Source organism: Inhella sp., from assembly GCF_027532025.1.
Classification (GTDB): Bacteria; Pseudomonadota; Gammaproteobacteria; order Burkholderiales; family Burkholderiaceae_C; genus Inhella.
In genome coordinates this window covers 1-110980 of the sequence record NZ_JAPZSY010000012.1, presented here as the reverse complement: position 1 = coordinate 110980, position 110980 = coordinate 1, and the positions used below count along the sequence as shown (strand labels likewise).

Below are 110980 nucleotides of genomic sequence, written 5' to 3'. Positions count from 1 at the left end.
GGCATCGCGCACCGCGGCCAGGGATTCGCCGAAGTGCTGGTGGAACAGCTGGCGGTAGCTGCCATCGGCCAGCGCCGTTCGCAGGCCACGCAGCAGCCGGGCGGCCAGCTCGGGGCGGCGGTGGCTGACGAAATAACAGTCGTCCAGCGGGTAGAACAGCAGCACCCCGGGCACCAGCGAAAACTCCTGATCCGGCCCGGTGAAGCGGGGCACCTCGGAGGGGGCCTCGTTCAGCCCACGGCTCAAAAAGTCAATGCGTCCGTTGCGCAGCCCCTCGTAAAGCAGGGCGGTGGTGCGCTCGGTGGCCACCCGAAAGCCCAGCTGGCGCATCACCGGCAAGTCGCCCCATTCGGTGCCGTAGCCCAAGCGGTAGCGCCTCTGCAGCGCGGCCAGATCGGGCAAGCGTGCGAATTCATCCACCCGGTCGCTGCGCACCACCAGTTGGCGTACCCCGAGCAAACCGCGCCGGATGGGGAAGTCCACGCGCCGCACGTGAAACTTGGCGTACAGGCCGGGGTCGACGGCGGGCAGCGGGGCCAGATCGGCGTGGCCGTCGTGGAGTTCGCGCACTTGGCGGGGCCACGTCTGGGTGGAGAGGATCTCCAGCGGCGTCGTGATGCCGACTTTTTGCAGGGCCAAGGCGGCCAGGTCGCCTTGGAAGTAGGGGTACTCGCCCACGCGAAACGGCGGGCCCGGCATGCGCAGCGCCGCTTCTGGACGCGCTGCTTGGGCAGAACCCGACGCCCACGCCAGACCCCACGGGGCGGTGGCGATGAAGCGTCGGCGTTCCAGCATCAGAGCAGGGCCAACAGGCCCACCACGCCCAGGCCCAGGGCCGCCAAAGCATCGCCGGCGATCAAGCCACCGCCCAGCAGCGACGTGGCGCTCATGTCGCTGGGCAGCGTGTCGTCGCGCTGGCGTCGTTGGGCGAAGGTGTTGACCACGGAGGAAACGATACCGCCGATGCCAAACCACAGGGAAGTGGGCAGATTCACGAAACCGCCAAAACTGAAGGCGTAGGGGCTGGGCAGCACCAGGGCATCGACGCAAAAGTCGGTGGCGAAACCCGCCCGGCCCGAGGCCACCCAGCGCTGGTAGGCGGCCGCACGCTTGAGCAGCTTGCGCGCCAACTCCATCGCGAAACCCACCACCAAGCCCAACACGATGGCTTGGGTTTGGTGCGGGTTGGGCTCGGCCAGCCCCCGCAGCACGCCCACGAACTTGTAGGTCATGGCCGACGACCACTGCGCGGGCTGCTGGTCGGCGCTCATCAGGGTCTGGTCCAGCTTGAGCACCGGGTAGGCCGACATGAACAGCTCGGCGATGCCCACCGCCAGCAGGGCCCCGAGGAAGATGCCCCCCACCTGGAAGCGGAACTGCAGCGTGCGATTGCTGCCCAGGCGCCAGCCGGTGCTGCGGTCTTGTTGCATGTCGCACCCGATGCTGGTGGCCACCAGCAGCACGGTGGCCGCCATCAGGCCGACCATGGGGTCGGTCAGGCCGGCCAGCGCGAAAACGATGACGCTGACCACGAAGGCCGAGCTGATGGGGTTGCTGTCGCTGATGCCCACCGAAATGCCATTGCCCATCACCAGCACGGCGGTCATGGCCAAGCCCATCACCATGAAGAGCAGGGGCACGTCGAAGAACTGCGTGCCGCAGACCACCACGGCCACGGCGCTGGCGGCCACGAAGGCCAGCAAGCGCGGCACGCTGTGGCGCGGGCCACGGGTTTCGTCCGTCGGCGGCAGCGGGTTGGGGTCGATGCCGCGCAGGCGCTGCACGGCTTGCCAGAGGATGAGCGCGATGTCGATGAAGGTGGCGCCCAGGATCAGGCCCAGCGCAATCAGGAAGGCGATCTTGCGAAACGGCTCGCCTTCTTGCAGCCAGCCGATGTCGACGAAGGTGGGCGTCAGCGCCCAAAACAGCAGGCCCGAGGTGATGGCCGGGATGGTGATGCGTGCGCCCACGATGAGCCCGGCGCCGAAGGTGGCCACGCTCATCTCGATGGCGCCCAGCACCGCAACCTTGACCGAGGCCACGCCCAGCCCCAGGCCGGCAGCCATGCCACCGAACAGCCGGCCCACCGAGCGCCTGAGCAGCACCGGGTCGGTCAGTGCTCGGATGATGTTGGCCACGGCCAGACCTGAGGGGTAGGTGAGCTTCATGCGCTCCACCAGCACCGGCGTGTACAGCATGCCGATGCCGCAGCCCAGCAGGCCGATGGCCAGCATGTAGGTCACCAACTGCCAGTGCGGCACCGGCGGCAAACCCAGCCACACGCGGGCCTGCAGCAGCGAGCTCATGGCCATCATGCCGGCCACGCTGGCGGCCATGGTCTGCATGTAGTTGGCGCCGTGGCGCCCGGCCGCACCGTAGCCCAGGGTGACGATGGAGCCCAGGATGCCCGCCATCACCTGGGCATTCACATAGAAGCCCACGGCAAAGTTCATGTAACTGGCGGCCAGGCCACCCAACGGCCCCAGCACGAGCATGCCCACCGCCACCAGCAGGCCGTAATAGCCGGGGGAGCCGATGGGGGGCAGCCAAGCCCAGCGGCGGTCGTCGGTGGGGTCGAGGGCGGGGGTAGACATGCGGGGCAGGGCGGCCGAGACCGCAGCTTGGACAACCCGCAACATTAAGGCCAAGTTTGCTCGCCGGGGCCGCCCCGGCTTGGCGCATGGCCGGGGAAAACCCGAGGTTCGATAATCGCGGGTTACGCCCGAAAGCCTGCCATGTCCTCCGACCTCTCTCGCATCGACAGCGAAGTGCGCCGCCGTCGCACCTTCGCCATCATCAGCCACCCCGACGCGGGCAAGACCACGCTGACGGAAAAGCTGCTGCTGTTCTCGGGCGCGATCCAAATCGCCGGCTCGGTCAAGGCCCGCAAGGCCGCGCGCCACGCCACCTCCGACTGGATGGAGATCGAGAAGCAGCGCGGCATTTCGGTGGCCTCGTCGGTGATGCAGATGGAGTACCGCGACTGCGTCATCAACCTGCTGGACACCCCGGGCCACCAGGACTTCAGCGAAGACACCTACCGCGTGCTGACGGCCGTGGACGCGGCACTGATGGTCATCGACGCCGCCAACGGCGTCGAGCCGCAAACCCGCCGCCTGCTGCAGGTTTGCCGCGCTCGCAACACGCCCATCCTCACCTTCGTCAACAAGATGGACCGCGAGGTGAAAGACCCGCTGGCCCTGATGGACGAGCTGGAGCAAGAACTCGGCATGGCCATTTGCCCCTTCACCTGGCCGGTGGGCATGGGCAAGCAGTTCGGCGGCGTGATGGACCTGCGCGCCCGCACCATGCGCGTGTTCGCCCCGGGCGAGGACCGCGCCGGCGGCGACGAAGAGCTGATCACCGACCTGGACAACCCCGCGCACGAAAGCCGCTTCGGCATGGCTTGGGGCCAGGCGCAGGGCGAGCTGGAGCTGGTGCGCGAAGCGGCCACGCCCTTCGACCATGCTGAGTTCCTCGCCGGCCACCAAACGCCGATGTTCTTCGGCTCGGCCATCAACAACTTCGGCGTGCGCGAGGTGCTGGACGCCCTGGTGGAATTGGCCCCGCCCCCGGGCCCGCGCGCCGCGCTGCAGCGCGTGGTGGAGCCCACTGAAAAGAAGTTCAGCGGCGTGGTGTTCAAGATCCAGGCCAACATGGACCCGGCGCACCGCGACCGCATCGCTTTCGTGCGCGTGGCCAGCGGCCACTTCGAGCGCGGCATGCGCCTGAAGGTGACGCGCACGGGCAAGGACTTCCGCCCCAACACCGTGGTGTCCTTCCTGTCGCAGCGCCGCGAGCTGCTGGAAGAGGCCTTCGGCGGCGACATCATCGGCATCCCCAACCACGGTGTGCTGCACCTGGGCGACACACTGACCGAAGGCGAGCCGCTGCAGTTCACCGGCCTGCCCTTCTTCGCGCCGGAAATGTTCCGCAACGTGGAAGTGGCCGACCCGCTCAAGACCAAGCAGCTGCGCGCCGGCCTGCAACAGCTGGGCGAAGAAGGCGCCATCCAGGTCTTCCGCCCCATGGCGGGCAGCGTGCTGATGCTGGGCGCCGTGGGCCAGCTGCAGTTCGAGGTGGTGGCCCACCGCCTGGAGCACGAGTACGGCGTCAAGGCCCGCATCCAGCCCTGCCGCTTCCAGGTGGCGCGCTGGGTCACGGCCGACGACGAGAACGAGTTGAAGAAGTTCATCGCCGCCAACGACCACCGCATGGCCCTGGACGCCGTGGACGCGCCGACCATCTTGGTGGAGTACGCGCCCGAGTTGCGCGCCATCCAAGAGAACTGGCCCAAGATCCACTTCCACGCGCTGCGCGAGCACGCGGGGCTGGTGTTCCAGAAGCGCCTGGACGGCTGATGCCCGCCTTGTACGAAGCGGCCGATTACCAACCGCTTCTGCTCCAGAAGTTCGAGCAGGTTCGCGAAAGCCTGCTCGCTCATTGGCCGATGGCCCGGATCGAGCACATCGGTGCATCCAGCCTGCCTGGCGCCCTGTCCAAAGGCGACTTGGATGTGCTGATGCTCGTCGCGCTGAAGGACCTCGAAACGGTGCGCCTTGTCTTGGTCGACGACGGCTACACAGAAAAGACCGGCACCCTGCGCACCCCCATGCTGTGCATGCTGGAGGCCCATGACCATGCCGTGCAACTGGTCGCTGCAGGGTCGAGCCACGAACACGTCTTTTTGACCTTCCGTGATCGGCTGCGCGGCGATGCCACGCGGGTCGCTCAATACAACGCCCTCAAGCGTCAGCACGCAGGGGCCAGCGACGACGACTACCGAGCGGCCAAGGCAGGTTTCATCGAGCAGGTCTTGCGCTGACCATCGTGTGCTGATGCACCCTGTGCTGCAGAGCAGGTGCTGCGTCGCAAGGGGCAGGCGCCCAGAGGGGATGGAGCGCACCATTCGCTCACCTCAACAGGCACTCCAAGGAGCCCACCATGTTCGCCGACGACCTCGACCGCCTCTCCGCCCTGCACAGCAATGGCAAGCTGAGCGACGAGGAATTCAGCCGCGCCAAGGCCCGCGTGCTGGACGGGCAAGACCCCGGTCCCGCAGCCCATGCAGCCGCCGCCATGAACGGCCTGCGCCGCAGCCGCAGCAACCGCTGGATCGGCGGCGTGTGCGGCGGCCTGGCCCGGGTCACTGGCCTGGAGGCCTGGGGCTGGCGCCTGCTGTTCGTGCTGGGCCTGTTCCTCAGTGGCTGCAGCTTGTTGGTCTACGCGCTGCTGTGGATCTTCGTGCCCAACGAGTGAGGGCGTGACGTCCGTCGTCAGGGTGCCATTCAGGCGCCCTGACAGTCCGCGCAGCGGCCGTAAAGGGTGAGCTCGTGGTCTTCCACGCTGAAACCCGCCGGGGCCAGCTTGGACAGGTTGCCCGGGCAGGCGTGCACGTCGAACACGCGCTGGCACTGACGGCACTGAAAGTGATGGTGGTGCGAATGCCCTTTGCGCTCGTACCGCGGGTTCTCACCGGGCAGCTGGACGACCTTGAGCTCGTCCGCCTCCACCAAGCTCTTGAGGTTTCGGTAGACCGTTGCCAACCCGAGGGCCGGCACCTCCTGCTGCGCCAGTTCCAGGACTTCCTGAGCGAGCAACGGTCGGGCAGCGGCATCGACGGCCGATCGGATGGCGGTTCGTTGGCGGGTCGATCGTTCCATGGGGCGCATTGTGCGCAGTTGGTCCGGCATGGTCTTTGTTGAGAAAAGAATCTCAATTACACTTTAATGCGAATGCATTGTCATTTGCATCAAAAGCCACCATGCCCACGCGTCCGCTCCTTCCCGTCACCGTGCTGTCCGGCTTCCTGGGCGCCGGCAAGACCACGCTCCTGAACCACGTTCTGGCCAATCGCCAGGGTCTGCGCGTGGCCGTGATCGTCAATGACATGAGCGAGGTGAACATCGACGCCTCGTTGGTGGCCCAAAGCGCCGACAAAGCCGGCGCCGCCTTGTCGCGCACCGAAGAGCGCATGGTCGAAATGAGCAACGGCTGCATTTGCTGCACCTTGCGTGAAGACCTGCTGCTGGAAGTGCGCAAGCTCGCAGCCGAAGGTCGCTTCGACTACTTGCTGATCGAAAGCACCGGCATCGGCGAGCCCATGCCCGTGGCCGCCACCTTCGACTTCACCGACGAGCACGGTGACTCGCTCAACGATGTGGCGCAGATCGACACCCTGGTGACGGTGGTCGACGGTCACAACCTGCTGGCCGACTTCAAAAGCCAAGACCTGCTGGCCCAACGCGGCCAAGTGGCGGCCGACGAAGACACGCGCTCTTTGGCCACCCTGCTGACCGAGCAGATCGAGTTCGCCAATGTCATCGTGCTCAACAAGCTGGATCTCATCACGCCGGCGCAGCGCGAGGAGGTGCTGGGCCTGATCAAGGCCCTGAACCCCGGCGCCGAGGTCGTGGAAACCACCCACGGCCAAGTGCCCCTGGATCGCATCCTGGGCACGGGCTTGTTCAATCTGGACGAAGCCAGCGAGCAGGCCGGTTGGGCGCGCGCCCTGGAGGGCGATCGCCTGCCGGAGACCGAGGCCTACGGCATCGAAAGCTTTGTGCTCAGCAGCCGGGAACCGCTGCACCCCCAGCGCTTTGCCGACTTCATGCAGCAGTTGCTGCCCGGCCTGCTGCGCGCCAAAGGCTACGTGTGGCTGGCAAGCCGCCCCGATTGGGTGGTGGCCTACAGCCGCGCCGGCAACGTGGCCACGCACGAGGCCATGGGACGGTGGTGGGCCGCAGCGCCGAAGGAGCGCTGGCCCGCGAAGGGCACGCCAGAGCGCGCCGGCATCGAGCGCAACTGGCGCGAGCCCCACGGCGACCGCCTGAACGAAATCGTCTTCATCGGAAGGCCTTCGCAAGGCTTTGACCGAAGCTTGATTGAGCAGGCCTTCAAGGCCATGCACTTGAACTTCACCGAATCCCGCAAGGGACGCGCCCACTGGGCCACCCTGCCCGACCCCTTCCCCCACTGGGAAGTCACCCCCGCGTCGGCCGAGGCTTGAAAACGCCTGCCGTCTCACCTTCACCTTGAACTGACTCCATGAAACGCACCCTGATCGCCCTGGCGCTGAGCGCCACGCTCCCCTTGGTCTACGCCCAAAGCACCCCCAGCAAGTCGACGAGCAAGGGCTGGGAGTTCGGCGCGGTGCTCGACCTCACCCACACCACCCGCCCCTTGGCGCTGGGCATGCGCGACCAAGGCCTGCAACTCGGCCACAGCGACCTGACCGCTTCAGGCCCGGTGGGCAACTGGCTGCGCGGGCACGTGGGCGCGGTCTTCGAAACCCACGACGGCAAACTCGAAAAAGCCATCGAAGAGGCCTACCTGGAAACCACGGCGCTGCCATATGGCCTGCAGGCCCGCGTGGGTCGCTTCGCCTCGCAAATCGGTCACCTGAACCAGCAGCACATGCATGCCGACGACTTCACCGAGCGTCCGCTGCTGTACCGCGCCTTCTTCGGCGGCCACTGGAACGACGATGGCGTGCGCGTCAATCTGACCCTGCCAACCTCTTTCTACTGGATGGTGGGCGGCGAAGCGTTCAAGGGCAAGAAGCTCGTGGCTGAGACCTGGGACAGCGTGAAGAACCCTGGCGTGGCCACCTTGGTCACCAAGATCGGTGGTGATCTGAATCGCGCCAACAGCTGGCAGCTGGGTCTGTCGTACATCAAGAGCCGCCGTGTGGCCGCCCTGGAAGAAGAGCATGAGCACGACGAAGACCATGACGAAGACCACGACGACCATGGTCATGAGGCGCATGAACATGGTCATGGCGCCATGTTCAGCGGCCGCAACACCTGGATGGTGGACGGCACCTGGAAGTGGTCGCCCAGCGGCAACAACCGCGAACAGCAGGTCCGCGTGGGCTTCGAAGCCGCTCGCATCACCAAGCTGAATCCCTACGCCGGCTCGGGCGACAAGCACCAAGCCCAGGCCTTGTCGGTGGTCTACCGCTTCAACCCCAGCTGGGAGGTGGGTGCCCGCGCCGATTGGCTGCGCGTGAGCCAGCCACACGACGAACACTTCCACACCGGCCGCCTGCGCGAGCAATCGCTGATGCTGGCCTGGAAGCCCACCCACATGCAAAGCCTGCGCTTGCAAGTGGCCAAGCAAAGCGGCGCCCAGGAGATCGAAGGCGCCTCCAAGCGGACGGTGCAATTGCAGTACGTGATCGCGCTGGGAGCGCACGGTGCGCACAGCTTCTAAGTGGCTGTTGGCCCTGGGCTTGGCGCTGTGCGGCCCGGCCCAGGCCTTCACCGTGTTCGCCTGCGAACCCGAGTGGGCCGCGCTGACCCGGGTGCTCTTGCCCAGCGCCAAAGTGCACGTGGCCACCCATGCGGGCCAAGACCCACACCACATCGAGGCGCGCCCCAGCCTGATCGCCCAGTTGCGCAACAGCGACCTGGCGGTGTGCACCGGTGCCAGCCTGGAAGCAGGCTGGCTGCCGATGCTGCAGCAGCGCGCCGGTGGCGGCCGCCGCTTGTTTGAAGCCGCCGACCACGTGGAGCTGATCGACCCCAACCCCGGCGCCATCGGCAGCCCGTGGGCGGGCGATGTGCACGCCGAAGGCAACCCCCACCTGCACACGAACCCGCACAAGCTGCTGGAGGTGGCCCAGGCCTTGGCCGAGGAGCTGCAAACCTTGCGGCCCAGCGAGAAGGCCGCCATCGCCCAGCGCTTGGCCGCGTTCGAAGCCGTGTGGAAGGCCCGCATCACCGAGTGGGAGCGCCGCGCCGCGCCGCTCAAAGGCCAACGCGTGGCCGCCCAGCACAGCAGCTTTGGCTACGTGTGGCGCTGGCTGGGCATGGTGCAGCTGGCCGACCTGGAGCCCAAGCCCGGCATGGCTCCCACGCCGGGCCACTTGAAGCGCTTGCTGGAAGGCCTGAAGGCCCAGCCGCCGGCCGGCATCGTGCTCACCAGCTACCAAGACCCGCGGCCTGCCCGTTGGCTGGAAAGCCAGCTGAAAGTGCCCCTGCTGGTGCTGCCAGCCACCGTGCCCGAAGACGCTGGGCAAGACGGCTTGCTGCGCTGGATGGACGCCGTGGTTGATGGCCTCTTGAAGCTGCGCTGAATGGCCGACCTTTGGTTCCTGGCTCCGGCCTTGGCCCTGGCCCTGGGCTTGCTGGCCCTGGCCCCGCTGGGCGCACAAGTGCTGTGCCGCGGCGTGGTGTTCATCGACCTCGCCGTGGCCCAGGCCGCTGCGGCCGCCGCGCTGGGCATCGCCGCCGTGGTGGACCACCCGGCGTGGTGGCTTGCCCAAGCTGCCAGCGCCGCCGGGGCCTTGGCCTCCGCGGCCGTGGTGGCCGGTTTGGCGCGGCGCTGGCCCCAGCAGCGCGAGGCCTTGATCGGCCTGGTGTACGTGGCCTGCGCCTGCGCCGCGCTGCTTGCGGCCCGCGTGGACCCGCACGGCCGTGAACGCATGGCCGAGTTGCTGGCCGCCGACGTGCTGTGGGCCGGCTGGCCCCAAGTGGCGCTGCTGGGCGCCTGCGCCGTGGGCGTGCTGGGCTTGAGCCGCTGGCTGGCGCGGGACGCCTGGTTCTACCCCGTGTTCGCCATCGTCGCCAGCGTCACGGTGCCGGTGCTGGGCCTGTTCTTGGTGTTCGCAACCCTGATTGCGCCGGCGCTTTGGCGCCAAGCCGGCGTGCGCTGGCCCCTGGTGCTGTGCGGCGGCCTGTTGGCCATGGTCCTGGGCCTGACGGCCTCGTGGCTGTGGGACGCCCCCAGCGGCGCCTGCGTGGCCTTGGGTCTGGCCTTGTTTGGGGCATTGAGCGCCGTGGCCGCTCCACGCCACCAGCCCATATGAACGACTGGCTGCTGCGCAGCGCCACCGTGCGCGTGCTGGCCGTGCTGCTGCCCCTGGCGCTGCTGTGGCTGGGCGTGGCCTGGGCGCTGGGGTGGTGGCGATGAGTGCCGCCGTGCACCTGCACAACCTCACCGTGTCCTACCAAGGGCACCCCGCCGTGCACCACCTCAGCGGTGCCTTCGAGGCCGGCTCCCTGACGGCCATCGTGGGGCCCAACGGCGCCGGCAAATCCACCTTGCTGGCCGCAATGGGCGGGCAGCTGCCCGCCAACGAGGGCCGGGTAGAGATCGACCCTGCCACCCGCCAGCGCATGGCCTGGCTGCCGCAGCAGCACCAGATCGACCGCAGCTTCCCACTCAGCACCTTTGAACTCGTGGCCACCGGCCTGTGGTGGCGCATCGGCGCTTGGGGCGCGCTCAAACCCACCCAGCGCGACGAGGTGCACGCCGCCATGCAAGCCGTGGGCTTGTCCGGGTTCGAGCGCCGGGCACTGAACGAACTCTCGGCCGGGCAGTTCCAGCGCCTGCTGTTCGCCCGCGTGCTGCTGCAGGACGCCCCGCTGATCCTGCTTGACGAACCCTTCAACGCCATCGACACCCGCACCACCGCCGACCTGCTGGCCCTGGTGGCGCGCTGGCAGGGCGAGCGGCGCACCGTGCTGGCCGTGCTGCACGACCTCGCCCAGGTGCGCGCGCACTTCCCGCAAACGCTGCTGCTGGCGCGGCGCGCCATCGCCTGGGGGCCCACGGCCGAGGTGCTTCAGCCCGCGCACCTGCTGAGCGCGCGCCGCATGGCCGAATCCTGGGACACCGACGCGCCCTTCTGCGAGGGCGAGGCCGCGTGACAGAGACCCTGATCTCACCCCTGGTCGAGCACGACTTCATGCGCCGTGCGCTGGTGGCCTGCTGCGCGCTGGCGCTGGGCAGTGCGCCCATCGGCTTGCTGCTGGTGTGGCGCCGCATGAGCCTGATGGGCGACGCCATGGCCCACGCGCTGCTGCCCGGTGCGGCGGTGGGCTTTTTTCTGGCCGGCTTCTCGCTCACGGCCATGTCCATCGGCGGTTTCTTAGGGGGCTTGGCGGTGGCCCTGAGCGCTGGTTTCGTGTCGCGCCACACCCCGCAGCGCGAGGACGCCAGCTTCGCCGCCTTCTACCTGGTGGCCCTGGCCCTGGGCGTGCTGCTGGTGTCGCGCCAAGGCTCGCCGGTGGACCTGATGCACCTGCTGTTCGGCGCGGTGCTGGCGGTGGACGACGCCGCCTTGCTGCTCATGGCCGGCACCGCCAGCCTCACCCTGCTGTGCCTGGCCACTGTGCTGCGCCCGCTGGCCCTCGAGTGCCTGGACCCCGGCTTCCTGCGCAACGTGGGCGGCCCCGGCGGCTGGATGCACGGCCTGCTGCTCGTGCTCACCGTGGGCAACCTGGTGGCCGGCTTCCAGGCCCTGGGCACCTTGATGGCCGTGGGTTTGATGATGCTGCCCGCCACCAGCGCGCGCTTTTGGGCGCGCAGCTTGGGCGGGCAAGCGCTGGTGGCCGTGAGCCTGGCGCTGCTGGCCAGCCTCAGCGGCCTGCTGCTCTCGTTCTACGCCGACTGGCCCTCCGGCCCCGCCATCGTGCTCGTGGCCGGTGGGCTGTACGCGCTGTCGCTGCTCGTGGGCCCGCAGGGCGGCCTGTGGCGGCGCTTTTTCCCTTCTGCCAAGCACCGCACCGCATGAAACGCCGCGACCTCCTTGCCCCCGCCCTGCTCACCGGCTTGGACCTGCCCGCGCACGCCACCGAACCCCTGCGCGTGGTCGCCAGTTTCTCCATCCTGGCCGACTGGCTGCGCGTCATCGGCGGTGACGCCGTGCGGGTGGAGGCCTTGGTGGGGCCTGATGCCGACGCCCACGTCTTTACCCCCCGCCCCAGCGACGCCCGCAAGCTGGCGCAAGCCGACCTGGTGGCTGTCATCGGTCTTGGGTTTGAAGGCTGGATGGCGCGCTTGATCAAGGCCAGCGGCAGCCGGGCGTCGGTGGTGATAGCCAGCGCGGGCATCGAACCTTTGAAGGGCGGGCACGGCCATGCCCATGACGTGGACCCGCACTTCTGGCACGACCCTGTGCGCACCCGCCAAGCGCTGCACACGCTGCGCGATGCGCTGGCCCGCGTGCGCCCGGCCGAGGCCGAGGGCTTCGCCCGCCGCTGCGCCACCTACGAAGCCGAGCTGATGGCATTGCATGCGCAAGTGCAAAGCTGGCTGGGCCCCGTGCCAACCGCCCAGCGCCGCGTGTTCACACACCATGACGCATTTGCCTACTTTGGGCGAGCTTACGGTGTGAAGTTCCTGGCCATCAAAGGCATGAATACCGAAGCTGAGGCCACGGCCGGCAGCGTGGCGCGCTTGATCCAACAGCTGCAGCGTGAGCGCGTGCGCGCGGTCTTCATCGAAAACATCAGCGACCCACGCTTGGTACAGCGCATCGCAGCCGAGGCCGGCGCCACTGTGGGCGGGCGGCTGTACTCCGACGCCCTGTCGGCAACCGGCGGCGTGGCCGACAGCTACCTGAAGCTGCTCAGCCACAACGCCCGCGCCATCGCCACCGCCTTGCAAGGACAACCATCATGAGCCTCATCCCCGTCACCATCCTCACCGGCTTTCTGGGCAGCGGCAAAACCACCCTGCTCAACCGCCTGTTGCACGAGCAACACGGCCAGCGCATCGCTGTGATCGAGAACGAGTTCGGCGAAGCTGGCATCGACAACGAGCTCTTGATTCAAGACCGGGACGAGCAAATCGTCGAGATGAACAACGGCTGCATCTGCTGCACCGTGCGCGGCGACCTGGTGCGCATCCTGGGCGAACTGGCCGCCAAGCGGCAGCAGGGCCAGTTGCACTTCGACCGCGTGATCATCGAAACCACCGGGCTCGCCGACCCTGCCCCAGTCGCCCAAACCTTTTTCGTCGACGAGGAGATCGGCCAGAACTACCTGTTGGATGCCATCGTCACCATGGTCGATGCCGTCCACGCCATGCAGCAACTGGACGAGCACCACGAAGCGCAAGAACAAGTGGCTTTTGCCGATCGCGTGCTCATCAGCAAAGCCGACTTGGTCACTCAAGTGGAACTCCAGGCCCTGCGCCAGCGATTGATTCAGATGAACCCGCGCGCGCAGTTCGGCGTGGCGGAACGCGGCATCTCGCCCATGCAAGTGCTGGACATCAAGGGTTTCAACCTGAACGCCATCCTCGACATCGAGCCGGACTTCCTGACCGACGTTCAGCACGACCATGACGATGATGTGAGCAGCTTCGTGTTCCGCGAATCTCGCCCGATGGACATGGAGCGTCTGGACGACTTGCTGGGCGGCATGATCCAGGTCTACGGTCCCAACCTGATGCGCTACAAGGGCGTGATTCACGGCGCTGGACTCGACCGGCGGGTCGTCCTGCAAGGGGTCCACATGCTCATGGGGTCGGAGTTGGGAACCGCTTGGAAACCCAACGAAGCCCGAGAAACCAAAATCGTATTCATCGGGCGCGACATGCCCAAAGAGGTTCTGTTGTTGGGCCTGTCCCAGTGCGTGGCCGTCGGCAGTGAAGCAACCCTTTTGCAGGTGGGTGCTGCATGAACGAGACCCTCCTTTTCCACCCTCGCGTCAGCGTTGAACAGGTGGAGGAGCAAGACCAGTTGTCGCCTAAATTCGATGCGCACGGGCTGATCACCTGCGTCACCACCGCCGCCCAGAGCGGTGAGCTCCTGATGGTGGGCTACATGAACCAGGAAGCACTGCGCCTGAGCATTGAAACGGGCGAGGCGCACTACTGGAGCCGAAGCCGCCAAGCGCTTTGGCACAAAGGCGCTACCAGCGGATTGGTGCAGCACATCGTCGAAATGCGCATCGACGATGACCAAGACGCAGTGTGGCTACGGGTTCAAGTCGCTGGCAGTGGCGCCAGTTGCCACGTGGGCTACCGCAGTTGCTTCTACCGGGCCGTAACGGCAGGCACGGGCCATCTGGTCTTTCGCGAAGACGGGAAGACCTTCGACCCGAGAGCCGTGTATGGCGACGCACCCAACCCCACCCAGCTCTGACGTGGTCGAGACGGAGCTTGCTTTTTCGTCCACGCATGTGAGTCAGAGCGCCACGGACTTGCTGGCCATCCTGCGCAGCGAAGTGCTCATGGCCTGTTGGCAACGGCGCCTTGCCAAGCCGCTGACAGACTGGCTAGACGCCCTGCCCGACGAGCAGCTGCCGCAGCTTCGCGCTCAGGGTTGCACCGATGAACTGTCCGATGCCATCGATACCGCGCTGGCTTCGCTGCGCATGGCGCATCCCGAAGCGATGGAGTTGTTCCGTCAAGACCTGCGACGACTGCTGGCGGTGTTCGTCTCCCTGTCCCAGAACACCCGCTTGCGCCTGCGCATCGAGCGAATCGACAACGACGCCTGCCGCAAGTGGCACCAGGACTGGACCGCGCTTCGTCTGCTCTGCACGTACCGAGGCTCCGGCACGCAATGGGTCGTCCCGCAAGACAGCGAAGAAGCCCTTCGTACCCCCGACCAAGACCACCCCAGGCAGCGGCAGCTTCAACGCGGCGATGTGGCGCTGCTCAAAGGCCGAGGCCAAGACCCTCATTCGCCGCTGCCCTCGGTGGTGCACCGATCCCCTCGACACTTCCAAACGCAAGCCTCACGGCTGCTGTTGGTCATGGAGCCGGCCTGAATCCATGCGCGAAGCACACCCCTACTCCCGAGCGCAGGCCCTCCCCGCCCTGCTGCGGCAACGCATCGTTCTCTTGGATGGCGCGATGGGCACGATGATCCAGTCCAAAGGGATGGACGAGGCCATGTACCGAGGCGATCGCTTCTCCGATCTGCCGCCCGATCCCGCCCAGCGAGGCAACAACGAACTCCTGAACTTGACGCAGCCCCAGCTGATTCAAGGCATCCACGAGGCTTACCTGGAAGTGGGTTGCGACATCGTCGAAACCAACACATTCGGCGCCACCTGCATCGCGCAATCCGACTACGGGCTGGCCCACTTGGCCCGCGAAATGAATCGGGAAGCAGCACGCTTGGCCCGGCAAGCCTGCGATCGCTTCAGCACCCCCGAGCACCCACGCTGGGCGGCCGGCGCGATCGGTCCGACACCCAAGACCGCATCCATCAGCCCCGACGTCAACGACCCAGGCGCTCGAAACATCGACTTCGAAACGCTGCAAAGGGCCTACCGAGAGCAAGTGGAGGGCTTGGTCGAGGGCGGCGTCGATCTGCTCTTGGTCGAAACCATCTTTGACACGCTCAATGCCAAAGCGGCCATCTTTGCCATCGAGTCGTACTTCGAAGACAGCGGCGAGCGCTTGCCTTTGATCCTGAGCGGCACCGTAACCGATGCCTCAGGCCGGGTGTTGAGTGGGCAAACCGTGTCGGCGTTCTGGCACAGCATTCGCCACGCCAAGCCCATGGCCGTTGGCCTGAATTGCGCCATGGGCGCGGCGTTGATGCGCCCTTACTTGGCCGAACTGGCCAGCGTGGCGTCAGACACCCCAATCAGCTGCTACCCCAACGCAGGCTTGCCCAACCCCATGAGCGAAACCGGCTTTGACGAAACCCCTGAAGTGACGGCGCGATTGCTGGGGGAGTTTGCACAGTTGGGCTTGGTGAACCTGGTCGGAGGCTGCTGTGGCACCACGCCTGCGCACCTGGCCGCGGTTCGATCCGCGATCACTGATGTCGCGCCGCGTCCCTATTGACCCGAGCGGCCATGCAGCAACCAGCGAGCCCCATGCGGTTTGAGCTCAGCCAGCGCTTCTTCTTTGATGCCGCGCACACTCTGAACCGCACGGTAGAGACCGAGTCGAGCAGACGGATTCATGGGCACACCTACATCGCAGAGCTGGTCGTCACCGCGGCCCTGCAGCCTGAGAGCTGCATGGTCGTGGACTTGGCCGTTTTGAGAGCTGCTATCACGCCGGTTCGCGAGAGGCTCGACCATCACCTTCTCAATTAGGTGCCTGGCTTGGTCAGTCCAACGCTGGAAGGGCTGTGCCTCTTCATCGCGCAAGGCTGTCAGTCACCAAACTGGACGGTGAAGCGGGTCAGCGTAGGACGCGATGCGAGTGGCGACCGCTGCTCCCTCATGCTCGGTTGAACAACGATCCACGCGGGGAGTTCCGGAGGAACTAGGATGGAACGATGGTGTCGGACAAAGAACCTCGCATAAGCCCCGATCAACTCTGCATCGGGATGTACGTGCACCTGGACCTGCCCTGGACCTCGCACCCCTTCACCTTCTCTAGTTTCAAGATCAAAACCCTGTACCAGGTGGCGGCCATTCAGGCGCTGGGCATCCAAGCCTTGCGCTACGACCCCGAGCGCAGCGACGTCGAACCCTTGCCCATGCCGGATCAGCGGGCCCGGTCACACCCGCCTGCGACGCCCGCAGCGGACGATCCGATGATGCTGGCCAAGCGCGCGCGTTTGGAGCGCATGGCGGCGCGCCAGGCCAAGATTCAGGCCTGCGAGCGGGCCTTGGTGTCCAGCGGCCATGCGGTCAAGTCCATCACCCAATCGTTGTTCGCCAAGCCCAAGCAAGCCTATGCCGAGGCGGGAGAACTGATCGGGGGCATCGCCGACACCATGCTGGTGGACGCCGATGTGGCCATCCAGCTGATGGCCGACAAGGTGGGCGGCGAGGACGTCTACGTGCATTCGTTGAACGTCGCCATCTTGTCCATGATCCTGGGCCGAGAGCTGAAGGCCCCGGCCCCCACCCTCAAGTTGATCGGCCTGGGCGCTTTGCTGCACGACATCGGCAAGAGTGAGCTGCCGGAGCGCGTGGCTCGCAAGGCCGGCGCGCTCACCCCGGCGGAGATGCACGTGTTTGAAACCCACCCCGCCAAGGGCGTGGACATCGCGCGCAATATGGGGGTCGCACCCGAGGTGCGCGCCATCATTGAGCAACACCATGAGCATGTGGACGGCAGCGGTTACCCCCGCAAGCTCACCGGCACGCAAATGAGCCTGCTCACGCGCATCGTTTGCCTGGTCAACGCCTACGACAACCTGTGCAACCCGGTGGACCCCAAGCAGGCCCTGACGCCCCACGAGGCGCTGTCGCTGATCTACGGCCAGCGCCGTTCGCACTTTGACGCCACGGTGCTGACCACCTTCGTGCGCAGCGTGGGCATCTACCCGCCGGGCACTGTGGTGGCCCTGAGCAACGGCACCATGGGCATGGTGGTGTCGGTCAACAGCTCGCGCCCGCTCAAACCCACGGTGCTGGTGTACGACCCGGCGGTGCCCAAGGAGGGCGCCATCGTGGTGGACCTGGAGCAGGAGCCTGACGTGACGGTGGCCAGCACCCTGCGGCCCCAGCAGTTGCCGGCGGCGGTGTTCGATTACTTGTCGCCCCGCAAGCGCACGACCTACCACTTCAGCACGGAAACCCCTGGGCCCTGAGACCTCATCCGCTGGGCGCGGTCCGGTTGGGGTCAGGCGGACGTGGCGGATGGCCGACCGGGGTCGGGCTCAGCACCTCGCCGTTGCAGCCTGACGGGCTGCAGCCGCGCCCGCAGCTGCCCGCAGCCGCCTTCCACGTCCTGCCCAGCCGAGTCCCGCAGCTTGGTCAGGATGCCCCGCGCATGCAGGCGGCGCGCTAGGTCGCGGCAGGCGTCCCAGCTCGGGCGGCGGAACGGCAGCCCCGGCACGGTGTTGAAGGGGATCAGGTTCAGCATGGCGGGCTGGCCGCGCATCAGGCGCACCAGGCGCTCCACCTCGTCGTCGCCGTCGTTCACGCCCTCCAGCAGCGTCCACTGCACCTGCAGCGGGTAGCCGGTGCGGCGGGCGTAGTCGCAGGCTTGGGCCATCAGCCACTCCGGGCTCAGGCGTGGGGCGCGCGGCAGCAGTGTTTCGCGCAACGCGGGCTGGGTGGTGTGCAAGCTCAGGGCCAGCGCCGGCTTCACGGCGCCCTGGCCCAGGCGCTCGAACACGCGTTCGTCGCCCACGGTGCTGAAGACCAGGTTCTTGTGTCCGATGCCACCCTCAACGCCCAGGGTCTCGATGGCCTCCAGCACCGCGTCCAGGTTGTGCGCCGGCTCGCCCATCCCCATGAACACCACCTTGTCGACCGCGCGCAGCGTTCGCGCCGTGGCCACCTGCGCCAGCAGCTCGGCGCTGCCGAGCTGGCGGATCAGGCCCAAGGTGCCCGTCATGCAAAAGCCGCAGCCCACGGCACAGCCCACTTGGCTGCTGATGCACAGCCCACCCCGAGGCAGGAGCACGGCCTCGACGCTTTGCCCGTCGTGCAAGCGCAGCAGCAGGCGCTCGGCGCCGTCTTCGCTGGGCTCGCGCGCGTGCAGGGTGGCCAAGTGTTGCCACTCGGTCATCAACGCGGGCAGGGCTTGGCGAAGCGGCTTGGGCAGGTAGTGCTCGAGCGCCTTGCGACCGCGGTCCAGGGGGATGGCCTGCAGCCAGTGACGCAGCACCCGGCGGCGGTGCTCGGGCAAGGCGCCCAGAGCCGCCAGATGGCGGTCGATATCGGCCAGGTGGGTCATGGGCATGGGCCCGATTGTCCAGGGGGTGCTGACCGACTGCGCCACCGGTTCCGTGCGTTGGCCGGCAGGGCTGTCGACAATGGCGGGGTGATGTCCACCTCCATCCCCAAACAACGCATCGTCGTCGGCCTGTCTGGCGGCGTGGATTCCGCCGTCTCCGCCGCCCTGCTCAAGCGGCAGGGCCACGAGGTCATCGGCATCTTCATGAAGAACTGGGAGGACGACGACCACAGCGGGTACTGCTCGTCCAACGTGGACTTCGTGGACGCCGCCTCGGTCGCCGAGGTCATCGGCATCGAGATCGAGCACGTCAATTTCGCCGCCGAGTACAAGGACCGCGTTTTTGCCGAGTTCTTGCGCGAGTACCAGGCCGGGCGCACACCCAACCCCGACATCCTGTGCAACGCCGAGATCAAGTTCAAGGCCTTCCTGGATCATGCCGTGGCCCGCGGGGCCGACGCCATCGCCACCGGCCACTACGCCCGTCGACGCCTGTTGCCCAGCGGTGAGTCGCAACTGCTCAAGGGCCTGGACCCGCTGAAGGACCAGAGCTACTTCCTGCACCGCCTGACGCAAGCCCAGCTCAGCAAGGTGCTGTTCCCCGTGGGCGAGCTGCCCAAGACCGAGGTGCGTCGCTTGGCCGCCGAGTGGGGCCTGCCCAACGCCAAGAAGAAGGACAGCACCGGCATTTGCTTCATCGGCGAGCGGCCGTTTCGCGAGTTCTTGAACCGCTACCTGAGCCATGCGCCCGGCGACATCGTTGACGAACGCGGGCGCCGCTTGGGGCAGCACGTGGGCCTGAGCTTCTACACGCTGGGCCAACGCCAGGGTCTGGGCATCGGCGGCGTCAAGGAAAAGGGCGCGCCGCGCGGCGGCGGCGAGCACGCGCCCTGGTTCGTCGCCGCCAAAGACATCGAACGCAACCGCTTGGTGGTGGTGCAGGGCCACGAGCACCCCCTCCTGCAAAGCCGTGGCTTGCGCTTCACCGACCCGTCGTGGATCGCCGACTCAGCGCCCGCCGATGGACGCTACGCTGCCAAGACGCGCTACCGCCAGACCGACGCGCCCTGCGCACTCGCCGGCTCGCAACTGAGCTTCGACGCGCCGCAATGGGCGGTGACGCCCGGCCAAAGCGCCGTGCTGTACGACGGCGACGTGTGTCTGGGTGGTGCCGTCATCGATCAGGCTCAACCCTGGCTTGCATGACCAAAGGCGGCGAGCGCCGCGCGCGCTAGGCTCCGCGCCATGCCGCCTGCTTCCCCGCCTCACGGCCCCTCGCGCCCATGGCTCGACCGCTTGGTCGAGCCTTCCTTTGCCTTGCGCGGCGTGGCCGTGGTGCTGGTGCTCTTGGAGCTGCGCGCCGCCTTGGCCGCGTTGACCGGTGCCGCTGCCGAACCCTTCGACGGCTTGATCAACCAGCTGTGGCAACTGGCCGGAGGCCAAGCCCGGGACCGGGCGCCGCTGCTGATGAGCCTGGCGCTGATGCTGCCCACCGGCTGGGGCCTTTGGCGGTTGGCGCGGCAGCCGTTCTTGGACACCCCGCCGCGTCATGTCTGGGCCTGGCTGCTGGCGCTGGACCTGCTGGCCTTTGCCGTCACGCCGGCCCTGGCGTTCTTGGTCACGGTGCTCGCGGGCCTCATGCTGTCGGCCCGTGGGGCGCTGGCGTTTGCCGCCTTGCAGGTGCTGCTGGCCCTGGCGCTGTACGCCTTCTTGCCGACCGAGGCCCAGCGGCTCGAACAGGCCCAGGGCGCCATGCCCGCTTTGCTCACCCAGGGGCTGTGGATGGTGGCCTTGTACGGCCTGGGTTTTGGGCTGGGGCGCCTGACCGCGGCGCAGGCCGACAAGCGCCGTTGGTTGCAGGCCGTGCTGGCCGAGCGCCTGTCGGCCGAGCAATTGCACGACGAGCAGCTGCGCTACAGCGAGCGCCTGGGCCTCGCGCGCGAGCTGCACGACCTGATGGGCCACCACCTGACGGCGCTGAACCTGCAGTTGCAGCTGGGCGAAGCCCTGCTGGCCCGCCACCAGGGGACCGAGGCCGCGGCCGCCCTGGGCAAGGCGCGCGGTGTGGCCGAGCAGTTGCTGGCCGATGTGCGCCAGGCCGTGAGCCTGCAGCGCGAGCATGCGCGCATCGACCTGTCGGCCGCATTGCAGGCGCTGGCCCAGGGCATCGAGTCGCCCCGCATCGCCCTCGACCTCGACCCCGAGGCCGTGCGCAACCTGGGGCCGCGCAGCGCGCACGCCCTGCTGCGCTGCGTGCAAGAGGCCGTCACCAACGCCGTTCGCCATGCCCGTGCGCGGCACCTCGCCATCCAGGTGCGCGCCGAAGGGCCAACGGTCTGCATCCGCATCGAAGACGACGGCCAGGGCCAAGGCAAGCTGAAGGCCGGCAACGGCCTGACCGGCATGCGCGAACGCCTCGCAGAATTGGGAGGGCGGCTGGACATCCTGCGCCAGCAGCCCGGCTTTTTGATCGAACTGCGCTGCCCGCGCGACCCGGAGACCCCCGCATGACAGCTCCAGCCACCCCCATCCGCGTGTTGCTCGTCGAAGACCAGCAACTGGTGCGCGAAGGCCTCAAGGGCCTGCTCGCCCTGTGCCCCGACCTTCAACTGGTGGGCGAGGCCGAAGACGGCGCGCAGGCCCTCATGATGATCCAGGCCGACCCGCCCGACGTGGTGCTCAGCGACATGCGCATGCCGCGGCTGGACGGCATCGGCCTCATCCGGGCGCTGGCGGCGCGGGCGTTGGCCGTGCCCGTGGTGCTGCTCACTACCTTCGACGACCGCGAGGCTTTCGATGAGGCTGCGCGCGCCGGCGCCAAGGGGTTTCTGCTCAAGGCCATCAGCGTGGACACCCTGGCCCAGGCCTTGCGCGACGTGGCCGCCGGTGGCCTGGCCCTGCGCCCCGGCCTGACCGAACGCGCCACGCGCCCGGGCGCCACCGAGCGCGCTTTCGAGGGCCTGCCCGACCCCGAGCCGCTCAGCCCCAAAGAGCTGCAGGTGCTGCGCCTGGTGGCTTCCGGCCGCTCGAACACCGAAATCGCCACCTTGCTGGGCAACAGCGAGGGCGTCATCAAAAACCACTGCTCGGCCATCTTCGCCAAGATGGGCGTGCGCGACCGCACGCAGGCCGTGCTGCGGGCGATCGATTTGGGTTGGATCTGAAGGGGCCTCACTGGCCCTTGAACAGGCCCTGGAACTGCCGCGATACCGGCAACTTTTCCGGGCGGCCCTTGAGGGTCAGCTGCATGTTGTTTTCGTCGATGCGCACGGCGCTGGCGATGTGGCGGCTGTTGACCAGCACCGAGCGGTGCACCTGCCAGAACACCTCGGCATCCAGGGTGGCGATCAACTCCTTCAAAGGCGTCCGGATCAGCGCTTCTTGATCGGCCGTCACCACCCGGGTGTAACGCGTGTCGCTCTCGAAAAACACCACCTCGTCGGGCTGGATCAGCTTGATCTCCTTGCCCACGCTCGCCTGAATTGGGCGCGGGCTGGCCGCGCGGGCCGGCATCAAGGCCTGCAAAAGCTGGGTCAAATCCGGCGCAGGCACCGCGGGGGCCGTGCGGGCTTTGAGCTTGTCGATCGCGCGCTGCAGTCGGGCGTCGTCCAAGGGCTTGAGCACGTAGTCGATGGCCCCCGCGTCAAAAGCTGCCAAAGCGTGGTCGTTGAACGCGGTGACAAACACCACCTGCGGCGGCGAGGCCAACTGGCTGGCCCGGCGCGCCACGTCCAGGCCCGTGAGGCCCGGCATGCGGATGTCCAAAAAGGCGACGTCGGGCTCGTGCTCCAGCACGGCGTCCCAGGCATCGACGCCGTTGGTGGCCGCCGCCACCAACTGCGCCTGGGGCCACAAGCGGGCCAGTGCGGCTTTCATCTGGTCGCGCGGGCCTTCTTCGTCGTCGGCGATGAGGATCTTGAATGGGGTCATGGCGAGTCGTGGATCAGGACGTCGGAGCGGCAGCCGCTGCCGTCGGCGTGCAGCGGCTGGAGGGTGAGTTGGGCACGTTCGCCATACAGATGGCGGAAGCGGTCGCGGGTGTTGCTCAAGCCCAGGCCGGGCTTGAAGGGTTGCGGCAGGCCCGCGCCATCGTCGTCCACGCGGATCCGCGCGCGGCCGTCGGGCAAGCGCTCGCTGTGCAGGGTCACGGTGCCGCCCCGCAGCGCGGGCTCGATGCCGTGGGTGATGGCGTTCTCCACCAGGGTCAGCACCGTGCCCGGGGGCACCAGCAGGCCGTCCAGCGCCGGGTCGTGCTCGATGGACCAGCGCAGTCGCTCGCCCAGCCTCACCTGCATGATGGCCAGGTAGGTGCGCACCAAGGCCCATTCCTCGGCCAGCGGCATGCTTTCGCGCTCGAACAGCGGCAAGGTGGCGCGCAGGTAAGTCGCCAGGTTCTTCAGCAAGGGCGCGGCGCGCGCATCGCCCACCTCCACCCAATGCGTCAGGCTGGCCAGGGTGTTGAACAGAAAGTGCGGGTGGATCTGCGCCGTGGCCAGGCGCCGGCTCAGGGCCAGCTGCTGCTGTTGATCGGCAATCTCGCGCAAGCGCGCCTCGATCTGCGCCACCCGAAAGATCACCAGCAGCAGCCAACTGGTGGTCACGAACACGAACACACCCAGCAGCGCCACGCCCGCAGCCTCGTCGCCCCGATCCAGCCAGGCGCCCAGCCCGAACAGCAGCACCATCAAGAGCCCAACCGCTCCATAGCTCGCGAGGGCCAAGCGCCGACGGCTGGGCCCGCGCCACAGCCAGCGCGCCACCGCCAGCACGGCCCAGGTCAGCGTCAGCCCCCCGATCCAGGCCACGGCGGCGGTGGCCCGCGGCCAGTACAGGCTCGACACCACCAGCAGCATCACCACGTTGGCGTAGAGGAAGGAGTCGATGCCGCTGGGCCAAGGCTGTTGTCCGGCCACGGCCATCTCGTCGGCGCTGAAGACGCGACGCGGCCCCGGGCAGAAGTACTGGGTCCAGTCCTTCCACCAAGCGGTGCCGTCGGGGGTGGGGTGCGTCATGGGCGGCAGTCTAGGCAGGCGGGCCCCGGTCGCGGGCCCCGTTGCGGCGAATGGCGGGCTTCAGGCCACGAGCTGGCCATGCTGGAACACCGCCAGCGCGCCTGGCGCCAGGGCCACCCAGCGTTCGTCGGGGGTCAGGGGCTCGGTGGCCACCACGGCCACGCGGTCGCTGGGGCGGGTGTGCTGGGCAAAGTCCACGCTCAGGTCGTCGTCGGCCAAGCGTGTGGCGCCAAAGGGGTGGGCGCGCAACACGTAGTGCAGCCGCGTGCTGGCGTGCGCCCACAGGGCCTGGCCGTTGCTCAGCAGCAGGTTGAAGGTGCCGCGGGCGTGCAACTGCGGCAGCAGCTCGCGCAGCGTCAGCGTCAGTTCGCTCACGCTGGGCACTTGGCAGTGGGCCTTGGCCAGCTCCTGCATCAGCCAGCAAAAGGCGTGCTCGCTGTCGGTGTCGCCCACCGGTCGAAAGGCGCCGTGCAGCGGCGGGCGGTAGGTTTTCAAGTCGCCGTTGTGCGCCGCCACCCAGTAGCGGCCCCACAGCTCGCGGCTGAAGGGGTGGCTGTTTTCCAGCGCCACCCGGCCCTGGGTGGCCTTGCGGATGTGGGCGATCACCACCTCGCTGCGGATCGGGTAGCGCTTGACCACTTCGGCCAGCACCGACTCGCGGGCGCTGGAGGGGTCCACGAACAGGCGCAAACCTTTGCCCTCGAAGAAAGCGATGCCAAAGCCATCCGGGTGCTCGCTGGCGCGGGCGCTCAAGCCGGCAAAGCTGAACATCACGTCCGTGGGGACGTTGGCATTCATGCCCAGCAGTTGGCACATCGGTTCAATCCCAAAGCACGCGGCGCAGGCCCCGCCAACTGAACAAGGTGCCGGGGTTGCTGGTTTCTTCCAGCACGCCCGCCAAGCGCTCGCGCAGGCGCGGGCTGCGCTGGCCGCGCCAAATCAACAAATCCGCCAGCCAGGGGTAGCGGTTGGCTTGGTTGGCGCGCTCGTACATGCGGTAGCGCGGGCGCAAGGCTTCCAGCGCGGCCTCGTACTGCGCCCGCGCAGCGCTGTCGTCTTCGCGGTGCTGGCGCAGCGCATCGGCCGCCAACAACGCGCTTTGCATCGCTTTGCCGATGCCCTCACCGGTGAACGAGTAGGTGGTGCCTGCGGCTTCGCCGATGACCATCAGGCCCGGCCGCGTGAAGCGCGCCCCTTCCAGGCTGCAGCGCAGTGGCGCGCCTTTCAGGTCGCCCAACAGCGTGCCTTCGCGCATCAGCCGGCTCGCTGGCGGGTGCGCCGCCACGAAGTCATCGAACACCTGGCGCAAGTTCACCGCCTTCTTGCGACCCTTGCCCTCGTGCTCGGCGTGGCTCTCCGTCAAACCCACGCCGATGTTGAACACGCCATCGGGCGCCGGAAAAATCCAGCCGTAGCCCGGCCGCACGGCCCGTGTCCACACCACCTCCAACTCGGTGATCTGGCCCACCAGGGCGGGCGCGTGAACGTAACCGCGCAAGGCCACACAACTGGGCGTGTGGCGTGTGCACAGGCCGGCGGCCTGCAAGGCCTTGGGCACCGCGCCCGTGGCCAGAAGCACCCAAGGTGCATGCAGGCTCAGGCCCTGTTCGCCCTGGCGCAGCCGAGCGCCGATCACACGCCCGTCGGCGTCCTCCAGCGGCGCCTCGAAGCGGGCTTGCAGGAACCGCGCTCCGGCATCCAGGGCCCCTTGCAGCAGCAGCGCGTCCAACTCGCGCCGTGGCAAGACGGCCAGGTGCGCTGGCACGTCCAGGTGGCGGCCACTTGGACCCACCCCGCGCACGTGGCGCACCCGCTGAGCCCGGGCCATCACGGCCTCCAGCAAACCCAGACGCGCCAGCGCGGCATGCGCGTCGGGAATCAGGCCATCGCCGCACACCTTGTCGCGGCCCATCGGCTGGGCGTCAACGAGCGTCACCCGCCAGCCGGCCTGCGCCAACACCCGCCCAGCGGCGCTGCCCGCTGGGCCGGCGCCAACGATCAACACGTCGGCGTCGACCGGGGTGTCAGGGGAGGGGGCTTGCATGCTCATGGGGCGATTGTCCCCAACGAAAAAGGCCCCGCTCGCGGGGCCTTGGGGATAGACGGGAAAACGGACTTACAGCCGGTAGGTCAGACCAACACGGATGCTGCGGCCGCGAACGTCATACAGGCTGATGTCCGTCAGGTTTGTCCATGCCGGGTCGAGCGGAGGCATCTTGTTTTGCACATTGATGATCGACAGCGACGCGCTCAGGTTGGCGTTGAACGTGTAGCGGCCGAAAAGGTCGACCGTGGTGCTGGAGCCTGTCCTTGCGGGAAGCACACCGTTCTGGAAGCGAGGATCCTGCGGCGTGAACCACGAAGCAGCGAGTGCCTGTTGATAGAAGCTGTGTGTGTAGTTCACACGGGCCGTCACGGCCAAAGCGCCTTGGTCCAGGCTCACCGACAAACCAGCTCGGGTGCGGGGGATGGTGTTCGAACCCCCATTGGTGCCCACGTACTCGACACCGTCCTCCTTGAAGCTGTGGATATAAGTGACGTTGGCACTGGTGGTGATGCGACCGAAGTCCGTTGCCAAACGCAGCGAACCGTCTAGGTCGACGCCTGAAGTGACTCGCGAGGCCAGGTTCTCGTAGTTGGACAAGATGGTCACGACACCGTTGGTGCCCGACGTGGTGTCGCGCAGCACATTGGCGGTCGACGGACACGGTGGGTTGCCAAAGGCGGCGCCCCCATTCGGGCAACTGGCGTCGATGATGTCTTGGAAGGACTTTGACGAAACCACGTTGCGCCAATCGATGCGATACCAGTTGGCTGCCACGCTGAAATCTTTGACGGGCTCAAATACCACGCCGACAGTGGCGCTCTTTGAGGTCTCGGCCTTGAGCTTCGGATTGCCCGTAAATACACCCGACACCTGACGGCCCACGCCGTCTTCCGGGTCAAGCACGCTCGTGAAGAAGGTGGCCTCCGATGGTGAGATTTCAGGCAGTGTTGGAGCCCGGAAGCCCTTGCCCCAGTTTGCGCGCACCAACAAGCCCTCCATCAGGCGGTACTTCACGCCGACCTTCGGGGTGGTCGACGTGCCGTAGTCGCTGTAGCGGTCCATGCGCAGCGCCAGTTGGGCTTCTAGGTCCTTGATGAAGGGCAGCGACAGTTCGCCGTACACCGAGGTGTTGGTGCGGCTGCCGTCGGTGGCGGTGATGCCCTGGCCCAAGATGTCGCCAGCGCGGGCGGCAGCTGCCGGACGGTCCTTGATGGCTTCACGGCGGAACTCGAAGCCAATGCCCAAGCCGATGTCGCCGCCAGGCAGTGCGCCCACGGTGGTGCTGGCGCGGGTGTCGATCATTTGCAGATCGGAGATGGCGGCACGCTCGAAGTTCGCACGGACTTGGTCGCGAACGGCGGCCGAGTTCAGGCTCGGGCGGTCCAAGTTGTACAGAACGGCGCCAGCCGAACCGGCCGTCGGGGTGGGCGGCTGGGGGTTGCTCGACACACCGAAGGCCGCGCTGGTGCCGGACTTGCTGAGGCGGTTCAAGCTCTGGGTGGTCGTGTCGCTGCGGGCGATGGTCACGCCGCTGTCCAGATCCCAGTCGCCGAAGGTGTAGTTCGCACCGACCAGCACGCGGGCGTTGGTCGAGGTGATCTGCGCGTTACGGGTGCCGAGGTCGGTCATCTGACCGTTGTAGCGCGCCGGGGTGGCGAAGGGGTTGCCCGAGGCGCCAGGGCCGAACGTCACGTTGTAGGTGAACGGACGCAGGCCAGCGTTGGTTTGCTGCAAGCCCGTGGTGCCGGCGAAGAACGTGTTCGTGAAGGTCTGCTCGGTCTCCGTGCGGCTCAGTGCCACTTCGGCAAAGCCGGTTGCGTTGGCCGACAGGTCCAGGGTCACGCGGCCGTAGCTGTTCAGGCGCTTGGTGCCAGGCAGTGCGCTCAGCTGGTTGTTGAGGTCAACCGTACAGAACGTGCTGTTGGGGTTGCCGCCAATGCCGGTGGTCGGGTTCAGGTTGGCCGCCGTGGGCTGAATCAAACCGGCCGCAATGGCTTCGGCCGTCGTCATCACGGTGCCGCCACGCTGCGAGCACTCGCTGATGGCGCGGTACTGGTTGGTGAAGGCGGTGCCGGCGGCGTTCAGCGCGCGCCAGGTGCCCATGCCCGTCAGGGAATTGCCGTTCCGGCCACCAGGACGGTTGCGGAAGTCACGGCTCTTCAGGAACTCGGTGTCCGACTGCAGCAGCTCGTCGCGCTGGTAGTAGTCGACCGTGCCGAAGGCGTTGAAGCCCGAAGCAGCGCGATCGCCCATGCCGAACGAACCGGTCAGGCGGTAGTCGTTCTTGCCTTCGAAGAAACCAGCATTGGCGCGAACTTCGGCACCCTTGTAGTCCTTGCGAAGGATGATGTTCACCACGCCAGCGATGGCGTCAGAGCCATAGATCGCCGATGCACCGTCTTTCAAAATGTCGATGCGTTCGATGGCGCTCGAAGGAATAGCGTTCAGGTCAACAAAGGTGTCCTGCAGGTTTTGGGCGTAGCCGTAGCCCGCGGTGCGACGGCCGTTGACCAGCACCAAGGTCGTCTTTTGGCCCAAGCCACGCAGTGAAATGCCGGCAGCGCCCGGGGCGAAGCTGTTCGAGAAGCTCTCACCGAAGCTGCCCAGGTTGGAGGGCAGGTTGCGCAGCACGTCGGCAGCGGTCGGCTGACCGGTGCGCTCGATCTGCTCGCGGGTGATGATTTCCACCGGCGCGACGGTTTCCTTGTCCAGGCGCTTGATGTTCGAGCCCGTGACTTCCACGCGCTCCAGCTGCTGGGGTTGGGCCGGCGTGGCGGGTTGGGTTTGGGCCAGGGCGGCCGTACCACTGATGGCCACCAAGGTGGCCAGGGCGAGCTTGGAGTGTTTGAACACGACTTCTCCAGTTGACAAAACAAAGCCCGACGCCGGTTGGCATCAGGCACCAAAACTTGGGCGAGGCCTCCCTAGAGGGGCGCTGTAACACCAAGAAACGAACGCGATTTTTTGGTCGCGTCCTATTTCAGCACCCTAGGGGGAACCCGTCGCTCCGGTGTTGCTCGAGCAGGGACGCCCTAGGGTTGACGCTAAGTGATTGAAATCAAAGCGAGATATCCGGCAAGCGAAGGCTTCGAAGGCGACCCAGGCACCCCCCAGCCCGTGACTCAAAAACAACAATGAACCGCCTGCTGGAAGCCAAACCCCCAACGCACTCAAGGCCTCGCCCAGACCGACTTGACAGCGCCCCAACACAAATTGGGGCGACCCAGTCTCAGCGCAACCCACACAAAAGCCCGGCATCGCCGGGCTTCGTCACTCAACGTGCGGCGAACTGCCTTGTTCAAGCCGCCTTGACTCGCAAGCGCCAAGCGTGAAGCAGGGGCTCGGTGTAGCCGCTGGGCTGCGCCATGCCCTGGAACACCAGGTCCTGCGCTGCTTGGTAGGCAGGGCTGGGGGAGGCCGAGCCAATACGCGGCGTCATCGGCGTGTAACCCACATCACCGGCGTTTTGTCCGTCCACCACTGCCGCCATGCGCGCAAAGGTTTCGCGCACCTGGGCCTCGGTCACGACGCCGTGCAGCAGCCAGTTGGCGAGGTGCTGACTGCTGATGCGCAGGGTGGCGCGGTCTTCCATCAGGCCGACGCCGTGGATGTCGGGCACCTTGCTGCAGCCCACGCCTTGCTCCACCCAGCGAACGACGTAGCCCAGGATGCCCTGAACGTTGTTGTCCAACTCCTGCTGCCGCTGCTCAGGCGTCCAGTCGGCACCCGGGGCGACGGGGATGGTGAGCAGGGCGTCGCGCAGCGCGGCCCAGTCGGGCGTTTGTGCTTCCAACTCGCGCTGCACGGCAGCCACGTCCACGCGGTGGTAGTGCAGCGCGTGCCGGGTGGCGGCGGTGGGGCTGGGCACCCAGGCGGTGTTGGCGCCGGCCTTGGGGTGGACGATCTTTTGCTCGAGCATCGCGGCCATCAGGTCGGGCATGGCCCACATGCCCTTGCCGATCTGCGCGCGGCCTCGCAGGGCGCCGTGCAGGCCGCGCAGCACGTTGAGCTTCTCGTAGGCCTGGATCCAGCTGGAGGCCTTCATGTCGGCCTTGCGCAGCATGGGGCCGGCGTGCATGACGGTGTGCATCTCGTCGCCGGTGCGGTCCAGGAAACCGGTGTTGATGAAGGCCACGCGCGTGCGCGCCGCGGCGATGCAGGCGGCCAGGTTGGCGCTGGTGCGGCGCTCCTCGTCCATGATGCCCAGCTTGACCGTGCTGTCGGGCAGGCCGAGCAGCTGCTCCACGCGGCCGAACAGCTCGCAGGCGAAGGCCACCTCGGTGGGGCCGTGCATCTTGGGCTTGACGATGTAGACGCTGCCTTGGCGGCTGTTTTTGAAGGGGCCACTGCCCTTGAGGTCGTGCAGGGCGATGGTCACGGTGACCAGCGCGTCGAGGATGCCTTCGGGGATCTCGCCACCGCTGCCCAAGCGCACCGCCGGGTTGGTCATCAGGTGGCCGACGTTGCGCACGAAGAGCAGCGACCGGCCCGGCAGCGTCAGCTCGCCGCCTTGCGGCGCGGTGTAGCGGCGGTCGGGGTTCAGGGTGCGGGTGATGGTGCGGCCGCCCTTGTCCAGGGTCTCGCTCAGCGTGCCTTTGAGGATGCCGAGGTAGTTGCGGTAGGCCACGATCTTGTCGTCGGCATCGACAGCAGCGACGGAGTCTTCCAGGTCCAGGATGGTGGACAGCGCCGCTTCCATCAGCACGTCGGACACGCCCGCGGCGTCTTGCGCGCCGATGGGGCTGTTGCGGTTGATCTGGATTTCGAAGTGCAGGCCGTGGTGCTTCAGCAGCACGGCGCTGGGCGCGTCGGCCGCGCCTTGGTGGCCGGCGAACTGGGCGGGGTCCTTCAAGGCGCCCACGCCGTCCACCACCAGGGCGCCGTCCACCACGCGGTAGCCCTTGGCGTCGGCGTGGCTGCCGCTGGCCAGGGGGGCGGCCTCGTCGAGGAACTGGCGGGCAAAGGCGATGACCGCCGCGCCGCGCACCGGGTTGTACTTGCCCGCGCGCTCGCGGCCCTCGCTCTCGGGGATGGCGTCGGTGCCGTAGAGCGCGTCGTACAGGCTGCCCCAGCGGGCGTTGGCGGCGTTCAGCGCGTAGCGGGCGTTCATCACCGGCACCACGAGCTGGGCCCCGGCCTGCAGGGCCAACTCGGCGTCCACGTTGGCGGTGGTGGCCTTGGGATCGGTGGGCTCGGGCTGCAGGTAACCGATCTGAGTCAAGAAGGCCTGGTAGGCCGGCATGTTGGCGATGGGCCCCGGGTGGGCGCGGTGCCAAGCGTCCAGTTCGGTCTGCAGGCGGTCGCGTTCGGCCAGCAGGGCGGCGTTGCGCGGCGCCAGGTCGTGGGCGATCTGGTCGAAACCGGCCCAGTAGGCCTCGGGGCTGACGCCGGTGCCGGGCAGCACTTCTTCGTTGACAAAGCGGTGCAGCGAGGCGGCGACTTGCAAGCGGTGGACGGACACGAAGGCCATGGCGAACTCCTGAACAACACGGGATGGCGCCAATTTAGGCGTGCACAGGCTTAGGATTAACGCAGTCTGAGCGAATCATTCGTGCAAAAAAGTCATGGATAAGTTCAAGCAGCTCGAAACCTTCGTGGCCGTGGCCACCAAAGGCAGCCTGACGGCCGCGGCCGCGCTGGAGGGCATCGTCCCCGCGGTGGTGGGCCGGCGCATGGACGCGCTCGAGGCCCGCCTGGGCGTGCTCTTGATGCGCCGCACCACGCGCAAGCTGACGCTGACGCCCGAGGGCCAGGCCTTCCTGGAGGACGCCCAGCGCCTGCTGGCCGAGTGGGTCGCGGCCGAGGGCGCCGTGAGCGCCGGCGGCGCGCAGGCCAAAGGCCATTTGCGCGTGACGGCCCCCGCCGGCTTTGGGCGCCGGCACGTGGCCCCCTTGGTGCCCGGCTTCCTGGCCGAGCACCCCGGCCTGAGCCTGAGCCTGAACCTGTCGGACCGCGTGATCGACCTGGTGAACGAGGGCTTCGACTGCGCCGTTCGCGTGGGCGACCTGCCCGACTCCAGCCTGGTGAGCCAGCGCCTGGCCGACAACCGCCGCCTCGTCGTGGCCACGCCTGAGTACCTGAAGCGCGCCGGCACGCCCCAGCACCCCAGCGACCTGGCGCGCCACCACTGCCTGATGCTGAGCAGCGAGGCCAGCCAAACCCGCGGCTGGGCCTTCCAGGTCGACGGCAAGGTGATGCACCACCGCCGGAGCGACCGCAGCGGCGGGCGCCTGGACTGCACCGACGGCCAAGTGCTGCACGACTGGTGCCTGCAAGGCCTGGGCCTGGCCTGGCGCAGCACCTGGGAGGTGGCGGGCGACCTGCAGTCGGGCCGACTGGTCAGCGTGCTGGACGCCTTCGCCGCGCCGCCCAACGGGGTCTACGCCGTCTACGCGCAGCGCGCGCACCAGCCGCTGCGCGTGCGCGTGTGGATCGAGCACTTGAAGCGCCATTACGCGCGCCGCGAGTACTGGATGCGGGTGGGCGGGTGAACGCCAGCGCGCTGGCGGCGGTGCTGGCCGCCGCGCTGCTGCACGCGCTGTGGAACGTGGCGGCCAAGCACGCCCGCCGCGGCGAGGGCGACGCCGTCGCCTTCCAGGCCCTGACCGCCGGAGCCGTGGTGCTGCTGTGGGCGCCGGCCGCGCTGTGGTGGGGCTGGGCCGAGTTGCCGCATTGGGGCTGGCAGGCCTGGGCCTTGGTGACGGCCAGCGGCGCGGTGCACCTCCTCTATTTCAGCAGCCTGCTCACCGGCTACCGCGTGGCCGACTTGACCGTGGTCTACCCCATGGCCCGCGGCAGCGGACCGGTGTGGACCACGGTCGCCGCCGTGCTGCTGCTGGGCGAGCGCCCCTCGGGCTGGGGCTGGGCGGGCCTGGCCACCATCGTGCTGGGCATGGCCCTGCTCACCGGCCTGCTGCGCCGTCGGCCGCTGACGGCGCCGGTGCGGGCGGGCCTGCGCTGGGGCGCCCTCACCGGGGCTTTGATCGCCAGCTACACGGTCATCGACGCTTACGCGGTGAAGGTGCTGCTGCTCAGCCCGCTGCTGGTGGACTACTTCGGCAACCTGCTGCGCCTGCCGCTGCTGCTGCCGGCTCTGGCGCGCAAACCCGCCGGCACCCTGGCCAGCACCTGGCGCGACACCTGGCGCTCGGTGCTGATCGTGGGCACGCTGGCGCCGGCCGGCTACATCCTGGTGCTGTGGGCCTTGCAATCGGCGCCGCTGTCGGCCGTGGCGCCGGCGCGCGAGTGCTCGATGCTGTTCGCCGCCCTGCTGGGCGGGCACCTGCTGCAAGAAGGCGACCGCTGGGCCCGGGGGCTCGGGGCCTTGTGCATCGCCGCCGGGGTGGCCCTGCTGGCCGGTGCCTGAAACGAACAAGGCGCCCGCAGGCGCCTTGCATGGGGCCAAGTCGACTCAGGCCGACAGGCACTGCTTCATGAATTTGCTGCGGTCGTCGCCGGCCAGCGCCTTGGCTTTGGCCTCGGCGTTGCAGGTCTTCATCTTTTCTTGCTGAGAGGTCTTCTTGTCGGCGGGCTTGGACGACAGGCACTCCTTCATGAAGGCCTTGCGATCGTCGCTGCTCAGGGCCTTTTCTTTGGCTTCTGCGTTGCAGGTCTTCATCTTCTCTTGCTGGCTGCCGGCCCAAGCGGCCGGGGCGAGGGCGGTGGCGGCAAGCACCAACAGGGCGGTCAGGATGGTCGACTTCATGGCGGGCTCCTCGTGGGGGAAGGGTGGATCGAAAGCATCAAACAGCGCGGCCAGGCTCGAGCGCGCTGCCGCTATTGGGACTGCTTTTGGCAGCTGAAACGCCACCCCTTTGGGTTGGCCCCCTTTGGGGGGGTGGCGGGGGGAGCGCCAGACCTTTAAAGGATCCGTCGCGGGTGGGTCAACTGCTCATGTGCCGCATGCAGGCGGCGCACCAGCACGCGGATGAAGGCGCGGTCGAAGCGGTGCTGGGTTTCGCCCGACAGCGAGCCCAAGAGGGCGGGTGTGAACGACACCGTGGTGCACACGTCGATGACGCGGATGTCGGTGCTGTGCTTACGCATCTCGGGGTTGGGCGCCAGGTAAGCCATTTCCCCCACCGAGGTGCCCGAGCCCAGGGTGGCGACGACCTTGCCTTCTCGAACCACCTCCACCTTGCCCACGGCGATGATGTGCACGCTGTTGCCTTCGTGTCCGCGCTTGAAGATGAGGTGGCCCAGCGGGTAGCGGCGCCACCGGGCGCGGCGCACCACCTCCCACAACTCCACGTCGCCAAAGTCGCGGAAAAAGTCGAGCGCGCGCAGCAGGTTGAAGCGCTCGGAGTCCTTCACCTCGGTGAAGCGCGCCAGGGGGATGAGCTGCTTGGCCACCAGGTCGGACAAGGCCTTGGTGAACTCGGGCCAGTCGGCAAAGCGGTCCTCCGGCCGCTTGGACAAGGCCTGTTGGATCACCCCGTCCAACTCCATCCCGACCCCTTCGCGCAGCTCGGTGAGCGGCTTGGGGGCTTGGTGGTAGATCTGGTTCATCAAGGCGATCTGGCTGGGGGCCTCGAAGGGTGCTCGCCCGCTGATCAAGTGGTACAGCACCGCGGCCAGCGCGTACTGGTCGGCGCGGGCGTCGATGTCGCCGCCGTCCAACTGCTCGGGGGGCATGTAGGCCAAGCTGCCCACGCGGTGGACCTGGGTGCGTTCGCTGTCCAGGTGCAAGGCGGAGCCGAAGTCGCTCAGTTTGATGTCCACCACCCGCCCGTATTCGTCCAGAACGGCCAGCAAGTTGGCGGGCTTCACGTCGCGGTGCACGATGCCACGGCGGAAGCAGTAATCCAAGGCCATGCCCACTTTGAAGCCGAGCTCGACGATTTGATCGAGCGGCAGCAGGCGGTCTGCGCGACAGAAGTGCCGCATCGTGACCCCAGGCACGAACTCCATCACCAAGTAGGGCGCCTCTTCGTCGAACACGGCGTCCAGGATCTGCACCACATTCGGGTGCAGCAGTCGCCCCGCCAAGCTGGCTTCGGCGGCGAAGAAGTGGTCCCGCATGTTGGCCGCACCATTCGCGCTGCGGCTGGTGTCGCGCCAGGTTCTGACCCGCTTGATGGCGACGTCTTGTCCGCTCACGGGGTCGTGAGCCAGGAAGACATCGCTGGTGGCACCTTCACCCAAGCGTCGGGTCACCTTGTATTTGCCAATGTAGGGCGGCAGCTCCGCCTCGGGCAGCGAGGTGCTGGGCTCGAAACCGCTGGACGAGGCGCCGTCGCTGCGGGTGGAGGTGGCGGTCGGTTCGGTGGCCATGCCGCAATGCTGCCACCAATGGACGCTGCGCAGGCTACCTAGAATGCCCAGCATGATTCATGCCACCCAGGCCTTGCTCGACGCGCTGGCCCTTGCCCTGCGCGAAATCGCCCCCGAGATCCCCACGGCGGCTGCCTTTGAGCAGCCCAAGCAAGCCAGCCACGGCGACTTGGCCGTCACCGCGGCCATGGGCCTCGCCCGCGCTCTCAAGAAGAACCCTCGTGAGCTCGCCACGCAGTTGGTGGCGGCGCTGCAGGCGCAGCCGGCGGTGCAGCAGTGGGTCGAGTCCGTGGAGATCGCCGGCCCGGGCTTCATCAACCTGCGCCTGAAGGCCGCGGCGAAGCAGGCCGTGGTGACCGAGGTGCTGCAAGCGGGTGCCGCCTTCGGCAGCCGGGCGCCGACGAGTCGACGCGTGCTGGTCGAGTTCGTGTCCGCCAACCCCACCGGTCCGTTGCACGTGGGCCACGCCCGCCAAGCCGCGTTGGGCGACGCTGTCTGCAGCCTGCTGGCGACCCAAGGCCACCAAGTCACCCGCGAGTTTTATTACAACGATGCGGGTGTGCAGATCGCCACCCTGGCGCGCAGCACGCAGCTGCGTCTGCAGGGCTTCAAGCCGGGCGACGCCTGCTGGCCCACCGACCCCGACAACCCCGAGAGCAAGGGCTTCTACAACGGCGACTACATCCAGGACATCGCCGACGCCTTTGTGCGCCGCGAAACGGTGAAGGCCGACGACCGCGAGTTCACGGCCAGTGGCGACGTGAACGACCTGGACGGCATCCGCCAGTTCGCCGTGGCCTACCTGCGCCACGAGCAGGACCTGGACCTGCAGGCCTTCGGCCTGAAATTTGACAACTACTTCCTCGAAAGCAGCGTCTACGCCAACGGGCGCCTGGAGGCCGCCGTGCAGCGCATGGTGGACGGCGGGCACACCTACGAGAAAGACGGCGCGCTCTGGTTCCGCTCGACCGATTACGGCGACGACCAAGATCGCGTGATGCGCAAGCGAGCGCCGGAGGGTGCCGGCGCTTCGGGCGGCCATGGCGGCTTCACCTACTTCGTGCCCGACGTGGCCTACCACGTCAACAAGTTCGAGCGTGGTTACACGCAGTGCATCAACATCCAGGGCACCGATCACCACGGCACCATCGCCCGCGTGCGCGGCGGCCTGCAGGCGCAGGGCATGGGCATCCCGCAGGGCTTCCCGGACTACTTGCTGCACAAGATGGTCACGGTGATGAAGGGCGGCGAGGAGGTCAAGATTTCCAAGCGCGCCGGCTCCTACGTGACCCTGCGCGACCTGGTCGACTGGACCAGCCGAGACGCCGTGCGCTTCTTCCTGATCAGTCGCAAGGCCGACACCGAGTTCGTCTTCGACATCGACCTGGCCCTGAAGGCCAACGACGAGAACCCGGTGTTCTACGTGCAGTACGCGCACGCCCGCATCTGCTCCGTGCTGCGTCAATGGCAAGGCGATGCTGCCGCGGCCGACCTGTCTCGCTTGACGGCCCCGACCGAGTTGGCGCTGATGAGCTTGCTGGCCGAGTACCCCGGCATGTTGACCCGTGCCGCCCAGGACCTGACGCCCCACGATGTGGCCTTCTACCTGCGCGGCCTGGCCGGCGCCTTCCACAGCTACTACGCGGCCGAGCGATTCTTGGTGGACGATCAGGCCTTGCGAGACGCCCGCATGGCCCTGTTGACCGCAACCCGGCAGGTGATCGCCAACGCGCTGTCGGTGTTGGGCGTGAGCGCGCCGCAGCAGATGGCGCGTGACAACGAGGAGAGCGCATGAACGTGACCAAGAAGCCCGGCGGCGCCGGCGGCCAACGCGGCGGCTTTGGCTTGGGGTTGATCGTGGGCCTGCTGCTGGGGCTGGCCGTGGCCCTGGGCGTGGCGCTGTACGTGACCAAGGTGCCCATCCCCTTCGTCGACAAGGTGCCGCAACGCAGTGCCGAGCAGGACGAAGCCGAAGCCAAAGCCAACAAGGATTGGAACCCCAACGCCCCCTTGAGCGCTGGCCATGCCAAGGCGCGGGCGACCGTGGCCAGCGGGGTGGTGGCGGCAGCACCGCCTGCCTCGCAGCCAGCGGCCCCCGCGCCCACCCCCGCGGTGGCGCCTGTGGTGGCGCCGGTCCCGGTCGCGGGACCGGCGGCCTCGGCCCCGACCGTCACCGCGGCTCCGAACGCCGCCGCTGCAGCCGCCAAGTCCGAAGGCGGCGGGGCCTTCGTGTTCTTTGTGCAGGCCGGCGCCTTTGTGCAGGCCAATGACGCCGAGCAGCAGCGCGCCAAACTCGCCATGCAAGGCTTCAATGCCAAGGTGTACGAGCGCGACAACCAGGGCCGCATCGTCTACCGCGTGCGCATCGGGCCGTTCGATGCCAAGGCCGATGCTGACAAACTGCAAGCCGAGGTGCAGGCTGCTGGCCTCGAAGCCGCTGTCGTCCGCGCCCAGCGTTGACCCGTTGACTGTTTCCCATTGCCGACCCGGAGCCCCCATGATCCGACTGAACCGCCGCCAAGCGGCCCTGGCCACCGCCACCACGCTCGCCGGCCTCGGCCCGGTCGCCCAGGCACAGACCTTCACGCCGCAAGAAGGGCGCCACTACCGCCGTTTGCCCAAGCGACTGGCCGCTACGCCGGGCAAGGTCGAGGTGATCGAATTCTTTCTGTACACCTGCCCGATTTGCTTTGAATTCGAGACGCAGATCAAGGCCTGGTTGCCGACCCTGCCGCCCCATGTGGAGTTCAAGCCGATGCATGTGCTCTTCCAGGCCGTCACGCGGCACTACCAGCGCCTGTTCTTCACGCTGGATGCGATGGGCCTGGAGAGCAAGTACCGCAGCACCATCTTCAATGCCATCCACCGGGCTGGCAATCCCTTGGACACGCCGGATGCCGTGATCAAGCTGCTGGGCCCCTTGGGTTTGGACGGCGAGAAGTTCAAGGCCACCTTCAACGCTTTCGGGGTGGGCAGCCGCATCAACGCGGCCAACCAGTTGGCCAACGCCTACGGCATCGACGGCGTGCCCACCCTGGGCATTGGCGGGCTCTACCTGACCTCGCCCGAGATGGCACGCAATCAAGAGCGCCTGCCCCGCGAGGTGAGCGGCCAGCGGGCCGTGGCCATCGCCAACCAGCTCATCGCCAGCTTGAAGGGCTGATGCCATGCGCAGCGCCTGGAACGGTGTCGTCGCCCTGGGCCTGCTGACGGCCGCGCTGTCGACGGCGTGGGCCGCCCAAGGCGACCGCACCCGTCCCATGGCCATCGAGAACGAGGGCGGTGGCGTTTACAACGCGCAAACGCGGCGCACCGAGTTCAGCGGCAAGGTGCTGCTGACCCAGGGGACCTTGCAGATGCGGGCCAACCGCCTGGAGGCGCAGCAACGCGACGACGGCAGCGTCTTCGTGCTGGCCCAAGGGGCGCCGGCCGAGCCGGTTCGCTTCGAGCAGGCGAGAGACGTGCCGGGTGAGCGCATCGCGGGCCAGGCCGAGCGCATCGAGTACGACAGTGCCGCCGATACCGTGCGTTTCGTCGGCGGGGCCACGGTGCGTCGGTTGCGGCAGGGCCAGGTGGCCGACGAGGTGACGGGGGCCGTGATCGTTTACAACAGCCGCGCCGAAACCTTTGCCGTTGAGGGTGGCCAAACCGCGCCGCAGCCCAACGGCCGAGTGCGGGTGATCCTCATGCCGCGCGACGCCGCCAGCGCGCCGGCGGCCGAGCCGAGCGTGCGCCTGCAACCCACGCCAGCGCTGTCACCCGGCTCGGCCCCGCGATGAGCGAGATGCCCGTGAACACGCCCGCCTCTCGGTTGGAGGCCGACGGTCTGCAAAAGAGCTATGGCGTGCGCAAGGTGGTGAAGGACGTGCACCTGGCGGTGGGGGCTGGCGAGGTGGTGGGCCTGCTGGGCCCCAACGGCGCGGGCAAGACGACCACCTTTTACATGGTGGTCGGGCTGATTCGGGCCGATGCCGGCAGCATCCACATCGATGGGCAGGCGGTGCAAAACCTGCCCATCCACCGCCGCTCGCGCTTGGGCCTGAGCTACCTGCCGCAAGAGGCGTCCATCTTTCGCAAGCTGAGCGTGGCCGACAACATCCGGGCGGTGTTGGAGCTGCAGTTGGACGAGCGCGGCAAGCCCTGGCCGCGCGCACGCATCGAACAGGCGCTGGACACGCTCTTGCACGACCTGTCGATCGAGAAGCTGCGCGACTCACCTGCTCCGGCGCTGTCGGGCGGGGAGCGCCGCCGCGTGGAGATTGCGCGCGCGCTGGCCACCCAGCCGCGCTTCATCCTGTTGGACGAGCCCTTTGCCGGCGTGGATCCCATCGCCGTGCTGGAGATCCAACGCATCATCGGTTTCCTGAAGGCGCGCGGCATCGGCGTGCTCATCACCGACCACAACGTGCGAGAGACCCTGGGCATCTGCGACCGCGCGTACATCATCAGCGAGGGCAGTGTGCTGGCCGAAGGGCGGCCCGACGACATCGTGGCCAACCCCGATGTGCGCAAGGTGTACCTCGGCGAGCATTTCAAGATGTGATGGGCTGGCCCCCTCGCCGCCGCGCATGAAGCCCAGCCTGCAACTCCGTCAAAGTCAGCACCTGTCGCTGACCCCCCAGCTGCAACAGTCCATCCGGCTGTTGCAGTTGTCGACCCTGGAGCTGCAGCAGGAGGTCCAGCAGATGCTGGACGCCAACCCGCTGTTGGAGCCCGACACCGACGACGGCGACTTGCCGCCCGCGCCCTCTCTGGACGCGCCGCCCAGCAGCCAGCCCGAGCGCCAGGAGCGCGAGGAAGCCGCCGATGGCGAGGCGCCCGAGCTGCGCGCCGACGACTTCGGCACCCCCGAGCGGGACGACTGGGCCAATGGCACCGAAGGGGACGACTTCGACGGCATCCGCGAGCTGCCCAGCAACGCGCCCACAGGCGAGGGCGGTGACGACGAGGGCCGTCAAGATTTCGACGCCGCGCCGCCCTCCTTGGCCGAGCATTTGCGCGAGCAACTGGTCGGACGGCGGCTGGGCGTCGCCGACCGCGCGGCGGTGGAATTGCTCATCGAATCCCTGGACGGCGACGGCTACCTGGCCGATTCGCTCGACGAGCTGGTGTCCAGCTTGGCCGGCGACGACCCCGAGGCGCAAGAGGAACTGCGCGAGCAGCTGCAAATCGGCCTGGCCCTGCTGCAGAGCCTGGACCCGCCCGGCGTGGGCGCGCGCAGCCTGGGCGAGTGTTTGCAGTTGCAATTGCGGCCGCTCGAGGGCGATCCCGTCCGCGTGCTGGCCCACACGGTGTGCGGCAAGTACCTGGAGCTGCTGGCGCGGCGCGATTGGCGGCGCCTGGGCGCGCTCACGCACAGCGACGAGCCCGAGCTCAAGGCCGCCCACGCGCTCATCGCCCGCCTGGAGCCCAAGCCCGGACGCGCTTTCGGGCAGGACCGCAACAGCCCCGTGGTGCCCGACGTGATCGTGCGGCGGGTGGGGCGTCAGTGGCGGGCCACCATCAATCCCGAGGTCTTTCCCAAGTTGCGGGTCAACGAGTTGTATGCCCGCGCGCTCAAGCAGACCAAGGGCTCCGTCAGCGGCTCGCCCCTGGGCGGGCAATTGCAAGAGGCGCGTTGGTTCATCAAGAACATCCAGCAGCGTTTCGACACCATCGAGCGCGTCTCGCAAGCCATCGTCGAGCGTCAGGCTGGATTTTTCACCCACGGCGAGCTGGCCATGCGGCCCCTCGTGCTGCGCGAGATCGCTGACGAGCTGGGCCTGCACGAGTCCACCATCTCGCGCGTGACCACGCAGAAATACATGGCCACGCCGCACGGCACCTTCGAGTTGAAGTTCTTCTTCGGCTCAGGCCTGAACACCGACGCCGGTGGTGAGGCCAGCAGCACGGCCGTGCGGGCGCTCATCCGTCAGTTCATCGCCGCCGAAGACGTGAAGAAGCCCCTGTCCGACAGCGCCCTGGCTGCCATGCTGGAGGAGCAGGGCATCCAATGCGCCCGTCGCACCGTCGCGAAGTACCGCGAAGGCATGAAGATCCCCACCGCGCCGCTGCGCAAAGCCCCTTGAGTTCTGTGTCCGAATCCATCGAGCCCACTGGGCGACTGTTTTTACCCTGCGGCTCCGGTGTTGAGCCCCTGCTGGCCGACGAAGTGCGCGCCTTGCTCAATGGCCCACGGGTCGAGGCCCAACGCGGGGGCGTGGCCGTGGTGGACGCGCGCTTGCGCGATGTGCTCACGCTGAACCTGCACAGCCGCCTGGCGACCCGCGTGTTGGTGGAGCTGGCCCACGACGCCTATCGCGACGAGCGCGACCTGTACGAGCTGGCCTACAACGTGGCCTGGGACGCCTGGCTGACCCCACAGCAGACGATTCGCGTGGACGTGAGCCAACGCGGCTCGTCGCTGCAAAGCCTGCACTTCGCGGGTCTGCGCGTGAAGGACGCCGTGTGCGACGCCTTGCGCGAAAGCACGGGCGAGCGCCCCAACGTGGACACGCGAGACCCCGACCTGCCGCTGTTCCTGCACCTCGAAGCCGAGGTCGCCACCTTGTACGCCGATAGCTCCGGCGAGCCGCTGTTCAAGCGCGGCTGGCGGCAAGACACCGGCGACGCGCCGCTCAAGGAGACCTTGGCGGCAGCCATGCTGGCCGCCGCGGGCTGGCGCGGAACGCCGGACGCTGGCGGTGCCTTCAACGACCCCTGCTGCGGTAGCGGCACCTTGGCCATCGAGGCCGCACAAATCGCCTGCGGCATGGCCCCCGGTGGCCGGCGTCGCTTCGCCTTCGAGCGGCAACTGCCTTATCAAGATTTGCGCACCCTGTGGCAACAACTGCGGCAGCAGGCCCGCGCGGCCGAGCACCCGCCCGCCGTGCCCATTTTTGCCAGCGACGTGGCCTTTCGCATGGTTGACTTTGCACGCCGCAACGCCGAGCGCGCCGGCGTGCCCCATGCCATCAAACTGCAAGGCGGCGACGCGCTGGAGCGACCAGCCCCGGTGCTGCCCGACGACTTGCCCGGCACTTTGATGTTGAACCCGCCTTATGGCGAACGCATCGACGTGGCGGGAAAGGCCGGGCGCGAAACCGCCCAGCAACAGCCCGCAGACGCGGGTGAGGACTTCTTCACCCAGTTGGCAGCCCACTGGAAACGGCAGTACACCGCCCACCCCGCGGGCTGGACGGGATGGCTGCTGAGCCCGGACCGCGAACTGCCCAGCCGCATGCGCCTCAAACCCGCACGCAAGGTGCCCATGTGGAACGGCCCCATCGAGTGCCGGTTGTTCCGCTTCGACCTGGTGGCCGGGAGCCTCAAAAAGTGAGCCTCTGGCGCCGCCGGCAGCACTTGGCTTGGCTCGGCAGCGCTTGGAGTGGTGCGTTCGCGACGGAGGCTCGAGCGCTGAGCACTCCACTGCGCGTGCTGTGGCTCGTGACCGGCGGCAAGCACCGAGACGCCGTCGCCCGCGTGCTGCAAGGCTTCGAGGCCGCCTACCCCCAGTGGCGCTTTGAGCCCATGGAGCTGGACCAGGCGGACTACAAAGCACGGGTGCCGCAGATGCTCGAGGCGCGACCCGCGCCAGCCGATGTCATGTTCTGGTTCGCGGGGGAACGCTTGCGCGAGTTGGTTCGCATGGGGCAGCTGACACCCTTGACGGCCGTGGCCCAGGCCGATGGCTGGGCTCAGCAGTTTCAACCGGCCTTGATTGCCGAAGCCTCGGTGCAGGGCGATCTGTACGGCCTGCCCCTGTCCACCTACCTTTGGGGCTTCTTTTACCGGCGTAGCGCATTCGCCGATTGGGGCTTGTCGCCGCCTCGCACCTGGCCCGAGTTTTTGGCGCTGTGCCGCCGCCTGCAGGCGCTGGGGATCGCGCCGCTGATGCTGGGCGCCCGGGACGACTGGGCGGTGGCCGGCTGGTTCGGCCAGTTCAACCTGCGCCTGAACGGCCACTCGTTTCATGCCGCGCTGATGCGTGGTGAAGTGCCCTACACCGCCCCCCAAGTTCAAGCCGCCTTTGTGGCCTGGCGCGAACTCTTGACGATGGGCGCCTTCCATCGCAAGAGCCAGGAGCTGAATTGGCGCCAAGCGATTCCCTACATCAGCCGACGCCTCGGGGGCATGATGCTCATGGGCGGCTTTGCCGCCGGGCAGTTCCCCAAAGCCATTCGCGACGACCTGGCTTGGTTCCCCTTCCCTCCCCTGGACCCCAAGTTACCCCCACTGGAAGAAGCGCCGCTGGACCTGCTGGTGATCCCCACGCACTGCGCCAACCCTGTGGGTGCCCGCGCCTTTCTGCGCCACATGGCGCAGCCTCAGATTCAAGCAGCCTTCAACGAGTCCGCAGGCATGTTGTCGCCGCACCAGAAGGTGCCGCCGCCTGCGGCAGATTGGATGCGAGCCAGCACCCACGCCTTGCAACGCGCTCGCGGACTGACGCAGTTCTTTGACCGGGATTCCCCGTCGGCCTTTTCAGCCCCGGCCATGCGGGCGATGCAAGGCTTCGTCGAGGCCCCCCAACGCTTGCCCGAAGTGCTGCAGCAGCTGGAGGCTCTGCGCTTGCAGCACTACGCCCACGCCACGCCGCCCAGCGGCCGGTCTCCGGCGGCCATGAAGCGCCGCCCATGAGCCGGCCCACGCAGCGCGACTTGACGCCCAGCTTCTGACCACCGAGCATCACCAACATGGCATGTTTTCGCTTCTTCCGCGCCAGCGTTTTGTGGGTCGCGATGGGCTTGGCGCTGTCCCTGGGCCATGCGAATGAGCGCCTTGTCCGTGCGGGCACACCCGAAGGCCTGCCTGGCTATGCCCTGGATGCCGAGGGACGCCTGCAAATCCAAGATCCTGACAAGCGAACCCTGTTTGTCTGCATCGAACGCCCATTGAACGCGCTTCAGCTGGGAGGCCCTGCCCACGCGGCGCGTGGTCCAGGGCGTCACGGCAGGCGATTTGGACTTGGCGTTTCCCATGGGCTTCACCGCCGAGCGGGCCGCCGCCATGCGCCCCAGCAGCCCCACCTGGGACAACCCCGACGTGAGGCTGTCATTGCGACCCGTGCGCATCGAGGACTAGGGCCTGTTAACACTACCGCAGCCCGTCTGCGATGAGCGCGAAGCAGATGAAGGCGAGGAACATCACGTCCAGCTTTTCGAATCTGGAGAAGATTCGACGGTAGCCCTTGAGACGGCGGAAGAGGCGCTCGACCTCGTTGCGCCGCTTGTACATCTCGCGGTCGTACTCCCAGGGCTCAAGCCGCGTGCTCAGCGGCGGCACGACCGGTGTGTGGCCAGGTCCAGTGCGAGCTGGCGTGTCTCGTTGCCCTCGTAAGCCCGATCCATCAGCAGGTGCAGCGGCCGGTTGGGTTTGCCCAGGCGCTTGAGCAACTCGCGCCCTTCGGGCGCGTCATGCGCTTGGCCCGGCGACAACGAGAAGGTTATGGCCGTACGCGCGTCCGCCGCGACGAGGTGGATCTTGGTGTTCCAACCGCCACGGGACTTGCCGATAGCTTGCGGACCGTTTTTTTTGGCGCGCCGGTGCCATCTGGATGCACCTTGACGCTGGTGGAATCCAGCGACACGGCTTCGAGCTTGATCTGCACGATCTGCGCGCGCTGTAGCTGCTCGAAAGCACGATCAAGAACGCCAGACTTGGCCCAGCGGCTCATGCGCGTGTAAATGGTGTGCCAGTTGCCAAAGCGTTTGGGCAGACCGCGCCATTTGCAGCCGTGCTCGGCCACGTAGAGGATGGCGTTGAGCACCTGCAGATTCGTGAGGCTGACGTTGCCGCGCTGCCGCGGCAGACACTCGGCGATCTGTTCGAACTGGGCTTTGCTGATCTCCATGCGACAACTGTCGCAGTCAGATGGCCTTCGCGCAATTAGTGTTAACAGGCCCTAGTCTCTGCGCAATGCCGCGCGCTTGGGCTCCCCACAACAGGTGGAGTACTCGGCCGACGGCTACACCCGCGTGAGCAGTGCCACCACCTACGCCGAGCCGGGCCGTACCTTGGTCCTGGACATGGCCGCTGTGGTGATCGTGCCGCAATCGATCTACCTATGACAGAAGGCGCTGTGGCCGGCCAACACGCTCGTGACCGTGGCGCGCCCACGGAGCACAGGCTTCTACCTGACGCCGAGCGACCCCAAAAACTTGATGGCCCCTCTGAACCGCGCCATCGAGGCCTGTCGCAGCGCTGCCAAGTAGGCCCGCGTCAGGCGCCGGTCGCCAGGCCCACCCAAGCCAATACAGACAAGGGGGCCGTGTCCGCCCGCAAGATGCGATGGCCCAGGCCCACACGCACAAAGCCGGCAGCCACGGCAGCCGCCTCTTCGGCAGGACTCAGTCCACCTTCAGGGCCTGTCAACAGAGTCAAAGCAGACGGCCAAGGCGCAGGCGTCTTCAAGGGATCGGCCCCCGGGCTGGCGAGCCACCGCAGGCCGGGGCTGGCTTCGTTCAACCAAGCGGCCAGCGGGCGCACCGGCTGCAGCCGGGGCACCCGCACCCGGCCGCACTGTTCGGCCGCGGCTTGCGCCACGCCCTGCCAGTGCGCCACTTTCTTGTCGGCGCGCTCGCCGCTCAGCCGCAGCACCGAACGCTCGGCCACCAGGGGCTGCAGGGCCATGGCGCCCAGCTCGGTGGCTTTCTCCACCAGGAAGTCCATGCGGTCGTTGGCGGGCATGACCACGGCCAGCGTCACCGCCACGCTGAGCTCGCGCTCCAGGGGTTCGAAGTCCCGCAGCACCACTTGCACCACGCTGCGGCCCATGTGCGTCACCTCGGCCGTCCATTGCCCCGGCGCGCGGCCGTCGAACACGGTGATCGCGTCCCCCGGCTGCAAGCGCAGCACCTGCGCGTGCCGCGTTGGCCCCGGGGGCAGGTCCAGCACCTGACCAGCGGCGCTCAGGGGCAGGTCGACGAACAGGCGGGCGGGCATGGAACGGGCAAGAAAAATGGCGGCACAGAGGCCGCCATCATCTCAGGGGGAAGGGCCGGTCAGGCCAGCGCGGGGTAGTCGGTGTAGCCCTTGGGGCCCGGCGTGTACAGGGTGCTGAAGTCCACCTCGTTGAGCGGAGCGCCTTGTTGCAGGCGGGCGGGCAGGTCGGGGTTGGCCAAGAAGGCCTTGCCGAACACGACCGCGTCACCACGCCCCTCGGCCAGGGCCTGCGCGGCGCTGGCCCCGTCAAAGCCCCCGTTGAGCATCAGTACGCCCTTGAAGTGCTCGCGCGCCACGCGGGCGATCGAGGCTTCCGCCGGCAGCGCCTGGTCGGCGTGGCGCATTTCCAAGAAGGCAATGCCGCGCGCGCTGAGCTGCTGGGCCACGTGGGCCACCAGGGCCTCGGGGTCGCTGTCGGCGATGTCGTTGAAGGCCACCAGGGGCGACAGTCGCACCGACACGCGGTCGGCGCCGGCCACGGCGATCGCCGCGTCCACCACCTCGAGCAGCAATCGGGCGCGGTTCTCGATGGAGCCGCCGTAGGGGCCCGTGCGGTCGTTGACGCTGTCGCGCAGGAACTGGTCGATCAGGTAGCCGTGCGCGCCGTGCACCTGCACGCCGTCGAAGCCCGCGGCCAGCGCGCGGCGCGTGGCGTCGGCGAACAGCTGCACGATGCCGGGGATCTCGTCGTCGCGCAGGCGGCGCGGGGCTTCGTAGGGCTGCGGGCCCGTGGGCGTGTGGATGGTGTCGTTCCGGATGGGTCGATCGGTGCTGCTGACGGGCTGCACGCCGCCATTCAGCGACGAGTGCGCGGCGCGGCCCGGGTGCCAGATCTGCAGCTGGATGCGCCCGCCCGCGGCGTGCACGGCGTCGGTGACTTGCTTCCAGCCGGCCACGCAGGCGTCGTCAAAGATGCCGGGCTCGCCGGTGAAGGCGCAGCCGTCGGCGGCGGCCATCGTGGCTTCGGCGATCAAGAGACCGGCGCTGGCGCGCTGCGCGTAGTGCTCGGCGATGAGCGCGTTGGCGATGTGCGTCGTGCCGGCGCGGGCGCGGGTCAGCGGGGCCATCACCACGCGGTTGGGCAGGGTCAGGGCACCGACGGTGAGCGGCGAGAACAAGGTGGGAGCGGTCATGCGAGGTCGGTGTTGAAGCGCGAAGAGGGCAGACGTGGCGGCCGCCGCCTCGATTTCAAGGCACGGCCCGCCAACCGAGGGCGCGACTGTGCCCGTGCACCCCAAGGCACGCGTCGCGCAAGGCCATCGCGATTTGCGTTAAGCGCCCAGCAATAAGCCGGGCGCAGGGCCCGGCTCGAATTTGAAACGCCTTCGCCGGGCCGCTGGTGGTGCCCCCTTGAGGGGGCGCGCGCAGCGCGTACGGGGTGGGCCTATTTCTGTTTGTCGCGGAGTTCGCGGCGCAGGATCTTGCCCACCGGGGTCTTGGGCAGCTCGGTGCGGAACTCGACGATCTTGGGGCGCTTGTAGCCCGTGAGGTTGGCCTCGCAGAAGGCGCGCACGTCGGCGTCGGTCACGGCCGGGTCTTTCTTCACGATGACCACCTTCACCGCCTCGCCGGCCTTTTCGTCGGGCACGCCCACCGCGGCGCACTCCAGGATGCCGGGCATTTGCGACAGCACGTCTTCGATCTCGTTCGGGTAGACGTTGAAGCCGCTGACCAGGATCATGTCCTTCTTGCGGTCGACGATGCGGAAGAAGCCGCGCTCGTCCACCATGCCCACGTCGCCGGTGCGGAAGAAGCCGTCGGGCGTCATGACCTTGGCGGTTTCGTCCGGGCGCTGCCAGTAGCCGGCCATCACCTGCGGGCCCTTGATGGCGATTTCGCCGGGGCCGGGCGAGGGCACTTCGTTGCCATCGTCGTCCAGCAACTTCAGCTCGGTGTTGCACACGGGCACGCCGATGGTGCCGGTGTAGGCCGTGCTGTCGCAGGGGTTGCAGGTGGCCACGGGCGAGGTTTCGCTCAGGCCGTAGCCCTCGCAGATCGGGCAGCCGGTCTTCTCGAGCCACAGCTTGGCGGTGCCCTGCTGCACGGCCATGCCGCCGCCCACGCAAATGACCAGATGGCTCCAGTCCACCGTGTTGAACTCGGGGTGGTTGGCCAGGGCATTGAACAAGGTATTCACCGCCGGGAAGCTGTGGATGGTGTGCTGGCTGAGCTCTTTGAGCGTGGCCGGCAGGTCGCGCGCGTTGGGGATCAGCACGTTCACGCCGCCCTTGTGCATGGACAGCATCAGGTTGGCCGTGAAACCGAAGATGTGGTAGAGCGGCAGTGCGCACACGGTGTGCACCTGCTCGCCCGCGGGCACCTTCTTCAAGGCGGCGTCGTAGAAGGCCTCGGCCTGCAGCACGTTGGCCACCAGGTTGCGGTGCAGCAGCACGGCGCCTTTGCTCACGCCCGTGGTGCCGCCGGTGTACTGCAGCAAGGCCACATCGTCGGCCTTGAGGCTGGGCGGCGTGTAGGTCATGCCGCGGCCCTTGGCCACGGCGGCGTTGAAGCGCACCATCCCCGGGAACTCGACCGGCGCGATCTTGTTCTTCTTGCGCACCACGTAATTGATCAGCTTGCCCTTGAAGAAGCCGAACAGGTCGCCGATGGCGGCCAGCACCACGTGCTTGGTGGGCACCTTGTCGTAGACCTCCTTCAGCGTCGAAGCGAAGTTCTCGACGATGACGATGGCCTTGGCGCCGCTGTCCTTGAGCTGGTGCTCCAGCTCGCGCGGGGTGTAGAGCGGGTTGACGTTGACGGCCACGAAGCCCGCGCGCAGCACGGCGGCGATGGCCACCGGGTACTGGAAGACGTTGGGCATCATGATGGCCACGCGGTCACCCTTGACCAGCCCCAGGCCTTGCAAGTAGGCCGCCAGCGCGCGCGAGGCTTCGTCCACCTGGGCGAAGCTCAAGGACGCGCCCATCATCTTGTAGGCCGGCTTGCTGGCGTGCGCCTTGAAGGCGGTTTCGATCAACTCGATCAGGTTGCCGTAGCGGCTGGGGTTGATTTCCGCCGGCACGCCGGGCGAATAGTGCTTGAGCCAGATCTTGTCCACGGGTGGTCTCCTTCGGGGGCGACTTGATTCTGCGAGGGTGCGTGGCGGCGTCGGCTAGGGAATTGGCCTAGGAGTCGGAGCGGCAGAAGCCCAAGGGGGCACGTCGTTGTCCGGTCTGGCCGCGGCATGCCGTTGGTGTGTGGCATCAGCAACTTCACGCCTCAACAAGCTCATGTTCCTGCTGCCTCAACGAATGGCCGGCCTGGCGCTCAGCGCGGTCGGCCTGCTGCTTGCTCCGGCCCACGCTCAGCTGCCCACCGCCCCAAGCAGTTTGCCCACCGCCCCAAGCAGTTTGCCCGCCACAGCAAAACCTGCCTGGCCGTCTGCCCCGACGCCCAGGCTGGGTCCAGCACCGTCACAGGCCCAGACGGTAGCTGGGCAGCCGAGTGCCTCGGTGGCACGGCAGGCCGGGCTTTGCGAGGACGCAGGTCCCCAACTGACTCGCGTTGAGTCGGGCGGCGCTGTCGAGGTGGCCTACCACAGCGTCACTCGCAGCCGAACCCTCGGCATGGTGCAGGTGCGAGGTGGCTACGCGCCGCCACAGGCGGCCATCACCCCGGGCCTGCCGTTCACCCTGCATGGTCGTTGCCTGGGTGCGCAAACGGGGCAAGTGTGGGTGCAGTTCCCCGGTTCCCCTGCGTCCAGCAGTCAGGACGCGAAACGCCTGATGCTGGAGGTCGCCCCACCCATCTCGGCTCAGGTGTTGGCTTGGGACGACGGGCGCATCACCGCCCAGTTGCCAGGCGATTTGTCCGGACGGGCGCCCTCGGAGGTGTCATTCAGCGTTCAGCCGGCCGGTGCGGCGCGACCGCTGGTGGCCATGACCGGGCACTTCTGGCCACGCTGGACCTACCACCACCCCTACGACGTGAAGCTGGTGCCGCAGTTGGAGCGCTGTGCCGACATCTCCGCCTCTCTGCCCGGTGCCTGCCGCTCCGGTCGCCAAGCGCATGCGCCCTTGCCGCAGTTCCAGCGGGGCAGCAAGCACCTGAATGAATTCCTGATCGAAGGCGCGCACCAGTGCGCTTCCACGGGCCAGGGCTGCGCCTCCACGGGGCGCCACACCGATGTGTATGTGCTGGAGCTGCCCGCCTGGGGCGTGCCGGTGATCAGCGACATGGATGTCTCGCGGGAGGGCCAGGTGGCTGTACGCCTGCTGCCGCCGGTGGCCGACAACGCCCCGCGCCATCGCCCCTTGCGCTACGCGCTGGAGGTGGATTGGCAGCTGGCCCAGCCCGGCGAGGAGCTGCTGTACGTGCTGAAGCTGGACATCGCCTTTCCGCATGGCATGGGGCCAGCCGGCCAGCGCGAATCCCACAGCGCGCCCGCGCTCCTCCAACCTTTGAAAAAAATGAAAGGCATGCCATGAACATCAACCCCTGTCTGTCTGCTTGCTGCTTGCTGTGGCTGGCTGGGTCGCCCGGTATCAGCGCAGCGGCGCCGCAGGACTGCGTCCGGGTGGCGCAGGCCAGCGTCAAGCGCCTGGATGCAGCGGCCTTCTACTTGGTGCAGGAGATGCCGGGCCTGCGCTCCGAGACGATCAAGCAAGGCGGTCAGTGGCTGCACCGCGCAGACGGCGAGCCCTGGAAGAACATTGCGGGCCAGACCAAAGCGATGCGTCGCGCCGCGGAGCGGTCGCAGAGCTTGCTCACGGCCTGCGCGCGCGAAGGCTCAGGCGAGAGCTTTGAGGGCGAGGCCACCGACGTCTACCGCTTCAACGCCCCGGACATGGGGGGTGACACGGTGGTGAGCCGGGTGTGGATCGGCCGCAACTCCGGGTTGCCCTACCGTGAAGTCGCTGGCGAGGTGCGCGGCAGCACCCGCTACACCAACCTGCCCAAGGTGGCGCCATGAGCCGCGCTCTTGCACGGCGGCGCCTGTGTCTGGGCGCCGGTTTGGCCACTGCCGGCATCCTGGTGGGTTGCGGTGCTGCGCCGCGCGCCCAAGAAGATGCCTCGCCGACGCATCAGGCCTTGAAGCGATTGCCCCGGCGCAGCGCCGAGGCCCGAGTGGCTGTGGCCTTGTACGAGGTGACCAGCGCTTTGCCCGAGCTGCCCGCTCGGGGGAGCACCGAGATGTTCAAGACGGCGCTGGTCAAGAGCGGGCGCTTTCGCGTGCTGGACCGTTCGCGCTTGGCGGGCAGCGTGATGGTGGAGAAGCAGCTTGCCGCCACTGGCCAAGCCCGTGGGCGTGCCAACGATCAGGCCTTGCGCGGCGCGGAGTACCTCTTTCAGGCTGAACTCAGCGAGGTCAATGCCAGCGCCCGTCAATCCGCCACAACTCTGGGCGTGGGTGGCCTGCTCTTGGGGGGTGGTTCCAACCGCGATGAGTTGGGGCTCGACATCCAGATCGTGGAGGCCGCGACCGGCGAGGTGGTGGATGCAGTGAATGTGCGCAAAGCCCTGCAGGGCGGCAGCCTTCAAGTGAGCGGTGTGGCCGCGTTGGTGAGCACCGTGATGGCTCAGCGTGGCAAGACCGTGAGCCCTTACACGCCCGACGTGCAACACAGCAGCAGCCGCAAGCAAAGCCTGGACGCGGCGCTGCGCGAGGCGATCGAAGAAGGCGTGCGTTTGTTGGCGGAGCGGTTTGCACCACCGCCGAACTGATGGCAGGACCACCCCGCGCGACGCGCTCCCCCCTCAACCTTTGCCCACCGAGACCCCATGAACCTCCCGACTCCATCCCGAACGATGCGCAGCATTCATGCCTGCAGTGGGGCCTGGCTGCTGTGGACGGCCTTGAGCGCGCAGGCTCAGGGCCTGGCGGCACCATCGTCCTTGCCGAGCCCAGCTGCGCGCCCGCCCATGGCCACCAAGATGCAGGTCATGACACCGCAGGTGCAGGCGGCGAGCGGTGTCGCGCCTTTGGTTTCCAGCGCCAACACAGCACCCAGCCAACGTCAAACCACTGCAGTCCAGCACTTGTCGCAGGCGGCACCGCCACCGCCACGCCCGGCGGCCGGTGCGCTGCAACGTGCTGGCTTTGCTGCGGCGCCATCGCAGCGTCAGCGCTTGGTCGGTGGTGCCGCCGCGACCGCCGTGAAGGTGTGCGATCAAGTTGCAGCACCGCAGCCGGAAATCACGGCCGTTGAGCCGGCCTCTGGCGAGCGCCTGGTGCCTGGGGAGCTGTTCATCGTGCGCGGCCATTGCCTGGGCAACGGCGTCGGCCGGGTGGAGTTGCGTCTCGGCGCTGCTCAGGAGCGCAGCTTTTACGCCCAAGTGGTGGACTGGAAGCCCTCGCAGTTGCAACTGGCCATGCCGACGGACATCCGAGGGGTACCACCCGGTCGAGCGACGGTGAACCTGACCACGGCGCGCGGCCTGCTGGCCTCCGCTGAGGCGCAGTTTTGGCCCCAATGGGAGTTGGTGAACATCGAAGCGAGAGCACGCAGCCTGAGTTGCGACGCTCGCGTTGCCCAGCCTGCAGTGCGCGGCTGGTGCCAAGGCCATGCGGGCGGTTCGTCGCCGCCGTGCCAGGGCTTGCAGTGTGTGGGCTTCAAAAGCGCCTTCGGGCCGGAGGTGCCGTTGCGAGCGGTGCATGTCTCGGACACGGAGCTCGGCGGCGCGCCCGTGGAGGGCAGCGATCGCTGGACCTTCGATCTGCCCCCCTATGCCCAACCCGTGGCCTGGCAGCTTGCCGTGGAGCGGCCGAAAGGATCGAAGAACAGCCTGGAGGTCGGGGTGGATGCCACACGACGCGAGTTGTGGGTGCGTTGGCGACTGGCCGATGCCGGCGACATCGGTTTTCTCGCCTACGGGATGGGCCGCATTCAGGCGTGGATGCCCGTGGGCGTGGCTCCCTGAAGGCACGCGCCTCCCCACTCATCGGGCGTGTCCGCTTCGGCGGCGAGTTCGCGTTGGTGTCCTTGTCCTACTCACATCGGTCAGTCCCATCCTCATGTCTGCCACCTTGCCACCGCCCAACCCACCCACCTGGTCGCCTGGTCTTGACCTGTCTCGACGGCGCGCACTGCTGAGCGTCAGTGCCGCCTTGTTGGCCGGTTGCGGCGGCGGGGGCGGCGACAGTGCGCTCCCCAGTGGCCCGGTACCGCCGGCGCCCGCACCACCGCCCCCGCCTCCGCCTCCGCCCCCACCGCCTCCTCCTGCGCCGCCACCCCCCGTGCCACCCTCGTCCACCGTGCGCATGGGCTTTGTCTCCAACCCCTCGCGCAACACCTATGTGCTGGCCCACAGCCGGCTCGACGGCAGCGACCTGCAGGTGGTGAAGACCTTCACCGACGACTTTCCACAGCATGCCCGCTGGTCGCCCGACGGGCAGCGCGTGGCCTTCTTCAGCAACAAGGGCGGCGACAGCCGGGATGGCGCCGGCATTCGCGTCATCCACACCGATGGCAGCAACGAGCGCCATGTGGGCGCGGGCAACCTGGGCTCGATGGCCTGGCATGCCACGCGGCACGAACTGACCTTTTGTCCGCAAAACTTCGCGTCCATCTCCATGCTTGGCAACGATGGCGTGGGTGTGTTCGGCGGCTACACGATGGCGGTGAATACCGATACCGGTGCCGTGACGGCCCGACCGCAGGTCGACCCGGCGCCGCCGGTGTTCGTGGTGGGATCAGGACGCGATTCGGTGAAGTGCTGGATGCCGCTCTGGGTGGGTGACACCCTGCTCGTCAACCGCGAAGTCACGGAGATGACGCAAGGCCGCTTGCTCAGCGCGCCCGGTGTGGTGCCTGCGCGATACGAAATCGCTCAACGCTTTCTCCCCATCACCGTGACCCAGCACTTGGTGAGCGGCGGCACTTACAACGCCGGTGTGCCCAACACGCTGGCCTGGGGACCGGCCTACTTGCTGGATGTGAACCCGGTCACCCTGGACGTGATGGTGTGGATGCCTGACGACCCTGCTTCTAGCCGAACCGCTGGCCGCCTGGTGCTGATGCTGAGCAACGGTCGCACGCAAACGCTGTTCAGATCGCCTGACAACTGGGCCACCACCGACCCGGGTATGCTCGCTGGCTGGGTGCGCTTCAAGTGGCTGCCCGGCTGCAAGCAATGCTTGTGGGAGAAGAAGCTCTACGACTTCGATGAATTCCTCGCCAAGGGCGCGGCCGGGGCCACACCGCTGCGCACGCTGGGCTCGGCAGCGGTGCTGGACTTCTTCTCGGTGTGATCACAGCGGAAGCGTCTGGGGCTGCGTGAGCGTGGCCGCGCCGGGGGCATCGGTGCGCTGCGCGGCAGCCAGCGCCTTGGCCCACAGCGCGCCGGCTTCCTGCCGGGTGCTGGGGTCGCGCTCCAGCACGGCGGCGCGCACGCGCCACAGATAGGCCTGCATGCGCACGTCGCGAAACCCCGTCACGGTGGACCACGTGGCCAGCGCTTGGGCGCTGTGCGCCTGCGCATCAAGGAGTCTCCCCGCCATCAGTGCCACCCGGGCGGCGCCCGCCTGTGCCAGGGCCACATGGGCCCAAGTTTTGGACTCGGCGTCGGCGATGCAACGTTCGAACTGCGCGCCTGCTTGCGCTGATTGCCCGGCCGCCAGCAGCCAGCGGGCGTAGCGCTCACGGGCCGCCACCACCGCTTGCCGTCCTGCAGGATCGGCAGCCTCGTAGCGTGCCAGTGCATCGGCCAGCACGCGGCCCGCTTCGGACTCCTCGCCGGCGCGGGCCAGCGCGTCTCCCAGGTGGCGCAGCGCACGGCGGTGGGCAAAGGGGTAGGTGCTCGACTGCTCATGCAGCGCCACGGCGCTGCGCAGCCAGGGCAGCGCTTGCGCGCCGCGGCCTTCAGCGGCCATGCGTTCGCCAATGTGCTCGCGGGTGTTGGCCATCAGCACGCGCACATCGGGACGCTGTTCGGCGGCCTCGATGGCGGCTTGCAGTTCGGGCAGCAAGGCCCATGCGGCCTCCCGCTGGCCGGCCAGGTGCAGGGTGCGCAGGTGGTTGGCACGGGGCTCCCAACTGGTGGGATGGGCCGCGCCGACGGTGCGTTCGGCCACCTCGGCTGCACGTCCGTAGGCGGCAGCGGCCTCGTCGAGGCGACCCATCTGTTGCAGGGTCAAGCCCATGTTGCCGTGCAAGGTCTGCAACTCCACCTCGTTGCGGCGAGGCTGGGACTCTGCCAATGCGAGTGCCCGCTGGAAGCCCTGAAGGGCCGGTTCGAAACGGCCAGCCGCACTGTGCAGGTTGGCAAGTTCCACCCACGCCGTCACGTGGCCTCGGCTGCCCGGCGCCGTACGGGCGAACAGCGCCTCGGATTGGGTCAGCCAGCGCAGCCGCTCGGGCCCGCGCTCGGGTGCGTCGGCATGGCACAAGGCCGTGTTCAACCACCATGCAGCACGGAGTTCGCTGGCATCCAGTCCGGCCTGCCGTATCTCCGCGTCCAGCGGCGCGGCCAGGGAGCGGCAGTCCGGGAGGTCGCCTTGCGAGTACACCTGTGCAAGGCGCTCGACTCGCGCACTCAGCACCCAAGCATGTTGTGGCCCCAGATGCTCTGTGGCCAGGTTGAGGAACCGATCGGCGAAGCGCTGAGCTGCGGCGGGTTCATCCAACTCACGGTAAAGCGCGGCCACCAGGCCCAGCAGCTCGATGCGCAGCTGCGGATCGGTCGCGAAATCCGTGTCGATCCGTGATGCATGGCGATCCAGCAATTCGCGCACTGGGGTCATGCCGCGAGCGCGGTTGCCGGCCAGGCGGGGGTCGGCACCCTCAAACACCGAGATGAGGAAGTTCTTCACCGCCTCGGCGCGGCGGGCTTGCTCACTCGCTTGGTGCGCCTGCCAAGCCACGCCCACCACGCCGGCCAGCAGGCTGGCGGCCAAGCCCAAGCCCAGCGCGGCGGGAAGGCGGTGGCGCTGCACGAACTTGCCCGCACGCACCCACGGCGTGATGCGGCGCGCTGCAATCGGCCTGCCCAGGCGGTAGCGCTGAAGGTCTTCGGCCAGGGCGGCCACGCTGGCATAGCGCTGCGCGGGCTCAGGCTGCAAGGCCTTGTGCACGATGGCATCGAGATCCCCCTTCAGCGTGCGGCGCAGTGCGGCTTCGGCCACGACGCTGGAAGGCAACGGAGGCTGAGATTGCGCCTCCCTCCAGCCTTGTGGCCACGCCGCCTGCCCGCTGAGCAGTTCGTGAAGCATCAGCCCGAGGGCGTAGACGTCGGTGACCACGGTGATGACGCCCCCCTTGCGCTGCTCGGGAGCGGCGTAGCGTGGCGTCGCGGGCAACGATTCGCGCGTCAGCGCAAGCCCGTCGTCCTGCCCGTGCAGCAGCTTGGCGATGCCGAAATCCAGCAGCTTCACCTGGCCTTGAGTGTTGACCAGCACGTTGGCCGGCTTGATGTCGCGGTGCGCCACCAGGCGGCTGTGGGCATGGGCCACGGCCGCCAGCACCTGATCGAACAGGGCCAAGCGCTGCGCCACGCTCAGGGCGCGTTGCTGCGCGTGGGTGGTGATGGGCTGGCCGCTGACCAGTTCCAGCGCCAGGTAGGGCTGGCCGCGCTCGCTCAGTCCGGCGTCGAGGAAGGTGGCGATGTGGGGATGCACCAGACTCGCGAGGATGTCGCGCTCGCGCTCGAAGCGCTCGCGCACCGAGCCGACCAGCAAGTGGGCATGGGGCAACTTCAAGGCCACTTCGCGCGCATAGGCGCCATCGGCTCGCCGCGCGCGCCAGACGGTCCCCATGCCCCCCTCGCCCAGGGGCGCCAGCAACTCGTAAGGGCCAACGGCCTCCCCCGGCCGGTGCTCTGCGGTGGGGCTCAGGCGGGGCGCATGCAGCGGGGGCGCGCCCGTCTCGGGCGCGCTCAAGTGGCGCAGCACCGCAGCCAGGTAGGGCGCGAGGACAACGTCGGACGCCGGCAGGGCGGCCAACCAAGCCTCGCGCTCAGCCTCAGGCATGGCCATGGCTTCATCCAGCCGAAGGGAGAAGGCGCTCCAGTGTTCGGGCGGGCAGGGCAGGGGCATGTTCATGGCCTTTAAAGCCAACGGGTCAGGCGCCTGAAAGCGGTCAATGTCCGCCCTTCCCTGGGCCATTCGGCTGGAGATTCAGTCGGCCAGCATGCTGCGCAGCAGGGCACGGGCCTTTTCCCAGTCGCGTCTCACGGTGCGTTCGCTCAGGCCCAGAACCTCGGCAATCTCGGCCTCGCTCATGCCAGCGAAGTAGCGCATTTCCACCACTTGGCCCAGCCGCGGCTCCACCGCCTGAAGGGCCTTCAGGGCTTCGTCCACTTGCAGGGCTTCCTCCTCCTGGGGGGCGGCCAATTGGTTGTCCAAAGTGGGGCCCAGTGTCACGCCTTGCCAGCCGCCGCCGCGTCGTTCTGACTGGCGTTCGCGCACCAAGTCCACCACCACCGAGCGCATCACCCGCGCCGCGTAGGCGAAGAAATGCCCGCGGCTTGGGAAGCGACTGGCGTCGGCGCGGTGGCCCCAGCGGACAAAGGTTTCATTGACCAAGGCCGTGGTGTTGAGTTGGGTCAGGCCTTGCGCGCCGGCAGCGCCACCGGCGGCATGCAGGCGGGCGTGGGCAATGCGCTTGAGCTCCTCATAGGCCGCCTCCCATCCCGGGACGGCGTCCGAGTCAGGCAGCGAAGCATCCTTGGACATTGGCAACATCTTCGCACGGACACTGCGGCGCGGCGCCAGGATCCCTTCTGCCGCGCAGACTCCCAGGCCCCAGTGCGACCCTGCCCCACCAAGACGTTGCGCTGGCGGGGGCAACCCCTACTCCACCGCCTTGACCATGTCCTCAACCACCTTCTTCGCGTCGCCGAAGACCATCATGGTTTTGTCCATGTAGAACAGCTCGTTGTCCAGACCGGCGTAGCCCGCGGCCATCGAGCGCTTGTTCACGATGATGGTCTTGGCCTTGTAGGCCTCGAGGATGGGCATGCCGTAGATGGGCGAGCCCTTTACCATGGCGGCGGGGTTCACCACGTCGTTGGCGCCCAGCACGATGGCCACGTCCACCTGGCCGAACTCGCCGTTGATGTCTTCCATCTCGAAGACTTGGTCGTAGGGCACCTCGGCTTCGGCCAGCAGCACGTTCATGTGGCCCGGCATGCGGCCGGCCACGGGGTGGATGGCGTACTTGACGGTGATGCCCTTGTGCGTGAGCTTTTCGGCCAGCTCCTTCACGGCGTGCTGCGCGCGGGCCACGGCCAGCCCGTAGCCTGGCACGATGACGACCGTTTCGGCATTGCCCAAGATGAAAGCGGCGTCGTCGGCGCTGCCGCTCTTGACGCTGCGTTGTTGTTGCGCCCCTTGCGCCACCGCCGCTTCGCCGCCAAAGCCGCCCAGAATGACGCTGAAAAACGAGCGGTTCATGGCCTTGCACATGATGTAGCTCAGGATCGCGCCCGAGCTGCCCACCAGTGAGCCGGCAATGATCAGCATGCTGTTGCCCAGGCTGAAGCCGATGCCCGCCGCCGCCCAGCCGGAGTAGCTGTTGAGCATGGACACCACCACGGGCATGTCGGCGCCGCCGATGGGGATGATGATCAGCACGCCCAGCACGAAGGCCAGAGCGCAGACCACCAAGAAGGCCGTCCAGTTTTCGGTGGCCATGAAGTAGGCGATGAGCCCCAGCATGGCCAAGCCCAGCACGGCGTTGAGCGCGTGCTGGCCCTTGAACTGCACCGGCGCGCCCTGGAACAGGCGGAACTTGTACTTGCCGCTGAGCTTGCCGAAGGCGATGACCGAGCCACTGAAGGTGATGGCCCCGATGGCCGCACCCAGGCACAGCTCCAGCCGGTTGCCGAGCGGGATCTCGGCACCGCGCGCCAGCCCCGGGATGAGCGCGTAGGGCTCCACCACCGCCGCCACGGCGATGCACACCGCCGCCAAGCCGATCATGCTGTGCATGAAGGCCACCAGCTCGGGCATCTTGGTCATCTCGACGCGTTGCGCCATGACGGCGCCCAGACCCCCCCCAACGACGAGGCCGATCAGCACGTAGACCAAGCCGCCCCAGGGGTTGGCTTGGCCCAAGTCGACGGCCAGCTTGCCGATCAAGGCCACGGTGGTGAGTGCGGCGATGGCCATGCCGACCATGCCAAACACATTGCCCCGGATGGAGGTGGTGGGGTGGCTCAGGCCTTTGAGGGCCTGGATGAAGCAGACGCTGGCGACCAAGTACGCCAGCACGACGAAGTTCATGCTCATTTCGCGCCCCCGGCCTTTTTGTCCTTCTTCTTGAACATCTCCAGCATGCGCCGGGTGACCAAAAAGCCACCGAACACGTTCACCGCGGCCAGGGCCACCGCCGCCACGCCCATCACGCGGCCCAGCGGGGTTTCGGTCAGTGCGGCGGCCAGCATGGCGCCCACGATGACGATGGCGGAGATGGCGTTGGTGACGGCCATCAGCGGCGTGTGCAGCGCGGGGGTGACGTTCCACACCACGTGGTAGCCCACGTAGATGGCCAGCACGAAGATGATCAGGTTGATGATCGTCGGGGACACGGCGTCCATGGTGGGGCTCCTTACTTGCGCTTGACCTCACCGCCCTGGGCCATCAGGCAGGCGGTGACGATGTCGTCGTCGGTGGGCAGGGCGAACTTCGCGTCTTTGCCGATCACGAGCTTCAGGAAGTCCAGCACGTTGCGGGCGTACAGCGCGCTGCTGTCGGCCGGCACGGTGGCGGGCAGGTTGGTTTCGCCCACGATCGTCACGCCGTGCACCTGAACGGTTTGGTTGGCCACCGTGAGTGGGCAGTTTCCGCCCACGCCGCCGGGGCCGCGGCCGGCGGCGATGTCGACGATGACCGAGCCGGCCTTCATGCTCTTGACCATCTCTTCGGTGATCAGCGTGGGCGCGGGGCGACCGGGGATGAGCGCGGTGCTGATGACGATGTCGGCCTGCGCCACACGCTTGGCCACCTCGGCGGCCTGCCGCGCCAGCCAACTCGGCGGCATCGGGCGGGCGTAGCCGCCCACGCCTTCGGCCGCTTCCTTCTCTTCGGCGGTTTCGTAAGGCACGTCGATGAACTTGGCGCCCAGGGACTCGACCTGCTCTTTGACGGAGGGGCGCACGTCCGAGGCCTCGATCACGGCGCCCAGGCGCTTGGCGGTGGCGATGGCCTGCAACCCCGCCACGCCCACGCCCAGGATGACCACGCGCGCCGCTTTGATGGTGCCGGCTGCAGTCATCAGCATGGGGAACAGCTTCGGATAGTGGTGCGCCGCCAGCAGCACGGCCTTGTAGCCGGCCACGTTGGCTTGGCTGGACAGCACGTCCAAGCTCTGCGCCCGCGTGGTTCGGGGCGCGGCTTCTAGCGCAAAGGCGGTGAGTCCGGCCTGCGCCATGGCCTGCAGGCCCTCGGCATCGAAGGGGTTGAGCATGCCCACCAGCACGCTGCCGGTCTTCATCTGCGCCAGCTCGGATGCGCTGGGGCGCTGCACCTTCAGCACCAGCTCGGCGCCCAGGGCGCCCGCGGCGTCGGTCAGCTCGGCGCCCACGGCCTCGTAAGCGGCGTCGGTGCAGGCGGCGGTCACGCCGGCGCCGCGCTCCACGCGCACGGTGTGGCCGGCGGCTTTGAACTTCTTCGCGGTCTCGGGCGTCACCGCCACGCGGGTTTCGCCGGCCGCGCTCTCTCGCGGAACTCCAATCAACATGGGCTTGTCTCCTCGAAGGAGGGCGCAGCTTACACGGCGGTTACATCGACTGGCGGCGCCCCTGTGCGGCCAGCGATGGCTGGGCTGCGCGAGTTCGAAGCGTGGGCAGCGTCTTGCCATGCGCTAGGCTGGGCCTGTTCGAACCCTTGCAATCCACCCCCCCATGGCCGAGATTCGCTGGAAGCCCAACGTCACCGTCGCCGCTTACATCGAGCACGAGGGCAAGCTCCTGTGGGTGCGTGAGCACACCAGCCGCGATGGCATTCGCATCAACAACGCCGCGGGCCACCTGGAGGCGGAGGAAACCCCACTGCAGGCCGTGTGTCGCGAGGTGCTGGAAGAAACCGGCCACCCCTTTCGGCCCGAGGCCATCCTGGGCTTTTACTTGAGCGACATCCGTCGCCAAGCCAGTGGCGAGGTGGTGCGCTTTCTGCGAATCGCTTTCGTGGGCACGGTGGGGGCGCGCGAGCGCACCGAATTGGACGCCCCCATCATCGAGACGGTGCTGTTGAGCGCCGACGAAATCCGCGCGCGCGCCCACGAGCTTCGCTCGCCGCTGATGCTGCGCGGGCTGGACGACTACGAGGCCGGGCGACGCTACCCGTTGGACTTGATCTGGTGCGCCGAATGAGGCGCCGCTGCTGCGCTCAGCCGGGCAAACCTTCGAGCTGATCCTCGCCCCAAGGCAGCATCAAGGTCAGCGTCTCCAGGCGCTCGAAGGCGCCGGGCAGGCGGTCCACGATGGCCTGGGGGTCGGGGCACAGGCCGGCGTCCGTGATGAGCCCAAACTGCACCTTGCCGGCGTAGGTCAGGATGCTCACCCCCATGCCGATGTCGCCACTCTGGGGCACCCAAAACAGCACCTGGTCCACGGTGCAGCCGCAAAACTGAAGCGGCTTTTGCGGGCCCGGCACGTTGGTCATCACCGCCGTGGCCTTCTTGGCAAACAGGCCCAGCAGGGCGTGCTGCACCGGCTTGATCAGCAGGCCCGCCACGCTGAGCAGGCCAAAGGCCATCAGCGGCTGGAAGCTGCCCTTGAGGTCGTGCATGCGCGCTCGCACCGCGTACAGCCGCTCCACCGGGTTGTCGATGCCGATCGGCAGCACCAGCGGGACCAAACCGAAGCGGTTGCCCAACTGGTAGGCCTTGTCCATGGGGCGCAGGTTCACGGGCACCATGGCACGGATTTCCAGCCCCGTGGGGTCGTCGCCCTTGCTGCGCAGGTACTCGCCGATGGCGCCGGCCACGCAGCTGAGCAGGACGTCGTTGATGGACCCCATCAGCGCTTTGCCCACGACCTTGACGCGGTCCAGCGGCAGGTCGTCGTTCCAAGCCACCCGCTTGGCGATGCCCGGTTTGCCCTTCAGCCGGGTGGCCGAGTCGTTGGGCATCACCGCCAGCGCGCTCACGTCGTTCACCGCCTGGAAGCCCAGCCGGGCCAGGTGCAGCGTGCCGTCCATGGGTTGGTCGGGGTGCATGAAGGCGTCCATGCCCTTGGAGACGCCTTTGCTGGCCAGCTTGACCGTTTGCATGGTCAGCTGGGTCACGGGCTTGACCAGGGTGTCGATCACCCAGTCGAACTCGCCCTCGTCGCTTTCGGGTTCGGAGCGCTTGCGGCGTACCGGCGGCGGCAGGCCCCCGTCGGTGATGGACAGCATGACCGAGATGAGGGCGATGCCATCGGCGATGCAATGGTGGATGCGCGAGACCATCGCGCTGCGGCCGTCCACGTCCTGGATGAGTTGGATCTGCCACAGCGGCAGGCGGGCGTCCAGGGGGTCGGCGGTCAGCGCCGCCACGTGCTCTTTCAGGGCGTCCGTCCGGCTCTGGCCGGGGCGCGCCTCCAGGTCGACGGCGATGACGTGGTCGGTCAGGTCGAAGTCGGGCACATTGACCCACTGCGCGCCCATCGGGTCTTCGACGACGCGTTGCGTGAAGCGTCGGTACTGCAACAGGCGTTCGCCCACCCGCTGCCGCAGCGTTTCCAGCTCCAGACGGGGGCTGAGCAGCCAGACCCCGACGATCATCATCAGGTTCTCGGGCGTGTCCATCCGCAACCAGGCGGTGTCGACGCGGGACATGCGTTCGTGCGGAACTGACATGGGCAGCAGAAAGACGAGGGAAGGGCCTCGATTCTGTCGCTAACATCATTGCCGCACCCCCCTTTTTCACTGGCTGTTTGCCGAAGGAGACACGATGAGCCTGCAGAAGAAATTCGATACCGCCGTGGCCGACTCCAAGAAGTTGTCCGAGCGCCCGGACAACGCGACCCTGCTCCAGCTCTACGCGCTTTTCAAGCAGGCCACCGAGGGCGACAACGAGACCAAGAAGCCCGGCATGATGGACATGGTGGGTCGCGCCAAGTGGGGCGCTTGGGACGAGCTCAAGGGCACCGACCCGAAGGATGCGATGCAGCAGTACATCGATTTGGTCGAATCGCTCAAGTGAGCCCGGCCCCCGGCGCTGGCACGACAACGGCTCCCTTGGGAGCCGTTTTTCATGGGTCTTGGTGGGTCGTCACCCGATCAGCCGCCTCAACCGGGGCACCATCGCCAGCATCACCGCCCCCACGCCCAGGCTGCCCAGGCCCAGTTGGGTGAACAGCAGCGCGTAAGCGGGGTTGCTGCTCAGGGGCGAGCCATCCGCCGGCTGGGCCACCCAGCCAGAGAAATCGGCCGCGAACAGCGAGGCCAGGCCGGTCACCAGCATCCAGGCGCCCATCATCAGGCCTTGGTGCTGCCGGGGGGCCAGCCGGCCGATCATGGCGTAGCCCACGGGCGAGATGAGCAGTTCGCCCAGGCTCTGCAGCACGTAGCTCGTTGCCAGCCAACCGAAAGCGACGCGCCCATCGGGGCCCGCCAATTGAATGCCCAGCGGCAGCGCCAAGAAGCCCAGGCCCATCAGCAACAGCGAAGCGGCGAACTGCTGCGGCACGTCCACCGGCCAACCCAGAGCCCGCCAGCGCGCGAACAGGTGGGCCAGCCAGGGCCCACCGATCACGATCACCAGGGTGTTGATGTTCTGCACCCACTGCGGGGCGATACGCCAGCCTCCGAGCTGCAAGTCGACGTTGCCGACCGCGAACAGCTGCAAGCCGCTGGGCGCCATTTGGTAGAGCGACCAGAACACCAGTGAGCCCAGGGTCAGCACGCCGTAGGCCTGCATGCGCTGGCGCTCGGCCGGCACGGGATGCCGCCACGTCAGCAGCGCCAGCCACAGGGCCACCAGGGCGCAAAAGCCCTTCAACGCCCAGGCGGTGTCGCCGGGCCGCTGCAGCGCCCACCACAGCACGGGCACCAGACCCAGCATCACGCCGGTGGCCGCGGCAAAGCGCCAGCGCCAGGCCGTGGGGCCGAGCAGCGTCAGTGGCGTGTCGCGGTCGGCCAAGGTGCGCCAGAAAGCCAGCGCCAGGACGATGGCCACCACGTTGCCCAGGGTGGCGAAGGTGAACAATGCCGTGTACGCCTGGGTCTGCTCGTAATGGCCCGCCACCGCGAAGCCGACGAAGAAGCCCACGTTCATGCCGGCGTAGTTCCACAGGAAAGCGGCTTCGCGCCGAGGGTCCTCGGGGGCGAAACGCTGTGTGAGCATCATGTTCAGGCAGGTGACATTCAGCCCGCAGCCGCTCAGGAACATTGCCAGGCCCCACAGCAGCCCGGCCTCGTCGCCGCGGGTGAGCGCCGCGCAGCCAGCCACTTGCAGCAGCATGCCGCCGACGAACAGGTTGCGGTTGCTCATCCAGCGCCCGCCCAGCATGCCGCCGAACAGGTGCAGGCCGTAGTTGAAGGCGCCGAACACGCCCATCACGGCCGCCGCCTTGTCGTTGGGGTAGCCCAAGCGCTGCGTGGCGTACAGCACCAGCGTGGAGTACAGCACCGCGTAACCGAGGGTGGACGCCATCTGCACGAAGAACAGCACGGCGGAGCCCGGCGGGATGCGGGCGAGCAGCGGGGCGGGGTGCATGTCGGCGGGCGCGGCGCGGGCCGCGCTCAGCCCTTGGTCTTTTTGGCGGCGGGCTTCTTGGACGCCGCCAAGAGCTTGTCCAGCTCCTTTTCGACGTGAGACTCGATGGTGCCGCGCAGCGCGCCCAGCAGGAGGCCGAGCTTGGCGTCGAGCTCGAAGGTGGTGGCGGTGACGACCAATTGGCCCCTCACGCCGCTGCGCGTGAACTCGACGATGTCGCTGTCGTCGCCTTCCTCGACGGTGCACTCCATGCCGAACTCGGCCTCGACCTGTTCGGCCCAGGCCCAGGCGATCTTGCGGGCTTTGGCCAGGCCCAGGTGGTGGTCGCGGTGGATGCGGATGTGGGACATGGCTTCCTCAGAACGATCGTTGGTGGGGCGGCAGGGCGGCCAGGCGGGCGACTTCGGCGTGGAACGCCGACCACTGCCCGCCCAAGCGGTGGAACAAAGCCTCGAACGCCGGCACTTGGGATTGATAGGCCGACACCAAGGCGAGGTGGGCATTGTTGGCCTGCCGCGCCCAGGCCAGGTAACCCGAGTAACCCGGATCGTCGGCGGTCAGCACGGCCAGGTCGTCGACCAGCTGCCGAAAGCGGGCCTGCTTGCGCGCGGCCACATCGGGCGGGGCCAGGGCGTACAAGGCCGCCAGGTCGGAACGGGCCGCCAGGGCCAGGGCCCGCCAGCGCTCGCGGCGCTGCTCGCGGACCACATCCTCCGGCGTGGCCTCGGTGCTGCGGCCTTGGGCCCGCTGCCAGGCCGCCACCCCCAGGCGCTCCACGGCGGTGGCGTAGCTTTCGTTGAAGCCGGTGTCGTCGGGGGCATAAGCCCGCTGGTGCGCCAACTCGTGAAACAGCAGGCGGGCCAGGTCGTCCTCGCGCCAGTGCAGAAAGCTGCTGAGCAGCGGGTCGCCGCCGAGGGCGTTGCTCCACCCCAGGGTGGAGTAGGCGGGCACGCCGTAAAGGTATACGTCCCAGCCTTCGGCGCGCAGATCGGCGGCTTGCGCCGCGGCGCGGGCGCGTTCGAAGTGGCCGCGATAGGCCACGCAGCCCATGACCGGCGCGCACCAGGTGCGGGGCTTCAGGCTGTGGGCTGGGGCGGCCACCACGTTCCACACCACACTGCCTTGGGCCTCAACGGGCAGGGCGGCGTAGCGCTGGTAGCTGGCGTTGTCGGGCAGGTCCAAGTCGCGCACGGCGAAGGCGCGCAGGCGCAGCGCCAGCTGCAGGGCTTGGCGCGTGGCCTCGGGCGTGGCCGGGTCGGCCAGCCAGGCGTCCACGGGGAGGGCGCGGTTCAGCAGCTCGGCGTGGCCGTTGAACTGCCGCAGGCGGTAGGCCCATTCGCCCATCCCGGCACAGCCCGTCAGGCCTGACAGGGCTGGCATGGCGAGCGCCCCCAAGAGCCGGCGGCGATTCACGCCAGGGCCACCTCGACCAGGCAGTCGTAGAAGGTGGCGGCGGCGCCCAGGTCGGTCAGGCGCTGGTGCGTCAGCTCGTTGACGTTCTTGCCGTCCACACCGAACTTGCGCCACCAGATGCCCAGGCCGTTGACCACGCCCGGCCGCGCGCGGCCGTTCACCGCGGCCCGCAGCAACTGCTCGCCGCGGTCGTTGAACACGCGCACCATCGCGCCGTCGACGATGCCACGGGCCGCGGCGTCGTCGGGGTGCATCTCCAGCACCGGCTCGCGCTCGATGTCGCGCAGGCTCTTGACGTTGACGAAGCTGCTGTTGAGGAAGTTGCGCGCCGGCGGGCTGATCATGGCCAGCGGGAAGCGCGCGGCCAAGGCAGGGTCCACTTCGGCGCACTCGTGGTTGGGCACGAAGTCGGGCACGCCGAGGGTGGGGTGCGTGGCCCAGGCCTTGCCGCTGGGGGTGGGGAAGTCGCCATCGGCCAGCGGGTGCTCGGGCACGGGCAGGGGCAGCCAGCCTTGGGCGCGCAGGGCGTCGAAGTCGATGCCCGTCAGCGCCTGCCGGGCCAGGGCCTCATCGTCTTCGGCGAAGCAGGGGTCGGTGAAGCCCAGCGCGGCGGCGATCTCGCGAAAGATCTGCGTGTTGGGCTTGGCCTGGCCTTGCGCCGGGATGGCCGGCTCGTTGATCAGCACGTCGGTGTGCCCGTAGCTGGTGTGCACGTCCAGGTGCTCCAGCTGCGTGGTGGCCGGCAGCACGAGGTCGGCCAGGTCGGCCGTGTCGGTCATGAAGTGCTCCAGCACCACGGTGAACAGGTCCTCGCGCTGCAGGCCCTTCACCACCTTGGCGCTTTCGGGCGCCACGGCCGCGGGGTTGCTGTTGTAGACCACCAGGGCCTGGATGGGCGGGCCGAACTCGGCCGAGCCAGGGTGCAGCAGCGCGTCGCCAATCGCGCTCATGTTCACCATGCGCGGCTGGCGGCCGGCCAGCAGGTCGGGGCGCTCCAGCGCGTCGTTGTTCTTGAAGGGCGCGGCCCAGCCCGAGGCGCTGAGCAGCAGGCCGCCGCCTTGGTGCTTCCAGGCGCCGGTCAGGCAGGGCAGCAGGGCGATGAGGCGCACCGCGTTGCCGCCGCCGTGCACGCGCTGCATGCCGTAGTTCAGGCGGATGGCGGCCGGGGCGGTCTGGGCGTAGTCCTTCGCCAGGCCGCGGATCTCGTCCACGCTCAGGCCGGTCACGGGCGCGGCGCGCTCGGGCGACCATTTGAGCGCCTTGGCGCGCAGGCCCTCAAAGCCCTCGACCGCGCGCTCGATGTAGTCCAGGTCCAGCCAGTCGTTCTTGATCAACTCGTGCATCAGCGCCAGCGCCAAGGCGCCGTCGCTGCCCGGGCGCAGGGCCAGGTGCTGGTGGCACTTGTCGGCGGTTTCGGTGCGGCGGGGGTCGATGGCGATGAGCTTGGCGCCGTTGCGCTTGGCCTGGTTGGCGTAGGTCCAGAAGTGCAGGTTGCTGGCGATGCTGTTGCTGCCCCAGATCAGGATCAGCTTGGCGTCGGCGAAGTGCCGCACGTGCATGCCGATGCGGTGCCCGTAGGCGGCCGTCAGGCCGGCGGCGCCGGCGCTGGCGCAGATGGTGCGGTCCAGGCGGGCGGCGCCCAGGCGGTTCCACAGGCGGTCGGCCATGCTGCCGCCTTGCAGCAGGCCCATGGTGCCCGCGTAGCTGTAGGGCTGGATGGCCTGCTTGTCGTCGATGGCGTTGAACTTCGTGGCGATGGTCCGCAAGGCCTCGTCCCAGCCGATGGGCTCGAAGCGCGGCGGCTCGGTCTTCTTGGAGACGCGCTTCAGCGGCGTCAGCACCCGCTCGGGGTGGTGCGTGCGCTCGGCGTAGCGGCTGACCTTGGTGCACAGCGCGCCGTGGGTGTTGGGGTGGTCGGCGCGGCCTTGCACCTTGATCACCTGCTCCCCTTGCACGTGCACCGCCAGCGCGCAGGTGTCGGGGCAGTCGTGGGGGCAGGCGCCGTGAACGATTCGGGAGGTCATGCGAGCGATTCAAGCAGAACGGTGAAGGGCGCGCGCCCGCTTGGGGCTGGCCACCCCAGGCCGAGCGGGAGCCCTGTGAATCCGGCGATGATGTCACGGTGACCAAGAAACCCTTCGATCTCATGGTGCTGGGCGCGACCGGATTCACCGGGCACCAGCTGGTGCGCGCCCTGCGGCGCCAAGTCGCGGGCCGAGGCCTGCGCGTCGCGCTGGCGGGCCGCCGACCCGACGCGCTGGCGGCGGTCAGCGGGGGCTCCTTCCAGGTGCTGCCGGCCGACTTGGACGACCCAGCCTCCATCGCCAAGCTGGCCCGCAGCGGACGTGTGCTGCTGAACCTGGCCGGACCCTATGCCTTGACCGGCGAGCAGGTGGTGCAAGCCTGCCTCGCCGGCGGCTGTCATCACCTGGACTTGAGTGGCGAGACCTTCTGGATGCGGCAGATGGTGCAGCGCCACCACGAAGAGGCGCAACGCAAGGGCTTGCTGGTGGTGAACGCTTGCGGCTACGAGGCGCTGCCGTTTGACGTGTTGGCCCAAACCGTGGCCGCCGAGATGCTGACGCGGCACGGGCAACGCCTGGCCGACCTGGACGTGGCGGTGCGCTTCACCGGCCCGGGCATCCGCCGCCTGTCGGACGCGGTGAGCGGGGGCACCTTGGCTTCGATGGGCACGGTGCTGGCCCTGGACCGCAGCAACAGCCTGCAGCGCATGGACTGCCTGCTGCCCGACGAGTTGCCCGAAGGCTGGAACGCCAACGCCGTGGCGCAGCGCAACGCTGCGCCCCTGTCCCCCTGGTGGGACGAGCGCTGGAACTCGGTCATGGCGCCCACGTTGCCCGCTCCGTTCATCAACCCGCCATTGGTGCTGCGATCGGCCGTGTTGCGGTCTGAGGCCTTCGCGCCGGGGTTCCGCTACCGCGAAGGCATGGCCATGCGCGATGGCGTGGAGCCCTGGCTGGGCCCCATCGCTGGCGTGTTGCCCGCGAGTCCTTGGGTGCAAGCCGGTTTGGGGGCCACCAGCCGCGCCGCACAGTGGTCCACGGCGGCCACCTTGTCCGCGCCCCTGGCGGCCATGAGCGCGGCGGCGGGCGCGCCTTCTGAGCTCGGGCGCCAAGCGCTTCAGCGTCTGATCGAGCTGGTGGGCCCCAAGCCCGGCGAAGGCCCCAGCCCCGAGGCCTTGGACACCATGGGCTATGCCTTGCGCTGGCGAGCCGTGGGCGAGGGAGGCGGGGCCTTGCATGGCGAGTTGGTGGCCCAAGGCCACCCGGGCTACCGCTCCACCCCGGAAATGATGGCCGCCGTGGGCTTGGCTTTGGCCGAGGGGCGCTTGGGTACCGGCCGCGCCGGCGTGTTGAGCCCGGGCGCTGCGTTCGGCCCCGAAGCCATGCCCGTCTTGGCCGACGCCGGAGTGACTTGGACCCTGGAGAACGACTGATGCGATTGCTCGACACCGTGCTCGCCCAAGGCGAGGCGATCACCGCGCTGCGGCGCGACATCCACCGCCACCCCGAACTCTGCTTCCAAGAACAACGCACCAGCGACCTGATCGCCGCCAAGCTCACCGAGTGGGGCATCCCGGTGATTCGCGGGCTGGGCAAGACGGGCGTGGTGGGCATCGTGCAAAACGGCAGCAGCCCCCGCGCCGTGGGCCTGCGCGCCGACATCGACGCGCTGCCCATGACCGAGAAAAACACCTTCGCGCACGCGAGCAGCATCCCCGGCCGCATGCACGCCTGCGGGCACGACGGCCACACGGCCATGCTGATGGCCGCCGCCCAGCACCTGAGCCGCTACCGCAACTTTGACGGCACGGTCTACCTGATCTTCCAACCGGCCGAAGAGGGCGGTGGCGGCGCGCGCGAAATGATCAAGGACGGCCTGTTCGAGCGCTGCCCCATGGACGCCGTGTTCGGCGCCCACAACTGGCCCGGCATGCCCGCCGGCACCTTTGCGCTGGCCCCGGGGCCGGTGTTCGCCAGCAGCAACGAGTTCAAGATCACGCTGCGCGGCAAGGGCGCCCACGGCGCCATGCCCCACCTGGGCCTGGACCCGGTGCCAGCCGCCTGCCAGCTGGTGACGGCCTTCCAAACCATCATCAACCGCAACAAGCGGCCCATCGACACTGGTGTCATCAGCGTCACGATGCTCAAGGCCGGCGAAGCGACCAACGTCATCCCCGACAGCGTGGAACTGCAGGGCACGGTGCGCACCTTCACGGTGGAGGTGCTCGACTTGATCGAGCGCCGCATGAAGGAGCTGACCGAAGGCCTGGCCGGCGCCTTCGAACTCACGGCCGAGTTCGACTTCCACCGCAACTACCCGCCCACCGTGAACCACGTGGCCGAGACCGCCTTCGTGCGCCAGGCCCTGGTGGACATGGGCGCCACGGTGCAGGACTTCGAGCCCACCATGGGCGCTGAAGACTTCAGCTACTACCTGCTGCACAAGCCGGGCTGCTACTTCCTCATCGGCAACGGCGACGGCACCCACCGCGTGGGCGGCCACGGTTTGGGCCCCTGCACCTTGCACAACCCCAGCTACGACTTCAACGACGCCTTGATCCCCGTCGGCGGCACCATGTGGGTGCGCCTGGCCGAGGCCTTTTTGAACGCCACCCCATGACCGACGCGCAAGTCCTGCAAGACACCCAAGCCTGGGTCGAGAAGGCCGTCATCGGCCTGAACCTGTGCCCCTTTGCCAAGGCCGTGCAGGTGCAGGGCAAGGTGCGCTACGTCGTCAGCGCGGCCACCGCGGTGGAAGACCTGCTGTACGAGCTGGCCGCGGAGCTGAACCACCTGCACGACACGCCGCCCGAGCAGACCGACACCACTTTGTTGATCCACCCGCGGGTGCTGACCGACTTCCTGGACTACAACGACTTCTTGGAGGCTGCCGATGCGCTGGTGGCCGACATCGGCCTGGAGGGCGAGTTGCAGGTGGCGAGCTTTCACCCGCAGTACCAGTTCGAAGGCACCGAGCCCGACGACATCACCAACTTCACCAACCGCTCGCCCTACCCGACGCTGCACCTGCTGCGCGAGGACAGCATCGACCGCGCGGTGGCCGCCTTCCCGAACCCCGAGTCCATCTTCGACACGAACATGGAGACCCTGGAAAAGCTGGGCATCGAAGGCTGGCGCAAGCTGGGCTTGAAAGGCTGACCGTGCCCGCATCGTTGGAAGGCTGCCTCGTCGTCGCGATCAGCTCGCGTGCGCTCTTCGACTTTGAAGAGGAAAACCAACTCTTCGAGGCCCGCGACGACCACGCCTACATGGCCCTGCAGCAGCAGCGCCTGGAGCAGCCGGCCAAGCCCGGCGTGGCCTTCTCGCTCGTCAACAAGCTGCTGGCCTTCAACGCCCCGGGGCAGGCCCCGCAGGTCGAAGTGGTGGTGCTCAGTCGCAACGACCCCATCAGTGGCCTGCGCGTCTACCGCTCGGCCCAGGCCCTGGGCTTGCCCATCCAGCGCGGCGTGTTCACGCGTGGCCGCAGCCCCTGGCGCTACCTCAAGCCCTTGAACGCGCAGTTGTTCTTGAGTGCGAACGAGTCGGATGTGCGCGAGGCCCTGGCTGCCGGTGTGCCTGCCGCTCGCGTCTACCCCACCAGCGCTCGCGCCAGCGACGCCAATCCGCACGAGTTGCGCATCGCCTTCGACGGCGACGCCGTGCTGTTCAGCGACGAAGCCGAGCGCGTGTTCCAGCGCGATGGTCTCGATGCCTTCCAGGCCCACGAGCGCGCGCACCAGCACGAGCCGCTGCCACCGGGGCCCTTCAAGCCGGTGCTCGACGCCCTGATCCGCCTGCAAGCCGTCGGCGGCGAAGCCGGTGCGCCCATGCGCGTGCGCACCGCGTTGGTCACGGCGCGCAGTGCGCCCGCGCACGAACGCGCTGTGCGCACGCTGATGAACTGGCAGGTGGAAGTGGACGAGGCCATGTTCCTCGGCGGCCTGCCCAAGGGCGAGTTCTTGCGCGAATTCGAGCCCGATTTCTTCTTCGACGACCAGCTCGGCCACATCGCCCACGCCAGCCAGCACGTGCCTGCGGGGCACGTGGCCGCGGGCGTGGCCAACCCGCCGCGCTGAAGACTCAGCGCGAGGCGGCCGACGCCGCCGGTGCGGGGCTGACCAGCACCTGCACCGGCATGGTCGCCGTGGCCGGCGGGATCGGCGCCGAGGCACGGGGCGACGGTGCCGTGGCCCAGGCCGGCGCCTTCATCGTGAACACCACGGCCGATTCGCCCTCCCAGGGGCGCACCACGCCCAGCAGGATCAAGCCGATCAGGGGCACGGCCCACCAGGCGTGCCACGACAGCGTGCGCGGCGGTTTGGCGGTGAATTCAGGCGGCGGCGCCCAGGGGGAGCGGCCGCCTTCGGGGGCTTGGGGTTCAGTCATGGGGTTGCACCGTCACGCGGGCGAATTGCCGTTTGCCCACCTGCAGCACGTAAGTGCCGGCCGGCAGCTTCAGGCCTTTGTCGCTGATCGCGGTGCCGTCCACGCGCACACCGCCTTGTTCCACCTTGCGAAGCCCTTCGCTGCTGCTGGGCACCAGCCCGGCGGCCTTGAGCAGCGCCCCGATGCCTTGGCCGCCGGGAAGCGTCAGCTCGGGCATGTCGTCGGGGATGCCGCCGCGGGCCCGGTTCTCGAAGTCGGCCTGCGCCGCGTCGGCTGCCGCCGCGCTGTGAAAGCGGGTGGTGATCTCACGCGCCAAGGCCACCTTGGCATCCTTGGGGTTGCGACCGGCCTCGACCTCGGCCTTGAGCTTGGCGATGGCCTCCAGCGACTCGAAGCTGAGCAACTCGTACCAGCGCCACATCAGCGTGTCGCTGATCGACAGCACCTTGGCGAACATGCTGTTGGCCGGCTCGGTGATGCCGATGTAGTTGTTCTTGCTCTTGCTCATCTTCTCGACGCCGTCCAGGCCTTCGAGAAGCGGCATGGTCAGGATGCACTGCGGCTCTTGCCCAAATTCCTGCTGCAGCTGGCGGCCCATCAGCAGGTTGAATTTTTGGTCGGTGCCGCCCAGCTCCAGGTCGCTTTTGAGCGCCACCGAGTCGTAGCCCTGCATCAGCGGGTAGAGGAACTCGTGCAGGGAAATGGGCGTTTGCGCCTGGAAGCGCTTGGTGAAGTCGTCGCGCTCCATCATGCGCGCCACCGTGGTTTTCGCCGCCAGCTGGATCAGCCCGGCCGCGCCCAGCGGCTCGCTCCATTCGGAGTTGTAGCGAATCTCGGTTTTGCTCGGGTCCAGCACCAGGCTGGCCTGGGCGTAGTAGGTCTCGGCGTTGGCCTGGATCTGCTCGCGCGTCAGTGGCGGGCGGGTGCTGTTGCGGCCGGAAGGGTCGCCGATCATGCTGGTGAAGTCGCCGATCAGGAAGATCACCTGGTGCCCCAGGTTCTGCAACTGCCGCATCTTGTTGAGCACCACCGTGTGCCCGAGGTGGATGTCGGGCGCCGTCGGGTCCAGTCCCAACTTGATGCGCAAGGGCGTGCCGGTGGCCTCCGCCCGTGCCAGCTTGGCCACCCAGGCGTCTTCGGGCAGCAGCTCCTGCACCCCGCGGCGCGTGACGGCCAAGGCCTCGCGCACCGAATCGGTGACGGGATGAGGGGCTGAATGCGAGCTCATGTCGACTTTGTCTTTCAAATGACGGCAAAAATCACCAAATGCATCGATCCTCGCGCGACGGATTCAGTGGGCTCGGTCCTGAACTCGGGCAAACCCGAAGCGGGCATCCCATGAACGTGGGGGGATGGCTCGCGCGGTTAAACTTCACGCTCTCGCGTCTGACGGACTTGGGTTGCGGCCCGCCCGAAGCGCCAGATTCTAGGTGAGCGGTCTGTGCCGCGCTCCCGGCCTCGACGGTCGGTCGAGCACGCGGCTCCGGCGCTAGGCCTTGTTCGACGCCCGCGCTTCAGCGCGGCTGCCAACAACCCACAGCGGCCCGCGGCCGCCTCACTGTCGATTTGCATGTCGGATCTTGACCGCTGGAGCACTTGGCTCCGCCCCTTGGAAAGCTTTGCCGCCCGTTACCCGCGCGCGCTCACCGGCGCCGTGCTGGCGCTGCTCGGCGGTTCGGCCTTCACCGCCTTCGCCCTCGGCCCCTTGGTGCCCGACAGCGATGCCGTGCCCCGGCAGGCCGTGGTCGAAACCCTGCCCGCGCTGAGCATCGACGACCAGATCGAGGCGCTGGCTCGCCACCAGTTGAGCCTGAGCCGGCACGACCAAACGCGCCCCGGCGACAGCGTCGAAGGCTTGCTGACGCGCCTGGGCGCCTTCGATGCCGAGTTTTCCGCCTTCTTGCGCAGCGACGCCACGGCGCGCCAGCTGTTGCAAGGCCGCACGGGCAAGCGCGTGGAGTTGGCGGCCGACGCCAACGGGCGCGTCGAGCGCCTGGTGGCGCGTTACCCGGCCAGCCACCCGGACTTGGAGCGCACGCACTTCTCGCGCCTGATCGTCGAGCGCGATGCGCGCAGCCGCTGGGCCGCGCGGGTGGAGCTGGGGCGCTACGAGAGCCAGATTCGCCTGGGCAGCGGTCAGATCACCAGCACCCTGTTTGCCGCCACGGACGAAGCCGGCCTGCCCGATGCGGTGGCCTCGCAACTGGCCGACATGTTCTCGGGCGACATCGACTTTCACCGGGACCTGCGCCGGGGCGATCGCTTCTCCATCGTGTTCGAGTCCCTGACGGCCGATGGCGAACCCGTCACGTGGGGCCAGGGCGCCGGGCAAGTGCTGGCGGCGGAGTTCGTCAACGCCGGGCGCACGCACCAAGCGGTGTGGTTCCGCGACGAGGCCACATCCAGCAAAGGCGGCTACTACGGCTTTGATGGTCAGAGCAAACGCCGGGCGTTTCTGGCCAGCCCCATGGAGTTTTCGCGCGTCAGCTCTGGTTTTGCCATGCGATTCCACCCGCTGCTGCAGACCTGGCGCAAGCACAACGGCATCGACTACGCCGCCCCCACCGGCACGCCGGTGCGCAACGTGGGCGACGGATGGGTGAGCTTTGCGGGCCGCCAAAGCGGCTATGGCAACGTCGTCATCGTTCGTCACGGGGCCAACAAGGAAACCCTGTACGCCCACCTCAGCCGCATCGATGTCCGCCAGGGGCAGCGCGTCGAACAGGGCCAGCGCTTGGGCGCCGTCGGGGCCACCGGTTGGGCCACCGGCCCGCACCTGCATTTCGAGTTCCGCGTCAACGGCCAACACCAAGACCCGCGTTTGCTGGCGCGGGCCAGCGAAGCCGTGAAACTGGCCGCCGCCGCTCGCGCGCCCTTCGAGGCCCAAGTGGCCACGGCCCGCACGCAACTCACGGTGGCGTCCACGCTCGCCGAGGGTGTCACCGGCCGCGACTGAGGCCTTCATCGGCCTCATGTCGGGCACCTCGCTGGACGGCGTCGATGCCGTCTTGGCGGAGGTGTCGATGGCGGGGCTGGTGGTGCGCGCCCACGCTCACCGCGTCTTTTCCGCCGAGCTGCGCGCCGAGCTGTTGGCCCTCAACCAGGCCGGCTCGGATGAGCTCCACCGCAGCGCCAGGGCCGGCCAAGCGCTGGCCCGGCTGTACGCCGACGCCGTGCTCGACCTGGGGCCCCTGCCGTCGGTGCGCGCCGTCGGTGCCCACGGACAGACCGTCCGCCACCGCCCCGAGCTCGGCTACACCTGCCAATTGCTGGATGCCGCGCTGCTGGCTGAATTGACCGGTCTGGACGTGGTGGCCGATTTGCGCAGCCGCGACGTGGCCGCGGGCGGGCAGGGCGCACCGCTGGTGCCGGCCTTTCACCGCGCGGTGTTCGGTCAACCCGGCGTCGATGTGGCCGTGCTCAATCTAGGCGGCATGGGCAACCTCAGCCTGCTGCATGCCGACGGCCGCACCACCGGCTTCGACACCGGTCCGGCCAACGCCCTCCTCGACGCCTGGGTGGCTCGGCATCGCGGACAGCCCTTCGATGCGAACGGGGCCTGGGCGGCGCAGGGCCAGGTGTTGCCTGAGCTGCTCGCAGCGATGCAGGCGGAACCCTATTTCGCCCTCCCGCCGCCGCGGTCCACGGGCCGCGACCTGTTCGATGCGCCTTGGTTGCTTCGTCAGCCCTTGGCCGGTGCGGCGCCGGAGGACGTGCAGGCCACCTTGGCCGAACTCACCGCTTGGTCCGTGACCGAGGCCCTGCGCAGCCATCAGCCGCAGGTCCGCGAGGTGATCGTCTGCGGCGGCGGGGCCTTCAACGGCGATCTGCTGGGGCGCCTGGCCAAGCGCCTGCCGGGGGTTGGTTTCGTGAGCAGCGCGGATCGGGGCCTGCCGCCCATGCAGGTCGAGGCCGCCGCCTTCGCTTGGCTGGCGCACCGGTTCGTGCACCACCTGCCCGGCAACTTGCCGGCGGTGACGGGCGCCCGCGGGCCGCGCGTGCTGGGGGCCCTGTACCCGGCCTGATGCGCCCTGGCGGATCTGGTCACAAAAAAGCCGCCTCGTGGGGCGGCTGGTTCGTGGGGCGCGCGAAGGGTCAGACCGAGAAGCTGGAGCCGCAGCCGCAGGTGGTCGTTGCGTTCGGGTTCTTGATCACGAACTGGGCGCCTTGCAGATCGTCCTTGTAGTCGATTTCGGCGCCCATCAGGTATTGCAGGCTCATCGAATCGATCAGCAGGGTCACGCCGTTCTTGCTCATCTGGGTGTCGTCGTCGTTGGCCACCTCGTCGAAGGTGAAGCCGTACTGGAAGCCCGAGCAGCCACCGCCCTGCACGAACACGCGGAGCTTCAGTTCGGGGTTGCCCTCTTCGGCCACCAACTCGGCCACCTTGGAGGCGGCGCTGTCGGTGAACACCAGCGGGGCGGGCATGGCGACGGGGGCTTCGGCGGCAAGAGCGGACATGGCAAACCTTTCAGCAGAGGATCCGATTATCGGGTGGAAGAAAAAAGGCCGCAGCAGGGCTGCGGCCTTCTTGTCGGGGCGAGCGCCGATCAGCGCTTGCTGAACTGCTTCCGGCGGCGGGCGCCGTGCAGACCGACCTTCTTCCGTTCCACTTCGCGAGCGTCGCGGGTCACGAAACCGGCCTTGCTCAGCTCGGGCTTCAGGGCGGCGTCGTAGTCGATCAGTGCGCGGGTCACGCCCAGGCGCACGGCGCCGGCTTGGCCAGACTCACCACCACCGTGCACGTTGACCTTGACGTCAAAGGCTTCGGCGTTGTTCGTCAGCACCAGGGCTTGGCGGGCGACCATGATCGACGTTTGACGGCCGAAGTACTGCTCGATGGGGCGACCGTTCACGACGATCTTGCCCGTGCCCTTCTTGATGAAGACACGCGCCACCGACGACTTGCGACGGCCGGTACCGTAGTTCCAATTTCCGATCATCGTGCGTCCTTAGATTTCCAGAGCCTTGGGCTGCTGAGCGGCGTGCGGGTGCTCACCACCGGCGTAGACCTTCAGCTTCTTGACCATGGCGTAACCCAACGGGCCCTTGGGCAGCATGCCCTTGACGGCCTTTTCCAAGGCGCGGCCGGGGTGCTTGGCCTGCATGTCCTTGAACTTGGTGGCGTAGATGCCGCCCGGGAAACCGCTGTGGCGGTAGTAGATCTTGTCGTCGGCTTTGGTGCCGGTGACACGGATCTTGTCGGCGTTGACGACGATGATGAAGTCGCCGGTGTCGACGTGAGGCGTGTAAATGGCCTTGTGCTTGCCGCGCAGTCGGAGTGCCACTTCGCTGGCAACACGTCCGAGCACCTTGTCGGTGGCGTCAATCACAAACCACTCGTGCGTCACTTCGGCCGGCTTGGCGCTGAAGGTCTTCATGAGATGTTCTCTGTTTCGGGCTGTTTGAAACGCCAGCTCTCGGCCCTGCTTGTGAAGGAGCGCTTCTCTCAAAACGCTCGGCAGGCTCTCCAACCGGCTCCCGCGACCCAGCCCATGCGGACGCAGGAAAGCCCTCGAGTCTAACAGGGTTGACCCCGAGCCAGCAAGCTGCGACGCTCACCGCCATGAATGCCCCCCTGGATGCCGCTTTGCAGCGCTGGCGCGAGCTGGTCGCTTGGGTGCCCATCCGTGCGCTGGCGCGGCGACACCGGCGTCGCCTGTTGCGACACCTGCTGGCGCTCTCGCCAGGGGATCGCTACCTGCGCTACGGCTACGCCGCCAGCGACGCTCAAACCACCCGCTACGCCTTGTCGCTCGACTTCGTGCGCGACGAGGTGCTGGGCATCTTCAACCGCCGGCTGGAGTTGGTGGCCGCCGCCCACATCGCCTACCCGCCCGATGCGGAGTGGCACGACGACACCGCCGAGTTCGGCGTCTCGGTGCTGCCGCGCTACCGCGGCCGTGGCTTGGGCGGGCGACTGTTCCAGCTGGCCTGCCTGCACGCCCGCAACCGCAACAAGCGCTTCTTGCTCATCCACGCTTTGGCCGAAAACGCGCCCATGCTGCGCATCGCCGAGCGAGCCGGCGCGTGGCCCGAGGCGATGGATGACGGCTCGGTCACCAGCCGCTTGCATCTGCCGCCGGACGACTGGGTCAGTCACACCGAGGAGGCCATCGAAAGTCAGTTGGGCGAGTGGGACTTCCGGTTCAAGCACCAGGCCAAGCAGTGGCAAGACTGGCTGGGCGCCGTGCAAGGGCGCCTGCCACGAGGGCTGTTGGGAGATGATGCCGGCCCCCCGCCCGCCGACCCGCCGCCGTGAATCTCGACTACGCCGATCTCGACCCCAGCAAGGTGCTCGATGCCTTGGACGCGGCCGGCCTGCGCGGCGACGGCCGCTTGCTGCAGCTCAACTCTTACGAAAACCGGGTGTACCTCGTGCACCTGGAGGACGGCGGCGCCGTGGTGGCCAAGTTCTACCGCCCCGGGCGTTGGACGGACGAGCAACTGCTGGAGGAGCATGGCTTCGCCCGCGACTTGGCTGCGGCCGAGGTCCCCATCGCTGCGCCATTGACCTTGTGCGCCGCAGGCGCGGTCGTGTCGGGCGAGCCGCCCACCCTGGCCCATTGGCAGGGGCTGCGTTTCGCCGTCGCTCCGCGGCAGGGTGGACGGGCGCCCGAGTTGGAAGACCCCGAGGTGTTGGAGGCCTTGGGCCGCTTCATCGCGCGCATCCACCGCACGGGACGTGAGCGTCCGTTCCAGCATCGTCCGCATTGGGTCGGCCGCGCGCCGGGCGACGTGGCGCGGGAGGCGGTGCTGGCCAGTGGCCTGTTGCTGCCCGACGTGCGTGAGCGCTGGCTGTCTGTGGTCGGTCGTTGCTTGGACGCGGTGCAGGCTGCATTCGACGCCTTGCCCGACCTGCGCGTGCAGCGCCTGCACGGCGATTGCCACCCCGGCAACCTGCTGTGGACGCCCGGTGGTGGCCCGCATTTCGTGGACTTGGACGACGCCGTCACCGGCCCCGCGGTGCAAGACTTGTGGATGCTGCTCAGCGGCGATGCCGCCCAGGCTCGCGGGCAACTGGCCTGCCTGTTGGACGGCTACGAGCAGGTGCTCGACTTCGATCCGCGCGAGAGCCGGCTCATCGAGCCTCTGCGCACCCTGCGCATGGTTCACCACAGCGGTTGGATCGCCAAGCGCTGGGACGATCCGGCCTTCCCCGTCGCCTTCCCCTGGTTTGGCACGCCCAACTACTGGCAGGACCAAGTGGCGCTGCTGGCCGAGCAGCTGGAAGCCATGGCCGACGCCGCCACCGACGCGCCGCCTCCCGTTTGGCGGGACGAAGGCGGCGCGGATTTCGACGGCGACGGCTTTGCGTGATCCGGCCTGATCAGCCCAGCAGCAGGCTGTTCACGCGCTTGACGTAGCCCGCCGGGTCGTCGAGCGTGCCGCCCTCGGCGAGCAGGGCTTGGTCGAACAAGACCTGCGCCAGCTCGTCGAACTTCGCATGCCCGTCCAGGGCCTTCACCAGCGGGTGCTCGGGGTTGACTTCCAGCGTCGGCTTCACATCGGGCGCGGTTTGTCCGGCTTGCTTCAGCAAGCGCGCCAAGTGGGCGCTCATGTCGCCCTCCTCCACCACGATGCAGGCCGGGCTGTCGACCAAGCGCGTGGTCACGCGCACGTCCTTGGCGCGCTCGCCCAGGGCCGACTTCAGGCGCTCCAGCAAGGGCTTGAAGGCTTCAGCCGCTTCTTCGGCGGCCTTCTTCTCGGTCTCGTCCTGCAGTTTGCCGAGGTCCACTGCCCCTTTGGCCACCGACTGCAGCGGCTTGCCATCGAACTCGTGCAGGTGGCTCAGCAGCCACTCGTCCACGCGGTCGGTCAGCAGCAACACCTCGATGCCCTTCTTGCGGAAGATCTCGAGCTGCGGGCTGCTTTGCGCCGCGCCCAGGCTGTCGGCGGTGATGACGTAGATGGCCTCCTGACCCTCCTTCATGCGGCCGACGTAGTCGGCCAGCGACACCAGGCCCTGTTGGCCCTCGGGGGCGTGCGTGGACGCAAAGCGCAGCAGCTTGGCAATGCGCTCCTGGTTCTGGAAGTCCTCGCCCACACCTTCCTTCAAGACGGCGCCGAACTCCTTCCAGAAGCGGGCGTACTGGTCGCGCTCGGCGGCATCGTCGTGGTTCGCCAGCGCTTCCAGCATGGACAGCACGCGCTTGGTCGAACCCTCGCGGATGGCGCGCACGTCGCGGCTTTCTTGCAGCAGTTCGCGGCTGACGTTCAGCGGCAGGTCGGCCGAGTCGATGACGCCCCGCACGAAGCGTAGGTAGGTCGGCATCAGCTCCTGGGCGTCGTCCATGATGAACACGCGCTTGACGTAGAGCTTCACGCCCGGCTTCTTGTCGCGGTTCCACAGGTCGAACGGGGCCTTGGCCGGGATGTAGAGCAGCTGCGTGTACTCGCTGCGGCCCTCCACGCGGTTGTGCGTGTGCGCCAGCGGCGGCTCGCTGTCGTGACTCAGGGTCTTGTAGAACTCGTCGTACTGCTCCTGGGTCACCTCGGCTTTGGGGCGGCTCCAAAGCGCGCTGGCTTGGTTGATGGTCTCCCACTCGTCGGTGGCCACGTAGGCGCTCTTTTCGGCGTCCCACACCTCCTTTTTCAGCAGGATGGGCAGGCTGATGTGGTCGCTGTACTTGGAGACGATGCTGCGCAAGCGCCAGGGCTGCAGGAAGTCGTCCTCGCCCTCGCGCAGGTGCAGGATGACGTCGGTGCCGCGCTCGGCCTTGTCGATCGCTTCGACCTCGAACTCGCCCGTGCCCTCGCTGACCCAGCGCACGCCCTGGCTGGCTTCCAGGCCGGCGCGGCGGCTCTCCACCGTGATGCGGTCGGCCACGATGAAGCCCGAGTAAAAGCCCACCCCGAATTGGCCGATCAGGTGGGCGTCGCCCTTCTTGTCGTCGCCCAGCTTCGACAGGAAATCGCGCGTGCCGCTTTTGGCGATGGTGCCCAGGTGGGCGATGGCCTCGTCGGCGCTCATGCCGATGCCGTTGTCGCGGATCGTCAGCGTGCGCTTCTCCTTGTCCAGCACCAGGCGGATCTCCAGCGCAGGCGCTTCTTCGAGCCAGGCGGGGTGGTCCAAGGCTTCAAAGCGCAGCTTGTCGCAGGCGTCGCTGGCGTTGGACACCAACTCGCGCAGAAAGATCTCTTTGTTGGAATACAGGCTGTGCGTGACCAGGTGCAGGATCTGCTGGACTTCAGCCTGGAAGGCATGGGTGTGCTTGCTCATGGTGCTTTCGGGGGTTGCCGAGGGATGCCGCGCCATCTGGGGGCAAGGGCAAAGCTTTCAAGCCCCTGGCTTACGATGGCGGGCTTTCCTTGTGCTGCATTGCCATGTCGTCGTCCGAACCTTCCGCGCCCGAGACCCCCGACGCATCCGAGGGGCCGCAGGCGCCTGCTGTCTCGGGCAAGGTACGCAGCCCCGAGGCTGCGGCTGAGCGCCTCAAGGCCTTGTTTCCCGCGCTCTTCGCGGGCGCGCCCAAGCCCATCAAGCTGCGCATCCAAGCCGACATCGAAGCGCGCGCGCCCGGTGTGTTCCCCAAGCCCGTGTTGACGGCCTTCTTGCGCCGCCACACGGCGGGCAATGCTTACCTGCGCGCGCTGGTGCGGGAGCCCCACCGCCTGGACTTGGAGGGTCAGCCGGCCGGTGAGATTGCCGAAGAACATCGCGAAGCCGCCAAGAAGGCGCTGGCCGAGCGCCGCGAGCGCCAGCAAGCGCGGGAACAAGAGATGCAGGCCGCCCGCCGTTGGCGCCTGGACCTGTTGGCCGATTGGCAGCGCACCTCGCTGAGCCGCGCCAACTTCTGCGCGCTCAAGGGGGTGGAGGACGGGGCCTTGGATGCCTTGCTGGCCCAGGCGAAAGAAGAGCTGGCGGCCATGCCACCCGCGGCGCCCGTCCCGCCGCGGCGCGCGCCGCCCGGTCGGCCGGGGCAGCAGCGCCCCGAGGCCCGAGGGCCCCGATCCGACCGGCCAGGCCGGCCCGCACGGCCCTCCAAGGGCTGATTCGGCTCAGCGCGGCTCGCAGGCCGGGGCGCACACGCGCTCTTGCCGGCCCATGAACTTGAAGGTGCGCAGCGCCGATGGCAAGCGATGCTTGCCGCATTTGAAGCAAGAGCGCATGTTGCCGCTGCCGAAGAACGGCGAGCCGTTCAGCTTGGCCTCGAAACGCAGGCCGTCTTCGCGAACGGCGGTGTGGGTGTCGGGGGTCATGCGCAGTCCGGTGGTGAAAACCGAACCCGATGCTAGGCCTGTCTTGTGACGCTGAGCCTACAGGCTTGCCCGGCCCCGGGCGAACCCGGGTGCGCTCACTTCTTGGCGGCCAGTTGTTCTTCGAGCTCTTTGCACGAGGGCGCGCACACGGGCTGGCTCTTGCCCAGCAACTTGCGCGACTTCAGCATGGCGCGCGGGCGGTGCTTGCCGCAGAGAAAGCACGACATGGTGGCTGCGCCAAACGACGAGGTGGCCGCGAAGGGCGAACCCGGTGCCTTGGACTTGTAGCGCAGGCCATCGGCCTCGATCAACGTTTTTGTGGTGTCCTTGGCCACGTTGGTTCTCGCCTGTTCGAATGGTTGGAGTGGGTCGCGTGCGCGAGGGGCGCAGCCCGTTATTGTCGCTCAAGCAACGTGCGCCTTGCCATCGGGGTCTTACTCCCCGGTGAAAACCGGGGGCCGCCGAGCCCGCCACGCCGCCACGCCCTCGGCCAGATCGGCCGAAGCGGCGCATCGTGCGGCGTCCTGGGCATGGGCGGCGGCGTCCAAAGGGCCCTGGGCTAGTGCGTTGAGGTGGCGCTTCATGCCCGCCACGGCCAAGGGCGCGAGCCCGGTCAGGTTGTGCTGCCATCGACCCACCGCGGTCTCCAGCGCGGCAGCGTCGGGGTGCAGTTCGTCGAGCAGGTGGGCGGCCCACATCGCATCGGCCTCCAGCGTTTGCCCCGCCAGCAGCAGGCGCTTGGCGGGCCCCAAGCCCAGGCGGGACACCAACCGCCGCATGCCGCCCGCGTGGTAGAGCAGCCCCAGCCGGGCGGCGGGGATGGCCATCTGCGTGGCCAGGCTGCCCAGCCGGAAGTCGCAGGCCAGAGTCCAATCGGTTGCGCCGCCCCAAACGCCACCGTGCAGCACGGCCAGGGTCAGGCAGGGCAGGGCCTCCCACGCGGTGCACAGGGCGTCGAACAGCGCCGGGGCGTCAACGCCGGGCACGGCGTCGATGTGAAAGCCGCTGCAGAAGTGCCGCCCCTCGCCGCGCAGCAGCACGAGGCGCACGGTGGGTGTGGTGTGCAGGGCGGCGATGTGGGCGTGCAGCGCCTCCAGATCGTCCAACTCCAGGCGGTTGGCTTGCTCCGGGCGCCGCAGGCAAAGGGTGGCGGTGGCGCCGTCGATCGACAGGTGGGGCGTGGGCATGGCCGGGATTGTCCGGGGTGGCGATGGCGGCTTGGCGCCCCAGTTAAGGGAATGCCCCCACCTCCTAGAATGGTGGGTTCGACGGCCGGGCGCAGGTGCTTGGCTGCCCAGGACTTTTTCAGAAAGCCGCCACACCGTGTTCATTTCTGCCGCTTACGCCCAAGCCGCCGCGCCCGCCGCGTCCCCTGAGTCCAGCCTGTTGAACCTGCTGCCCTTTGTGGCGATGTTCGTGGTGCTGTACTTCATCATGATCCGCCCGCAGATGAAGCGTCAAAAGGAGCACAAGGCCATGCTCGACGCCCTGGCCAAGGGCGACGAGGTGGTGACCGCCGGCGGCGTTTTGGGTCGCATCACCAAGATGGGCGACAGCATCGTGCACGTGGAAGTGGCCTCGGGCATCGAGTTGCAAGTGCAGCGCGCTTCGGTCGCCCAGGTGCTGCCCAAAGGCACGCTCAAGTAAACCCCACCCGGCCTCGGCCGGGCTCCGGTGCGCGGCCGGGTGCAGGCGCGCCGAGGAACGAGAACCATGAACCGCTATCCCCTGTGGAAGTACCTGGTGCTGGCCGTCGCGCTGGTCATTGGGCTGCTGTACACCCTGCCCAATTTCTTCGGCGAAGCGCCGGCCGTCCAGGTGTCAGCGGCTCGCACCACCGTCAAGGTGGATGCCGCGGTGCGCGACCGCGTGCTGCAAGCCCTGGCCGAGGCCAAGATCACGGCCGACTTCGTGCAGTGGGAAGGCAGTTCGGTGCGCGCCCGCTTCGGCGACACCGACACCCAGCTCAAAGCCAAGGACGCCATCTCCAGGGCGCTGAACCGCAAGCCCGATGAGCCCGACTTCGTCGTGGCGCTGAACCTGGTGTCGCGCTCGCCGCAGTGGTTGGCTTCCATCCACGCCTTCCCCATGTACCTGGGGCTGGACTTGCGCGGCGGCGTGCACTTCTTGCTGGAGGTGGACATGAAGGCCGCCGTGAGCAAGAAGGTGGACACCCTGATGGGCGAGGCGCGGCTGGCTCTGCGGGAGAAGAAGCTGCGGGCCAGCGTCAGCCGGGTGGGCGACTCCTTGGTGCTGAACTTCAGCGACCCCGAGTTGCGCACGGCGGCGCGCAATCTGCTGACGGATCGCATCGTGGACATGGAGTGGACGGAGGGCGGACAAGGGGAGGCATTGAGCCTGACCGGTCGCTTCAAGCCGGCCTCGCTGCGCGCGGTCCAGGAAGCGGCGCTCAAGCAAAACATCAACACCCTGCACAACCGCGTGAACGAGCTGGGCACGGCCGAGCCCGTGATTCAGCAGCAGGGCCTCAATCGCGTGGTGGTGCAACTGCCGGGCGTTCAGGACACGGCCCGCGCCAAAGGCATCATCGGCCGCACCGCCACCTTGGAGGTGAGCATGGTCGAGGCCCACGGTCAGCCGGGCGTGCGCGACTACGACCCCTCTCGACTGCAGGCGGCGCTGGCCGGCGATGTGCCGGCGGACATGGAGCTGCTGTACGGCCGCGAGCGCAATGGCGGCGCGCCCGAGCCTTTGCTGGTGTCTCGGCAGACCGTGTTCACCGGGGACAACTTGGTGCGAGCCGATGCCAACTTCGACCAACAAGGCGGTGGCGGCTCCGTGGTGGTGGTGGGCTTGGACAGTGCCGGAGCGGCCTCGATGAAGGCCACCACGCGAGACGGCGTCAAGCGCCGCATGGCCGTCATCTTGGTGGAAAAGGGCAAGAAGGAGGTGCTGACGGCGCCGACGATCCAGTCGGAGCTCAGCGCCTCGTTCCACATCTCGGGCATGGCCAACCCCCAAGAGGCCACCGACCTGGCGCTGCTGATGCGCGCTGGCCAGTTGGCAGCGCCGATGGACATCATCGAAGAGCGCACCATCGGCCCCAGCCTCGGCGCCGAGAACATCGCCCGTGGCTTCCACTCCGTCGTCTGGGGTTTCGTGGCGGTGGCGGTGTTCATGTGCGTGTACTACCTGCTCTTCGGTCTGTTCTCCTCCCTGGCCTTGGGGTTCAACCTGCTGCTGCTGGTGGCGGCGTTGTCGATGATGCAGGCCACGTTGACCTTGCCGGGCATGGCGGCCATCGCCCTGGTGCTGGGCATGGCCATCGATGCCAACGTGCTGATCAACGAGCGCATCCGCGAGGAGTTGCGCGCGGGCATGGCGCCGCAAATGGCGATCCACACCGGCTACGAGCGCGCTTGGGCCACCATCTTGGACTCGAACATCACAACCTTGATTGCCGGCGTGGCCCTGTTGGCCTTCGGCTCCGGGCCGGTCAAGGGCTTTGCCGTGGTGCACTGCCTGGGCATCTTGACGTCGATGTTCTCCGCCGTGATGTTCTCGCGCGGTTTGGTGAACCTTTGGTATGGCGGGCGCCGCAAGCTGGCGAAGGTGTCGATCGGTCAAGTGTGGCGCCCAGCCGCCAAGCCGGCGGTGCAAGGCGAGGAGGCCTGACATGGAGTTGTTCCGCATCCAACGGGATATCCCGTTCATGAAGTACGCGTTGGTGTTCAACGCGATCTCGTTCCTGACTTTCGCGGTGGCGGTCTTCTTCCTCGTGACGCGGGGCCTGTACCTGTCCATCGAGTTCACCGGCGGCACGGTGATGGAGGTGGAGTACGCGCAAGCCGCCGACCCAGAAGCGGTGCGCCATGCGGTGGAGCCCATGCAGTTGGGTGAGTTCCAGGTGCAGAAGTTCGGCTCGTCGCGCGATCTCATGCTGCGCCTGCCGGTGCGCGAAGGTCGCAAGCAGGGCGAAGTGGTGACCGAGGTGTTCGCGCGCTTGTGCTCGGCCCAGGGTGGGCAGGTGGAAAGCCGGCAGTCGGTGTCCGACAAAGGCGAGCAGGTGAGCCGAGAGGTGTGCGCCAAGGCGGACGGCACCGAGCCCCTGAAGCTGTCCCGCACGGAAGTGGTCGGACCGTCCGTCGGGGCGGAGTTGGCGCGCGATGGGGCCTATGGGCTCGCCTTCACCATCATCGGCATCATGATTTACCTCGCCTTCCGCTTCGAGTGGAAGTTCTCGGTGGCGGGCATCGTGGCCAACCTGCACGATGTGGTGATCATTCTGGGCTTCTTCGCGTACTTCCAGTGGGAGTTTTCGCTGGCGGTGTTGGCGGCGGTGTTGGCGGTGCTGGGCTACTCGGTGAACGAATCGGTGGTGATCTTCGATCGCGTGCGCGAGGCCTTCCGCAAGTACCGCAAGATGACGCCCGCAGAGGTCATCAACCACGCCATCACCTCGACGATGAGCCGCACGTTCATCACCCACGGCAGCACGCAGATCATGGTGCTGTCCATGCTGATCTTCGGTGGGCCGACGCTCAAGTACTTCGCCGTGGCCCTGACGATCGGCATCTTGTTCGGCATCTATTCGTCGGTGTTCGTGGCGGCAGCCATCGCGATGTGGCTGGGTGTCAAGCGCGAGGACTTGGTGAAGACCACAGTGAAAACGGACGATCCGAACGATCCGAATGCCGGGGCGGTGGTGTAAGGTTTCAGTCCGCTCGAAACGTCTTCTTCACCCACCCCTCCCCTGTCCATGAGCAAGGCTCCCGCTCCCGCCACTTTGGCGCAGTCTGCGCGGCGGGTGTTCGTGGATTGCTTGGTGAGGGGCTCGGCCGCCGTACCGGCGGTTTTGACGGATGCGCTGCAGCAACGCCTGATGGGCAAGCAACGCGACGCGGTCAAGCCGGCTCAGTTGCGCGACGCTTTGTCCAGCCTGCAGCAGCACGGGGCGACGTGGCAGATGGCCCTCATCGCGGCGCTTCGTGCCCGTCACCGGGCCCCGGCGGCAAGCACGCGCGCGGCGGCGCCCAGTCCCGCCGCTGCGCCGCCGCCAGCGCCCAAAGGGGTGCGTGGCTTGTCGCTGGTTGGCGATGCCGCCATCGAGCGAGAGATCGCCAGTGGGCGTTTGGCCCTGGCGTTGGTGGGCGACGCGCATTGGCAGTTCACCGATTTGCGCACGCGCATGCAGACCCTGGAGTCGCGCAGCGACCTGCCGGCCGATGACATGCTGCGACCGCAGACCACCGCCGCGATGTGGATCGACGCCTGGGTGCAGGCCGAGTTGAGTCCACCCCACTGGCAGATCCTGCACGAAACGCTCGAGCAAGAGTTTGCACAGTGGCTGGGCGCGGCCTACCACGACGCGAATCAGTGGTTGGTGGAGCAGGGGGTGATGCCCGACGTCGACTTGCGTCCGTTCATCCGACGCACGCGGGGCGTTCAGGCCGGCTCGTCCATGGGCGGGAGCTTTTCGGAGTCCACCGCGCCCATGGTCAGGGGAGCCATCGCTCCCGAGCGGGGTCGAGGTCGCGACGGCGTGGTCGATGCCGGACCGGGCGCCGCCTACCAAGTGCTCGTCGATCCAGCCCCCTCGCGGGCCTCGGGTGCGGGCGCGCACGCCCTGGTGGCTCGCGAGCAGGCGGTTCTCGCGCAGATGCAGCAGGTGTTGGCGCGCGAGGTGCCTGGTTTGGCGATGTCTCGTGCGTCTTTGGGGGCTGCGCCGGGCCCGGGGGCTTGGAGCGAGGCAGAGCCCCTGGGTGGCGAGCCGATGAGCGCGACCGAATTGGCGCGCATCTCGCCCCGGTTGCAGGCCGTCATCCAGCGCGCCCAGGTGGCGCTGCAGCGACCGCAGGCGAACTCGGTGCCAGGCTCTGGTGCCGTCGGTTTGTCGGCCGCCTCGGGGGCCACGCCAGTGGCCTTGGAGGAAACGCGAGCGCGCAGTCAAGCCTTCAAGCAAGTCCTGAAGCAGGCCGCCGCCACGGCCGAGGAGCGGGCCACCATCGAGCTGGTGGCCATGATGTTCCAGAGCATCTTGCAAGACGACCGTTTGCCCGCCTCCATTCGCGTGTGGTTCGCGCGGCTGCAAATGCCCGTGCTGCGAGTGGCTGTGCTGGAGCCGGACTTTTTCGCCTCCAGCGACCACCCCGCCCGGCTGTTGATCGACCGCATGGGCTCTTGCGCCTTGGGCTTCGACCCGGCGCAGGCCCTGGGCGAGGTGCTGGAGCGCGAGGTCAAGCGGATCGTGCAGGTGATCGAGGCCTACCCCGACACCGGACGCAAGGTCTTCCAAACGGTGCTCACCGAGTTCGAGTCCTTCTTGTCGCACTTCTTTGCCGAGGACAACTCGGCGACCAAGAAGGGGGTCTCGCTGGCTCAGCAGGTTGAACAGCGCGAGACACTGGCCATCCAGTACACGATCGAGTTGCGCAAGATGCTGGCCGACATGCCCGTCGACGAGGGCCTGCGCGACTTCTTGTTCCAGGTGTGGGCGGACGTGCTGGCGGTGACCGCGGTGCGTCATGGCGGACATGGCGAGATCACGATCAAGATGAAGCGAGCAGCGGCTGACCTGATCTGGTCGGGAGGGGCCAAGTCCTCGCCCGAGGAGCGGGCCGAGGTCATCCGGCGGCTTCCGGCGCTGCTCAAAACCCTGCGCGATGGCATGGTGCAGTCCGCCGTGCCTCCCAAGAGGCAAGACGAACACATCCGCCGCTTGAATGCGGTGTTGGCCACCGCGTTCACGGCCAAAGCGGCGCCCATTCCCAAGCAACGCCTCGACGAACTGTTCGAACGCTTGCAGGACCTCGAGTCCATGCTGCCCAGTGTGGCCGAAATCGATCTCGACGAAGAGATGGTGCGCGACCTGTCGGGGCACGAGCGAGAGGGCTTGGAGGTGGTCTCCGAAGGCGGGCAGCCGCCCACGGAATCGACCTTCCTTTGGGCGCGAGACTTGCCGATGGGAAGCTGGTACCGCCTGCGCTTCCGGGGGCGGGACGAGAGCCTGCAATTGGCCTGGGTGGGGGCGCAGCAGACCTTGCACTTGTTCGTTTCGCCGCAGGGGCGGGCGATCTTGTTCCCGTTGCACCGTTTGGCGGGCTACCTCCAGGCGGGGTTGCTGAGGCCGGCTGAAGAAGAGTCGCTGACCGTCAAGGCGACGCGAGACGCACTGGCCATGCTCGAGGCGCAGCCGGATGTCCTGAAGTGAGGGCCCGAGGCGCTGGGGCGCCAGCCTTCAGTGGATGAGGCGTTCTTCGGGGTCGACGAACAGCTCGTCGAGGATGAGGGCGTCCGGCTCTTCGCCCAAGCTCCAGAACACCATCAAGACGATGATCTTGAGGTCCTCCAGGGCGATGGGGGCTTGTCCCGCCGCCATGGCGCGGTCGATCACCACCTCCCGCATGGGTGGCGGCAGCACGCCGGCGTCGGCCAAGAAGCGGATGAAGCCGATGGAGCTTTCGCCCAGGTGATCGCGCTCGTCGTCGGTGTAAACGCGCAGGCTGCTGGCCCGGGCCTGGGCTTGAACGGCCTGGGCGCTGGCCGCCAGGCCGTCGAGCCAACTCAGCGCTTCCTGAATGTCGTCGCGCTCGAAGCCCATCGCCGTGAGCTTGCGGTGCAGCTGGGCGGAATCGGGGCAGGCGTCAGGGCGCCAGTAGGTCTCGTAGAGGTAGACGAGCACATCAAACATGCGAGGCATGATACCCGGCAGGGGGTGGAGCACCGCGTCGAATCGGGCGGCGAAACCCCGTGCTTTCCCCGCTTTGCAGGTGGCGTTCAGCGCACCCGCTCGTAACGCCCGCCGGGCAGGGGACGGACATGCCCCTCCAGCTCCAGCGTCAGCAACTGCGCGGACAGGGCGTCCGTGGCCCATCCCAGGCGGGCTTGCAGGGCGTCCAAGCTGCTGGGCTCCCAGCCCAGCGCCAGCAGCAGCGGGTCTTGCGGGCTCGTCGGCGTTGGTGCTGCCGTGGGTGGCGTCGGCGCAGGGCGGGCCCGTTGGGGCGACAGCGCGGCGTCGATCTCGGCGGCCGACTGCACGAGCAGCGCCCCTTGTTGGATGAGGGCGTTGCAGCCTTGGCTCTGGGGGGAGCGGATGGGGCCGGGCAGGGCGAACACTTCTCGGCCGGCATCGAGGGCCTGCCGGGCGGTGATCAGGGAGCCCGATTGCGGCGCCGCCTCCACGACCAAGCAGCCTTGGCTGAGGCCGGCGATGACACGGTTGCGTGCCGGGAAGTGCGGGGGCAGGGGCGGGGTGCCTGGGGCATGCTCGCTGAGCAACAGCCCGCGGTCCCGGATTTCTGCGGCCAGCGGGCGATGGGCGTTGGGGTAGGGGGCGTCGAGCCCGTTGCCGAGCACGGCCCAGGTGGCACCTCCAGCGGCCAAAGCGCCGCGGTGGGCCGCGCCGTCGATGCCGCGCGCCAAGCCCGACACGACCACCCAGCCCAAGGTGGTCAACTCGGCGGCAAAGACTTGGGCCAGCTCCAGGCCTTGGGGTGTGGCCTGTCGGCTGCCCACGATGGCCACCGCGGGGCGACCGAGTTGGCTTCGATCGCCGGCCAGGAACAGGGCCAGCGGGGGGTCGGCCGAGGCCAACAGGGGCGCCGGGTAATCCGGATCGCCCAGCAGCAGCACGCCGTGGCGGGGGTCAGCGTCCAGCCAGCGCTGGGTGTTGTCCCAGACCGCGTCGAACGGCTGCTTGGGCTCGGGCAAGGCGGCTTCGGACAGCACCGCCTCGGGTCCGCCATGGCGGCTCAGCAGGCGTCGGGCGGTGCTGCGCCCGACGCGTCCGAGCAGGTCCAGCCAAGCCCGGAGCTCGGCGCGTTCTTGCACGCCGGTCAGGGTTGGCTGAAGCGATCGCCCTTGCCCACCGGCTCCTTGACCGAGATGATCAAGGCGTAGCTCACGCGTTTGAAGGTTTGGAAGACAAAGAGCACGCCGTGCTGTTCGTCGGGCAGTTGCACGGATTCGGGGCGCGCGCCGGTGCGGTCGGTCACGCGTTGACCGGCGCGCCACAAAGCGAGCACCTGCCCTCGCTCCAGGCCGTCGTCTTGCCCGCGGTTCAGGGCCACGATCTGGTTTTGGCCGGCGGTGATGCCGTCGCCGTAGATGGACACGACCCGGCCCTCGATGGCGCCTGCCGGCGCGTGCGGGACGTACTGGCCGAAGGTGCGAGGCGGGACGGGCGCCAACCGGTCGCCCACGCCGACTTCGCTGCGCACCTTGCCCAGCCGGATGGTGGCGGGCACTTCCACGTTTTTGTCGGTTGGGGACACACCGCCAGCGCGGACGAACTCGGCCTTGGCGACGTAGCGGGCTTCGTAGCCCAGGATCTCCCCCGTGCCCGGGTCGCGCAGCGGCACGGGGTTGCGGAACACGCGGTACTCGGCCAAGGGCTCGCGAATGCCTCGCACATAGCCGAGGTCGTTCTCGGTCATGAGGACGCGGTCTTCGCGGGCGGCCACGATGCGTGGCGCGCTGGCCAAAGCGTTGGTGTCGAACACCACGGCTTCGTTCAGGAACGGTTCGATCAGGTGCTGCGGAATGGCGGCCAGCGGGTTCTCGTCCAGCGCGCTGGAGCGCACCCGTGGGCTCATGCGGGCCGAGGGCGAGCCGCTGCCATCGGGCTCGAAGCTGAGCATCGCCCGACCGTCTTTCTTGATCAGGTAGAGCGTTTGGCCAGGGTAGATCAGGTGTGGATTGGCGATTTCGGCGCGGTTCATGCCCCACAGCTCGGGCCAGCGCCACGGGCTGCGCAGGAACAAGCCGGAAATGGCCCACAGGGTGTCGCCGCGCTTGACGGTGTAGCTGTCGGGTGCGTCGGGCGCCAACTCGCTCAAGGGCACGCCCGCTTGGGCCACGCGCTCGGCGGTGCCGCGCTGGGCGTCGGTGACGGGGTAGTTGGTGGCGTGGGCCAGACCGGCGCCGAGGCTCAGGGCCAGCAGCAGGGGAAGGGGGCTCAGGCGATAAGGCTTCAACGGACTCTCCCGGGTTGGCGGTCGCCAGCAAGGGCTGGCGCATCCACGGCCCAGGGGGCGTGCGCGACAATCGCACCGCCCCTTGGCCGGCGCCCATTCTGCCGCCAACTGGGCGTGCGCCAAGCTGGCGTGAACCCGCTGACTACACCCCGATACAAGCCCATGGCCCGCCTGAGCATCCTTCGCTACCCCGATCCCCGCCTGCACACGGTCGCCCAACCGGTTGCCGTCGTGGACGACACCGTGCGCCAACTGGTCGACGACATGCTGGAGACCATGTACGCCGCGGAAGGCGTGGGCTTGGCCGCCACGCAGGTGGACCGCCACCTTCGAGTGCTGGTGATGGATTGCAGTGAAGGCCGGGACCAGCCCATGGTCGTGATCAATCCGGAGATCGTCGAAGCCAGCCGGGACATGCGCGACGAAGAGGAGGGCTGTCTGTCCGTGCCCCAGACCTACGACCGCGTGCGCCGCCATGCCCGGGTGCGGGTGCGGGCCCTGAACCGCGATGGGCAGCCCTACGAGTTCGACGCCGAGGGCCTGCTGGCGGTTTGCGTGCAACACGAGATGGACCACCTGATGGGCAAGGTGTTCGTGGAGTACCTGAGCCCGCTCAAGCGCGAGCGCATCAAGACCAAGATGATGAAGCGAACGCGCGAGGAGCAGGCGCGCACGGCGCACCGCTTGGGTTGAGTGTTTCGATGCGCCTCGTCTTTGCCGGCACGCCGGCGTTCGCGGCCCAGGCGCTCGAGGCGCTGTTGCAAGCCGGCCACGAGGTGGTGGGGGCGATGACGCAGCCCGACCGGCCCGCGGGGCGCGGCCTGAAGGTGCAAGCCTCGCCCGTCAAGCAGGCGGCGGTGGCGGCCGGGGTGCCGGTCATTCAGCCTGAGGGCCTGCGTTTGGGGGGGCGCTTCGATGCCCAGGCGCAAGCGGCGCAGGCTCAGTTGCTGGCCTGGGCGCCCGAGGTGCTGGTGGTGGCCGCTTACGGGCTCATCCTCCCCGCCTGGGTGCTGGCCCTGCCGCCACGGGGCTGCCTGAACATCCATGCCAGCCTGCTGCCCCGCTGGCGGGGCGCAGCCCCCATTCAGCGCTGCATCGAGGCGGGCGACCGTGACACCGGGAACACCATCATGCAGATGGATGCCGGCCTGGACACCGGCGCCATGTTGCTGCAAGAGGCGTTCGCCCTGGCGCCCGACGAGACCACCGCCACCTTGCACGACCGCCTGGCGGCTCAAGGGGCCCGGTTGATCGTCGAGGCCCTGGCGCGCCTGGATGCTTTGGTGCCCACGGCGCAACCCGAGGCGGGCGTGACCTACGCCGCCAAGATCGACAAGGCCGAGGGGCAGGTGGATTGGACGCAGCCCGCCGCGGTCATCGAGCGTCGGCTGCGGGCTTTCGATCCCTTCCCCGGTGGCTCCGCACCCTTGGCTGGCGAACCCGTCAAGGTTTGGCGCGCCCGCTTGGGCTCGGGGCAGGGCCTGCCGGGGACCGTGCTGGCCTGGCACGCCGACGGCCCGGAACTGGCTTGTGGCGAGGGCAGCTTGGTGCTGACGCAGGCGCAGCGCCCGGGCGGAAAGCGGGGTCCCGCCTCGGCCGTGCTCAAGCCCTTGGGCCTGCCCGTGGGAAGCCGTTGGGCTTGAAATGAGGCCGGGCGGTACCCATCTCACCCGCCGGGGCCCTGCAAGGAGGACGACGTGTTCAATATGTTGAAAACCGCTGTGCTGATGGCGGCCATCACGGCGCTGTTCATGGTCGTGGGGCGACTGCTGGGCGGCCAGCAGGGCATGACCCTGGCGCTGCTGTTCGCTTTGGCGATGAACTTCTTCAGCTATTGGTTCTCCGACAAGTTGGTGCTGAAGATGGTCAACGCCCAGGAGGTGGATGCCCAGTCGGCGCCGCGCTTCTACGCGATGGTGGCGGAATTGGCCCAGCGCGCGAACCTGCCGATGCCGCGTGTCTATCTGATCGACGAGGCCGCACCGAACGCATTTGCCACCGGCCGGAGCCCGCAGCACGCCGCCGTGGCCGCGACGACGGGGCTGATGCGCTTGCTCAGCGAGCGCGAATTGCGCGGCGTGATGGCGCACGAATTGGCGCATGTCAAACACCGCGACATCCTGATCAGCACCATCAGCGCCACCATGGCCGGCGCCATCTCGGCCTTGGCCAACTTCGCCATGCTGTTCGGCGGGCGAGACAGCGAGGGGCGTCCGGTCAACCCCATCGCGTCGATCGCGGTCATGATCCTGGCGCCGCTGGCGGCCAGCTTGATCCAAATGGCCATCAGCCGCGCGCGGGAGTTCGAGGCCGACCGCGGCGGCGCCGAGATCGCTGGCGATCCGGCGGCGCTGGCCAGTGCGTTGGAAAAGATCCACCATCATGCGCGGGGCATCCCGATGGCGGCTGTCGAGGCGCACCCGGAAACGGCGCAAATGATGATCATGAACCCGCTCTCGGGCGGCGGTTTGCGCGGGCTGTTCAGCACGCACCCGAGCACCGAAGAGCGCGTGGCGCGCCTCCGGGCTCTGGCCCGGGGCGCCTGAATTGACCGGCAAAGCAGGCGTTGTTCTCGCTCAAGCCCAGGCCGATGCCCGCCGACATTGACACCATGACGCCGCCCCGCTCCGTCTTGCCCCTGCTCAGCGCTTTGGCGTTGGGTGTTTTGCTGGCCGGTTGCGAAATGCTGGGGATCCCCGATCCGGCCAAGGAAGCGGCGGCGAAGGAGGCCGAGGGCAAGGCCATCGGCAGCGCCTGCCGCCACGCCATGCGCGCCATCGAGGACTGCTACACCCTGAACCCCAAGGCCCTCAAGTCGGCGGTGTACACCGGTTGGCGCGAGATGGACGAGTACATGCGCGAGAACAAGCTCGAGGGGGTGGCGCCCGTGCTGCCTCGGGCGGAGGGCAAGAAGCCCAAGAAGGAAGACGCGGCCGAAGACGACGCGCCGGCGCCCGCCAAGAAGAAGGCCGCCAGCGAGTGACCGCGGGCCGGGGCCATTCGGCCCCGCTTCGGTGCGCTTGGGGCGCCGTGAACCGCAGTTCGTCGCAGCGCGGCTGATGCGCGGGCTCCAACTGGGCAGCATGCGTGCATCGCATCCCCACCCGGAGTTTCGACATGCCATCACAGTTCCTTCGCCGCACCCTGCTCACCGGCGCCGCTGCCGTGGCCCTCACCTTCAGCGCGGCAGCCCTGCCGCTTTCCTTCCAATGGGGAGCCGGAGAAAGTGTCAAAGGCAGTGGCACCTCGGCGCGCGAGGCGCGCGATGCGAGCGGCTTCGAAGCGGTGCGCGTGGCGGGCCCCTTCCAGGTGGTGCTGCGCCAGCAGCCCGCGCACCGGGTGTCCTTGGAGGGCGATGGCAACCTGCTGTCCTACGTCGAGACCCGCGTTGTCGACGGGAACAAAGGCAAGGTGCTGGAGGTGGGCGTGAAGCGCGGCTACCAGTTGAAGTCCAGCCAAGCGTTGAAGGTGGAAATCGACCTGCCCACCCTGAGAGCGGTGGTGCTGGCGGGTTCGGGCCAGGCGCAGTTGGGCCCCATGAAGGCGGGCGTGCTGGACCTGAGCGTGACGGGCAGCGGCAACGTCAAGGCCAGCCAGTTGCAGGCCGACAAGCTCAGCATCAACGTGACGGGCAGCGGTGACGTGGTGGCCGACGGGCGCAGCGCCGAACTGGGTGTGTCCATCACTGGCAGTGGCGATGTCCAGTTGGCCGACTTCGTGGCCGATGAGGTCAAGGTCAGCATCTCGGGCAGCGGGGACGCGGCGGTGCAGGCCAACCGCAAGCTGAAGGTGAGCATCGCCGGCAGTGGCGATGTGCGCTACCGCGGCGATGCCGAACTGACCAGCAGCATCGCTGGCGCCGGCACCGTCCGCAAGTTCTGAGGCCGCCGGTACTCGGGTGAAACCCGGGCCCGCCACAATGGTGGGCCTTGAACGCATCCACCCCCACCCCCCTCTACCGTCACCCGGAATTCCAGCGCGGCGCCCGCGAGATGGTCGGCCCGGCGCTGGGCATTGCGGCGTGGGGCTTGGTCACCGGGGTGGCCATGGTCAAGAGCGGGCTGACGCTGGCCCAGTGCCTGGGCATGACCCTGCTGGTGTTCGCCGGCAGCGCGCAACTGGCCAGCCTGCCGCTCATCGCCGCTGGTGCGCCCCTGTGGGTGTTGTTGGGCACCGCGTTTTGCGTGAACCTGCGCTTCGTCATCTTCAGCGCGCAGTGGCGCCACTACTTCGGCCACCTGCCGCGCCCGCGCCGCTGGGCCATCGGCTACTTGGCCGGCGACCTGAACTTCGTCAATTTCGTCAAACGTTTCCCCGACCCGCAGCCGGGCCCGGGCCAAGAGGCTTACTTTTGGGGCAGCGTGTCGGTGAACTGGACGGCGTGGCAGACCGCCTCCGTCACCGGCATCCTGCTGGCCGAGCGCATTCCCACCGCCTGGGGGCTGGGCTTTGCGGGCGTGTTGGCGCTCTTGGGCATGGCCTATTCGTTGCTCAACGAGCGCGTGCTGTGGGCCGTGGCCGGGGTGGCCGGCGCGGTGTCCATCGCAGCCTACGCGCTGCCCTTCAAGCTGCACATCGTGGCCGCCATCGTGGTGGCCGGCGCCCTGGGTTGGTGGCTGGACGCGCGGGAGGGTCGGGCATGACGGAGGCCGAGGTGTGGCTCGTCATTGCCGGCCTGGCGGGCATGACCGTGTTGGCCCGCAACTTCTTCATGCTCAGTCAGCGCCCCTGGCCCATGCCGCACTGGGCGCGCGAGGCGCTCAAGGTGGCGCCCCTGGCCGCGCTGGTGGCCGTGGTGGCCCCCGAGGTGTTCATGACGCAAGGGCAGCTCATCGACACCTGGCAAGACCCCCGCTGGCCCGCCGCCGTGGTGGCCACGCTGGCCTACTTTTGGCGCCGCAGCATCCTGGCCACCATCGTCTGCGGCATGGCCGCCCTGCTGGTGCTCAAGCTCGGCTTCGGTTGGTAACCCTTTTTTTTCTTCACTCCCTCAAACGACCATGAACGTCATCCGTTTCGCCGATCTCGTTGCGCAAGGCGCTGCCCAAGGCAAGCGCGTCTTCATCCGCGCCGACCTCAACGTGCCGCAAGACGACAGCGGTGCCATCACCGAAGACACCCGCATCCGCGCCTCGCTGCCCGCCATTCGCATGGCGCTGGACGCCGGCGCCGCCGTGATGGTCACCTCGCACCTGGGCCGTCCCACCGAGGGCGAGTTCAAGCCCGAGGACTCGCTGGCCCCCGTGGCCGAGCGCATGGCCGAGTTGCTGGGCCGCCCCGTGCGCTTGGTGGCCGACTGGGTGGACGGCGTGGACGTGGCCCCGGGCGAGCTGGTGCTGCTGGAAAACTGCCGCCTGAACAAGGGCGAGAAGAAGAACAACGACGAGCTGGCCCGCAAGCTGGCCGCGCTGTGCGACATCTTTGTGCACGACGCCTTCGGCACCGCGCACCGCGCCGAGGGCACGACCTACGGCATCGCCCAGTACGCGCCCATCGCTTGCGCCGGCCCGCTGCTGGCGGCCGAGATCGACGCCATTTCCAAGGCCCTGGCCCAACCGGCGCGCCCGCTGGTGGCCATCGTGGCCGGCAGCAAGGTCAGCACCAAGCTCACCATCCTGCAGGCCCTCTCGTCCAAGGTGGACGGGCTCATCGTGGGCGGCGGCATCGCCAACACCTTCATGCTGGCCGCAGGCTTGAAGATCGGCAAGAGCCTGGCCGAACCCGACCTGTTGGGCGAGGCCCGTGCCGTGATCGAGGCCATGAAGGCCCGTGGCGCTGCGGTGCCCATCCCCGTGGACGTGGTGACCGCCAAGGCCTTTGCCGCCGACGCGCCGGCGACCGTCAAGGCGGCCGACGAGGTGGCCGACGACGACCTGATCCTGGACATCGGCCCCAAGACGGCCGCGATGCTGGCCGAGCAGCTCAAGGCCGCTGGCACCATCGTCTGGAACGGCCCGGTGGGTGTGTTCGAGTTCGAGGCCTTCTCGCACGGAACCGAAACCCTGGCCCGCGCCATCGCGTCCAGCAGCGCCTTCTCCATCGCGGGCGGCGGCGACACCCTGGCGGCCATCGCCAAGTACGGCATCGCCGACCAGGTCAGCTACATCAGCACCGGCGGCGGCGCCTTCTTGGAAGTGCTGGAAGGCAAGACCCTGCCGGCCTTCGAGATCCTGGCGAAGCGCGCGGCGGGCTGACGCTGCTGGCGCCGCGCGGCCGTCGATTGGCGCCGCGCGCGCGCCATCCGTCGCCAGGGGGATGGTTCAGGCCGGGGGGGCGGAGAAGATGCGCGCCATCCCCTCCAGGAGCCCCCATGAGCCTCGGTCTTGAAGCGCAGCACCTGCGCAAAACCTACGGCAGCCGCGTCGCCGTCGACGGCGTCTCGCTGTCCTTGGCCCCCGGCCAGTTGCTGGCCTTGCTGGGCCCCAACGGCGCCGGCAAGTCCACCACCATCGGCATGGTGTGTGGTCTCACCGCACCCGACGCCGGCAGCGTGGCCATCGGCGGCCACACCCTGGCGCAAGACCGCAACGCCTACCAGCGCCGCATCGGCCTGGTGCCGCAAGAAATCGCCCTCTTCGAGGACCTGCCCGCGCAGGCCAACGTCGAGCTGTTCGGCGCGCTGTACGGCCTGAGCCGCGCGCAGCAGCGCGAACGTGCCGCCGAGGTGCTGGCCCGCGTGGGCCTGCTGGACCGCGCCGGCGACAAGCCCTTGACCTTCAGCGGCGGCATGAAGCGCCGGCTCAACATCGCCTGCGCGCTGGTGCACGGCCCCGAGGTGCTGCTGCTGGACGAGCCCACCGCCGGCGTGGACCCGCAAAGCCGCAACGCCATCTTCGACACGCTGGAAGGCCTCAAGCGCGAGGGCAAGGCCCTGCTCTACACCACGCATTACATGGAAGAGGCCGAGCGCCTGGCCGACGCCATCGTCATCGTCGACCACGGGCGCGTGGTGGCCCAGGGCACCCTGACGCAGTTGCTGGCGCAGTTGCCGGCGGCGCAGCAATTGCAAATCGACCTGGACGGGCCTCCCGCGCTGCCGCCCTTGTCGGCCCTGCCGGGGGTCAAACGCGTGCAGGCCTTCGATGCGCGCTTGGTGCTGGGGGTGGACGACCTCGAGGTCGCGCCGGCGGTCTTGCAGGCCCTGGCCGCCCAGGGGCGGCGCGTGAAGCATCTGAGCAGCGGACGCGCCTCGCTTGAGGACGTGTTCCTGCACCTCACCGGGCGCACCCTGCGCGATGGAGCGTCGGCATGAGCCCCGCCTTCTTCGCCCTGGTGCGCAAGGACCTGCGCCTGTTCTTGCAGGATCGCCGTGCGCTCTTGCTCAACCTGCTGGCGCCGGTGCTGATCGCCGCCTTCTTTGGTTCCCTGTTCGGCGGCAGCGGCAGTGCGGGCAAGCCCTCGCGCATCCCCGTGGCGGTCACCGACCTGGATGGCAGCCCTGGCAGCACCCAAGTGCTGGAGGCCCTGCGGGCCAACGCCAGTTTGGATGTTCAGATCTTGCCTGCCGACTCGGCGGCGGACTGGGTGCGCAAGGGCAAGCTGCGCGCGGCTGTCACCCTGCCCTCGGGTTTTGGCGCACAAGCCGGGCGAGCGCTTTTTGGGGCGGGCCCCCGACCCGAGATCGTGGTCACGCACGACCCTTCTCAGGCCGTGGTGCTGCCCATGGTCGAGGGGCTCTTGTCGCAGGCGGTCATGCAGGTCGTGGGGCGAGACGCCATGTCACCGTCGGGCGCCACTTTTCGCGCGCTCCGCCAGGAGGCGGAGACCGCCGAAGGCCTGCCACCGCAGCAGCGACAGGACTTGGCGGAGATGTTCCGCAGCATCGAAAAGGTCCAGTCGCAAGCACCTGCCGCTTCCGCTGCTGGGACGGGCGTGGGTGGGCTCAGTCAGCCCTTCGTGCTGCGCAAGGTGGAGGCCACCGCGGGCACGGGGCCAGCCCAGGGCTACAACGCTTACGCCCACTCGTTTGGCGGCATGGGGGTGCAGTTCATCCTGATGCTGGGCGTGGAGATCGGCGTGGGCCTGTTGCTGCTGCGCCGCCAAGACCTGTGGAAGCGTTTGCGCGCCGCGCCGCTGAGCCGTGCGACCTTGCTGGGCAGCCGCATGGCCAGCGCCGCGCTCATCGCCTTGGGGCTGTTCGCCGCCATCTTGGGCGTGGGCATGGCCGTGTTCGGGGTGCGCGTGCACGGCAGTTGGCTGGGGCTGGCCGCTGTCTTGGTCGCGTTCTCGGCCATGACGGCCAGCTTCGGCCTGATGGTGGCCGCCTTGGGCCGCACGCCCGAGGCCACGCGCAGCTTGGCCATCGTGGCCACCTTGTTGATGGTGATGCTGGGCGGCGCTTGGGTGCCCTCGTTCGTCTTTCCCGAATGGTTGCAGACGGTGAGCCTGTTCGTGCCCACCCGCTGGGCGGTGGACGGCATCGATGCCATGACGTGGCGCGGCCTGGGCCTGGACGCGGCGCTGTGGCCCAGCGCGGTGCAACTGGGCTTTGCCTTGCTGTTCGCGGCGGTGGCGGTGTGGCGCTTCCGGTGGCGCGAGTGAAGAGGGGCTGCGGCCTGTTGATCAGGGGGCCAGCAGCAACTCGTGCTGGCCGGCGCCGGCCGGCATCATGGGGTAGCAGTTCTCTTCGGCGAGCACCTCCACGTCGAGCAGGACGGGGCCCGGTTGGTTGAGTGCTTCGAGCACGCCGGCCTCGAGTTCGTCGTGCTGCGTCAGGCGCCGGGCTTGCCAGCCGAAGCTCTGTGCCAGGGCCACGAAGTCAGGCAGGGCCTCGGTGTAGCTGTGGCTGTAGCGGCCGCCGTGGTGCAGCGCTTGCCACTGGCGCACCATGCCCATGCGCCCGTTGTTGACCAGCACGACCTTCACGGGGCAGCCGTGCTGCACGGCGGTTGACATCTCTTGCAGGTTCATCAAGAAGGAAGCGTCGCCGCTGACGCAGACCACGAGCCGCCCGGGGTGGGCGATTTGCGCCCCGATGGCCGCTGGCAGGCCGAAGCCCATGGTGCCGGCGCCGCCCGAGGTCAGAAAGCGCCGTGGCTTTTCGAAACCCAAGTGCTGCGCGGCCCACATCTGGTGCTGGCCGACGTCGGTGCTGACGATGGCGTCGCGCCCGCGCAGGTGACGGTCCAGGGTTTGCATGAGCGCCTGCGGGGCGATGTGCGGGCGGCGTTCCGCGAAAGCCAGCGAGCGGCGCTGCCGCCAGGTCTCGATGCGTGCCCACCAGGGCGCGAGGCGATCGGCCGCCAGCGCCGGGCGCTGGTGCCAGGCGCGGCGCAGGGCCTGCAGCCAGGCATCGGCCGGGCCCACGAGCGGAAAGTCGGCCCGCACGACCCGGCCGATGTTGAGCGGGTCGATGCTCAGGTGCACGAAGCGCGCCCGTGGACAAAAGTCGCCCAAGCGGCCGGTCACCCGGTCGTCAAACCGGCTGCCCAGCGCCAGCACCAGGTCGGCCTCGTGCATGGCCATGTTGGCTTCCAGCGTGCCGTGCATGCCCAGCATGCCCAGCCATGCCGGGTTGCTGGCCGGCAGGGCGCCCAGGCCCTGCAGGGTCAGGGTGCAGGGCGCACCGCTGTCGTTGACGAGGGCCGCAAAGTCGGCGCAAGCCGCCTCGCCCGCCTGCACCAAACCGCCGCCGCCATAGAACACCGGGCGCTCGGCGCAGGCCAGGGCGTCGACCACCGCGGCGGCGAGCGCTTCGTCCACCGCGGCGGCGGGCGGCGGTTGCGGTGTGGGAGCAGGCACGGCGGCGGCGTGGCAGGCCTCGGCCAGCACGTCCTTGGGGATGTCCAGCAGCACCGGACCTGGGCGGCCGCTGCAGGCCGCCGCGACGGCTTGGTGCAGCAGCGCTGGGATGTGCGCGGCCTCCCGCGCTTGCGCCTGCCACTTGGTCACCGAGCGAGTGATCGACAGGGCATCGCATTCCTGGAACGCTTGCGTGCCGATGGCAGCCCGCGCCACCTGGCCGCTGATGCACAGCACCGGCAGCGAGTCGGATTGCGCGTCCAGCAGGCCAGAGACGGTGTTGGCCACCCCTGGGCCGGAGGTGACGAGCACCACGCCCAGGTGCCCGGTGCTGCGCGCGTAGCCTTCGGCGGCGTGGACGGCGGCCTGTTCGTGGCGCACCAGCACGTGGCGCAGCCGCGGCTCCCCGAACAGCGCGTCGTAAATGGGCAGCACCGCCCCGCCGGGGTAGCCGAACACGGTGTCCACCCCGAGGGCCACCAAGCCCCGAATCAGGCACTCGGCCCCCGTGGTGGCGGGGGCGTCGGATGGGGGGAGTCGGCCGGTGCAAAGATCGATGTTCATGGCAAGAATTTGCCGAAAAAGACGCGGAAAAGGCTTCCGTTTTGCTGCGTTTGTCGATTGAATGCAGAACATTCATCTTCAAAAACGAAACCAATCAGCATGAAAACCCTGGATGCTTTCGATCGCGCCATCCTGCGCGAGCTGCAACGCGATTCGCGACTGAGCTTGGCCGAGTTGGGCAAGGCGGTGGGGTTGTCGGCCTCGCCCTGCTGGGCGCGGGTCAAGCGGCTGGAGGCCGACGGCGTGATCGAGGGCTACACGGTGCGCCTGAATGCGGGCCGCTTGGGCCTGGGCGACACGGTGATCGTCCAACTCACCCTGGACAGCCACTCCGACGACACCTTGTTCGCCTTCGGCCGCGCGCTGGCCGAGATCCCGGAGGTGCTCGAGGCCTATCTGGTGTCGGGCGACTACGACTACCTCATCCGCATCGCCGTGCGCGACACCCAGGACTACGAGCGCCTGTTGCGCGAGCGGCTCTACCGGATTCCGGGCATCCGCCACAGCAAGTCCAGCTTCGTGCTGCGCTGCCTCAAAAACAGCCCCTTGCCGCTGGAGCGCTGATCGCGGCCCCAGACCGTGCACACGGCCGGCGCATGTAATCGCATAATCGCAAGACTGCGTAACCGAGTTACATCGTCATGACCCGCGCCACCAAGATCGTCGCCACCCTGGGCCCCGCCTCCAACACCCCCGAGATGCTGGAGCGCCTGATCCGCGCCGGCGTTGACGTCGTGCGCCTGAACTTCAGCCACGGCAAAGCGCAGGACCACATCGACCGCGCCACCATGGTGCGCGAGGCTGCGCGCCGCGTGGGCAAAGAAGTGGCCATCATGGCCGACCTGCAGGGCCCCAAGATCCGCGTCGGCAAGTTCGCCGAAGGCAAGGTCATGCTGGAGAACGGCGCCCCCTTCGTCCTGGACGCCGAGCGCACCGAGCCGGGTGATGTCAACGCCGTGGGCCTGGACTACAAAGAGCTGCCGCGCGACGTGAAGCCCGGCGACACCCTGCTGCTGAACGACGGCCTGCTGGTGCTGACGGTGGACGCGGTGCGCGGCGCCGCCGTGCACACCACGGTGAAGATGGGTGGCGAGCTCAGCAACAACAAGGGCATCAACAAGCAAGGCGGCGGCCTCACGGCCCCGGCGCTGACCGGCAAAGACATGGAGGACATCAAGACCGCGATGTCCTTCCAGTGCGAGTACCTGGCCGTCAGCTTCCCCAAGAACGCCACCGACATGGAGCTGGCCCGCCAACTGGCCAACGTGGCCGGCGAGCCCTATCGCCACAAGGCGGCGCTGATCGCCAAAATCGAGCGCAGCGAAGCCATTCCGCAGCTGGAAGCCATCTTGAAGGCCAGCGACGGCATCATGGTCGCCCGCGGTGACTTGGCCGTGGAGGTGGGCAACGCCGCCGTGCCCGCGCTGCAAAAGCGCATGATCAAGATGGCGGCCGACATGGACAAGCTGACCATCACCGCCACGCAGATGATGGAGTCCATGATCGTCAACCCGGTGCCCACGCGCGCCGAGGTCAGCGACGTGGCCAACGCCGTGCTGGACGGCACCGACGCCGTGATGCTCAGCGCCGAAACCGCGGCCGGCAAGTTCCCGGTCGAAACCGTCGAGCAGATGGCCGCCATCGCCCTCGAGGCCGAGCGCGCCGAGTACGTCAGCATCGAGACCGACTTCGCCGACCGCCGCTTCGCCCGCATCGACCAGTCCATCGCCATGGGCGCGCTGTTCACCGCGCACCACCTGGGCTGCAAGGCCATCCTGGCGCTGACCGAGTCGGGCAGCACCGCGCTGTGGATGAGCCGCCACCGCATCAAGGTGCCCATCTTTGCGCTGACCACGCAGCCCATCAGCCAGCGCAAGATGGCGCTGTACCGCAACGTCTACCCGCTGCTCATGCCCAAGTTCGAAGATCGCGACACGGCGCTGCTGGCGGCCGAGAAGCTACTGGTCGACCGCGGCGTGCTCATGCCGGGCGACACCTACGCCATCACCTGCGGCGAGCCCATGGGCTACCCGGGCGGCACGAACATGTTGAAGGTCTGCCGAGTCGGGTGATCGTTATCCTCGGGCCATGACGCCCGAACAACTCGCCCAAGAACAACTCGACGCCTACAACGCCCGCGACCTGGCGCGCTTCATCGCCTGCTACAGCGAGGACATCGCGCTGTACCGGCCGCCCGCGGCCGAGCCCTCGATCCAAGGCAAGGTCGCGCTGGCCGCGCACTACGCGGCGAACCGCTTCAACCTGCCGGCGCTGCACGCCGAGTTGCTGGGCCGCTTGGTGGTCGGTAGCAAGGTGTTCGACCACGAGCGCGTGCACGGCGTGCGGCCCGAGCCCTTCGAGGTGGCGGCCGTGTACGAGGTGCGCGACGGCTTGATCGCCAAGGCCTACTTTTTCGACGCTTGATGACGCTGGAAGGCCTGCCCCTCGTTGGCTTGGCCGTGGCCCTGGGCTGCGGCCTGCTGGTGGGGCTGGAGCGCGAGCGTCGCAAGGGCGAGGGCCCCGACCGCGACGTGGCGGGCCTGCGCACCTTCACCGTGGCCGCGATGGCGGGCGTGCTGGCCGCCTGGCTGGCCGAGCCCTGGCTGGTGGCCGCCGGGTTGCTGGCCGTGGCGGCCGTGCTAACCGCCACCTTGTGGCGGCAACGCCAGCAGGACCCGGGCCTGACCACCGAACTGGCCCTGCTGGCCACCTACCTCATCGGTGCTCTGGCTTTGGATCGGCCCATGGGCGCCGCCGTGGCGGCGCTGGTGCTCACCGGCCTGTTGGCGCTGCGCACCCGGCTGCACCACTTCGCCCGCAGCGTCTTGCGCGAAGAGGAGCTGCACGACCTGCTGCTGCTGGGCGCCATTGCCTTGCTGGTCATGCCCTTGTTGCCCGCGCAGCCGCTCGCCTGGCTCGGCGGGGTCAGCGCCCGGCAGCTGGGCGGGCTGGTGCTGGTGCTGTTGACGCTGCAGGGGCTGGCGCACGTGGCCTTGCGCCTGTTGGGGTCGCGCGCCGGCTGGCTCGCCTCGGGCCTCCTGGGGGGGCTGGTGTCCAGCACGGCCACGGTGGCGGCGCTGGGGGCGCAGGCGCGGCGTCATGGCGGCGATGTGCGGGCCCACGCGGCGGCGGCGGTCATGTCCACCGCCGCCACCTGGCTGCAAACCTTGCTGATGCTGTGGCCCCTGGCGCCCGAGGGCGCCCGCGCTTGGACGCCGGTGGCCTTGGCGGGTCTGCTGCTGGCGCTGACCTGGGGCTGGTGGCTGGCGCCCGCCCAGCTGCCCGAGGCGGCGCCGGCTGGCCGCCGTCCGCTGCGGCCGCGCGAGGCCTTGCTGCTCGCCGCCCTGCTCACGGGCGTCACGGTGGCCGTCAGCGCGGCCCAGCATGCCATGGGCAACCTCGGTGCCTTGGGCGGCGCGGCCTTGGCGGGCTTGGCCGACGCCCACGCCGCCCTGCCGTCCCTGGCTGGCTTGGCGCACGAGGGCCGGATCCAGGCCTCCATCCTCATCCTCGGCCTGCTGCTCGCCCTGGGCGCCAACGGCCTGACGCGCAGCGTCGTGGCCTTCACGGCGGGCGGGGCTGCCTACGGGCGCTGGGTCACTGGCGCGCTGGTGGCGCAGCTGCTGGCGGCGGGCGCCATGGCCGGCCTGGCGCTGGCCTGAACCGCCGCGCGGCGCTTGTTACCAATCGCAACGGACGCCCTTGTTTGAGGGCTGCGTGCCCGGCTTGAAGCCGTCGGCAGCGCTTACGCTCGCGCCCGTTTTTTCCTTCCCTCCTTCCTGATGCCCATGCGAACCCTCGTTGTTGCCTTGTTGTCCGTTGTCGTGGTGCTGGCCGCCTGCAACAAAAAGGAGCCCGCCCCTCCATCTGGCGCGGCGACCCCGACCCCCGCCGCCACGCCGACTCAGGCGCCGAGCCCGGCCGTGAGCGCTGAACCCACCGAGGAGGAGCGCAAGCGGGCGCAACTGCAAGCCAAGCTGGACTACGCCAACATGGAGCAGCGCTACCTCAGCGACAGCCTGGCCCAATGGGCCACGAGCGCACAAGCCAGCAGCGGCTTCGGCGACAAACCCGAGGCCGTGAAGGCAGATCCCACCAAGGGCCAGGCTTGGAAGGCGGTGGGCGCCCCTGACCACGACGAGTGGTCCCAGCAAAGCCAAGACATGGGCCTGGACTGGCTCGAAACCCGCTACGCCAAGCCGGTGCGCGCCACCGAAGTGCGGGCGGTGCTGACCAACAACCACGCCGTCAAGGCGATCACCAAGGTCGAGCTGGTGGACGAGGCCGGTGGGCTGCAAGCCGTGTGGAGCGGCATCAGCGATTTCAAGCTCGACGAGCGCGGCCCGCGGACTTGGGTGGTGCACACCTTCCCCAAGACCGACAAGCCCATCGTGGGCGTGCGTTTGACCTTCGCCAACGCGGTCAGCTCGGGCTACAAAGAAGTCGACGCGGTGCAACTCGTCGGCGAGTGATCGCCGACCAGCCGGGCCGGTTCAGCCGCCGGCCTCGGCGCGCAGCGCGTCCAGGCGCAGCAACACGATCTCGCCGTAGCGCTGCTGCAGCCAGCCGTCGCGCTCCCAGGCCTTCAGCGCCTGGTTGATGCGCTGCCGGCTGGTGCCCAGCAACTGGCCCAGCGCGTCTTGCGGCAGGCGCAGCGCGATGCGCACCGTGCCCGGCTGCGGGCCGGGCTCGCCGTAGGTGTCGGCCAAGCTCAGCAGCTGTTGCGCCAAGCGCTGCGGCAGGGGCAGCAGGCTGGCCGCCTCAATCAGTCCAAACATCATGCGCAGGCGCTGGCTTTGCAGCTGCAGCAGCGCGCGCGCCAGCGCCGGGTGCTCGGCCAGCAGGGCCTCGAACTCGGCCCGGGCCACGCGCAGCAGCACGGTGTCGCCCTGGGCCTGGCCGTCGTGCGTGCGCGGCTCGCCGTCGAACAGCGAAATCTCGCCGAACCAGGCGCCCGGCTCCAGGTAGGTCAGCGTCAGTTCGCGCCCCTCGGCCGAGGCCGCGCCGATGCGGATGGCGCCTTGCAAGATGCCGTACCAAGCGTCGGCCGGGTCGCGCCGGCGGAACAGCAGTTGCCCATGCGCCAGACGCATGGGCCGCGAGCGTGCGACCACGGCCTGCTGCAAAGCCTCCGGCAACTGTGCGAACCAGGGGTGGCGGCGCAGGATGGGCAAGGGGTCGAGCGTGGGGTCGTCGGTCATGGCGCAGTAGAGGGCCCAGGGCAGGGTCGTTCCCAGGTTGTCGCCTGGGGGACAGATTGTGGCCATGGGCCGCGCGATGATCAGCGGCTCGAACGAGGAGACCCCCGATGAGTTCCTTTGCCGGCACCCGCGCGGCCGACGACACGCCCTGGTTGAACGTCCCGGCCCTCGAGGCTTGGCTGCAGGCCCACGTGGCCGGGTTCCAAGGGCCGTTGACGGTGGCCCGTTTCAACGGCGGCCAAAGCAACCCCACCTTCCAGCTCATCACGCCGCCTAAGGCCTACGTGATGCGCTGCAAGCCCGGCCCCGTGGCCCAGCTGCTGCCCACGGCCCACGCCATCGAGCGCGAAGCCCGCGTGATGACGGCCCTGGCCGGCAGCGCCGTGCCCGTGCCCCGCGTGCACGCGCTGTGCGAAGACGAAGCCCTGTTGGGCCGCGCCTTCTACGTGATGGACTACCTGGACGGCGAGGTGCACTGGGACCCGCGCCTGAAAGCCCACACGCCCGAACAGCGCGGCGCGATCTTCGACGCCATGAACGCGACCATCGCCGCCATCCACACGGTGGACCTCGACGCCGCGGGCTTGCGCGACTACGGCGCCCCCGGCAACTACTACGACCGCCAGCTCGGCCGCTGGACCAAGCAATACCGCGCCAGCTGCGCGCACGCCCCGGCCATCGACGCGATGGAGCGCCTCATCGAGTGGCTGCCCGCCAATGCCCCGGCGCCCGACACCGTGCTCACGCGCCTGGTGCACGGCGACTACCGGCTGGACAACCTGGTGTGGACGCGCGACCAAGCGAACGTGGCAACCTCAGTCATCGGCGTGCTCGACTGGGAGCTGTCCACCCTGGGCGACCCCCTGGCCGACTTCGCCTACCACGCGCTGGCCTGGGTGGCCCCGCCGGGCCCCATGCGGGGGCTGGCCGGCGTGGACTTGGCGGCCCAAGGCATCCCCGCCCTGCGCGACTACTGCGCCCGCTACGAGGCCCGCACGGGCTTGCAGGTGGGCCAGCGCTGGAACTTCTACTTCGCCTACAACCTCTTCCGCCTCGCGGCCATCATGCAAGGCGTGGCCGCCCGGGCCGCGCAAGGCATCGCCAGCAGCCAGCAGGCCGTGGCCCAAGGCGCGCTGGCGCCGCAGGTGGCGCAACTCGGCTGGCACCTCGCCCAACAAGGAATCGCGCCGTGAACTTTGGAATGACTGACAAGGGCAACGCCCTGCTGGCCCGTGTGGACGCCTTCATGCGCGAACGCATCGAGCCCCAAGAGCAAGCCGCCCGCGACGAGCTGGCCGCCAACACCTTGGCGGGCAAGCGCTGGACGCCGCTGCAAACCATCGAGACGCTGAAGAAGGAAGCCCAGGCCGAAGGCCTGTGGAACCTCTTCCTGCCGGATGAGGCCCCCGGGGCCCCGAGTACGGGTCCGGCCCCCCAAGGGGGCGTGGGCGCCTTGGGGCGGCCCGGCGGCGCCCGCTCACTCGGCGCGGGCCTCACCAACGCCGAGTACGCCCCCCTGGCCGAGCGCATGGGCCACGTGCTGTGGGCCAGCGAGGTCTTCAACTGCAGCGCGCCCGACACCGGCAACATGGAAGTGCTGGCCCGCTACGGCACGCCCGCCCAGCAAGAGCGTTGGTTGAAGCCCCTGCTGGCCGGCAGCATCCGCAGCGCCTTCGCCATGACCGAGCCCGACGTGGCCAGCAGCGACGCCACCAACATCGCCACGCGCATCGAGCGCGACGGTGACGACTACGTCATCAACGGCCGCAAGTGGTGGATCAGCGGCGCCGGCGACCCGCGCTGCGCCATCTACATCGTCATGGGCCAAAGCAACCCCGAGGCGCCCAAGCACGAGCGCCAGTCCATGATCCTCGTGCCGGCCGACACCCCGGGCGTCGAGGTGGTGCGCCCGCTGCCCGTCTTCGGCCAGGACGATGCGCCGCACGGCCACTGCGAAATGCGCTTCTCAGGAGTGCGCGTGCCCGCCGCCAACATGCTGCTGGGCGAAGGCCGCGGCTTCGAGATCGCCCAAGGCCGCCTCGGCCCCGGCCGCATCCACCACTGCATGCGCCTCATCGGCATGAGCGAACGCGCGCTGCGCCTGATGTGCGAGCGCCTGAGCAGCCGCGTCGCCTTCGGAAAGCCCCTGGCCACCCAAGGCGTGTGGCACGAACGCGTGGCGCAAAGCCGCTTGATGATCGAGCAAGCCAGATTGCTCACGCTCAAGGCCGCGTGGATGATGGACACCGTGGGCAACAAGGTGGCCAAGAACGAGATCGCCATGATCAAGGTCGTGGCGCCCAACGTCGCCTGCCAGGTCATCGACTGGGCCATCCAAGCCCACGGCGGCACGGGCGTCAGCGACGTCACGCCCCTGGCCGAGTTCTACGGCGGCGCGCGCACGCTGCGCCTGGCCGACGGGCCGGACGAGGTGCACCGCGTGACCATCGCGAAGAACGAGTTGGGGCGCTACTTGCCCCCGCGCTGAAGACCATCCATCCAGCCTTGCCGCTCCTTTCGACAGGAGAGGCAAGTTGGCTAGTCAAGTGTCAAGCGGATGCTGAACCAGCGGGATCAGCCTGTATCGGTGCGTCCTCGGCCTTCACGACAACTGCAGCGCGAACTTGACCTCCGATACGCCGGGCATTGATGCTCAGCGCAACAGGCTTTCTCTCCCACTCGGCGGCTTGAATGACCTTCTTGTAGTCGCCACTCAAGTTGTCCTGGAGGTCAGCATCTAGGCCCTCTCCGCTTGAGAGATTCAAGATGCGTAAACGTGTACCCGTCGGTCCTGACCAATCCACTCTTGCGATCCGGTAGATGCCATCCAGGCGCACTTCTTCTGATTTGCGCCGCGCATTTTCGACAAGGGAAACCGCTGCCCCACCGCTTATCTCAATGCCTCCAACCTTCGCCGAGTCTGCGCTGCGCGCCATCCTCAGGATGTCGTTGTGCGCATCGTGAGCAAGGGCTTCAACGTCCCGTAGGCGGCCGTACGACGTAAGTGCGTCCGCCATGATCTTCATCTGTTGAGTCGACTGCTGAGAGTTGGTCTGCAGCGCTAGCAATGTGGCTCGCTGAGTCTCATCTTGGATCTCTCGCAGCTTGATGTCTCTGCGGGCCTCCACATGCTTTGTCCACGCTGAATGGCCAAAGAAGGCGAGGATCAACGTCACACTGACGATCAAGATCTCTGAACCGCCCCGGGTTTCGCGGGGGCCCGTTGGTTTAAGTCAGACGGTCGCGGCCTGACCAGCGCGTTGTCGATGGTAGTTGGCCTCGAACTCGGCTGGCGGTAGGTAGCCCAGGGGTTCCATCAGTCGGTGATGGTTGAA

General features: G+C 68.2%; 106 protein-coding genes and 2 pseudogenes (1 of these 108 cut by a window edge). 67 read left to right on the top strand and 41 right to left on the bottom strand.

From position 1 onward, the window contains the following. A protein-coding gene (locus O9335_RS02950; RefSeq protein ID WP_298383304.1) for a hypothetical protein crosses the window boundary here: on the bottom strand, nt 1-795 show its 5' portion. The gene continues 117 nt to the left of window position 1, outside the view; 795 of the gene's 912 nt are visible here — the first part of the coding sequence; its start codon is at nt 793-795; its stop codon lies beyond the left edge, outside the window. Continuing rightward, entirely contained in the window at nt 795-2594 is a 1800-nt protein-coding gene (locus O9335_RS02945) for an OPT/YSL family transporter (protein ID WP_298383301.1), read from the bottom strand. The genes O9335_RS02950 and O9335_RS02945 overlap by 1 nt, the downstream gene beginning before the upstream one ends. 141 nt (nt 2595-2735) lie before the next feature. Here O9335_RS02945 and O9335_RS02940 point away from each other — a divergent pair, with 141 nt between their 5' ends. From O9335_RS02940 to O9335_RS02930, 3 genes are all read left to right on the top strand, one after another. Continuing rightward, complete coding sequence (locus O9335_RS02940) at nt 2736-4361, top strand: peptide chain release factor 3 (protein WP_298383298.1); 1626 nt, start codon at nt 2736-2738, stop codon at nt 4359-4361. Beyond that, complete coding sequence (locus O9335_RS02935) at nt 4361-4825, top strand: GrpB family protein (RefSeq protein ID WP_298383295.1); 465 nt, start codon at nt 4361-4363, stop codon at nt 4823-4825. Before O9335_RS02940 ends, O9335_RS02935 begins: the two co-directional genes overlap by 1 nt. Nucleotides 4826-4944: 119 nt before the next feature. Further along, complete coding sequence (locus O9335_RS02930; protein ID WP_298383292.1) at nt 4945-5259, top strand: PspC domain-containing protein; 315 nt, start codon at nt 4945-4947, stop codon at nt 5257-5259. Between the two features lie 29 nt (nt 5260-5288). On the opposite strand, the gene O9335_RS02925 is transcribed toward O9335_RS02930, so the two are convergent. Then, complete coding sequence (locus O9335_RS02925) at nt 5289-5663, bottom strand: Fur family transcriptional regulator (RefSeq protein ID WP_298383290.1); 375 nt, start codon at nt 5661-5663, stop codon at nt 5289-5291. A gap of 101 nt (nt 5664-5764) precedes the next feature. Between O9335_RS02925 and O9335_RS02920 the strand changes: the two genes are divergently transcribed. The 13 genes and pseudogenes from O9335_RS02920 to O9335_RS02860 all read left to right on the top strand — a co-directional run bounded on the left by O9335_RS02920 (nt 5765) and on the right by O9335_RS02860 (nt 17248). Further along, the gene (locus O9335_RS02920; RefSeq protein WP_298383287.1) at nt 5765-7009 is read left to right on the top strand and encodes a GTP-binding protein; all 1245 of its coding nucleotides are present in this window, start codon (nt 5765-5767) and stop codon (nt 7007-7009) included. A gap of 38 nt (nt 7010-7047) precedes the next feature. After that, nucleotides 7048-8214, top strand: coding sequence for a hypothetical protein (locus O9335_RS02915; protein WP_298383284.1), 1167 nt, complete (start codon nt 7048-7050; stop codon nt 8212-8214). Continuing rightward, on the top strand, nt 8198-9079 hold the full coding sequence (locus O9335_RS02910; protein ID WP_298383282.1) for a zinc ABC transporter substrate-binding protein: 882 nt from the start codon (nt 8198-8200) through the stop codon (nt 9077-9079). Before O9335_RS02915 ends, O9335_RS02910 begins: the two co-directional genes overlap by 17 nt. After that, nucleotides 9080-9811, top strand: coding sequence for a hypothetical protein (locus O9335_RS02905; RefSeq protein ID WP_298383280.1), 732 nt, complete (start codon nt 9080-9082; stop codon nt 9809-9811). A gap of 100 nt (nt 9812-9911) precedes the next feature. Further along, nucleotides 9912-10655, top strand: a complete 744-nt coding sequence (locus tag O9335_RS02900) for an ABC transporter ATP-binding protein (RefSeq protein ID WP_298383278.1) — start codon at nt 9912-9914, stop codon at nt 10653-10655. Nucleotides 10656-10693: 38 nt separating this feature from the next. Continuing rightward, a complete protein-coding gene (locus O9335_RS02895) occupies nt 10694-11521 on the top strand; it encodes a metal ABC transporter permease (protein WP_298383354.1) in 828 nt (275 codons plus the stop codon). Beyond that, nucleotides 11518-12411, top strand: a complete 894-nt coding sequence (locus O9335_RS02890) for a zinc ABC transporter substrate-binding protein (protein ID WP_298383276.1) — start codon at nt 11518-11520, stop codon at nt 12409-12411. Before O9335_RS02895 ends, O9335_RS02890 begins: the two co-directional genes overlap by 4 nt. Then, nucleotides 12408-13415, top strand: coding sequence for a GTP-binding protein (locus O9335_RS02885; RefSeq protein ID WP_298383274.1), 1008 nt, complete (start codon nt 12408-12410; stop codon nt 13413-13415). Before O9335_RS02890 ends, O9335_RS02885 begins: the two co-directional genes overlap by 4 nt. After that, a complete protein-coding gene (hisI, locus tag O9335_RS02880) occupies nt 13412-13879 on the top strand; it encodes a phosphoribosyl-AMP cyclohydrolase (RefSeq protein ID WP_298383272.1) in 468 nt (155 codons plus the stop codon). Before O9335_RS02885 ends, hisI begins: the two co-directional genes overlap by 4 nt. Beyond that, nucleotides 13848-14510 (top strand): DUF1826 domain-containing protein, encoded by a 663-nt coding sequence (locus tag O9335_RS02875; protein WP_298383269.1) that lies wholly within the window; start codon nt 13848-13850, stop codon nt 14508-14510. The genes hisI and O9335_RS02875 overlap by 32 nt, the downstream gene beginning before the upstream one ends. Nucleotides 14511-14514: 4 nt before the next feature. Next, nucleotides 14515-15540 (top strand): homocysteine S-methyltransferase family protein, encoded by a 1026-nt coding sequence (locus O9335_RS02870; protein WP_298383265.1) that lies wholly within the window; start codon nt 14515-14517, stop codon nt 15538-15540. 32 nt (nt 15541-15572) lie between these two features. Continuing rightward, nucleotides 15573-15938: pseudogene (locus O9335_RS02865) on the top strand (6-pyruvoyl tetrahydropterin synthase family protein). Between the two features lie 44 nt (nt 15939-15982). Continuing rightward, entirely contained in the window at nt 15983-17248 is a 1266-nt protein-coding gene (locus O9335_RS02860; RefSeq protein WP_298383262.1) for an HD-GYP domain-containing protein, read from the top strand. Between the two features lie 32 nt (nt 17249-17280). Here O9335_RS02860 and O9335_RS02855 read toward each other — a convergent pair whose 3' ends face one another. Further along, nucleotides 17281-18348 (bottom strand): RNA methyltransferase, encoded by a 1068-nt coding sequence (locus tag O9335_RS02855; protein WP_298383260.1) that lies wholly within the window; start codon nt 18346-18348, stop codon nt 17281-17283. Between the two features lie 84 nt (nt 18349-18432). Here O9335_RS02855 and mnmA point away from each other — a divergent pair, with 84 nt between their 5' ends. Genes mnmA through O9335_RS02840 form a run of 3 tightly spaced genes read left to right on the top strand, consistent with a single transcriptional unit; the run spans nt 18433 to nt 21506 of the window. After that, nucleotides 18433-19548 carry a tRNA 2-thiouridine(34) synthase MnmA gene (mnmA, locus tag O9335_RS02850; RefSeq protein ID WP_298383257.1) on the top strand — a complete coding sequence of 372 codons (1116 nt, stop codon included), beginning with the start codon at nt 18433-18435 and terminating at the stop codon, nt 19546-19548. 39 nt (nt 19549-19587) lie between these two features. Then, entirely contained in the window at nt 19588-20853 is a 1266-nt protein-coding gene (locus O9335_RS02845; protein WP_298383254.1) for a histidine kinase, read from the top strand. Continuing rightward, a complete protein-coding gene (locus O9335_RS02840) occupies nt 20850-21506 on the top strand; it encodes a response regulator transcription factor (protein ID WP_298383251.1) in 657 nt (218 codons plus the stop codon). The genes O9335_RS02845 and O9335_RS02840 overlap by 4 nt, the downstream gene beginning before the upstream one ends. Before the next feature lie 7 nt (nt 21507-21513). On the opposite strand, the gene O9335_RS02835 is transcribed toward O9335_RS02840, so the two are convergent. The 6 genes from O9335_RS02835 to O9335_RS02810 all read right to left on the bottom strand — a co-directional run bounded on the left by O9335_RS02835 (nt 21514) and on the right by O9335_RS02810 (nt 30871). Next, entirely contained in the window at nt 21514-22272 is a 759-nt protein-coding gene (locus O9335_RS02835; RefSeq protein WP_298383248.1) for a LytTR family DNA-binding domain-containing protein, read from the bottom strand. Then, the gene (locus O9335_RS02830) at nt 22269-23354 is read right to left on the bottom strand and encodes a sensor histidine kinase (protein WP_298383243.1); all 1086 of its coding nucleotides are present in this window, start codon (nt 23352-23354) and stop codon (nt 22269-22271) included. Before O9335_RS02830 ends, O9335_RS02835 begins: the two co-directional genes overlap by 4 nt. Nucleotides 23355-23414: 60 nt before the next feature. Beyond that, nucleotides 23415-24170: a class II glutamine amidotransferase gene (locus O9335_RS02825; RefSeq protein ID WP_298383239.1), complete on the bottom strand. Its 756-nt coding sequence runs from the start codon at nt 24168-24170 to the stop codon at nt 23415-23417. Nucleotides 24171-24174: 4 nt separating this feature from the next. Beyond that, nucleotides 24175-25404, bottom strand: a complete 1230-nt coding sequence (locus O9335_RS02820) for an NAD(P)/FAD-dependent oxidoreductase (RefSeq protein ID WP_298383237.1) — start codon at nt 25402-25404, stop codon at nt 24175-24177. A gap of 66 nt (nt 25405-25470) precedes the next feature. After that, nucleotides 25471-28254, bottom strand: coding sequence for a TonB-dependent receptor (locus O9335_RS02815; protein WP_298383235.1), 2784 nt, complete (start codon nt 28252-28254; stop codon nt 25471-25473). A gap of 445 nt (nt 28255-28699) precedes the next feature. Next, nucleotides 28700-30871: a malate synthase G gene (locus tag O9335_RS02810; protein WP_298383232.1), complete on the bottom strand. Its 2172-nt coding sequence runs from the start codon at nt 30869-30871 to the stop codon at nt 28700-28702. A gap of 94 nt (nt 30872-30965) precedes the next feature. Between O9335_RS02810 and O9335_RS02805 the strand changes: the two genes are divergently transcribed. Next, a complete protein-coding gene (locus tag O9335_RS02805) occupies nt 30966-31892 on the top strand; it encodes a LysR family transcriptional regulator (protein ID WP_298383229.1) in 927 nt (308 codons plus the stop codon). Continuing rightward, nucleotides 31889-32767: a DMT family transporter gene (locus O9335_RS02800; RefSeq protein ID WP_298383226.1), complete on the top strand. Its 879-nt coding sequence runs from the start codon at nt 31889-31891 to the stop codon at nt 32765-32767. The genes O9335_RS02805 and O9335_RS02800 overlap by 4 nt, the downstream gene beginning before the upstream one ends. Before the next feature lie 45 nt (nt 32768-32812). On the opposite strand, the gene O9335_RS02795 is transcribed toward O9335_RS02800, so the two are convergent. Beyond that, on the bottom strand, nt 32813-33106 hold the full coding sequence (locus O9335_RS02795) for a PsiF family protein (RefSeq protein WP_298383223.1): 294 nt from the start codon (nt 33104-33106) through the stop codon (nt 32813-32815). 155 nt (nt 33107-33261) lie between these two features. Next, complete coding sequence (locus tag O9335_RS02790) at nt 33262-34674, bottom strand: serine/threonine-protein kinase (protein WP_298383220.1); 1413 nt, start codon at nt 34672-34674, stop codon at nt 33262-33264. 52 nt (nt 34675-34726) lie between these two features. On the opposite strand from O9335_RS02790, the gene argS reads away from it, so the two are divergent. From argS to O9335_RS02750, 8 genes are read left to right on the top strand one after another with little or no spacing between them, the layout of a single operon-like run. Continuing rightward, nucleotides 34727-36469 (top strand): arginine--tRNA ligase, encoded by a 1743-nt coding sequence (gene argS, locus O9335_RS02785; protein ID WP_298383217.1) that lies wholly within the window; start codon nt 34727-34729, stop codon nt 36467-36469. Then, a complete protein-coding gene (locus tag O9335_RS02780; protein WP_298383214.1) occupies nt 36466-37134 on the top strand; it encodes an SPOR domain-containing protein in 669 nt (222 codons plus the stop codon). Before argS ends, O9335_RS02780 begins: the two co-directional genes overlap by 4 nt. A gap of 37 nt (nt 37135-37171) precedes the next feature. Then, nucleotides 37172-37837 carry a thiol:disulfide interchange protein DsbA/DsbL gene (locus O9335_RS02775; protein WP_298383211.1) on the top strand — a complete coding sequence of 222 codons (666 nt, stop codon included), beginning with the start codon at nt 37172-37174 and terminating at the stop codon, nt 37835-37837. Between the two features lie 4 nt (nt 37838-37841). Then, the gene (gene lptA / locus O9335_RS02770; protein ID WP_298383208.1) at nt 37842-38453 is read left to right on the top strand and encodes a lipopolysaccharide transport periplasmic protein LptA; all 612 of its coding nucleotides are present in this window, start codon (nt 37842-37844) and stop codon (nt 38451-38453) included. Between the two features lie 5 nt (nt 38454-38458). Continuing rightward, a complete protein-coding gene (gene lptB / locus O9335_RS02765; protein WP_298383351.1) occupies nt 38459-39217 on the top strand; it encodes an LPS export ABC transporter ATP-binding protein in 759 nt (252 codons plus the stop codon). 25 nt (nt 39218-39242) lie between these two features. Continuing rightward, nucleotides 39243-40742 (top strand): RNA polymerase factor sigma-54, encoded by a 1500-nt coding sequence (locus O9335_RS02760; RefSeq protein ID WP_298383205.1) that lies wholly within the window; start codon nt 39243-39245, stop codon nt 40740-40742. A 5-nt stretch (nt 40743-40747) separates the two neighbouring features. Further along, entirely contained in the window at nt 40748-41992 is a 1245-nt protein-coding gene (locus tag O9335_RS02755; protein ID WP_298383348.1) for a THUMP domain-containing protein, read from the top strand. Further along, entirely contained in the window at nt 41989-43293 is a 1305-nt protein-coding gene (locus O9335_RS02750; protein ID WP_298383202.1) for an ABC transporter substrate-binding protein, read from the top strand. Before O9335_RS02755 ends, O9335_RS02750 begins: the two co-directional genes overlap by 4 nt. Before the next feature lie 456 nt (nt 43294-43749). Here the strand turns inward: O9335_RS02750 and O9335_RS02745 are convergent. Continuing rightward, nucleotides 43750-44506, bottom strand: a pseudogene (locus O9335_RS02745) (IS5 family transposase). 76 nt (nt 44507-44582) lie between these two features. Between O9335_RS02745 and O9335_RS02740 the strand changes: the two are divergent. After that, the gene (locus O9335_RS02740) at nt 44583-44723 is read left to right on the top strand and encodes a hypothetical protein (RefSeq protein WP_298383199.1); all 141 of its coding nucleotides are present in this window, start codon (nt 44583-44585) and stop codon (nt 44721-44723) included. A gap of 151 nt (nt 44724-44874) precedes the next feature. Here the strand turns inward: O9335_RS02740 and O9335_RS02735 are convergent, their stop codons facing one another. The 3 genes from O9335_RS02735 to O9335_RS02725 all read right to left on the bottom strand — a co-directional run bounded on the left by O9335_RS02735 (nt 44875) and on the right by O9335_RS02725 (nt 48655). Beyond that, the gene (locus tag O9335_RS02735; RefSeq protein ID WP_298383197.1) at nt 44875-45597 is read right to left on the bottom strand and encodes a 16S rRNA (uracil(1498)-N(3))-methyltransferase; all 723 of its coding nucleotides are present in this window, start codon (nt 45595-45597) and stop codon (nt 44875-44877) included. Nucleotides 45598-45656: 59 nt separating this feature from the next. Beyond that, a complete protein-coding gene (locus tag O9335_RS02730) occupies nt 45657-46730 on the bottom strand; it encodes an alkene reductase (protein ID WP_298383195.1) in 1074 nt (357 codons plus the stop codon). Between the two features lie 251 nt (nt 46731-46981). Next, the gene (locus O9335_RS02725; RefSeq protein WP_298383193.1) at nt 46982-48655 is read right to left on the bottom strand and encodes a long-chain-fatty-acid--CoA ligase; all 1674 of its coding nucleotides are present in this window, start codon (nt 48653-48655) and stop codon (nt 46982-46984) included. Nucleotides 48656-49163: 508 nt separating this feature from the next. Between O9335_RS02725 and O9335_RS02720 the strand changes: the two genes are divergently transcribed. The 5 genes from O9335_RS02720 (at nt 49164) to O9335_RS02700 (ending at nt 53788) form a co-directional block, all read left to right on the top strand. Next, entirely contained in the window at nt 49164-50024 is an 861-nt protein-coding gene (locus O9335_RS02720) for a hypothetical protein (protein WP_298383190.1), read from the top strand. Further along, on the top strand, nt 50021-50509 hold the full coding sequence (locus O9335_RS02715; protein ID WP_298383187.1) for a hypothetical protein: 489 nt from the start codon (nt 50021-50023) through the stop codon (nt 50507-50509). The genes O9335_RS02720 and O9335_RS02715 overlap by 4 nt, the downstream gene beginning before the upstream one ends. Next, nucleotides 50506-51261, top strand: a complete 756-nt coding sequence (locus tag O9335_RS02710; RefSeq protein WP_298383184.1) for a CsgG/HfaB family protein — start codon at nt 50506-50508, stop codon at nt 51259-51261. The genes O9335_RS02715 and O9335_RS02710 overlap by 4 nt, the downstream gene beginning before the upstream one ends. 57 nt (nt 51262-51318) lie before the next feature. Next, complete coding sequence (locus tag O9335_RS02705; protein ID WP_298383182.1) at nt 51319-52458, top strand: hypothetical protein; 1140 nt, start codon at nt 51319-51321, stop codon at nt 52456-52458. A 316-nt stretch (nt 52459-52774) separates the two neighbouring features. Next, on the top strand, nt 52775-53788 hold the full coding sequence (locus tag O9335_RS02700; RefSeq protein WP_298383180.1) for a hypothetical protein: 1014 nt from the start codon (nt 52775-52777) through the stop codon (nt 53786-53788). On the opposite strand, the gene O9335_RS02695 is transcribed toward O9335_RS02700, so the two are convergent. From O9335_RS02695 to O9335_RS02675, 5 genes are all read right to left on the bottom strand, one after another. Next, on the bottom strand, nt 53789-56569 hold the full coding sequence (locus O9335_RS02695) for a serine/threonine-protein kinase (protein ID WP_298383177.1): 2781 nt from the start codon (nt 56567-56569) through the stop codon (nt 53789-53791). Between the two features lie 81 nt (nt 56570-56650). Continuing rightward, entirely contained in the window at nt 56651-57208 is a 558-nt protein-coding gene (locus O9335_RS02690) for an ECF-type sigma factor (RefSeq protein WP_298383174.1), read from the bottom strand. Between the two features lie 117 nt (nt 57209-57325). Further along, nucleotides 57326-58765 carry an NAD(P)(+) transhydrogenase (Re/Si-specific) subunit beta gene (locus O9335_RS02685; protein ID WP_298383171.1) on the bottom strand — a complete coding sequence of 480 codons (1440 nt, stop codon included), beginning with the start codon at nt 58763-58765 and terminating at the stop codon, nt 57326-57328. Continuing rightward, on the bottom strand, nt 58762-59073 hold the full coding sequence (locus O9335_RS02680) for a proton-translocating transhydrogenase family protein (RefSeq protein ID WP_298383168.1): 312 nt from the start codon (nt 59071-59073) through the stop codon (nt 58762-58764). The genes O9335_RS02685 and O9335_RS02680 overlap by 4 nt, the downstream gene beginning before the upstream one ends. 11 nt (nt 59074-59084) lie before the next feature. Further along, nucleotides 59085-60215, bottom strand: a complete 1131-nt coding sequence (locus O9335_RS02675) for a Re/Si-specific NAD(P)(+) transhydrogenase subunit alpha (RefSeq protein ID WP_298383166.1) — start codon at nt 60213-60215, stop codon at nt 59085-59087. A 163-nt stretch (nt 60216-60378) separates the two neighbouring features. Between O9335_RS02675 and O9335_RS02670 the strand changes: the two genes are divergently transcribed. Next, nucleotides 60379-60846 carry an NUDIX domain-containing protein gene (locus O9335_RS02670; protein WP_298383163.1) on the top strand — a complete coding sequence of 156 codons (468 nt, stop codon included), beginning with the start codon at nt 60379-60381 and terminating at the stop codon, nt 60844-60846. A gap of 16 nt (nt 60847-60862) precedes the next feature. Here O9335_RS02670 and O9335_RS02665 read toward each other — a convergent pair whose 3' ends face one another. Next, nucleotides 60863-62317, bottom strand: a complete 1455-nt coding sequence (locus O9335_RS02665) for a wax ester/triacylglycerol synthase family O-acyltransferase (RefSeq protein ID WP_298383160.1) — start codon at nt 62315-62317, stop codon at nt 60863-60865. 94 nt (nt 62318-62411) lie between these two features. Here O9335_RS02665 and O9335_RS02660 point away from each other — a divergent pair, with 94 nt between their 5' ends. Continuing rightward, a complete protein-coding gene (locus O9335_RS02660; protein ID WP_298383157.1) occupies nt 62412-62663 on the top strand; it encodes an acyl-CoA-binding protein in 252 nt (83 codons plus the stop codon). Nucleotides 62664-62732: 69 nt separating this feature from the next. On the opposite strand, the gene O9335_RS02655 is transcribed toward O9335_RS02660, so the two are convergent. The 4 genes from O9335_RS02655 to O9335_RS02640 are packed head-to-tail and all read right to left on the bottom strand — an operon-like array spanning nt 62733 to nt 67615. Beyond that, a complete protein-coding gene (locus tag O9335_RS02655; RefSeq protein ID WP_298383155.1) occupies nt 62733-64178 on the bottom strand; it encodes a peptide MFS transporter in 1446 nt (481 codons plus the stop codon). A gap of 26 nt (nt 64179-64204) precedes the next feature. Next, entirely contained in the window at nt 64205-64528 is a 324-nt protein-coding gene (locus O9335_RS02650; RefSeq protein WP_298383153.1) for a polyhydroxyalkanoic acid system family protein, read from the bottom strand. Nucleotides 64529-64535: 7 nt separating this feature from the next. Continuing rightward, on the bottom strand, nt 64536-65558 hold the full coding sequence (locus tag O9335_RS02645) for an aminopeptidase (RefSeq protein WP_298383151.1): 1023 nt from the start codon (nt 65556-65558) through the stop codon (nt 64536-64538). Between the two features lie 29 nt (nt 65559-65587). Further along, a complete protein-coding gene (locus O9335_RS02640; protein ID WP_298383148.1) occupies nt 65588-67615 on the bottom strand; it encodes a molybdopterin oxidoreductase family protein in 2028 nt (675 codons plus the stop codon). A 98-nt stretch (nt 67616-67713) separates the two neighbouring features. On the opposite strand from O9335_RS02640, the gene O9335_RS02635 reads away from it, so the two are divergent. From O9335_RS02635 to O9335_RS02620, 4 genes are read left to right on the top strand one after another with little or no spacing between them, the layout of a single operon-like run. Further along, nucleotides 67714-69048: a saccharopine dehydrogenase NADP-binding domain-containing protein gene (locus tag O9335_RS02635; RefSeq protein ID WP_298383145.1), complete on the top strand. Its 1335-nt coding sequence runs from the start codon at nt 67714-67716 to the stop codon at nt 69046-69048. Then, nucleotides 69048-70235, top strand: a complete 1188-nt coding sequence (locus O9335_RS02630; protein ID WP_298383143.1) for a M20 aminoacylase family protein — start codon at nt 69048-69050, stop codon at nt 70233-70235. Before O9335_RS02635 ends, O9335_RS02630 begins: the two co-directional genes overlap by 1 nt. Beyond that, on the top strand, nt 70232-70774 hold the full coding sequence (locus O9335_RS02625; RefSeq protein WP_298383140.1) for a DUF1415 domain-containing protein: 543 nt from the start codon (nt 70232-70234) through the stop codon (nt 70772-70774). Before O9335_RS02630 ends, O9335_RS02625 begins: the two co-directional genes overlap by 4 nt. Before the next feature lie 2 nt (nt 70775-70776). Then, complete coding sequence (locus O9335_RS02620) at nt 70777-71691, top strand: 5'-nucleotidase (protein WP_298383137.1); 915 nt, start codon at nt 70777-70779, stop codon at nt 71689-71691. A 4-nt stretch (nt 71692-71695) separates the two neighbouring features. Here the strand turns inward: O9335_RS02620 and O9335_RS02615 are convergent, their stop codons facing one another. Both O9335_RS02615 and tyrS read right to left on the bottom strand, forming a co-directional pair. After that, entirely contained in the window at nt 71696-72001 is a 306-nt protein-coding gene (locus O9335_RS02615; RefSeq protein WP_298383135.1) for a hypothetical protein, read from the bottom strand. Continuing rightward, nucleotides 71994-73229: a tyrosine--tRNA ligase gene (gene tyrS, locus O9335_RS02610; RefSeq protein ID WP_298383132.1), complete on the bottom strand. Its 1236-nt coding sequence runs from the start codon at nt 73227-73229 to the stop codon at nt 71994-71996. The genes O9335_RS02615 and tyrS overlap by 8 nt, the downstream gene beginning before the upstream one ends. A gap of 342 nt (nt 73230-73571) precedes the next feature. Here tyrS and O9335_RS02605 point away from each other — a divergent pair, with 342 nt between their 5' ends. Both O9335_RS02605 and O9335_RS02600 read left to right on the top strand, forming a co-directional pair. Continuing rightward, nucleotides 73572-74957 carry a M23 family metallopeptidase gene (locus tag O9335_RS02605; RefSeq protein ID WP_298383129.1) on the top strand — a complete coding sequence of 462 codons (1386 nt, stop codon included), beginning with the start codon at nt 73572-73574 and terminating at the stop codon, nt 74955-74957. Then, on the top strand, nt 74938-76026 hold the full coding sequence (locus O9335_RS02600) for an anhydro-N-acetylmuramic acid kinase (RefSeq protein WP_298383126.1): 1089 nt from the start codon (nt 74938-74940) through the stop codon (nt 76024-76026). Before O9335_RS02605 ends, O9335_RS02600 begins: the two co-directional genes overlap by 20 nt. Nucleotides 76027-76096: 70 nt before the next feature. Here the strand turns inward: O9335_RS02600 and erpA are convergent, their stop codons facing one another. From erpA to rplM, 3 genes are all read right to left on the bottom strand, one after another. Continuing rightward, entirely contained in the window at nt 76097-76462 is a 366-nt protein-coding gene (erpA, locus tag O9335_RS02595; protein WP_298383123.1) for an iron-sulfur cluster insertion protein ErpA, read from the bottom strand. Between the two features lie 89 nt (nt 76463-76551). Continuing rightward, nucleotides 76552-76944, bottom strand: coding sequence for a 30S ribosomal protein S9 (gene rpsI / locus O9335_RS02590; RefSeq protein WP_298383120.1), 393 nt, complete (start codon nt 76942-76944; stop codon nt 76552-76554). A 9-nt stretch (nt 76945-76953) separates the two neighbouring features. Next, complete coding sequence (gene rplM / locus O9335_RS02585; RefSeq protein ID WP_298383117.1) at nt 76954-77382, bottom strand: 50S ribosomal protein L13; 429 nt, start codon at nt 77380-77382, stop codon at nt 76954-76956. A 185-nt stretch (nt 77383-77567) separates the two neighbouring features. Between rplM and O9335_RS02580 the strand changes: the two genes are divergently transcribed. After that, nucleotides 77568-78263 (top strand): GNAT family N-acetyltransferase, encoded by a 696-nt coding sequence (locus O9335_RS02580; RefSeq protein ID WP_298383114.1) that lies wholly within the window; start codon nt 77568-77570, stop codon nt 78261-78263. Continuing rightward, on the top strand, nt 78260-79321 hold the full coding sequence (locus tag O9335_RS02575; protein WP_298383110.1) for a serine/threonine protein kinase: 1062 nt from the start codon (nt 78260-78262) through the stop codon (nt 79319-79321). The genes O9335_RS02580 and O9335_RS02575 overlap by 4 nt, the downstream gene beginning before the upstream one ends. Nucleotides 79322-79331: 10 nt before the next feature. On the opposite strand, the gene htpG is transcribed toward O9335_RS02575, so the two are convergent. Then, a complete protein-coding gene (htpG, locus tag O9335_RS02570; protein ID WP_298383107.1) occupies nt 79332-81224 on the bottom strand; it encodes a molecular chaperone HtpG in 1893 nt (630 codons plus the stop codon). A gap of 104 nt (nt 81225-81328) precedes the next feature. Here htpG and O9335_RS02565 point away from each other — a divergent pair, with 104 nt between their 5' ends. Then, nucleotides 81329-81997, top strand: a complete 669-nt coding sequence (locus O9335_RS02565; protein ID WP_298383104.1) for a ProQ/FinO family protein — start codon at nt 81329-81331, stop codon at nt 81995-81997. Between the two features lie 6 nt (nt 81998-82003). Here O9335_RS02565 and O9335_RS02560 read toward each other — a convergent pair whose 3' ends face one another. The 3 genes from O9335_RS02560 to O9335_RS02550 all read right to left on the bottom strand — a co-directional run bounded on the left by O9335_RS02560 (nt 82004) and on the right by O9335_RS02550 (nt 83391). Next, nucleotides 82004-82204: a hypothetical protein gene (locus tag O9335_RS02560; protein WP_298383100.1), complete on the bottom strand. Its 201-nt coding sequence runs from the start codon at nt 82202-82204 to the stop codon at nt 82004-82006. A 95-nt stretch (nt 82205-82299) separates the two neighbouring features. Next, nucleotides 82300-82539, bottom strand: a complete 240-nt coding sequence (locus tag O9335_RS02555) for a hypothetical protein (protein ID WP_298383098.1) — start codon at nt 82537-82539, stop codon at nt 82300-82302. 99 nt (nt 82540-82638) lie between these two features. Beyond that, nucleotides 82639-83391 carry an enoyl-CoA hydratase/isomerase family protein gene (locus O9335_RS02550; RefSeq protein WP_298383095.1) on the bottom strand — a complete coding sequence of 251 codons (753 nt, stop codon included), beginning with the start codon at nt 83389-83391 and terminating at the stop codon, nt 82639-82641. Nucleotides 83392-83527: 136 nt separating this feature from the next. On the opposite strand from O9335_RS02550, the gene yajC reads away from it, so the two are divergent. The 4 genes from yajC (at nt 83528) to O9335_RS02530 (ending at nt 89375) form a co-directional block, all read left to right on the top strand. After that, nucleotides 83528-83851, top strand: coding sequence for a preprotein translocase subunit YajC (gene yajC, locus O9335_RS02545; RefSeq protein ID WP_298383092.1), 324 nt, complete (start codon nt 83528-83530; stop codon nt 83849-83851). Nucleotides 83852-83917: 66 nt separating this feature from the next. Continuing rightward, the gene (secD, locus tag O9335_RS02540; protein WP_298383090.1) at nt 83918-85840 is read left to right on the top strand and encodes a protein translocase subunit SecD; all 1923 of its coding nucleotides are present in this window, start codon (nt 83918-83920) and stop codon (nt 85838-85840) included. A 1-nt stretch (nt 85841) separates the two neighbouring features. Next, nucleotides 85842-86876, top strand: a complete 1035-nt coding sequence (secF, locus tag O9335_RS02535; RefSeq protein WP_298383088.1) for a protein translocase subunit SecF — start codon at nt 85842-85844, stop codon at nt 86874-86876. Nucleotides 86877-86924: 48 nt separating this feature from the next. Then, nucleotides 86925-89375: a DUF1631 family protein gene (locus O9335_RS02530; protein ID WP_298383086.1), complete on the top strand. Its 2451-nt coding sequence runs from the start codon at nt 86925-86927 to the stop codon at nt 89373-89375. A 27-nt stretch (nt 89376-89402) separates the two neighbouring features. Here the strand turns inward: O9335_RS02530 and O9335_RS02525 are convergent, their stop codons facing one another. The 3 genes from O9335_RS02525 to O9335_RS02515 form a co-directional block, all read right to left on the bottom strand. Further along, entirely contained in the window at nt 89403-89855 is a 453-nt protein-coding gene (locus tag O9335_RS02525; RefSeq protein WP_298383345.1) for a DUF494 family protein, read from the bottom strand. A gap of 86 nt (nt 89856-89941) precedes the next feature. Then, nucleotides 89942-90994 (bottom strand): DNA-processing protein DprA, encoded by a 1053-nt coding sequence (dprA, locus tag O9335_RS02520; RefSeq protein ID WP_298383083.1) that lies wholly within the window; start codon nt 90992-90994, stop codon nt 89942-89944. Nucleotides 90995-90999: 5 nt separating this feature from the next. After that, nucleotides 91000-92139 (bottom strand): LysM peptidoglycan-binding domain-containing protein, encoded by a 1140-nt coding sequence (locus O9335_RS02515; protein ID WP_298383080.1) that lies wholly within the window; start codon nt 92137-92139, stop codon nt 91000-91002. A gap of 162 nt (nt 92140-92301) precedes the next feature. On the opposite strand from O9335_RS02515, the gene def reads away from it, so the two are divergent. The 10 genes from def (at nt 92302) to O9335_RS02465 (ending at nt 100680) form a co-directional block, all read left to right on the top strand. Continuing rightward, complete coding sequence (def, locus tag O9335_RS02510) at nt 92302-92832, top strand: peptide deformylase (RefSeq protein WP_298383077.1); 531 nt, start codon at nt 92302-92304, stop codon at nt 92830-92832. Between the two features lie 8 nt (nt 92833-92840). Further along, nucleotides 92841-93782, top strand: a complete 942-nt coding sequence (gene fmt, locus O9335_RS02505; protein WP_298383076.1) for a methionyl-tRNA formyltransferase — start codon at nt 92841-92843, stop codon at nt 93780-93782. 54 nt (nt 93783-93836) lie between these two features. Continuing rightward, nucleotides 93837-94685, top strand: a complete 849-nt coding sequence (gene htpX / locus O9335_RS02500; protein ID WP_298383073.1) for a zinc metalloprotease HtpX — start codon at nt 93837-93839, stop codon at nt 94683-94685. Nucleotides 94686-94750: 65 nt separating this feature from the next. Further along, nucleotides 94751-95122, top strand: a complete 372-nt coding sequence (locus O9335_RS02495) for a hypothetical protein (RefSeq protein ID WP_298383070.1) — start codon at nt 94751-94753, stop codon at nt 95120-95122. Between the two features lie 134 nt (nt 95123-95256). Further along, the gene (locus O9335_RS02490) at nt 95257-96021 is read left to right on the top strand and encodes a head GIN domain-containing protein (protein WP_298383068.1); all 765 of its coding nucleotides are present in this window, start codon (nt 95257-95259) and stop codon (nt 96019-96021) included. Nucleotides 96022-96068: 47 nt separating this feature from the next. Further along, nucleotides 96069-96782: an AzlC family ABC transporter permease gene (locus tag O9335_RS02485; protein ID WP_367185395.1), complete on the top strand. Its 714-nt coding sequence runs from the start codon at nt 96069-96071 to the stop codon at nt 96780-96782. After that, nucleotides 96779-97108 (top strand): AzlD domain-containing protein, encoded by a 330-nt coding sequence (locus O9335_RS02480; protein WP_298383065.1) that lies wholly within the window; start codon nt 96779-96781, stop codon nt 97106-97108. Before O9335_RS02485 ends, O9335_RS02480 begins: the two co-directional genes overlap by 4 nt. 31 nt (nt 97109-97139) lie before the next feature. Then, nucleotides 97140-98333: a phosphoglycerate kinase gene (locus O9335_RS02475; protein ID WP_298383036.1), complete on the top strand. Its 1194-nt coding sequence runs from the start codon at nt 97140-97142 to the stop codon at nt 98331-98333. 116 nt (nt 98334-98449) lie between these two features. Then, nucleotides 98450-99391 carry an ABC transporter ATP-binding protein gene (locus O9335_RS02470; RefSeq protein WP_298383034.1) on the top strand — a complete coding sequence of 314 codons (942 nt, stop codon included), beginning with the start codon at nt 98450-98452 and terminating at the stop codon, nt 99389-99391. Then, a complete protein-coding gene (locus O9335_RS02465) occupies nt 99388-100680 on the top strand; it encodes an ABC transporter permease (protein WP_298383031.1) in 1293 nt (430 codons plus the stop codon). The genes O9335_RS02470 and O9335_RS02465 overlap by 4 nt, the downstream gene beginning before the upstream one ends. A 21-nt stretch (nt 100681-100701) precedes the next feature. Here the strand turns inward: O9335_RS02465 and ilvB are convergent, their stop codons facing one another. Next, entirely contained in the window at nt 100702-102444 is a 1743-nt protein-coding gene (ilvB, locus tag O9335_RS02460; protein WP_298383028.1) for a biosynthetic-type acetolactate synthase large subunit, read from the bottom strand. 99 nt (nt 102445-102543) lie between these two features. On the opposite strand from ilvB, the gene O9335_RS02455 reads away from it, so the two are divergent. The 5 genes from O9335_RS02455 to O9335_RS02435 all read left to right on the top strand — a co-directional run bounded on the left by O9335_RS02455 (nt 102544) and on the right by O9335_RS02435 (nt 106916). Next, nucleotides 102544-103008, top strand: coding sequence for an Lrp/AsnC family transcriptional regulator (locus O9335_RS02455; protein WP_298383024.1), 465 nt, complete (start codon nt 102544-102546; stop codon nt 103006-103008). Nucleotides 103009-103085: 77 nt separating this feature from the next. Continuing rightward, nucleotides 103086-104516 carry a pyruvate kinase gene (gene pyk / locus O9335_RS02450; RefSeq protein WP_298383022.1) on the top strand — a complete coding sequence of 477 codons (1431 nt, stop codon included), beginning with the start codon at nt 103086-103088 and terminating at the stop codon, nt 104514-104516. A 16-nt stretch (nt 104517-104532) separates the two neighbouring features. Continuing rightward, nucleotides 104533-104868 (top strand): nuclear transport factor 2 family protein, encoded by a 336-nt coding sequence (locus O9335_RS02445; RefSeq protein ID WP_298383020.1) that lies wholly within the window; start codon nt 104533-104535, stop codon nt 104866-104868. Continuing rightward, on the top strand, nt 104868-106106 hold the full coding sequence (locus O9335_RS02440) for a DUF4010 domain-containing protein (RefSeq protein ID WP_298383018.1): 1239 nt from the start codon (nt 104868-104870) through the stop codon (nt 106104-106106). The genes O9335_RS02445 and O9335_RS02440 overlap by 1 nt, the downstream gene beginning before the upstream one ends. Nucleotides 106107-106367: 261 nt before the next feature. Continuing rightward, nucleotides 106368-106916, top strand: a complete 549-nt coding sequence (locus O9335_RS02435) for a hypothetical protein (protein ID WP_298383015.1) — start codon at nt 106368-106370, stop codon at nt 106914-106916. A 21-nt stretch (nt 106917-106937) separates the two neighbouring features. On the opposite strand, the gene O9335_RS02430 is transcribed toward O9335_RS02435, so the two are convergent. Then, nucleotides 106938-107711 (bottom strand): Crp/Fnr family transcriptional regulator, encoded by a 774-nt coding sequence (locus O9335_RS02430; RefSeq protein WP_298383012.1) that lies wholly within the window; start codon nt 107709-107711, stop codon nt 106938-106940. A gap of 41 nt (nt 107712-107752) precedes the next feature. On the opposite strand from O9335_RS02430, the gene O9335_RS02425 reads away from it, so the two are divergent. Both O9335_RS02425 and O9335_RS02420 read left to right on the top strand, forming a co-directional pair. Further along, complete coding sequence (locus O9335_RS02425; protein ID WP_298383009.1) at nt 107753-108838, top strand: phosphotransferase family protein; 1086 nt, start codon at nt 107753-107755, stop codon at nt 108836-108838. An 8-nt stretch (nt 108839-108846) separates the two neighbouring features. Then, nucleotides 108847-110133, top strand: coding sequence for an acyl-CoA dehydrogenase family protein (locus O9335_RS02420; protein ID WP_298383340.1), 1287 nt, complete (start codon nt 108847-108849; stop codon nt 110131-110133). A 61-nt stretch (nt 110134-110194) separates the two neighbouring features. On the opposite strand, the gene O9335_RS02415 is transcribed toward O9335_RS02420, so the two are convergent. Further along, nucleotides 110195-110821: a hypothetical protein gene (locus O9335_RS02415; protein WP_298383006.1), complete on the bottom strand. Its 627-nt coding sequence runs from the start codon at nt 110819-110821 to the stop codon at nt 110195-110197. Between the last annotated feature and the right edge of the window lie 159 nt (nt 110822-110980).

What these genes read in the sequence shown, in the direction of transcription:
- O9335_RS02945 (WP_298383301.1), bottom strand. Translation starts at nt 2,594, where the DNA reads ATGTCTACCCCCGCCCTCGACCCCACCGACGACCGCCGCTGGGCTTGG.
- O9335_RS02940 (WP_298383298.1), top strand. Translation starts at nt 2,736, where the DNA reads ATGTCCTCCGACCTCTCTCGCATCGACAGCGAAGTGCGCCGCCGTCGC.
- O9335_RS02935 (WP_298383295.1), top strand. Translation starts at nt 4,361, where the DNA reads ATGCCCGCCTTGTACGAAGCGGCCGATTACCAACCGCTTCTGCTCCAG.
- O9335_RS02930 (WP_298383292.1), top strand. Translation starts at nt 4,945, where the DNA reads ATGTTCGCCGACGACCTCGACCGCCTCTCCGCCCTGCACAGCAATGGC.
- O9335_RS02925 (WP_298383290.1), bottom strand. Translation starts at nt 5,663, where the DNA reads ATGGAACGATCGACCCGCCAACGAACCGCCATCCGATCGGCCGTCGAT.
- O9335_RS02920 (WP_298383287.1), top strand. Translation starts at nt 5,765, where the DNA reads ATGCCCACGCGTCCGCTCCTTCCCGTCACCGTGCTGTCCGGCTTCCTG.
- O9335_RS02915 (WP_298383284.1), top strand. Translation starts at nt 7,048, where the DNA reads ATGAAACGCACCCTGATCGCCCTGGCGCTGAGCGCCACGCTCCCCTTG.
- O9335_RS02905 (WP_298383280.1), top strand. Translation starts at nt 9,080, where the DNA reads ATGGCCGACCTTTGGTTCCTGGCTCCGGCCTTGGCCCTGGCCCTGGGC.
- O9335_RS02900 (WP_298383278.1), top strand. Translation starts at nt 9,912, where the DNA reads ATGAGTGCCGCCGTGCACCTGCACAACCTCACCGTGTCCTACCAAGGG.
- O9335_RS02895 (WP_298383354.1), top strand. Translation starts at nt 10,694, where the DNA reads ATGCGCCGTGCGCTGGTGGCCTGCTGCGCGCTGGCGCTGGGCAGTGCG.
- O9335_RS02890 (WP_298383276.1), top strand. Translation starts at nt 11,518, where the DNA reads ATGAAACGCCGCGACCTCCTTGCCCCCGCCCTGCTCACCGGCTTGGAC.
- O9335_RS02885 (WP_298383274.1), top strand. Translation starts at nt 12,408, where the DNA reads ATGAGCCTCATCCCCGTCACCATCCTCACCGGCTTTCTGGGCAGCGGC.
- hisI (WP_298383272.1), top strand. Translation starts at nt 13,412, where the DNA reads ATGAACGAGACCCTCCTTTTCCACCCTCGCGTCAGCGTTGAACAGGTG.
- O9335_RS02875 (WP_298383269.1), top strand. Translation starts at nt 13,848, where the DNA reads ATGGCGACGCACCCAACCCCACCCAGCTCTGACGTGGTCGAGACGGAG.
- O9335_RS02870 (WP_298383265.1), top strand. Translation starts at nt 14,515, where the DNA reads ATGCGCGAAGCACACCCCTACTCCCGAGCGCAGGCCCTCCCCGCCCTG.
- O9335_RS02860 (WP_298383262.1), top strand. Translation starts at nt 15,983, where the DNA reads ATGGTGTCGGACAAAGAACCTCGCATAAGCCCCGATCAACTCTGCATC.
- O9335_RS02855 (WP_298383260.1), bottom strand. Translation starts at nt 18,348, where the DNA reads ATGCCCATGACCCACCTGGCCGATATCGACCGCCATCTGGCGGCTCTG.
- mnmA (WP_298383257.1), top strand. Translation starts at nt 18,433, where the DNA reads ATGTCCACCTCCATCCCCAAACAACGCATCGTCGTCGGCCTGTCTGGC.
- O9335_RS02845 (WP_298383254.1), top strand. Translation starts at nt 19,588, where the DNA reads ATGCCGCCTGCTTCCCCGCCTCACGGCCCCTCGCGCCCATGGCTCGAC.
- O9335_RS02840 (WP_298383251.1), top strand. Translation starts at nt 20,850, where the DNA reads ATGACAGCTCCAGCCACCCCCATCCGCGTGTTGCTCGTCGAAGACCAG.
- O9335_RS02835 (WP_298383248.1), bottom strand. Translation starts at nt 22,272, where the DNA reads ATGACCCCATTCAAGATCCTCATCGCCGACGACGAAGAAGGCCCGCGC.
- O9335_RS02830 (WP_298383243.1), bottom strand. Translation starts at nt 23,354, where the DNA reads ATGACGCACCCCACCCCCGACGGCACCGCTTGGTGGAAGGACTGGACC.
- O9335_RS02825 (WP_298383239.1), bottom strand. Translation starts at nt 24,170, where the DNA reads ATGTGCCAACTGCTGGGCATGAATGCCAACGTCCCCACGGACGTGATG.
- O9335_RS02820 (WP_298383237.1), bottom strand. Translation starts at nt 25,404, where the DNA reads ATGAGCATGCAAGCCCCCTCCCCTGACACCCCGGTCGACGCCGACGTG.
- O9335_RS02810 (WP_298383232.1), bottom strand. Translation starts at nt 30,871, where the DNA reads ATGGCCTTCGTGTCCGTCCACCGCTTGCAAGTCGCCGCCTCGCTGCAC.
- O9335_RS02805 (WP_298383229.1), top strand. Translation starts at nt 30,966, where the DNA reads ATGGATAAGTTCAAGCAGCTCGAAACCTTCGTGGCCGTGGCCACCAAA.
- O9335_RS02795 (WP_298383223.1), bottom strand. Translation starts at nt 33,106, where the DNA reads ATGAAGTCGACCATCCTGACCGCCCTGTTGGTGCTTGCCGCCACCGCC.
- O9335_RS02790 (WP_298383220.1), bottom strand. Translation starts at nt 34,674, where the DNA reads ATGGCCACCGAACCGACCGCCACCTCCACCCGCAGCGACGGCGCCTCG.
- argS (WP_298383217.1), top strand. Translation starts at nt 34,727, where the DNA reads ATGATTCATGCCACCCAGGCCTTGCTCGACGCGCTGGCCCTTGCCCTG.
- O9335_RS02780 (WP_298383214.1), top strand. Translation starts at nt 36,466, where the DNA reads ATGAACGTGACCAAGAAGCCCGGCGGCGCCGGCGGCCAACGCGGCGGC.
- O9335_RS02775 (WP_298383211.1), top strand. Translation starts at nt 37,172, where the DNA reads ATGATCCGACTGAACCGCCGCCAAGCGGCCCTGGCCACCGCCACCACG.
- lptA (WP_298383208.1), top strand. Translation starts at nt 37,842, where the DNA reads ATGCGCAGCGCCTGGAACGGTGTCGTCGCCCTGGGCCTGCTGACGGCC.
- lptB (WP_298383351.1), top strand. Translation starts at nt 38,459, where the DNA reads ATGCCCGTGAACACGCCCGCCTCTCGGTTGGAGGCCGACGGTCTGCAA.
- O9335_RS02760 (WP_298383205.1), top strand. Translation starts at nt 39,243, where the DNA reads ATGAAGCCCAGCCTGCAACTCCGTCAAAGTCAGCACCTGTCGCTGACC.
- O9335_RS02735 (WP_298383197.1), bottom strand. Translation starts at nt 45,597, where the DNA reads ATGCCCGCCCGCCTGTTCGTCGACCTGCCCCTGAGCGCCGCTGGTCAG.
- O9335_RS02730 (WP_298383195.1), bottom strand. Translation starts at nt 46,730, where the DNA reads ATGACCGCTCCCACCTTGTTCTCGCCGCTCACCGTCGGTGCCCTGACC.
- O9335_RS02720 (WP_298383190.1), top strand. Translation starts at nt 49,164, where the DNA reads ATGGTGCAGGTGCGAGGTGGCTACGCGCCGCCACAGGCGGCCATCACC.
- O9335_RS02715 (WP_298383187.1), top strand. Translation starts at nt 50,021, where the DNA reads ATGAACATCAACCCCTGTCTGTCTGCTTGCTGCTTGCTGTGGCTGGCT.
- O9335_RS02710 (WP_298383184.1), top strand. Translation starts at nt 50,506, where the DNA reads ATGAGCCGCGCTCTTGCACGGCGGCGCCTGTGTCTGGGCGCCGGTTTG.
- O9335_RS02705 (WP_298383182.1), top strand. Translation starts at nt 51,319, where the DNA reads ATGAACCTCCCGACTCCATCCCGAACGATGCGCAGCATTCATGCCTGC.
- O9335_RS02695 (WP_298383177.1), bottom strand. Translation starts at nt 56,569, where the DNA reads ATGCCCCTGCCCTGCCCGCCCGAACACTGGAGCGCCTTCTCCCTTCGG.
- O9335_RS02690 (WP_298383174.1), bottom strand. Translation starts at nt 57,208, where the DNA reads ATGTCCAAGGATGCTTCGCTGCCTGACTCGGACGCCGTCCCGGGATGG.
- O9335_RS02685 (WP_298383171.1), bottom strand. Translation starts at nt 58,765, where the DNA reads ATGAGCATGAACTTCGTCGTGCTGGCGTACTTGGTCGCCAGCGTCTGC.
- O9335_RS02680 (WP_298383168.1), bottom strand. Translation starts at nt 59,073, where the DNA reads ATGGACGCCGTGTCCCCGACGATCATCAACCTGATCATCTTCGTGCTG.
- O9335_RS02675 (WP_298383166.1), bottom strand. Translation starts at nt 60,215, where the DNA reads ATGTTGATTGGAGTTCCGCGAGAGAGCGCGGCCGGCGAAACCCGCGTG.
- O9335_RS02670 (WP_298383163.1), top strand. Translation starts at nt 60,379, where the DNA reads ATGGCCGAGATTCGCTGGAAGCCCAACGTCACCGTCGCCGCTTACATC.
- O9335_RS02665 (WP_298383160.1), bottom strand. Translation starts at nt 62,317, where the DNA reads ATGTCAGTTCCGCACGAACGCATGTCCCGCGTCGACACCGCCTGGTTG.
- O9335_RS02660 (WP_298383157.1), top strand. Translation starts at nt 62,412, where the DNA reads ATGAGCCTGCAGAAGAAATTCGATACCGCCGTGGCCGACTCCAAGAAG.
- O9335_RS02655 (WP_298383155.1), bottom strand. Translation starts at nt 64,178, where the DNA reads ATGCACCCCGCCCCGCTGCTCGCCCGCATCCCGCCGGGCTCCGCCGTG.
- O9335_RS02650 (WP_298383153.1), bottom strand. Translation starts at nt 64,528, where the DNA reads ATGTCCCACATCCGCATCCACCGCGACCACCACCTGGGCCTGGCCAAA.
- O9335_RS02645 (WP_298383151.1), bottom strand. Translation starts at nt 65,558, where the DNA reads ATGCCAGCCCTGTCAGGCCTGACGGGCTGTGCCGGGATGGGCGAATGG.
- O9335_RS02640 (WP_298383148.1), bottom strand. Translation starts at nt 67,615, where the DNA reads ATGACCTCCCGAATCGTTCACGGCGCCTGCCCCCACGACTGCCCCGAC.
- O9335_RS02630 (WP_298383143.1), top strand. Translation starts at nt 69,048, where the DNA reads ATGCGATTGCTCGACACCGTGCTCGCCCAAGGCGAGGCGATCACCGCG.
- O9335_RS02625 (WP_298383140.1), top strand. Translation starts at nt 70,232, where the DNA reads ATGACCGACGCGCAAGTCCTGCAAGACACCCAAGCCTGGGTCGAGAAG.
- O9335_RS02615 (WP_298383135.1), bottom strand. Translation starts at nt 72,001, where the DNA reads ATGACTGAACCCCAAGCCCCCGAAGGCGGCCGCTCCCCCTGGGCGCCG.
- tyrS (WP_298383132.1), bottom strand. Translation starts at nt 73,229, where the DNA reads ATGAGCTCGCATTCAGCCCCTCATCCCGTCACCGATTCGGTGCGCGAG.
- O9335_RS02605 (WP_298383129.1), top strand. Translation starts at nt 73,572, where the DNA reads ATGTCGGATCTTGACCGCTGGAGCACTTGGCTCCGCCCCTTGGAAAGC.
- erpA (WP_298383123.1), bottom strand. Translation starts at nt 76,462, where the DNA reads ATGTCCGCTCTTGCCGCCGAAGCCCCCGTCGCCATGCCCGCCCCGCTG.
- rpsI (WP_298383120.1), bottom strand. Translation starts at nt 76,944, where the DNA reads ATGATCGGAAATTGGAACTACGGTACCGGCCGTCGCAAGTCGTCGGTG.
- rplM (WP_298383117.1), bottom strand. Translation starts at nt 77,382, where the DNA reads ATGAAGACCTTCAGCGCCAAGCCGGCCGAAGTGACGCACGAGTGGTTT.
- O9335_RS02580 (WP_298383114.1), top strand. Translation starts at nt 77,568, where the DNA reads ATGAATGCCCCCCTGGATGCCGCTTTGCAGCGCTGGCGCGAGCTGGTC.
- htpG (WP_298383107.1), bottom strand. Translation starts at nt 81,224, where the DNA reads ATGAGCAAGCACACCCATGCCTTCCAGGCTGAAGTCCAGCAGATCCTG.
- O9335_RS02565 (WP_298383104.1), top strand. Translation starts at nt 81,329, where the DNA reads ATGTCGTCGTCCGAACCTTCCGCGCCCGAGACCCCCGACGCATCCGAG.
- O9335_RS02560 (WP_298383100.1), bottom strand. Translation starts at nt 82,204, where the DNA reads ATGACCCCCGACACCCACACCGCCGTTCGCGAAGACGGCCTGCGTTTC.
- O9335_RS02550 (WP_298383095.1), bottom strand. Translation starts at nt 83,391, where the DNA reads ATGCCCACGCCCCACCTGTCGATCGACGGCGCCACCGCCACCCTTTGC.
- secD (WP_298383090.1), top strand. Translation starts at nt 83,918, where the DNA reads ATGAACCGCTATCCCCTGTGGAAGTACCTGGTGCTGGCCGTCGCGCTG.
- secF (WP_298383088.1), top strand. Translation starts at nt 85,842, where the DNA reads ATGGAGTTGTTCCGCATCCAACGGGATATCCCGTTCATGAAGTACGCG.
- O9335_RS02530 (WP_298383086.1), top strand. Translation starts at nt 86,925, where the DNA reads ATGAGCAAGGCTCCCGCTCCCGCCACTTTGGCGCAGTCTGCGCGGCGG.
- O9335_RS02525 (WP_298383345.1), bottom strand. Translation starts at nt 89,855, where the DNA reads ATGTTTGATGTGCTCGTCTACCTCTACGAGACCTACTGGCGCCCTGAC.
- def (WP_298383077.1), top strand. Translation starts at nt 92,302, where the DNA reads ATGGCCCGCCTGAGCATCCTTCGCTACCCCGATCCCCGCCTGCACACG.
- fmt (WP_298383076.1), top strand. Translation starts at nt 92,841, where the DNA reads ATGCGCCTCGTCTTTGCCGGCACGCCGGCGTTCGCGGCCCAGGCGCTC.
- O9335_RS02495 (WP_298383070.1), top strand. Translation starts at nt 94,751, where the DNA reads ATGACGCCGCCCCGCTCCGTCTTGCCCCTGCTCAGCGCTTTGGCGTTG.
- O9335_RS02490 (WP_298383068.1), top strand. Translation starts at nt 95,257, where the DNA reads ATGCCATCACAGTTCCTTCGCCGCACCCTGCTCACCGGCGCCGCTGCC.
- O9335_RS02480 (WP_298383065.1), top strand. Translation starts at nt 96,779, where the DNA reads ATGACGGAGGCCGAGGTGTGGCTCGTCATTGCCGGCCTGGCGGGCATG.
- O9335_RS02475 (WP_298383036.1), top strand. Translation starts at nt 97,140, where the DNA reads ATGAACGTCATCCGTTTCGCCGATCTCGTTGCGCAAGGCGCTGCCCAA.
- O9335_RS02470 (WP_298383034.1), top strand. Translation starts at nt 98,450, where the DNA reads ATGAGCCTCGGTCTTGAAGCGCAGCACCTGCGCAAAACCTACGGCAGC.
- O9335_RS02465 (WP_298383031.1), top strand. Translation starts at nt 99,388, where the DNA reads ATGAGCCCCGCCTTCTTCGCCCTGGTGCGCAAGGACCTGCGCCTGTTC.
- ilvB (WP_298383028.1), bottom strand. Translation starts at nt 102,444, where the DNA reads ATGAACATCGATCTTTGCACCGGCCGACTCCCCCCATCCGACGCCCCC.
- O9335_RS02455 (WP_298383024.1), top strand. Translation starts at nt 102,544, where the DNA reads ATGAAAACCCTGGATGCTTTCGATCGCGCCATCCTGCGCGAGCTGCAA.
- pyk (WP_298383022.1), top strand. Translation starts at nt 103,086, where the DNA reads ATGACCCGCGCCACCAAGATCGTCGCCACCCTGGGCCCCGCCTCCAAC.
- O9335_RS02445 (WP_298383020.1), top strand. Translation starts at nt 104,533, where the DNA reads ATGACGCCCGAACAACTCGCCCAAGAACAACTCGACGCCTACAACGCC.
- O9335_RS02440 (WP_298383018.1), top strand. Translation starts at nt 104,868, where the DNA reads ATGACGCTGGAAGGCCTGCCCCTCGTTGGCTTGGCCGTGGCCCTGGGC.
- O9335_RS02430 (WP_298383012.1), bottom strand. Translation starts at nt 107,711, where the DNA reads ATGGCCACAATCTGTCCCCCAGGCGACAACCTGGGAACGACCCTGCCC.
- O9335_RS02425 (WP_298383009.1), top strand. Translation starts at nt 107,753, where the DNA reads ATGAGTTCCTTTGCCGGCACCCGCGCGGCCGACGACACGCCCTGGTTG.
- O9335_RS02420 (WP_298383340.1), top strand. Translation starts at nt 108,847, where the DNA reads ATGACTGACAAGGGCAACGCCCTGCTGGCCCGTGTGGACGCCTTCATG.